Source organism: Agrococcus casei LMG 22410, assembly GCF_900163565.1.
GTDB lineage: Bacteria > Actinomycetota > Actinomycetes > Actinomycetales > Microbacteriaceae > Agrococcus > Agrococcus casei.
The window spans coordinates 1-80796 of the sequence record NZ_FUHU01000009.1; the positions used below are offsets into that span (position 1 = coordinate 1).

Below are 80796 nucleotides of genomic sequence, written 5' to 3' on the forward strand. Positions count from 1 at the left end.
GTCGGTTCCCAGGCTGCGCAAGGATCGCGAAACATGCCGATGTCGATCACACCAAAGACTGACAGCACGGGGGCAAGACCACGCCAGACAACCTCGCTTGTCCCTGTCGACATCACCACACACTGAAACATCGATTAGGCCCCGACGAGGGATGGAAAGTCAGGCAGCTCGAACCCGGGGTACTCGAATGGACCGACCCACAGGGGCAGATCCGAACAACGGAACCACCACCGGTGCCGGCGGCGATTGCGATCAGGCGATGCTAGCCCAGCAGCGCCTGCAATGGCCCGCGCACGAAATAGACGACGAAGAGTGCCGACACGATCCAGAGCAGCGGCGAGATGCGCTTGAAGCCGCCTGCGATGGCGTGCAGCAGCACCCACGAGACAAAGCCGACACCGATGCCGTTGGCGATGTTGTAGGTCATCGGCATGATGACGATCGTGAGGAACGCCGGCAGCGCAATCTTGAAGTCGGTGAAGTCGATGTCAGTGATCTGCGCCATCATGAGCGCACCCACGACAACGAGAGACGCAGCGGCGACCTCCAGCGGCACAACCTGTGTGAGCGGCGTCAAGAACATGGCCAGCAGGAACATGATGCCTGCGACAACAGAAGAGAGTCCGGTGCGAGCGCCTTCAGCGATGCCGGCCGCCGAGTCAACGAACACCGTGTTGCTCGACGAGCTTCCGGCGCCACCTGCGACGGCCCCGACACCCTCGACGATCAGTGCGCGGCGCAGGCCCGGGAACTGCCCGTTGTCGTACGCGATGCCCGACTGGCGCGCGAGACCGGTCATTGTTCCCATGGCGTCGAAGAAGTTCATGATCACCAGCGTGAACACGAACATCATCGCGGCGAGGAAGCCCACGCGCTCGAACGCACCCAGGAACGACACCTGGCCGATGAGTGACAGGTCGGGCAGCGCCACGATGCCAGCGGGAAGCTCTGGTGCATTGAGATTCCATGCATTCGGGTCTTCGCCGAGCGAAGGGCCGACCTTGAAGATCGCCTCGAGGATGATGGCGATGATCGTCGTGCCGACGATGCCGATCAGAATGCCGCCCTTGACGCGCAGGGCCAGGAGTCCTCCGATGAGGATGACGCCGATGACGAACACGATCGTCGGGAGGCTCGTGATCGAACCGCCCTCCCCCAGCTCAAGCGGGGGTGAAGCGAGTGTCGTCGAGCGCACGAAGCCCGAGTTCACGAAGCCGATGAATGCGATGAAGAGGCCGATGCCGACGCTGATAGCACTCTTCAGAGGCCCTGGAATCGCGTCGAAGATCATGCGCCGGAGGCCGGTGGCTCCCAGCAGCACGATGATGAGGCCGTTGATGACAACGAGGCCCATGGCTTCGGGCCACGTCAGATCCTGAACCAGGGTGAAGGCCAGGAAGGAGTTGATGCCGAGTCCGGCGGCGAGGCCGAACGGCACATTGGCGATGACACCCATGAGGATCGTCATGAGGCCAGCAGTCAGCGCTGTGACAGCAGCCAGCTGGTGATTCGGCAGCCAGCCGCCTTCGACGTCGGTCGCCGCCTGATCAGCGGTGAATCCACCCATGATCAACGGGTTCAGAATGATGATGTAGGCCATCGCCACGAACATCACCAGGCCACCACGCACCTCCTGACCGAAGGTGGTGCCGCGCTCTGAGAACTTGAAATAGCGTCCCAGGGCATTCATGACTAGGGCAGGTGACGTTCTGTCGGGCCCACGTAGAGCTGCTGCGGGCGACCGATCTTGGTCTGCGGGTCGGCGATCATCTCACGCCAGTGAGCGATCCAGCCCGGCAGACGGCCGATGGCGAAGAGCACCGTGAACATGCGCTCGGGGAATCCCATCGCCTTGTAGATCACGCCGGTGTAGAAGTCGACGTTCGGGTACAGCTTGCGCTCAATGAAGTATTCGTCCTGGAGGGCGACCTGCTCAAGCTCTTTGGCGATGTCGAGCAGCTCGTCCTGCACTCCGAGGGCCTGCAGCACGTCGTCTGCGGCCTCCTTGACGATCTTCGCGCGAGGGTCGTAGTTCTTGTACACCCGGTGGCCGAAGCCCATGAGGCGCACGCCCTTCTCCTTGCGCTTCACGCGCTCGACGAAGCGCTGCACGCCTTCGCCCGAATCGCGGATGCCGCGCAGCATCTGCAGAACTGCCTCGTTCGCGCCGCCGTGCAGCGGCCCGGAGAGCGCGTGGATGCCGGCCGAGACCGACGCGAAGAGGTTCGCCTCGGTCGAGCCGACCAGGCGAACCGTCGATGTCGACGCATTCTGCTCGTGGTCGGCGTGCAGGATCAGCAGCTGCTCAAGCGCCCTGACCATGGTCGGGTTCATCTCATACGGCTCAGACTGCAGGCCGAAGTTGAGCTGCAGGTAGTTCTCGACGAACGACAGCGAGTTGTCGGGGTAGAGGAATGACTGCCCGATGCTCTTCTTGTGCGCGTATGCCGCGATGACCGGAAGCTTGGCCAGCAGACGCACTGTCTGCAGCTCGACGCTCTCGGGGTCATGCGGGTCGTGGTCGTCTTCGTAGTACGTCGACAGCGCCGAGACAGCACTCGACAGTGCGCTCATCGGGTGAGCGTCGCGCGGTAGCGAGTCGAAGAACCTGCGCAGGTCTTCGTGCAGCAGCGTGTGACGGCGAATGCGCTGGTCGAAGTCTGCGTGCTGTTCGGCCGTGGGCAGCTCGCCGTAGATCAGCAGGTAGGCCACTTCGAGGAAGGTCTTGCCGCTTGCCAGCTCGCCGATCGGGTAGCCGCGGTACCGCAGGATGCCCTCGTCGCCGTCGATGTAGGTGATCGAGCTCTTGGTCGCGGCAGTGTTCACGAAGCCGTAGTCGAGCGTCGTGAACCCGGTCTGCTTCATCAGCTTCGAGATGTCGAGGCTGGAGCGTCCGCTCGTGGACTCTACGACGGGAAGTTCGTGCTGCGCCCCGTCAACGGTGATGGTAGCCGCCTTGCCGGGAGCATTCTCTGGTGCATTGTGGGTCACCCGAACAGCCTACCTGACTGAGTTCTTTGTGCGCTTCAGAGTCCTGAGTCGATGTGCAGCCGCCGCGATCGTCTCGTCAGTCGCCGTCAGCGCGATGCGAACGTGACGATCGTCGCCGTAGAAGTCGCCGGGTGCGACGAGAATGCCGATCTCGGCCAGTCTGCTGACTTGCTGACGGGCGTCGGTGCCGTCGGTCGCCCAGAGATAGAGTCCAGCGTCAGACTCGGCCTGCCAGCCGGCTTCGCGCACGGCGTCCAGCAGCGTCGCACGGCGGCTGCGGTAGCGCTCTCGCTGTTCTTCAACGTGCGCTGCGTCGTCGAGTGCCGCGGTCATCGCTGCCTGCACTGGAGAAGGCGGCATGAGCCCGAGGTGCTTTCGCACACCGACGACCTGCTGCACGAGCGCTTCGTCTCCGGCGATGAACGCCGTGCGATAGCCGGCATCACTCGACTGCTTGCTGAGCGAGTGCACAGCCAGCAGCCCCGTGTTGTCTCCCCCGGTGACGCGCTCGTCGAGAACGCTGGGAACATCGGCGACATCCCACGGCAGCAGTGCGTAGCACTCGTCACTGGCGAGCACGGCCCCGAGCGAGCGTGCCTTCTCGACTGCTGCGCGCATCCGCTCCGCACTCAGCACTCGCCCGGTGGGGTTCGACGGCGAGTTGATCCAGATGAGCCGAGTCGTGGCGGGCCACTGCTCGGGATCATCGCCGACGTGAATGTCTGCTCCGACCAGGCGTGCTGAGATGTCGTAGGTCGGGTATGCGATCTCGGGGATCACGATGGTGTCTCCGCGCCCGATGCCCAGCCAGAGCGCGAGCGATGCGATGAGCTCCTTTGAGCCGATCGACGGCATGACAGCGCGCTCGGTCAGCCCTTCGACGCCGCGCTCGCGCGCGAACCAGTCGATGATCGCCTGTCGCAGCTGCGGCGTGCCCCAGACCTGCGGGTACCCGTGCGCATCGGCTGCCGCTGTGAGTGCATCGCGGACCACCTGCGGAGTCGCGTCGACAGGTGAGCCGACCGACAGGTCGATCAGCCCGTCAGGGTGACCGCTTGCAGTCTGCTTGGCCGCGGCAAGCGAGTCCCACGGAAACTCGGGCAGGTCGAGAGCCACGGATGCGCTAGCTGTGGTCTTGCAGCGGAAGCGCCGCGACAATCGGGTGGTCACCGGGAATGACGCCCACCTTCGCGGCACCGCCGGGCGAACCGACCTCTTCGAAGAACTCGACGTTCGCGTTGTAGTACTCGGCCCACTCTTCGGGAACATCGTCTTCGTAGAAGATCGCCTCGACGGGGCAGACAGGCTCGCACGCACCGCAGTCGACGCACTCGTCGGGGTGGATGTAGAGCATCCTGTCGCCCTCATAGATGCAGTCGACAGGGCATTCGTCGACGCAGGCCCGGTCTTTCAAGTCGACACAGGGCAATGCGATCACATACGTCATTCTGCGGCTCCTTCCCGAACTCTCATCCTACTCCGACGCATGGCGCCGAAGTCCGGAAGCGCAAGCGTGGCGAAGGATCCGATCGCGACTACTCCGATCCAGATCCAGCCGAGGGGCGTTGCAGGCACGAGCACACTCCCCTGACTCGCGGACGATCCGAACGGGTCGGCAGACAGCAGCATCACGGTGAACAGCAGCACCACCGCCGCGACCGCGCTCGGCGTGCGATAGGGCACGGATGCGCGAGACCCGACGAGCAGGCCCGCTACAGCGAGTCCCGACACCAGGATGCCGACGGGCGGCATCGAGAGGTACGAGAATGTTCCTGCGATTCCGACGACGAGCGCAAGGACGCCTGCTGCAAATGTGCTCACCCAGAACGTGCCGGTCCTGATGTGCCCGCGCGCTTCAGGGGGCCGCTCGATGCCGATCTCGCTGAACCGAGTGCCGGCTAGCGTGATGTCGCGCTTCTTCGGCTCCCCTGTCGCGGGTGCCCACAGCGGGATGTCGCACACGGATGCGGCTTCGACCGCTGCTGCACGGAGGGCAGAGCCCTCTGGCTCGAGCACGACGATGGACTCCGCATCGATGCGCCCTGCCAGCGCAATCGCGACCTCGTCGACCGGCAGCTGCGCATCCGCCACGGTCGTCTGACCGCCTTGGGCAGCCAGCAGGCTGACCAGTTCGTCGTCTGGTCCGTCAGCAGACACCACCAGAACCGAAGGCCAGCTCTTGGCGTCGGCAACCGCTCGCACCAGCGCGGCCAGACCCTCCGGATCAGAGGGCCGGGCCGTGACGATGAGAACGCGCTCCCGTGCCATGCAGCCTTGTCGCTACTGGCGCTTCATGCGGCTCGCCTCGCGGCCGCGCAGCGTTGCATCGAGCGTCACCTTGCGGATGCGGATCGCCTGAGGCGTGACCTCGACACATTCGTTATCACGAGCGAACTCGAGGGACTCTTCGAGCGACATGTCCTTGGCGGGCGTGAGCCGTTCGAGCTCGTCACCGGTCGCCGAGCGCATGTTCGTGAGCTTCTTCTCCTTGGTGATGTTGACATCCATGTCTTCACCTCGGTTGTTCTCGCCGATGACCATGCCTTCGTAAACCTCTTCGGTCGGACGCACGAAGAACGTGCCGCGGTCAGCCAGCGTGATCAATGCGAACGGAGTTGCAACACCGGTGCGGTCAGACACCAGCGAGCCGTTGTGGCGCGTCACGATGCTGCCGGCCCAGGGCTCGTAGCCCGCGGACATGCCGTTGGCGATACCGGTTCCGCGCGTGACCGTCATGAACTCGGTGCGGAAGCCGATCAGACCTCGCGCAGGAACCTTGAACTCAATGCGAATCCAGCCGGTGCCGTGGTTCGTCATGCCCTCCATGCGGCCCTTGCGGCCGGCGAGCAGCTGTGTCACAGCACCCATGTGCTCTTCGGGGATGTCGATGGTGAGCGACTCGAAGGGCTCATGGACCTTGCCGTCGACCAGGCGCGTGACGACCTGAGGCTTGCCGACCGTGAGCTCGAATCCTTCACGTCGCATCTGTTCGACGAGGATCGCGAGAGCAAGCTCGCCGCGTCCCTGGACTTCCCAGGCGTCGGGGCGGCCGATGTCGACGACCTTCAGCGAGACGTTTCCGACGAGCTCGCGGTCGAGGCGGTCCTTGACCATGCGAGCGGTGAGCTTGGCGCCCTTGACCTTGCCGGCGAGCGGTGACGTGTTCGTGCCGATCGTCATCGAGATCGCAGGGTCGTCGATGTGGATGGCCGGCAGCGGACGAACGTCGTCGGGGTCTGCGAGGGTCTCACCGATGGTGATCTCGGGAATTCCTGCGACTGCGACGATGTCGCCAGCGTGCGCCTCGGTCGTCGGAACTCGGTCGAGAGCTCGTGTTTCAAGCAGTTCGGAGATGCGAGCGCTGTGCACTTCGCCGTCGTGGCGCACCCAGGCGACAGTCTGACCCTTGCGAATCGTTCCGGCGTGGACGCGCAGCAGCGCGAGACGGCCGAGGAACGGCGACGCGTCGAGGTTGGTCACGTGCGCCTGCAGCGGTGCCTCGTCATCGATCGTCGGCCCCGGGATGTGCTTGAGGATCGTCTCGAACAGCGGCTCGAGGTTCTCGCTCTCTGGCAGGGTTCCGTTCTCGGGCTTGACTGTCGACGCGCGACCGGCCTTGCCCGATGCGAACACGACGGGCACGTCGAGGACTGCGTCGAGGTCGAGGTCTGGAACCTCGTCCGAGAGGTCGGAGGCGAGGCCGAGAAGCAGGTCTTGCGCCTCGCTCACGACCTCGTCGATGCGAGCATCCGGGCGGTCGGTCTTGTTGACTGCGAGGATCACCGGCAGCTTGGCTTCGAGCGCCTTGCGGAGCACGAAGCGGGTCTGCGGCAGGGGTCCCTCGGAGGCGTCAACCAGCAGAACCACTCCGTCAACCATCGACAGGCCTCGCTCGACCTCGCCTCCGAAGTCGGCGTGACCAGGGGTGTCGATGACGTTGATCGTCACCGGCGAGTCACTGTGCTCGCCTGTGTAGCGAACAGCAGTGTTCTTCGCGAGGATCGTGATCCCCTTCTCGCGCTCGAGCTCGTTCGAGTCCATGGCGCGCTCATCGTGCGTGTCGTGTGAGCCGAACGAATTCGTCTGAACGAGCATCGCATCGACGAGCGTGGTCTTGCCATGGTCGACGTGCGCGACGATCGCGACGTTTCGAAGGTCCTGGCGGGAGGTAATAGCCATGAGGCTGCTTTCTGAATCGACGTATTGGGGCGGTGGCCCAGTCGACCATCTTACTGCCGCCGGGCGAATTCCTAGGACGCTTCGAGGATCTGCTTGCGCAGCTCGCGGCGCGAACGCTGCTTGTCGGGGTCAGGCACGGGAATGGCTGCGATGAGTCGCTGCGTGTAGGGATCCTTCGGAGCCCGCAGGATCGAGTCGCGGCTTCCGGTCTCGACAAGCTTGCCCTTGCTCATCACGGCGATGCGGTCAGCCATGTAGTCGACGACCGCCAGGTCGTGCGTGATGAAGAGGCATGCGAAGCCGAGCTCGTCCTGCAGTTCCTTCAGCAGCTCGAGCACCGTGGCCTGCACCGAGACATCGAGCGCGCTCGTCGGCTCGTCGGCGACCAGGAGCTTCGGGTTCATCGACAGCGCACGCGCGATGCCGATGCGCTGCTTCTGACCCCCCGAGAGCTCGTGCGGGTATCGGTTGCGGTAGTCCTTCGGCAGACGGACGCTGTCAAGGAGAGCCTCGACTCGCTTGTCGAGCTCGTTGCCCTTGGCCTCGCCGGAGAGGAGCAGCGGCTCGCCGATCGACTCACCGATAGGAAGACGGGGGTTGAGCGACGACGACGGGTCCTGGAAGACGATGCCGACATCGGTCATCAGGCCGCGCTTGGCAGTGTCGTCGTAGGTGGAGAGGTCGCGGCCGGCCACCTTGAGCTTGCCCTCGGCAATCGGGTGGAGTCCGATCGAGACTCGGCCGATCGTCGACTTGCCGGAACCCGACTCGCCCACGAGTCCCAGGACCTCGCCCGGGTAGATGCTGAGCGAGACGCCGTCGACTGCGCGGAAGGCTCCCAGCTTGCCCTTCTTGCCGTACTCGATCGCAACATCTTCCATGTAGAGCACCGGCTCGCCGATCTCTGTGACGCGTGTTTCGTCACCTGGTTCAGATTCGCGCATCCGTTCCGCCGACTCAAGGTTGCGCTTAGCGCGCTCCTGCAGCTCTTGGTCGAGCTCTGCTTCAGAGCTGAGAGCAAGAGTCGCCGTCAGGTCGATGGCCTCTTCGCCGTCGCCTTCACCAAGGCGGAGGACGGAATCCAGCAGCTCGACCGTGTACGGGTGCTTCGGGCTGCCGAGGATCTCGCGGACCCCTCCCTGCTCGACGATCTCGCCCTTCTGCATGACGACGACCCAATCGGCGAGGTCGGCGACGACGCCCATGTCGTGGGTGATCAGCAGCACAGCCGAGCCCAGGCGATCCTTCAGATCACGCATCAGGTCGAGGATCTCTGCCTGCACCGTCACGTCGAGAGCCGTCGTCGGCTCGTCGGCGATCAGGAGCTCAGGGTCGAGGGCAAGCGCCATGGCGATCATCGCGCGCTGACGCTGGCCTCCCGAGAGCTGGTGGGGGTACGACTTGAATCCCTTGACGGGGTCGGGCATCTCGACGAGCTCGAGCATCTCGAGCGCGCGCTCCTTGGCCTCGGCCGGAAGCATCTGTCGGTGGATGCGCAGTGCCTCCATGATCTGGTAGCCGACGGTGAACACAGGGTTCATTGCTGTCATCGGCTCTTGGAAGATGGCCGAGACGCGGTTTCCGCGAACCTTGCGCATCTGCGCGTTCTGCAGGCCGATCAGCTCGTCTCCGTCAAGCCGGATGGAACCCGAGACGCGGGCCGTGTTCGGCAGGAGGTCGAGGATCGCCATCGAGCTCACACTCTTTCCGGAGCCGGACTCGCCGACAACGGCGACGACTTCGCCCTTGCCGATCTCGAATGACACCTTCTTCGCAGCCGGCGTCCAGTAGCCGTCGACGGCGAAGTCGACACTGAGGTCGGTGATCTGCAGTGCAGGGTGTTCCAGGTGACGTGTGTCGTTCATCGCGTCTTCTCCAACTCGCGTTCCATCGGTGCGTGGGCAGCTCTGACAGGCCGTGCGAGAATAATCGCATGGCGCATGGCTACACATCGAACCGCTTTGTCTCCAAAACCAACCGCATCCTTGCGGGGGCATGTGCATTCTTGATAATTGCCTTGAGCATCGCCATTGCGACATTCGCTCGTGACTGGACCGGCATCGCCATCGCGACGCTCGGATGCATCTGGCTGCTCTTCGTGGTCTATGCAGGCCTCTGGCGACCCAGGATCGACATCGACGAGCACTCGGTCACGATCGTGAACCCCCTGCGCACAGTGGGCATCCCGCTCTCGAGCCTCATCCACGTCGACACCAAGTTCTCGCTGACGCTCATCACCGAGTTCGGCCGTTTTCCGGTTGCCTGCGCCCCGCAGCCCGGAGCCTTCGCCGCCCGCAAGGCTGCCAAGCGCAGCACTGAGGAAGCGAGCTCGCGAGCTGCCCTCGACAGCGGGCGCCGAGTGGGCGACATCCCCGGAACCGAATCCGGAGATGCCGCCGCGCTCGTGCGCGATCGCTGGGAGCGCTACCGCGACACGCACGGTGACAGCGCTCCCGACACGGATGCCTTCCCGCCGTCGCGACAGCGACACGTCGGCACGCTCGTCGTGATGGGCGTGCTGCCGGCGATCATCGTGGCGCTCAGCCTGATTCCCGGCTAGTGCCATCATGCGCTTTCGGGCAGCTCTTTGGTGCGTCGACGGCTGAAGCGCTTCTGCCTCGGGTCGAACGCCTCACGCAGGCCGTCACCGACGAAGTTGATCGCCAGAGCGGGCACCACGATAAACAGAGCGGGCCACCAGTAGAGCCACGGACGGTTGCTGAATGCCGACTGGTTGTCGGAGATCAGACGACCGAGTGACACCTCGGGCGGCAGGATGCCGTAGCCCAGGTAGCTGAGCGAGGTCTCGAGCAGGATGGCGCTCGCTGCGAGCAGCGTCGAAGCCACGATGACCACGCCGACTGCGTTGGGCAGGATGTGCTTGAAGATGATGCGACGGTCGGTTGCACCGGCGATGCGAGCAGCATCGACGAACTCACGCTCGCGAAGTGTCAGGAACTCTCCGCGCACGAGACGGGCGATGCCCATCCAGGTGACCAGACCGAGGCAGATCGCCAGCAGGTAGATGCCGAGACCGCCCGAGATGCGTCCGATGACGGCACCCACGACGAGAGCCGGGATGACGATGAACACGTCGGTCATGCGCATCAGGAACGAGTCGACCCAGCCGCGGTAGTAGCCCGCGAGGGCACCGATGACGGTTCCGACGATGGTGCCGAGTCCGCCGATCACGATCATCACGAAGTAGCTGTTCTGCACACCTCGCATGGTCATCGCGAAGTAGTCCTGACCGATTGTGGTCTGACCGAACGGGTGCTCAGCGACCGGTGCGCCGTTCGGCGCTACCTGCGTGTAGGGGGTGGAGTAGTTGAGATCCCAGATGCCGGGGATCGGGCCGAGCCCGACCATCACCACGCTGAACAGCCAGATGCCTACGAACACTACGAGGGATCCCATTGCCAGCGGGTTCGAGAAGAACCGCTTGGCAATCAGGGTCCACTGGTTTTCACTCTTGACTTCGGCCTTGACCGATTTGTCGCTCTTTGTCTTGTCAGTCATCACTTCACCCTCACTCTCGGGTCAAGCACCGCGTACAGCATGTCCGCGATGAAGTTGAACGCGATGGCAAGGATCGCAATGACCAGGAAGTAGCCCATGATCGGATTCAGGTCGAGCACGCGGAGTCCGTTGTTGAACATCGCGCCCATGCCTGCGATCGCGAACACTCGCTCTGTGATCAGTGCTCCTCCGAGCAGCGAGCCGATGTCGGCCGCGATGATCGTCGTCAGCGGGATCAGCATGTTCCTGAACGCGTGACGCATGACGATCGTCTGCTCTGAGAGACCCTTGGCACGTGCAGTGCGGATGTAGTCCTGGTTGAACACCTCGAGGAGACCGGCGCGAGCAAAACGGGTGTAGAACGCGAACGACACGAGCAGCATCGAGATGGTCGGCAGGGCGAAGTGCATGAGCTGGTCGATGCCCGTGCCCCACACGTCACCGCTGTATCCGGTCGTCGCGTCCTGTGCGGTCGCCACGGGCCGGCCGTTGATGCGGGGGTTGGCCATGTACGAGGGCCATGCCTGCATGAAGCGGTCGATCAGCACAAAGAACGAGACGAAGAATCCCGTGATTCCTGCAGCGCGGATCACCTGGCCCTTGTCGGGACCGAAGTAGCTCACCGCGAACCCAACGAGCACGCTCACGACAATCGCAACGACTCCGAGAATGAGGAGCGTCCAGATCGTCGAGACGTCGAACAGGCCCTGCAGGGTGAAGTAGCAGATGTACCCGATGACACCGACGATGCCGGCCGCGATGAGTGCCCGCCTGTTGCGGAGCCCCGCGGTCAGGGCGGTGACCCCGACGATCGTGAGAGCGATCAGCAGGAACAGCAGCACCGGGCCGAGCGAAGGCTCGAGGAAGAAGTTTGTGAGGTTCATGTAGACCAGGGCTGCGGCAGTCGCAGCGCCGGCCACACCGAACGTGATCAGACGCCGATACGGAGTGCCTCCGACGATAAGCGACCACACGAGACCAGAGACGACCGTCAGGCCGATGATCCAGATGAGGCTGATCTGGGGTGGATCACCCCGTTGAATGAAGTTGTTCATTCCGATCGCACCGAACTCCTTGAGCAGCACTGCTACAAGGAACGACGGAAGCGAGTAGAGGAAGAACGACACGAAGGTCGTGCCGATGTCGAAGGCTGAGTTCTGGCGCAGTGCGGTGACCATGCCGACGACAACGCCGAGAATGATGGCGAGGATGCTGGCGGCAGTCACGAGGCGGATGGTCGAAGCCATCGCAGGAGGCAGCAGAAGTGCAACTTCGAAGCCTTCGATCGAGTTGCCAAGCGTGCACTCGAACGCGAATGGAGCGAGGCACGAGGCCACGCCGCCAACCCACATCAGCCATCGAAGCGGTGGGGCGACGTCGAGCTGCAGCAACTCGATTCGTCGTGCAATCAGTTCGTCTTTGTTGGGGGCGCTTGATGTTCGCAGCTCTTCTAGCGGGTCAGCCGATAGAGCCGTGAGCATATACATGAGGAAGGACGCTATGAGTAGCGTCAGAATAGAGACGAGGATTCGTCTCACTACGTATGAGAACACGTCGTTGTACTCCGAGTCGTCAGTGTCAAACTACCCCATAGTACACAGGGGAAAGCGTGGTCAGCGCACGAGCGGCCGTGAGCGCAGTTTGTGCACTCACGGCCGCTCGCACGGTCAGCTGAGCTTGTCAGCCATTGGGATTACTCGACCACTGACCACTCGAGGATGTTGTGAACAACACCTGTCTGTGTCGGGTTGTAGACGAGGCCGTCGACCGAGCCGTCTGAAGCGACCAGTCCGGGCGACTGGAACAGCGGGAGACCATAGAAGTCCTCAGCAGTTGCAGTGTCGATCATGATCTGCAGCTCGAGCATGCGCTCTTCGTCGTCGATCAGCGTCTGGGTCTCATCGATCCAGCCGTCAATTTCAGTGTTGCTGTAGTTGTTGTAGTTACCGCCGCCGCCAGTCTTGAAGATCTGCGGCAGGCCAGCGTAGCCGGCACCCGGTGAGATCCAACCGAAGATGGTTGCATCGTAGTCGCCCGAGCCGAGGCGTGCTGACCACTCAGGGTCTGCCTCGTCGACGATCACGAAGCCGGCCTCTTCAGCGCTCTGCTGAATGAGACGGAACGCGTTGACACGGTTGGGGTTGTCGGAGCTGTACAGGATGCGGACCTCAGGGGTCGCACCTGCGAGGAGCTCCTTGGCGCCCTCGATGTCGGGCTCGGTGAAGCTGTCGTAGCCGTTGGCTGCCTCAGCCTCGGCGTACTGCTCCTGGCTCGAGACGAACAGCTGCGAGTTCAGGACCGAAGCCTCGGGGTTGACCGGCTTGACGATCGAGTCGACGATCGCCTGACGCGGGATCGTCTTCAGGAAGGCCTCGCGCACGTTGGCGTCAGCGAAGACACCGTCGAACGTGAGGTCGATGTGGTCATACGACAGCTGGTCGCCCTGGATGACATCCGAACCCTGCGACTCGAGTGACTGGAGCGTGTTCGCGTCAGCCTGGGGCTCGATCACGTTGACCTCACCGTTGGCGAGCTGCTGGATCTGCGTCGAAGCGTCACCGATGAACTTGAGGATGATGGTCTCTACCTGGACCGGGTCGCCCTGCCAGTTCTCGTTCGGGGAGAGCTGCACGAATCCACCGTCGTTAGCCTGGAAGTCGCTCACGACGTAGGGGCCAGCACTAACGAGGAGACTCTCGTCAGTCGGCATCTGCGTGATCGCGTAGCCAGTGTTGTGGAACTCGCCCAGGGTCGAAAGGGTCTCGTTGCCCTGTTCGCCCTTCTCGGTGTCGGTGAAGAACTGTGTCAGCTCTTCTGCCGACATGTCGACCTGCTCAGCAAAGACGTGAGCGGGCTTGGTGATGAGGTTCACCAGGTTCCAGTCAACGTAAGCCTCGCTGTAGTTGAGCGTCAGCGTGCGGGCATCACGATCGATCTCGGGGAAGTCGGTGGTGTTCAGACCTGCCGTCGAGCCAGCGAGTGAGAAGTAGTTCTCATCGCCGTCGCCGAACCAGCCTGAGCCGATGACCCAGGAGAGCAGAAGGTCGTCGACGGTCATCTCTGTGCCGTCAGACCACACTGCGTTCTCATTGAGGGTGTACTTGACCTGCAGCGGGTCCTCGGAGACGAGCTCCATGGTTCCGTTGGTGGTGTCAGGAACAACCTCGAGTTCGTTCGAGATGGTGAGGAACGAGCCAAGGCCGCCGTTACCGGTCAAGTAGTCGACCATGCCGTTGGTGTTCAGGTTGTGCTCTGCCGTGCCCGAGTGGAGCGAGGTCAGTGCGTTGGTGGTTGCGATCGAAACGGTCGAGCCGGTCGCGCCGTCGCCGCCGGTGCTCTCGTCTGTGTCGTCGCCACCTGTTGTGGTGCAGCCGCTTACGACCATCGCTGCAGCAGCCGAGAAGGCAATTGCAGTGGTGAGTGCGCGGCCCCGCTTGAAGCTGTTGCTCAAGGGATCCTCCTTGCGATTCGCACCGAGCACACAATTGTGCCCGGTTGTTTGCACTAAGCGTAGGAGCCTCGGGAGCCATTAGGGCGACGCCGTATCGAAATGTTACGAAGCGGTGACCTAACTGTTATGGCTTGACGTCCCATCCATAAGCGTCCTGCCCGATGTAGGGTGCATCCGCGGTCATGCTGGCGCCCTCGACGCCGTCGGCCGACACTCCTAGAGCGGTCAGTTGGTAGAGCGGATAGCCCACTGCATCACCCACGAGACGCTTATCGATCTCGACCATCGCATTGAGCGCGTCGTACTGGTCAGCGGCGGTCTTGGCGGTCGCCACGAGCTCATCGAGCTCCGGAGAGCTGTAGCCGGAGTAGTTGAGCGTGCCGTCGGTCAGGAAGCGTTCTGCCAGCAGGTCGAAGCTCTGCCCGCTCGTGTCGTCGACGGTGATCGCGACATCCCAAGCGGTGGGATCCTTCAGTGCTGCGCGCCAGTCGTCAACGCTGCAGTCCTCGAGCGTCCAGCCGAGCTCGGACGACGAGGTCTTCATGAGCTCGAACTGCTGCTTCTGCACGTCGCTTCTGGCATCGAACAGCACGCAGACATCGCGACTCTTCACACCGGCCTCGCTGAAGATCTTGTTGGCCTGATCCTCGTCGATTCCCGTGAGGTTCGCGAAGCCTGTCGCCTCAGCGGTGGGCTGCGACTCCGGGTGCGAGGAAGGGAACACCCAGCTGCTGCGCGCCTCTGCCACTCCCATCGCGTTCGTCTGCACGGCCAGCACATCCGAGATCTTCACCGCCGAGAGGAAAGCCTTGCGCACACCGGAATTCGCAAACAGATACTCGTGCTTTCCGGCTCCGATGTTGAAGTCAAGCCGCAGGAAGGACTCCTGGGGCCCCGAGATCGCGGAGAACCCGCGGCGGTCCATGCCCTGAATCGCGTCATAGTTGGCGACCGTCGGCTCGGGCATGGCAACGTTGATCTGCTTGTTGCGCAGCGCCTCGAGCATGGCGTCAGAGCTTTCGAACGGCACGATGCGCACGGTCTCTGCGAACGCGCTGTTCTGCGTGCGGAACTCCTTGTTGGGCTTCAGCGTCACGACCCCGGCCGGATCGATCGAATCGAGCAGGTACTGCCCGTTCGAGACCATCGCACCTGCAGCCGGTGATCCCTCGAGGAGGAACGCCTCGCGGTAGGCGTCTGCCAGCTTGCGGATGGTAGCAGTGTCTTCAGTGAGGATCGCCTCGGCCACCGCGTGCTTGGCGACCATCGGATCAGAGATGCCGAGGGCCGTCTCGGCCACGACATGGGCAGGCAGCACCTGCTTGAGGCTCTCGCGCCACTCGAGTGCCGGCTCGGTGTACTCGATCAGAATGCCCCTGTTGCTGCCGTCAGACTGTGCGAGTTCGGTCTTGCCCTTCATGGGCGACCACCCGGTGTTGAAGAACACCGCGTCGTCAGGCAGCTCTCGAAGCGAGCCGTCGTCGGCCGTGTACTCGGCCGGGTCGAATCCCTCGGGAGCGAAGTGCTCGGATGCGGCGGCCCATGCCAGCAGAAGATCTGCTTCGTCAGTGGGCACGGCGTCGCTCCACGCCTGCCCCTCGGCGATCTGGTAGTTCACGATCAGCGGAGCGGTGCTGACAGCCTCGACCGAAGCGAACTGCGTGTTCACCGTCGCGGTCGGCACCGTCTGCGTGTTGAAGGGCAGATAGAGCAGGTTGCCGATCATCTGCTCGGCGCTCGACGTGACCGCGAGCGGATTGCCGAGGGTCGCATCTTCTGCGTTGACGGTCATCGCTGTGTCGAGCACACCGATCGAAAGCGTCGAGCCCTCGACCACGTTGTTCATGCCCACACCCTGTGAGCAGCCGACCAGCAGCAGAGACGCAGCGGCCGCCATGGCAATGCCGGCTCGACGTTTTCTTCGCACGCGAACATCCTTCCGAAGAGACAGAGATGATCGTAGCAAGCGCGCATTGCCCGTTGCTGAACCGATCGCCCCCGGGCGACAGCCGTAGACTGTGAACATGGCACCAGGGCTCCTGATCTATGACGGCGACTGCGCCTTCTGCACTTCAGCCGTGCAGTGGCTCGAAGCAAGACTTGAGCGCTTCCCCCGGTCGATTCCGCAGCAGCACATCGACTTCGCACAGTACGGGCTCTCGCTCGACGACGTGACGAACTCGGCCTGGATCGTCGACACCCGCTCTCCCCTGCGGATGTGGAGCCACGGAGAGCTCGCGGCCGCGCTGCTCGCCGGTCAGCCGTCGTTCGCGCTTCGCTGGACCGGACGCATGCTCGCCCTCCCGGGCATCCGTCACGCCTGCGACCTCGGCTACCGAGCCATCGCGGTCAACCGACACCGTCTGCCAGGAGGAACACCAGCGTGCGCAATGCCGCCTCGGGCCTGACCGAGCTTCCGCTCACCACGGGCCCGGCGCGAACGCGCCTCAAGCTCGAGATGGTCGCGGTGGCCTTCGTGTCGCTCGGCGCGAGCGCCGTGTGGTCGATCGTGCAGATTCTCGATGCGCTCACGCGTGAGAGCAAGCTGAACGAGCAGCAGATCGCGCTCAACCCCTCGCGAAGCGACCGCGAGTGGCTCGACTTTCTGAATCAGACAGTGGGCCACGTGTTGGCGTTCGCTCCCGTGCTGCTGGTGTGCGTGCTGCTGTGGCAGGCATCGAAGCCGCACCTCGGGCAGATCGGCATCGATGGCAGGCGCCCAGGCAAGGATGCGCTGCTGGCACTCGGCATGGCGGCGCTCATCGGTGTTCCGGGCATCGCGTTCTACTTCGTCGCGGTGGGCCTCGGCATCAACCGGGTCATCGACCCGGGATCTGGCTCGCCGTACTGGTGGTCGACGATCGTGTTGCTGCTGGCGGCAGCCCGCGCCGCGTTCGTCGAGGAGTTCATCGTGCTCGGCTACTGGTTCGAGCGGATGCGGCGCCTTGGGGTTTCGCCCATGGTGACGATTGTCTCGGCAAGCGTGCTGCGCGGCTCGTACCACCTGTACCAGGGCTTCGGCGGATTCATCGGAAACATCGTCATGGGGCTCGTGTGGGGCTGGGTGTACCAGCGCACGGGCAGGCTGTGGCCGTTCGTGGTGGCGCACTTCCTGATGGACGCGCTCGTCTTCATCGGGTATCCGCTCGTCGCACACCTGTTGTCAGTCTGAGCTCCCCTTGGAGTTCGGCCGAGGGCAGCAAAACGCAAAGGGGCAGCTGAGCTCCAAATGGAGTTCAGCTGCCCCTGCGGATGCGCGAGCGTCAGACTTCGAACGCCTCGGGAGGCGGGCACGCGCAGACCAGGTTGCGGTCGCCATACGCGTTGTCGACGCGACCCACCGGCGGCCAGTACTTGGCCTGGGACTGCCTGTTGGCGCCGACTCCGCCCGCGGGGAACACCGCAACGGTGCGGTCGTACGGGTGAGTCCACTCCCCTACGATCTCCTCGCTTGTGTGCGGAGCATTGACGAGCGGATTGTCGTCCGCCGGCCACGTGCCAGCTGCGACTGCGTCGGCTTCCTCCTTGATCGCGATCATCGCGTCGATGAAGCGGTCGATCTCGGTGAGGTCCTCTGACTCGGTCGGCTCGACCATGAGCGTGCCCGCAACCGGGAACGACATGGTCGGGGCGTGGAAACCGTAGTCGACCAGACGCTTTGCGACATCGTCATTCGTCACGCCGGTCGCCTCGGTGAGCGGGCGCAGGTCGAGGATGCACTCGTGAGCGACAAGGCCGTTCTCGCCTGCGTAGAGCAGCGGGAAGTGGTCCTTGAGTCTCGATGCCACATAGTTGGCTGCAAGAACAGCGGCCGCTGTGGCCTCGACAAGACCGCTCTCGCCCATCATGCGCACGTATGCCCACGAGATCGGGAGGATCGATGCCGAGCCGAACGGCGCCGCCGAGACCGGCTGCGCACCGATCGTCAGGCCGTCGACCTCGAGAGGAGCCTCGCGCGGGTCGCGGGGCAAGAACTCGGCGAGATGCTGCTTCGCAGCAACCGGACCGACTCCTGGGCCACCGCCGCCGTGCGGGATGCAGAAGGTCTTGTGCAGGTTCAGGTGCGAGACGTCGCCCCCCATGTCGCCGAACGTCGCGTGACCGAGCAGCGCGTTGAGGTTCGCACCGTCGATGTACACCTGGCCGCCGGCCTCGTGCACTGCGTCGCAGACCTCGCGGATCGTCTCCTCGTAGACGCCGTGCGTCGACGGATAGGTGACCATCAGCGCCGCGAGCGAGTCGCGGTTCGACTCGATCTTCGCGTGCAGGTCGTCCATGTCGACGTTGCCGAGCGCATCCGTCGCCACTACCAGCACGCGCAGTCCGGCGAGGACTGCCGACGCCGCATTCGTGCCGTGTGCCGAGGCTGGGATGAGGCAGAGATCGCGGTGCTCGTCACCCCGTGACTGGTGATAGCCGCGAATTGCGAGGAGGCCGGCCAGCTCGCCCTGGCTTCCGGCGTTGGGCTGCAGCGACACGATGTCGTAGCCGGTGAGCTTGGCGAGCCAGTCGGAGAGCTGGTCGATGAGCTCGAGCGAGCCGTTGGCGTCTGACAGCGGCGCGAACGGGTGGAGGCCCGCGAACTCGGGCCACGTGATGGCCTCCATCTCAGCAGCCGCGTTGAGCTTCATCGTGCACGAGCCCAGCGGGATCATGCCGCGATCGAGCGCGTAGTCCTTGTCGGAGAGGCGACGCATGTAGCGCATGAGGGCCGTCTCGCTGTGGAAGCTCGAGAACACCTCGTGCGTCATGAACTCACTCGTGCGCGCCAGTTCGGTGCCGAAGCCTGCCGTTGCCTCGGCGGCTTCGATGCCGAGTGCGGCCAGAAGATCGGCGACACCTGTCTCTGCCCACTCCTCGTCGACCGCGACCTGCACGGTGTCGGCATCAGGAGTGTGCACAAGCACGCCGCGTTCGCGCGCCGTGTCTGCGATCTCCTGTGCCCTGCCCGGAGCCGAGAAGCGAACCGTGTCGAAGAACGACTCGGTCGCCAACTCGTAGCCTGCGGACTTGAGCGCACCCGCAACCTCACGAGCGCTCTCGTGCACCGCACGCGCGATCTCGCGGATTCCTTCGGGGCCGTGGTAGACGGCGTACATCGACGCCATCACAGCAAGCAGGACCTGCGCGGTGCAGATGTTGCTCGTGGCGCGTTCACGACGGATGTGCTGCTCGCGAGTCTGCAGCGTCAGTCGGTACGCGGGCATTCCGTGGGAGTCTTTCGACACGCCCACGAGTCGACCCGGTAGCTGACGCTCGATGCCCTTGCGCGTGGCCATGAAGCCGGCGTGCGGACCGCCGAAGCCCATCGGAACGCCGAAGCGCTGCGACGAGCCGACCGCGATGTCAGCGCCGAACTCGCCAGGGCTCTTCACAAGTGAGAGCGCGAGCAGGTCTGCCGCAACGACAGCGAGGCCGCCGACAGCGTGGATCGCGTCGATCACGGGCGACGGGTCGCGCACGAGACCGCACGAAGCGGGGTACTGCACGAGCGCGCCGAAGGCTCCTTCAGCATCGATCGTGTCGAACGTGAACTCTCGCAGCTCGATGCCGACGGCGGCAGCGCGGTGCTCAAGCAGCGCCTTGGTCTGCGGCAGCGCGTCCTTGTCGACCAGGAACACGTTGCCCTTGGCCTTCGAGGCACGACGTGCCAGCAGCATGCCCTCGACGACTGCGGTCGACTCATCGAGCATCGACGCGTTCGCGATGTCGAGGCCGGCCAGTTCGGCGATCATGGTCTGGAAGTTGATCAGGGCCTCGAGGCGCCCCTGCGAGATCTCGGGCTGGTACGGCGTGTATGCCGTGTACCAGGACGGGTTCTCGAGGATGTTGCGCTTGATCGGTGCCGGCGTGACGGTGCCGTGGTAGCCCAGGCCGATGGCGGAGCGCCGAACCGTGTTCGTGTCGGCCATGCCGCGCAGCTCTGCCAGGGCAGCGGCCTCGGAGACCGGCTCGCCGAACGGCGTCTCGGCGCGGATACCCTTGGGAAGCACGGCGTCCATGAGCTCTGCCAGCGAGCCGTAGCCGAGCTGGCTGAGCATGGCTGACTGCGCCGCCCCATCTGTTCCGATGTGACGGCTTGCGAAGCTGCGCATTACTTCGTCAGCTCTGCGTACTCGTCAGCTGAGAGCACCTCGGGCTGCTCGCTGAAACGGACCTTGACGAGCCAGCCTGCGCCGGTCGGATCGGAGTTGACGAGTGTGGGGTCGTCTGCGACCGCGTCATTGACCTCGACGACCGTGCCCGCTGCAGGTGCGAAGAGCTCGCCGACCGACTTGGTCGACTCGATCTCGCCCAGGCTCTCGCCTGCGGTGAACTCCTGGTCGACCTCGGGAAGGTCGACGTAGACGACGTCGCCCAGCGAGTTCTGCGCGAAGTCGGTGATGCCGACCGTGGCGATGTCGCCCTCAGCGCGGATCCACTCGTGGTCCTTGGTGTACTGCATTTCAGTCATGGTTCAAGCCTCTCGCTTGTAGAACGGAAGAGAAGTGATGGTTGCGGGGATGCGCTTGCCGCGCACGTCGATCGAGAGCTCGCTGGAGTCGCGAGCAGCGGGGTGCACGTAGGCCATGGCAATCGGCACGCCGAGGGTGGGCGACAGCGCACCCGAAGTGACGACGCCGACCTCCTGATCGCCGTCGAATACGGGGTATCCGGAGCGACCCGCTCGTCGGCCCTCAGCCGTCAACGCGACCAGCACCGGCGCATCCGCCGACGCTCCCTGCTCGACAGCCTTGCGACCGATGAAGTCCTCGTCCTTGGTGAGGGCGACGACCTTGCCGAGCCCTGCCTGCTCGGGCAGCCAGTCGAGGCCCAGCTCGTTGCCGTAGAGCGGCATGCCGGCCTCGAGGCGAAGCGTGTCGCGTGCCGCGAGGCCGCACAGCTGCAGGCCCTTGCTCTCGCCGACGCGAGCTAGAGTCTCCCAGAGCGACACAGCGGCGTGGTTCGGCACATACAGCTCGAAACCGTCTTCGCCGGTGTAGCCCGTGCGGGCGATGAGCATGTCCTCGCCCTCGAAGATGCCCTCCATGGCGCGGTAGTACTTGAGCCCGTCGAGCGGCTCGGACTCGATGCCGGCTGCGGACACGATCTCAGCGGATGCGGGGCCCTGCACCGCGATCAGTGCGGTCTCAGAGGACTCGTCGGCCACTGTGGCGTCGAATCCGGCGACGCGCTGCTGCAGCTGCTCAAGCACGGTCGCGCAGTTCGAGGCGTTGGCCACCACGAGATAGTTCGTGTCGCCGAGTCGATACACGATCACGTCGTCGAGGATGCCGCCGTTCTCGGCCAGCAGCAGCGTGTACTTGGCCTGCCCGAGCTTCATCGTCGACAGGCGGCCTGCGAAGGCCATGTCGAGGAAGGCGCCGGCCTCGGCACCCTGCACGCGGATCTCGCCCATGTGCGAGAGGTCGAACATGCCCGCGGCCGTTCGAACAGCCTGGTGCTCTGCCAGTTCGGATGTGTACTTCACCGGCATCTGCCAGCCTGCGAAGTCGGTGAAGAGCGCCCCAGCGCTCTCATGCACTTGCGCCAAAGGCGTCATTGCTGTCACAAGGTCTCCTAGTTTCGGATTCCCCCTCAGTCGCGCACCGTGCGCTCCAAAGCGGCCTGCCGACTGCGGTCCTGTGACCTGAGAGGTTAGCGGGGAGCTTGCTCCTTCGGTGCCATATGGCTCTTCCGCGTCGGCTGCAACGGCCTGTTGTGAAGTTGCTCGTACAACTATAACCCGCGCTGGTCGCTTTCTTCGGTCTCGGCGAGTCCGTCATCGACCAGCTGCAGGTCTTCGCGGTACTGCTTCGTGCGATACGCGCTGCGGGCCATCATCTGCGATGCGGTCGTCGCCGTCACCAGCTGCATGCCGGCCACCAGCGTCAGCATCATCCATGCTCCGTTGTCGCGCAGGATGAGGCCCAGCCCGATGCACACGACGACGATTCCGAATGACTGCGGCTTCGCGGCCGCGTGAAGCCGGTTGAGCGCATCCGGCAGCCTGATCAGGCCGATCGCAGCGACCAGGCCGAAGGCCGCGCCGAGGGCGATGAGGACTCCCCCGGCGATGTTCATCCAGGTCTCTGGTGTCATGGTCGTTCGGCCTCCCCTTCGGTGCCCTTCGCTCGTCTGCGCTTGCCTCTGACGACCGGAATCGGGCCCGTCTGCTCGACTGCCCCCGGGTACAGGTCGCGGCGTTCGCGACCGACCTGGTCGTTGCGGATCGAGACGAACCTGCTGACGGCGACCGTTCCTGAGAACGAGAGCATCGACGTGATGATCATCACCGGAATCGTGTAGCCGTGACGATTGATCGCCGCCTCGATGGCGAGTGCCACGACCAGCAGCGACAGCATGACATCGGTGGCGATGATGCGGTCGACGGCGCCGGGCCCCTTCACGAGGCGGATGAGCCCCAGCACGAGTGCTGCGACGAGCAGCACGCCGGCCACTGTGAGCGCGATGATCATGCTGTCTCCTCCTTGCCGGTGCGTCGTTGTCGGGACTCCTGGCGGATCGCTGCGACTTCCTCGGGTGTGCCGAAGGCGCGCAGCACCAATGCCTCCTGCTTGTGGACGCCTTCGATCCAGTGCTCGAGCGAGGCTTCGTCCTGGGTGTCGAACACGTGCACGAGCAGCCGGCCGCCATACACCTCGAGCACAACTGATCCGGGCACGAGCGTGACCAGCACCGCGGTCAGGGTGGACGAGAATACGTCCTTGCTGCGCAGGTCGACGTTCACCACCGAGTTTCGGGTGCGGCGCCTGAACGCGAGCACCTGTGCTGCGACGACAAACGATGCTGTCGCGAGTCCCCACAGGGTCACCAGGATCATCCAGATCAGACGGAGGATGCGCATCCGCCCCATCTGCGGGATGACCGGCATCGGAAACAGCAGCTGCACGGCAACGGCCACGATGAGGCCGAACACCGCTGCGCCGACCGTGATCTCGCCGACGAGCATGATCCAGACGACGACGAGGCCCAGTGTCATCAGCACTGAGAATCGAACGGACCTGCGCCGGCGAAGCTTCTGCTCTTTCATGGTGTCCCCAGCTTTCTGATCGACTCCTCGACGGCAGCGGCATATGCGCCAGCATCGATGTCGACCGCAGCGCGCTCGGTGAACTCGAAGATGGGCTCTGCGAACACCGTCATTGCGACCGTGACTGCAACGAGCACACCCGCTGTCAGAACCCATCCGAGCGGAAGCGTCTTGTTCGTGCGTTCGGTGCCCTCAGGAAGAGGACGCCAGAAGGCGGTGTGCCAGATTCTGAGTATCGCCAGCAGTGTAAGCAGGCTTGTCACGATCGCACCGGCGATCACAGCCCATGAGACCCAGGTGCCGAGTTCGACACCCGCTTCGACGAGTGCGACTTTGCCGAGGAACCCGCTGAACGGCGGCACTCCTGCAAGGTTCATCGCAGGAATGAAGAACAGTGCGGCAAGCGTGGTGTTGGCCGCGAGTCCGCCGAGCTTGTCGAGCCTCGTGGAGCCTCCGGCTCGCTCGATGAGCGCAGCCACCAGGAAGAGCGTGGTCTGGATGAAGATGTGGTGCGCCGCATAGAAGATCGCGCCGGAGAGCCCGGCCAGGTTGCCGACTGCGATGCCGAAGAGCATGTAGCCGATGTGGCTGATGAGCGTGAACGACAGCAGTCGTTTGATCTCGCTCTGAGTGATTGCTCCGAGAATGCCGATCACCATGGTCGCCAGCGACACCCAGAGCAGCGGGGTCGTGAGCGTCGAATCCGGAAAGAGCATGGTCTGCGTGCGAATGATCGCGTAGACGCCCACCTTGGTGAGCAGCCCCGCGAACACGGCGGTGACGGATGCGGGGGCCGTCGGGTAGGAGTCCGGAAGCCATGCAGAGAGGGGGAATATCGCAGCCTTGATTCCGAACACGACCAGGAGCATGAGCTGGATCACGAGCTGCATCCCCGGATCAAGACCCTGGAGCCGCTCAGCCAGTTGCGCGAAGTTGACGGTGCCCGTCGCGGCGTAGGTGATCGCCAGTGTGATCAGGAACAGCATGCTCGACAGCAGGCTGACCACGACATATGTCGATCCCGCGCGTACTCGCTCACGCGGGGCACCGAGCGTCAGCAGCACGTATGAGGCGAACAGCAGCATCTCGAAGCCGACGAAGAGGTTGAACAGGTCGCCAGCGAGGAACGCGTTCGAGATTCCCGCCGCCAGAACCAAGTACGTGGGGTGGAAGATCGAGACCGGCGCCTTCTCGCTCGCCTCGTCCATGTCGCTTCGGGCAGAGAATACAAGGACTGTGATCGTGACGACGGACGAGACCAGCAGCATCAGGGCCGAAAGACGATCTGCCACCAGCATGATGCCGAGACCCTCTGGCCAGGCTCCGACCCAGAGCACCTGTGGTCCTTCGGTGTCCGCTGTCACGAGCAGGATGATCGCGACAATAAGCACGAGGCTGAGGCTCACCGACGAGACGACGCGCTGCATGCGCGGGAATCGGCCGAGTGCCAGCGCGAAACCGGCACCGATGAGAGGAATCAGCACCGGCAGCGGAAGCAGCTGCGGGATGTCGACGTTCACTCGCCACTCCCCTTCTGCTCTTTGGCCGCCGCTTTGGCTGCGGCCGCCTCGACTGCCGCCTCGTCGAGGTCTGTGTCGTGGTCGATGCCCGCTTCGGTCTCGTCGAACGTTGCCGATGTGAGGTCGGCCTCGGCACGGCGTCGCACGATGGCGTCCTCGACGTCGTCTGCGACCTCGTCGTGGCCGTCAAGCTGGAACGACCGGTACGACAGCGCGAGCAGGAAGATGTTGGTTGCGAGCGAGATGACGATTGCTGTCAGCACCATCGCCTGCGGCAGCGGATCAGTGATCGTGCTCGAATCGCTGCCGTCTGCGACGAAGGAGGCGCCTCCCGGGGTTCCGGCGGAGACCAGGAAGAGCATGCTGACGCCGTTGCTGAGCGAGAGCAGGCCAGCGAGGATGCGCATCAGCGATCGCTCCATGAACAGGTAGACGCCTGCGGCGATGAGCACTGCGCCCGTTGCTGCGAGGGCAAGGCTTGCGGTCATGACTGAGCCCCCCTGCTGCGAACCGGCACGGTTCGGTCGGAATGCGCGCTCGGGCGCGGCGTCTGGTCGTTGCGCCACTGCGTGTCGATGCCTGCGCCGAGCGAGCGGATGAAGTCGAGCACGGTGCCCAGCACCACCAGGAAGACGCCCACGTCGAAGAAGACGCTCGTGACGAAGTGGATCTCGCCCATGGCCAGGATCTCGATCGTGTAGTCGTAGGACTGACCGACGCTTCCGCCGAAGAACACGGGTCCGATCAGCGAGAGCGCGGCGAGGATGATGCCGCCTCCCAGCAGCTTTCCGGCGTCGATGGGCGCTGCCTCGGCCAGCTCGAGGGCTCCGGCCGCCAGGTACCTGACGCAGAGCGCGAGACCTGCCACGATGCCTGCGATGAATCCGCCGCCCGGATCGTTGTGGCCGGCGAACAGCAGGTAGATCGCGACGACCAGCATCACGGGGAACAGCAGCCGCGTCATCATCTCGAGCATCGGAGCACGGCCCTGCATGTCTGCCGTGGCCCCCGCGCGCAGCCATCCGGGGCCGACCTTGCTCGTGTCGGGCCTGCCTCGTCGGCCGCGCAGCGTTCCGACGGGGTCGACCACGCGGGTGCGAATGAAGATGAGGCTTGCAACGCCCGTCGCTGCGGCCAGCAGCACCGAGATCTCACCGACGGTGTCCCAGGCGCGGATGTCGACCAAGGTGACGTTCACGATATTCCGCCCGAAGCCGAATGAGTACGCGAGCTCGTAGAAGCGGTCGCTGATCGACGCCTCGTTGCGGGAGTTCGCGGCGAACAGGGCACCCAGCCCAGCGACTGCTCCGACGCATGCTGCGAGGAGCGCACGCAGCCAGCGGACCCCGCGAAGCGGACGGTTCGTGAAGTACTTCGGCAGGTACCTGAGCACCAGCACGAGCAGCACCAGCAGCACCGTTTCGGCGAGAATCTGCGTCAAGGCGAGGTCGGGTGCTCCGTGCAGCAGGAACATCATGGCTGTTCCGTAGCCGACGATGCCCATCAGGAGGAACGTCTTCAGGCGACCTCGGGTGTTGGCTGCGACGAGCGCACAGACGCTCACCGCGATTCCGACGACGAGCTGACCGACGCTGTCGGCGACGACGAGCTTCGGAGCTCCGAGCGATGCGAAGGCCAGGCCCGCTCCTGCGAGCACAGTGACCGTGACCGCGATGGTTGAGACGTGCACCGGCAGCGAACCCGACTGGGTGCGACCGGTCACCTCGACGGCGAGGCGGTCGAGCCCGCGCATCATGCCCGCGTAGGCGGCGGCAGCCGAGAATCGCGGCTCGACGGGAGCAGCCATGGAGCGACCGAACAGGCGCCACACGATGAAGCCCCCGACGACGGCGATCGCGCTGCCGGCAAGAGCCGGCGTGAATCCGTGCCACAGCGCGAGGTAGCTTGCCTCTCCTGCGGGGGCAGATGCAGTGGCGCCTTCGAGGGCCGCAGTGATCGGCTTCCCGAAGAAGCCCGAGACGATGCCGAGCATCGCGAGCACCATGGGGAAGAGTGCGACCAGCTGCGGCCACATGCCGTGTCGAACGATGAACGGCTCGTCGCCGTCGAGGGCCTCGCGGAGACGGGAGTCGACGAAGAACGTGCCGATCAGGAAGCGCAGCGTGTAGGCGACGGTTCCCATCGATCCGACGACGATCCCCGCAAACGCGAGGACGCCGAGCCAGGTCGGCACGCCCGGAAGCGAAATGGCCTCCCATGCGGCTTCGAGCCCGGCCTCCTTGGCCGCGAATGCCATGGCCGGCGGCAGGCCGGCCATGGCGATGGCGGCGAGTGTGGCCGCGACCGCAAGCAACGGCCTGTCTTTGCGAAGGGTGCCGAGCTTCGTCAGCTGTCGTGTGCCGTACTGCCGGTCGATTGTTCCGACGACCATGAACAGCGAGGCCTTGAACATCGCGTGCGCCGCGAGCATCGCGAGGCCGCCCATCAGCGCCGTCTTGGTGCCGATGCCGACGATGGTCATGAGCAGGCCGAGCTGGCTGACGGTTCCGTGGGCCAGCAGCACCTTGATGTCTGTCTGCAGCAGCGCTCGGTATGCCCCGACGAGCATGGTCGCGACGCCGAGGACGATGAGCGTCGGCCGGAAGAGCGGGATGTCTGCGAATGCAGGCACGAGTGCGGCCGAGAGGTAGATGCCCGCCTTGACCATGGCCGCTGCGTGGAGGAACGCGCTGACGGGCGTCGGTGCCGCCATGGCACCGGGCAGCCAGAAGTGGAACGGGAAGATCGCCGACTTCGACAGGGCGCCCGCGAGCAGCAGCATGACCGCGACAGTGGTGATGGTGCTCTCGGGAGGCTGCGCCAGGATCTCGTGCAGCATGTATGTGCCGGCTTCTGAGCCGAGCATGACCGCACCGACCAGCATCGCGAGGCCGCCGGCGGTCGTGACGATGAATGCCGTCTGGGCTGCAGACCTGTTCTTTCTGGAGTGGTGGTTCAAGCCGACGAGCAGGTAGCTGAACACGCTCGTGAGCTCCCAGCCGATGACCAGCAGGATCACGTCGTCGGCCAGCACCAGCAGCAGCATCGACGCCGCGAACCCTGTCAGCAGACCGACCGTGCGCGACTTCAGCGTCTTCGACTCGAAGTACCAGACCGAGTAGGCCAGGATCATCGCGCCGACACCCGTCACGACGAGGGCGAGGAGCAGCTGCAGGGCGCCCATCCGGAATGCCAGCGTGATGCCGAGGGAGGGTATCCACTCGATCGACTCCTCCACGGCTTCGCCGGAGAGGATCGCGGGGGCCAGCGTCAGGAAGTAGACGAAGGCGACACCGCTGGCGATCGCAGGGATCAGGAACACCCACCGGCCCATGCGCGGTGACAGCGCGCTCGTCATCAGTGCAAGGAGAGCACTGGCTGCGAGCGTTGCGATCACAAGGGCCTTTCTGAGCTGCGGACACGGCAGATTCGCCCAGATGCAAGCGAGGCATCCTGGAAATCGTTCAGGGGCAGACCCCAGTTTATCAGCCGCTCTGCCTCATGTCTGACGTGCCAGATACGTTTGGAGGCATGCGACTGATCCACACCTCCGACTGGCACGTCGGCCGAACATTTCACCGGCATCGCACGATCGAGCATCTCGAGTCGGTGCTGACGGGCCTGGCCGACCTCGTGCGCGAGCACGACGTCGATGCGGTGCTGGTCGCCGGCGATCTGTTCGACCTCTCGATGCCGGCAGCCGAGCACTTCGACGTGCTCGACCGGGCCTTCTCGCGCATCCGCGACGCCGGTGCAGTGATCGTCGCGACCCCCGGCAATCACGACTCCGCTTCGAGGCTCGGGTTCCAGAGCACCTGGGCAGCCAAGGCCGGCGTTCACGTCATCGCGAAGTGGCCCAGCGAGCCGGTCGTGCTGCACGACGACCACGGGCCAGTGCATCTGTTCGGAGTCCCCTATCTCGAGCCGTCCGCCCTCCGGGTGCAGCATCCGCGGCTGGCCGAACAGGGGGTCGACGTCTCGACCGCCGACGGCGCCGTCTCGTGGGCGATGGGGCAGATCCGCGAGGCGCTCCACGACTCCCCGGCGCGCAGCGTCGTGCTGGCGCACTGCTTCGTCGGGCGCACGTCCACGGGTGACGAAGTCGTCGACGACGCCCCCAAAGACATCACCGTCGGAGGGCAGAGCCTCGTCTCTGCTTCACACTTCGACGGCATCGACTACACGGCTCTGGGCCACATCCACTCGCGCCAGCGCATCACCGAGAGCGTTCGCTATTCAGGGGCTCCCCTGTACTACTCGTTCAAGGAGTCCTCGCCGCACAGGGGCGTGTGGCTCGTCGACCTCGACGACGCCGGTCTCGCCGACGTCACCTGGCTCGACCTGCCGATTCCGAGGCGCACCCGAACGATTCGCGGCGAACTCGAGTCGCTGCTCGCAGACGCATCCCTCGACGGAACAGAAGACGAGTGGATCCGGGCGATCCTGACCGATGCGCAACGGCCCGCAGACCCGATGAGCCGCCTCCAGAAGCGGTGGCCGAACTGCTCGACGCTGCAGTTCGAGCCTCCAGAGCACGAGCGCGAGTCGCGCACGTATCGCGAGCGGGTCGCCGGACGCCGCGACATCGACGTCGTGGCAGAGTTCGCGGGCGATGTGCGCGAGAACGAGCCGCTGACCGAACTCGAGCGCAGCATCGTCGAAGCCGCCTTGATCAGCGTCGCGGCCGAGGAGGCGGCACGATGAGACTCGTCACGCTCACGCTGCAGGCGTTCGGCCCGTACCCCGGCGAGCACACCATCCGCTTCTCCGACTTCGACAGCGCTGGCGTCTACCTCATCAGCGGCCCGACCGGGGCCGGCAAGTCGTCGATTCTCGATGCCGTCGTGTTCGCTCTGTACGGCCACATCCCCCGGTTCGACCTCTCGGGCGGTACCAAGACCTCGGTGCGCAGCGACCTCGCGAGCGATGATGCCGAGACTCTCGTGTCGCTCGAGTTCGAAGTGGCCGGCACGCAGCACCGCATCGAGCGCTCCCCTGCGTACGATCGCAAGAAGCGCAGGGGCTCCGGAACAACCCCGCAGTCTGCCAAGTGCACGCTGCTGGTGCACCGCGAAGGCGAATGGAAGACCGTTGCCTCGAGCGTCAGCGAAGCCGGTGCCCAGATCGAGCAGATTGTCGGGCTCAAGCGCGATCAGTTCCAGCAGATCATCGTGCTCGCACAGGGCCGATTCGCCGAGTTCCTGCACTCCGACAGCTCGAAGCGAGAGGTCATTCTGCGGCGGCTGTTCGACAGCGGACGCTTCCAGCGAGCCACCGAGATGGTCGCGAAAGAGGCCGAGGCGACCAAGACCACCCTCTCTGACATCGGGCGGCAGATCGAAGAGTCGCAGGAGCGCGCCACGGCCCGAGCAGCACAGCTGGGCGTCGAGCCAGACGACGCAACCGACGTCGGCGAGCTGGTCAGGCTGCTCGACGCGATCGTCGCTGAGCGAGCTGCAGCCCGCTCCGACGCTGAGGCAGCCAGCGACCTTGCATCAGAACGCCTTCGTTCGGCAGAGGCGCTCGCCAGAGACATCACAGTGCGCGAGAAGAGCCTGACCCAGTTGTCAGCACTCGACAAGCTGAGCCCGCAGACAGAGCGGATGCGCGAGCAGCTCGATCGCTCAGATCGGGTTCACGAGGTCTGGCCGAGTGTCGTCGCCCTCGATGCTGCCCGCGTCCGCCTGTCTGCGGCAGACGAGCGGCTTGCCGACTTCGACACCGAGAAGACGTCACAGGGCGTCGAGCAGCTCGAACAGCAGAACCGTCGACTGCAGGACGAGGTTGCGGTGCTTCGCACGCTCGCAGAGACCGAGCGCAGGATTCCCGCACTCGAGACTGCCCGCGACGACGCCGTCACGGCTCTCGAGAAGGCGACCGCAGCCGCTGCCGAGGCAGCCGAGCAGACAGTTGCGTTTCCGGCCAAGAGAAAAGACCTGGCGACTGCCATCGACCGGCTGAAGGCCGATCGAGACGCACTGGGTTCAGTCGACAGCGAGCTTCCGAGGCTCGAGTCCCTGCTGGCCGAGGCCAAGCAGCGCGACACCGCCCGCAAGGCACACGCCGACGCCGTTGCCGCCGAGCAGAAGGCGGCGTCCCGTCACCAGGAGGCCGCCGATGCGACTCGGCTGGTGCTGCAGCAGTACTACGAGTCGACATCAGCGCGCCTGGCCGCCAGTCTGCAGGACGGCGAGCCCTGCCTCGTCTGCGGTGCGACAGCCCATCCGTCTCCGGCGTCGGCGCATGACGCCGAGATCGTGAGCAACGAGCAGGTTGACGCCGCCCAAGCGGCCGAGGCAAAGTGCCTCGCCGAGCTGCAGGCGGCACAGAGCCAGCGCGCCGAGGCATCGAACGAGGTCTCGGGCCTCGACCGTGTGCTCGAGGGCGTCGACGCCGACAGCGTGCCGCAGCAGATCGAGAAGGCGCGAGAGCAGTCAGCCGAGCACGCGAAGGCCGCGGATGCAGTCATCGAAGCCGAGAAGGCACTCGACCTGCTCGAGGCCGAGAACGAGCGACTGACAACGGCGCTCGAGGCTGTCAGAGCTGATGTGACGAGGCTCCGCAGCGATGCAGACGTCGCTGCAGAGCGACTCGAGGCGGCCAGGCAGACGGTGCGCAGTGACGACGATGCGAGCGACGAATCTGTGGCCGACCGGCTTGCGCGGCGCACGGCAGAGTCCGCTGAGCAGGCTTCCGTGCTCAAGGCTGTGCAGGATCACGCCACGCGAGAGAGCGAGCTGAAGGCCGCGCAGGCGAGCTTCGACGAGCTCATCGCCGATCACCCCGCCGAGGACGAGGCGACGGTTCGAGCGTGGCGCATGACCCGAGACGAGTCGCTCGCAGCACGCGAGCAGGTTAAGCAGCACGACAGCGACCGGGAGCGCATCACAGGCGTTCTGGCGCAGCCCCACATCGTTGCGCTCGACCAGCGCATCGCCGACGCCTCCGATGACGCTGCCAGCCTCACAGCAGCCGCCTCAGCGGCGAAGGCAGCCCTCGCAGAGGCGGCTGACCATCTGGCAGAGGCCCGATCCGCTGCCGCTGATGCCAAGCGCGAGCTGCAGACGACGGGCGACCTCCAGAAGCGGATCGACGACCTGGGCGAACGCGCCGTCGCCGTGGCACGACTTGCGGCGACGCTCAAGGGCGACAGCCCGAACAGCCGCCGGATGCGCCTCGAGACCTATGTGCTCGCGGCTCAGCTCGAAGCGATCCTCGAGGCGGCGAACCTGCGGCTGGCAGCACTCACCGACGGCCGATTCTCGCTCGAGCACTTCGACGGTGTGGCTGCACGAGGAGCAAGCAGCGGGCTCGGAGTCGTGGTGAACGACGCCTTCACCGGCATGACCCGGTCGGTGTCGACGCTCTCGGGCGGCGAGACGTTCCTCGCATCGCTGGCGCTGGCACTCGGCCTTGCGGATGTGGTGCAGCAGAACGCGGGCGGCATCTCGCTCGAGACCCTGTTCATTGACGAGGGCTTCGGGTCGCTCGACGCCCAGACGCTCGAGCTCGCAATGCAGACGCTGAGCGAGCTGCACGCAGGAGGACGGACCATCGGCGTCATCTCGCACGTCACGAGCATGCAGGAGCGCCTCCCCCAGCTGATCACCGTGACACCGCTTCCGGGTGGGCAGGGCAGCACGATCAGCGTCACCGACCCCAACTAGGCTGGCACCCATGCATGAAGCACACCACGGACGGATTCTGGCCGTTGACTCTCTCGATCAGTTCGATGAGCTTGTCGCCGCAGGAGCACTGCACATGAGCGGCTGGCGGCTGCAGGATCTCGACCTGCTCGAACGCAGCGATGCCCTGCGGCGTCTCGACCCGGCCGGCGCCCTCTTTCTCGGCTGCGATCTGACCCGAGAAGACACGCGATCGATTCGCGACCGCGGCGGCATTGTCTTCGGCGAGGTGCCGGGCATGCCGTTCAGCGCGTACCGCGCGAAGCTGTATTCAGGCGACGAGCTGATCGAGGGCATCGAAGCCGGCTACGAGCACTGCTTCGACGCACGCGTCTACGCGTGGTCGAGATCCGGCGAGCAGGACGTCGCTCGCGCCCTCGCCTCAGCACTGCACGACCACTCGATCGACACCGAGCTGCGCGAGTGGGTCGTCGGTCGCCAGGTCGTGGGCGTCATGGGAGGCCACGCGATCGAGCGCGGCAGCCGTGAGTACCGACAGGCGGCCGACCTCGGCCGTCGGCTCGCGCTGGCCGGCAGAACGGTTGCGACAGGCGGCGGTCCCGGCATCATGGAGGCCGCGAACCTGGGTGCCCGGGCATCCGCTGTCGATGCGCAGACCCTCGACGCGCACATCGACACCCTTGCCGCGCATCCGTCATTCAAGAACCGCTTTCTCGAATGGGTCGAGTCGGCTCAGGAGGTCAATCGGCAGCTGCCTCCGGGCACCGAGAACCTCGGAGTGCCGACCTGGTTCTACGGTCACGAGCCGCCCAACCTGTTCGCATCGTCGATCGCAAAGTACTTTCAGAACTCTGTGCGCGAAGACACGCTGCTGAAGGTCGCGAACAACGGCGTCATCGTGACGCCGGGCGGGGGCGGAACGACGCAGGAGATCTTCCAGGACGCCTGCGAGAACTCGTACGCAGACGAAGGCGGATGGGCTCCCCTGGTGCTGCTCGGGCACGACTACTGGACGCAGACGCTGCCCGCGTGGCCGCTGCTGCAGGCGGTCATGCGCGACCGTCCGGGGGCAGCAGGCATCGCGATCGTCGACACGGTCGACGAGGCGCTCGAGCGCATCCTTGCGTTCACGCCGTCGACGACCTGAAGCGCCCTGAGACACGCACCATTCGGCATGCAGAACATGGCAGACTCATGACAGCTGTGCGATCCGCAGCCACATCTCAACGAGGAGCCTCGCCCATGAACGCGAACACCGCACCTGATTTCACCCACGAGCGTGTCATCACCGCAACCGGAGCCCGCTCAGGACTCACCATCATCGTCGCCCTGCACTCCAGCGTGCTCGGCTCCGCACTCGGCGGCTGCCGCGTGTGGCAGTACGACAGCTACGTCGACGCCCAGGCCGATGCACTGCGCCTCTCGTCGGCAATGACCCGCAAGAACTCGGTCGCCGGCCTCGCAGCAGGCGGCGGCAAGTCGGTCATCATGGTTCCCCGCGGCGAGAAGCTCGAAGGCGAGCGCCGCCGCAATGCGCTGCTCGACCTCGGCGACATCATCGAGATGCTCGGCGGCAAGTATCGCACAGCCGAAGACGTCGGCACGACCGAGCACGACATGCTGGTCGTGCGCGAGCAGACGGCGCACGTCGTCGGCCTGCCCGCTGAAGACGGCGGCGCCGGCGAGCCCGCTGACGCAACGGCGCTCGGCGTGTTCTCGTCCATCGCGCCGACGCTCGAGGCCGCCTTCGGCTCCGGCGAGATCGCAGGCCGCTCATTCGTCATCTCGGGTCTCGGTCAGGTCGGCTCGAGGCTCGCTCGTCGCCTGGCAGAAGCCGGCGCGACACTCTCGGTCACCGACATCGCAGACTCGAAGCGCGCACTCGCCGACGAGCTCGGAGCCACATGGATCCAGCCCGCGGATGCGCTGACGACTCCCGCTGACGTCTTTGTCCCCGCAGGGCTCGGCGGCGTCCTCACCGCTGAGACCATCCCCGCACTGCCGTTCAAGGCAGTCGTCGGGCCTGCGAACAACCCGCTCGGCCGCGCTGAGGACGCACAGCTGCTCGCAGACCGCGGCATCCTGTACGCACCCGACTTCGTGGTCAACGCCGGCGGTGTGATCTACCTCGAGGGTGCCGTCAACGGCCTGTCTGCCGATGAGGTCGACGAGCGCCTCGTCGGCGTGGGCGACGTGCTGCGTCGGGTGTTCGCAACCGCAGTCGAGCGCGAGATCACTCCCCTGGCTGCCGCTGAGGCAATCGCCTGGGAGCGCATCGACGCCGCTCGCGCCTAGGAGTCGCGAACAGCCTGCACGGCCGCGGCGGCGACATCTGCAACAGCGGTGTCGCCGCCCGAGGCCGAGACGGTGACGTGGTGGAGGCGCCCCTGCACCATGGGCTCGATGAGCTGGGCGATGAGTGCAGCGACGTCTTCGCGAGCGACCGGTGTGCCGTCCGCAGGAAGATCCACCGCCGCGTCATCACCGTGGCCGTCAGGCACCGTGATGTCGGCGCTGATCGTGCCGCGCCCGGTCTCGAGGGTCAGAGCCGCCGGTGCGACGATCACCCAGTCGAGCGATGACGACCGCAGTGCCGCATCCGCCTGCGACTTCGCCTCTGCGTACTGCCACATCGGGTGCTCCGGATCGAGCCCGTGGCTCGGCCCTGCACCTCGGTAGCTCACCATCAGGAAGTCTCTGACGCTGTTCTTGATGGCAGCGTCGATCATGCGTTTGGCGGCCTCGAGGTCGACTGCCCGAGTGCGTGCGGGATCTCCGCCGCCTGCACCGGCCGACCAGATGACGACGTCGGCTCCCTCGAGCAGTGCGTCGAAGTCGGTCTCTGCCGATTCGATGTCAGCGAGCACCGGCTCGCCGCCGTACTCGCGCACGGTGTCGAACTGCTGTGCCGAGCGCACGATCGACCGAACCTGCATGCCCTGCTCTGTGAGCAGGCGTGTGGCGATGAGCGCAATCTTGCCGTGGCCGCCGATCATGGCGATGCGAGTAGACATGAGCACCAGGCTACATGCGCGACTCAGTCGGTGAGCGGCGGAAGCCTGTCGCAGAGTGCCTGCTGCAGCAGCGCCGCCATGGCCTCGATCTGGATCTCGTTCGACGACTGCGTCATCTCGGGAGCGCCGTCGAGGGCACGCCCGGCCAGGTTGGCCTTCGCGTCGATCAGCTGTGCAATGCGCGTGTCGACAGTCTGAGCCGCAACGATGCGCCACACCGTGACGGGCATGTCCTGCCCGATGCGGTGGATGCGGTCGATCGCCTGCGTCTGCTCTGCGTTCGTCCACGAGAGCTCGGCGAGCACCATGTTCGACGCGACCTGCAGGTTGATGCCGACTCCGGCCGCCTGCAGCGAGCAGACAACGACCTCGACCTTGGGGTCTTGCACGAAGGCGTCGATCGCCTCCTGACGCTGTGTCGGCGTCTGGTCTCCGCGGATCGAAGTGAAGCGGATGCCGTGGTTGGCGAAGTGCTCTTCTGCTGCGTCCATGACGTCGATGTGCTTGGCGAAGAACACCACCTTGCCGACGCTGCGAGCCAGTTGGCCGGCGTAGTCGGCTGCGAGGGGTGCCTTCGCCTTGCCGATCCGGCGGACCATGCTGAAGACGTTCTGCGCCTCTTTCGCCGATTCGCCGCCGTCGGTGTCGATCTCGCTGCGAGCGATGCGCATGATGAGATCGTCGTCGAGGGTGTCGGCCGGCAGGCTCTGGCGCTCGAGGACGCGGTCGTAGCGCGCGAGCATGCGCTGCGTGAGCTTTTCCTCCATCTCGCGAATCGAGCGGATCGATGCCTCGTCGAGCTCGACCGGCAGATCTGCGATCGTGCGGGCCGGGATGTCGGCAGCAACGTCTTCTTTGCGGCGCCGAACGATGCCCATGTCGATGACCGCACGACGGGCTTCGCGATAGAACGCGCTGTTCATCGGAGTTAGGCCTGTCGACTCAAGGCGATCGGCAAGCTTGGCCTTGGGGCCCTTCTCATCGGTCCAGCCGAGGAACTGCCAGATGGTGCGGAAGTCATCGATGTCATTGATCAGAGGTGTTCCGGTGAGCGCGAGCATCAGTGCTTCGGAATTGCGCTCGAGAATCGACTTCGAGATCTGCAGCACATGCTTTGAGCGCTTCGAGTCGGCGTTCTTGATGAAGTGCGCCTCGTCGACTGCCATTCCCTCGAAACCGTGCTTGCGCATCCATCCGACGTGCCTGTCGAGCACCTCGTAGTTGATGATCACGATGTCGGCAAAGCCGTCGATGTCATTCGCGTCGCCCTGCACGACTGCGACGGAGCGGCCCGGGGTCCAGCGGGCGGCCTCTCGGGCCCAGTTGACCTTGACGACGTTGGGTGCGACCACCAGCAGCGGATATGCCTGTGCGGCCTGGGCCGCGAGCAGCGCCTGTGCGGTCTTGCCGAGGCCGGGCTCGTCAGCGAGCAGGAACGACCTGTGGCCTTGTTTCGCAGCTGCGACGAAGCGCGCCTGGTGATGCATGAGCTCGAGGCCCTTGGGGGCATGAGAGACCTCAGGATCTGGGAGGTCCATGCAGGCGGGGCTGCCGTCTGCACCGTACTGGAACGACTGGAAGAGCGGATCGAGCAGATCGAATCCGGCAAGCCTGTCGAGCCGCGGCTTGTGCCGATTCGGCGACATGTCAGGCTGCAGGAACGGGCGCGCAAGCTGGCTGGCTGCGACCGAAGCGGGAACGACCCGCTTGGCGACGTCTTCGGCCGACTCGTCCGCGGCTTCGGGCTCTGGCTCTGGCTCTGGCTCGGCTTCGACGCCGGCAGCTGCAAGCACTTCGCGCTTGTACTCGCGTACGGCGTCTGTGATGGGTGCGCCCTCGCCCAGCAGCGGGAGCAGCGTCGGGTCTTTCGAAGCTGAACGCGCCAGGATGAGCGCGATGCCGTCGAGCCGCTTCAGCTCTTCTGTGCGCTTCGACGAGCTGAGCGTCGCATCGGCCTTGATGCGTGCACGCTCCTTGCGCACGAGAATGGCGACCGTCTGCAGCTTCGTTCGCCCGGTTCGGCTGGCTGCGCGGCGCTGCACACTCGACTCGACCTCTCGTGCTGCACGAGCAAGCCGTGGGATCACGCCGGTCTCGTCGCGGTGTGCGCGTGTGGTCGAAGCCTGTTGCACAGTAGTCATACTCGAAAGAGTCTCCTCGAAAAGCCTGCGACGCGGGTCGCGGTCAGTGAGCCTGCAACCGCCGGGCGAATCGCGAGGCGGGCGATGCGAAGGGCACTGATACGTGCAGATCAATCGCAACACGGCCAGTGTAGCCGACTTCGCCGGACGTTCCTCCCAGGTTGCAGAACCGTCATCTTCAGCGCCTACCCTGTCAGCACAGACGAAAGGCACATCAATGAAGATCGAACTGCCGACAGACTGCGGCAATGCTCCGAGAATCACGATCGTCAGCGACTTCGTCACGGCCTGGGCAGGTCGGGATCTCGCGCGGATGTTCGAACGACTCGCCGACGACGTCGTGTGGAGGATCGCGGGCGGTCAGGAGCATGCGGGAACCGACGCCCCTGCCAGCGCGGCGCCGCCAGCTGCTGCCGACCGGCTTGTGCTCGCATCCGTCATCACGCACGGCCGCCTCGCAGCCTGCGACGGGCACTACGAGTCGGGCTCGAGCACTGTCGAGTTCAGTCACGTCTTCAGGTTCGCCAGCACCGTCAAGACGGCGCGGATCGCGGAGGTGCGAAGCTATCTCATCGAGCGCAGCGTGAACTCCTGACTCGAGAACTCCGCACCAGCCTGCGGCGCATGCGGTGAGGGCTGCACATCGGCCCCCAGAATGTCGCTCGCATCGTCGAGCGGCGTGTAGCCGACGGCGTGCCCGGGCTCGAGCGACCAGAATCGATGCCGATTCGCCGAGACGCCGTAGAACACGCTGAACGGCTGCTCTGCCGTCATGGCGGCTTCGAAGGCGCGCGTCATGTCGCCGGGGCTCAGCCAGGTCGCTGCGTCGCGAGGCACTACAGGCGCTGCCTTGAAGCTGCCGATGCGCAGGTTGCAGACGCGCAGGCCGAACTTGTCTGCGTAGAGGCGTGTGAGGGCCTCGACAGCTGCCTTGCTGGCTCCGTAGAGGCCGTCGGGGCGGATGGTCGACTGGTCGTCGAGCATCGCGTCGACAGGGTGGAATCCGGTGGCCCGGTTGCTCGAGGCATAGACGAGGTGCCGCACTCCCTGGGTTCGCATCGCCTCGAGCAGATTGTGTGTTCCGAGGGCGTTGACCCTGAGCAGCGCTTCGTACGGCGCCTCATCGGGCACCGCAGCGAGGTGGATGACGCCGTCGACACCCGCGACGACGGGCGTGATCGACGCGGGGTCGGTCACGTCGAATGCGAGGCTGACTTCGTTGTCTGCAGGGTCAGCCGGCGCCTGCAGGTCTGCAACTACGAGGCGCTGCACCCGATCGCGCAGGTGGCGCCGAAGCACCCTGCCGATGCTGCCGTCAGCGCCCGTGAGCGCCCAGGTCGATTCACTCAGCTTCATGCCCCCAAGGTACGCGGGAATGCAGGCCCAATGGGCTTGGTTCCACCTGCATGCGCGCATTCGGATTCTTGAGTTTCGGCCACTACGGCTCTGGCCCCGCCGACAACGGCTTTGACGCCAGGGCATCGCTGCACAGTGCGCTCGACCTCGCGGTCGGAGCAGATGAGCTGGGCGTCAACGGCGCGTACTTCAGGGTGCATCACTTCGCCAAGCAGAATGCGTCGCCCATGCCGTTGCTGAGCGCCATCGCCGCCCGCACCAAGGGCATCGAAGTCGGCACCGGCGTCATCGACATGCGGTACGAGAACCCGCTGTATCTCGCAGAAGAGGCTGCTGCTCTCGACCTACTCTCAGACGGACGAGTGGCTCTCGGCATCAGCCGCGGCTCACCCGAGCCCGCACGCCGTGGCTGGGAGGCATTCGGCTACGAAGGCGATGCGCCAGCGGGGGCCGACATGGCGCGCGAGAAGTTCGCGAAGTTCATGCGGGCAGTTCGCGGCGAGACGATGACGGATGCCGACCCGGCGCAGTTCGGACCGGGCCAGCGCCTGCGGGTCGAGCCGCACTCCCCCGAGCTGCACAAGCACATCTGGTGGGGCGCCGGCTCACGCGACACAGCGCGCTGGGCTGGCGAGCAGGGCGTCAACATGATGAGCTCGACCCTGCTCACAGAAGCAGACGGAACCGCCTTCGGCGACCTGCAGGCCGAGCAGATCGACGTGTTTCGACAGTCGTTCGCGGATGCGGGGCACGGCTGGACGCCGCGGGTCTCAGTCAGTCGCAGCGTGTTTCCGATCATGGACAACCGCGACCGGCTGTATTTCGGGCTCGGCGGTCGGGAGTCGAACGACCAGATCGGCGTCATCGACGGCCTGCGGTCGACCTTCGGCAAGACCTATGCCGACACCCCCGACAGACTCATCGAACAGCTGCGGGACGACGCTGCGGTCATGAGTGCAGACACCCTCATGCTGACCGTGCCCAACCAGCTCGGCACCGAGTTCAACCTGCACATCCTCGAGTCGTTCGCGAAGCACGTCGCGCCGGAACTCGGTTGGAAGCCGAACACAGAGGGGCCGGTCGAGGGCGACGCAGCCTGAGTGCAGCGATCGACTCTACGACGCAGCTTCCGCCGCCCGGTTCGCGGCGGCGGCGGCCGCAATCAGACACCCAACCATCCACACGCTGGAGCCGAGGATGAACGTGGCCGCAGAAACCATTGCAATGTGCTCTGCAACCCCCACCAGCGGAAGCAGTCCGCTCAGGACGGCGACGGAAGAACCGACAATCGACCCGACTGCTCCCACGGCTGTCTTCCTTGCTCCGGCGCGGTGTCCTGCGGCCCAAGCGGCGTCGGACGCCAGCGTCTGGCGCGTGCGAATGCCGACGAGTCGGTTTCGCTTCAGCGCGCCCTGCGAACCGAGCCTGCCCACCCACAGAACGACGAAGCTTGCGATCAGGAGGAGCACGGCCGCACCGAGGACCGCAACAACGTTCATCGTCCGATCCTAACCAGGCGCACCATCCGCTGGTGTGGCGGGTGGACGAGCGCTTCGAGAGTGAATCAGCCTTCAGGCTGCATCAGAGACGGGCCGCCGCAAGCGCCTGGGGCCGTCAAACTGCAGGCATCGAGCGCGACTGCAGCATCACTGGTTGAGGCCTTCGCCTCGATCTCGAGCCGCGTCGCGAATGCCGGCCGCGACGGCTTTTCGGATCACCCAGTACAGGGCATAGAAGCCGACTGCTGCGAATACGACCGAAAGTGCAAGACCTGTCAGGGGATCGCTCATGAGGGAATGCTATCGCTGAGGCCACCGCCCGCTGCCGAGTTCTGCCGTCGTCCAAGCGATAAGCCGAGCGCCGCAGCCAGCATCTGCGAGTCTCTGGGTAGGATTCGACCGTGGAGTTCGACCCAATGCAGCTCGGACGCATGCCGCCCTACGGAACAGAGCATGTCGCGATGCTCGTCGTGCTCGTGGCGGCCGCAGCAGCCGCGGTGATCTGGGCTCGCCGCAGCGGCCTCACACCCCGCACTGAGCGCATCCTCTCCGTCGCCGGATGGGCGTATCTCGTGCTGTCGCTCGCCTGGTCGACCTGGGACCTGCTGCCGCAGAACTTCACTGTCGAGCAGTCGATCCCCATGCACCTGTCGGATGTGCTGCGCATCATCACGGCGATCGCCCTCATCACGAGAGCGCCGCTGGCGATTGCGATCAGCTTCTATTGGGGCCTCACCCTGAACCTGCAGTCGATCGTGACTCCTGACCTGAACTACATCACCCATCCGTCGATCGACTTCGCCTCGTACTGGATCTTCCACGGGCTCGCACTCATCGTGCCGCTTGTCATGGTGTTCGGGCTGGGCTACCGCGTCACCTGGCGCGCGTACGCCTGGGCGTTCGGCAGCCTCCTCGTCTGGGCCGGGGTCGCCGCACTCGTGAACACCGCGACCGGCAGCAACTACGGCTATCTGTCACATGCTCCGGCCGGCCCCTCGATACTCGACATCATGGGCGGCTGGCCCACGTATCTGCTGGTGGAGGCAGTCGCGATCCTCGCCGTCTGGGCGCTGATGACGCTGCCGTGGGCGATCCTGCAGCGTCGCTCCCCTGCCCCGGCGGTGGGGCGGATGCGCGTCATGCGTCTCGCAGACAGCCGCCGCCCCGAAGTAGTCTGACGGTGTGCAGACACCGATACCGGAGTACCTGACAGAACTGCTCGACGACTGCGCGGGCGACACCAGCGGTGCGACAGCCGACTACATCCCTGAGCTCGGCGAAGCCGACCCCAATCGCCTCGCTCTGGCACTCTGCACCCCCGATGGCACGGTCTACAGCGTCGGCGACGACAGCATCGAGTTCACGATCCAGTCGATCTCGAAGCCGTTCGCATACGCGCTGGCGCTGCGCGACCGCGGCATGGAAGAGGTCGACGAGCACGTGGGCGTCGAGCCGAGCGGCGATCCGTTCAATGAGATCTCGGTCGATCCTGAATCGGGCAGACCGCGCAATCCGATGATCAACATCGGCGCCATCACGACACACTGTCTCGTCGGCAACCCGTCGCTCACCACAAAGGCTCGCGCCGCGGTCGTGCTCGACGGGCTCTCGCGATTCGCCGGACGCACGCTCGAAGTCGACGAGAGCGTGCACGCCTCCGAGTACTCGACTCGCTACCGAAACGTGGCGCTGGCCTCCATGGCTCGCAGCAACGGCTTCATCGACATCGAGCCCGATGACGCTGTCTGGGGCTACACGATGCAGTGCTCGGCACTCGTGACGGTGCGCGACCTGTCAGTCATGGCGATGACGCTGGCCCTCGGCGGACGCAACCCCGTCACCGGCGAGCAGGTCGTGCCGCAGTGGGTGTGCCGCCAGGTGCTCTCGGTCATGACGACGTGCGGAATGTACGACGCTGCCGGAGACTGGCTCTCGCACGTGGGCATTCCGGCCAAGAGCGGAGTCTCGGGCGGGCTGCTCGGGTCGCTGCCCGGTCAGGTGGGCATCGGCGCGTTCTCGCCCCGTCTCGACGACTTCGGCAACAGCGTGCGCGGCGTGCAGCTGTGCGAGCGGCTCTCGGCCGACATGAGCCTGCACATCATGGAGCTTCCGCCGCCCTCGATCGACGCGATCGGATGGCGCAGCCAGACCGATGACGGTGACCCGCTGATCGTCGTGCAGGGGCCCATGACCTTTCCCACTGCCGAGCTCGTGCTTCGCAGGTTCGAGCAGCTGCCCGACAACGGCTGCGGCATTGTCATCGATCTGAACCCTGTGACGCGCATCAACAGGGTCGGTGCGCGCATGCTGCACGAGGGCATCCGCAGACTGGAGCAGGACGGCCACACCGTGACCGTCCTGCAGCCTGAAGGGCTTCTCGCTAGTCTCTCGTGACCGAGCTGTCGTCGACCCAGACCTCGAGGTCGTCGTCATCGTCGGCATCCGTGTCGATGTCGTAGTGCAGGCGCCCGTCGTCCCACGACAAGGTCCAGCCTTCGAGCACGGTGTCAGCGCCGACCTCGGCCGCAGCCAGTTCGAGTGCCTCGGCAGGAGTCATGTCGTCGAACGTCACTTCGCGCTCGCTGTCGTCCTCGTCGTCGCGCTCGTGCTCGAGCACCTCGCCCGACGCTGCGCTCAGCGTGATGTCGTGGTCGGTCGTGCCGTCGAGCACGCTCACCTCGTAGACCCACTCGCCAGCGTCATCCGAGTGGTCGAGCTCGATCTCGTAGACGATGCCGCCGCCGGCAGCTTCGACAGCGGCCGAGACAGCCTGCTCGTGATCGGTCTCGGGGCTCTGGCCCCGCACGTCACGCTCGTCGTACTCACCCTCGGCCGTGTCGTCACCCTGTGACTCGTCGGTCGAGGTCGCCTCTTCGGTGCCCGTCGACTCAGTGGTTCCGCTGGCCCCCTCGGTCACTTCAGTCGCGTCGTCACCGGCGCTCGCGCATCCGCTCAGGGCCAGTGCCGCAGCCACCATGCCTGCGAGTGCCATGGTCGTGGTTCGATTTCTCATGTGATCCTCCTTGCCTTCGCAGCTTAGGAACACCGCATTGCACGGGCTATGAAGCCTGCGTGAGGGTGCTCTCATCATCGGTGTAGAACGCGCGGATCGCTCCAGTGATCGCAGCGAGGTCGGCCGCCGAGGCCATCTCGCGCGCCGAGTGCATGCTGAGCAGCGGCACCCCGACGTCGACGGTGCGGATGCCGAGGCGCGTCGCAGTGAGCGGGCCGATGGTCGAGCCGCACGGCACGTCGTTGTTCGAGACGAACGGCTGGGCTGTCGTGCCTGCTGTCTCGCACGAACGGCTCCACAGCGCAGCGCCCTCGGCGTCGCTGGCGTAGCGCTGGTTCGCGTTGACCTTCAGCAACGGTCCGCCGCCGAGCACCGGGTGGTGGCTCGGGTCGTGGAAGCCGGCGTAGTTCGGGTGCACCGCGTGCCCAGCGTCAGACGACACGCACCACGACCTGCGCAGCATGCGGCGCCTGGCATCCTCGTCATTGCCGATCGCACGCGAGGTGCGCAGCAGCACGTCTTCCAGAATCGGGCCAGAAGCGCCGGAGACCGTGCCGCTGCCGACCTCCTCATGGTCGAAGGCGGCGAACACGAGCACGTCGGTGCCGGTCGAGCCCTCGCCTGTTGCGTCGAGCATTGCCACGAGCGATGCGTGCACGCTCGAGAGGTTGTCCATGCGGCCGGCAGCAACGAACTCGCCGGCTGAGCCGAACAGTGCGCCGCGAGCAGTGTCGAACGCATAGAGGTCGTGGCCGGCGATCTCGTCAGCGGGAATGCCGGCGGATGCGGCGATCACCTCGAGCAGCGACGGCCCGCCTGCAGAGAGGGTCGCCGTGACCGGTGCTGTGTGCTCCTGCTTGCCGAGCTTCAGGCCCTCTTCATTGACGCTTCGGTTGAGGTGGATTGCCAGCTGCGGGATGCGCATGATCGCATCGGTTGCGACGAGGTGGGTCACACCGGCCTTGTCGACGACCTGGCCTGCGAGGCCGAGCTCGCGGTCGGTCCACGAGCCGATCAGGGGCCCGCCGTAGACCTCGACGGCAGCCTGCTCATAGCCGACCGCCGCGGTGCGAACGCCGGGCTTGAGCTTGAACGACGGCGAATCGGTGTGCGAGCCGACGATGCGGAACGCGGTCGTGTCGTTGGTCTGCTCGGGAATCCACCAGGCGACCACGGCTCCTCCGCGAACGATGAAGTGACCGCCGGGCGTGCCGCTCCAGGGCTCTCGCTCGTCCTGCTGGCGCCATCCGGCATCGGTCAGCCTGCGGGCCGTCTCGGCGGCTGCGTGGTAGCTCGACGGCGAGGCCGCCACGAAATCGAACAGGTCATTTGCGTGCGTTGCAGACATGCCGACAGCCTAACCGGGGTGGCGCTGTGACTCACGGCTCATAGACTGGACGGATGACTGACGAACAGCAGGATCAGCCCGAAATCGACTACGCGCCCCTGACGGATGTTGTCAACGCGCTCGGCCGAGGCGAAGAGCCGCCCGCTGAGTTCAACGCGACGCTGCTGGACTCAACGCTCGTCATGCCGCTTCGCATGAATGAAGAAGACCCGAGTGCGTCGCCTGAGCCGCTCACGATCGAGGCGCAGGGCAACAAGCTTGTGCTGTGCTTCACTGAGCCGTCGCCCAAGCTCGCGGCCAAGGTCGCCGAGGCGACCCAGACGTTCGCCCCCGTCAAGGCAGCCCTCATCATCAAGGGGCTCGGCGAAGGTTTCGGCCTGCTCGTCGAAGCCGAAGAGGGCGCCGTCGGCATCCGCGAAGCAGACCTCGCAGAGCTCAAGGCCTCGCTGCAGTAGCGGCCGAGGCGGTCACTCGGCGTCGAGGAACGCGCGAAGAATTGCAGTGAACTGCTCGGGCTGCGCCGAGTGCACCCAGTGTCCCGATTCGCGGATCGTGACTTTGCGCGCCCTCGGAAAGAGCTCGCGCATCCGATCATTCGACGCGTCGGTGACGTAGTCGGACTTGCCGCCAGCGATCCACACGACCGGGCGGTCGTACTCCAGGCCCTCGCTGGCCGGGAACCCACCGATCTTCGCGAGGCTGTCGAACAGCAGGTCGAGGTTCGGCTGCCACTCGAATCCGTCGTCTCCCCTGCGCAGATTCTGCATCAGGAATCCGCGAATCGTGCGGCTCGGGATCGGGTCTGACAGCAGCTCGTCAGCGTCGGCGCGCTTCGACACGGCATCGAGGTCGAGCGCCTTCAGCGAGCCCAGCAGGTGCACGAACTCGTCGCCCGCATTCGTGCGGTCGGTGGGTGCGATGTCGACGACCGCCAGCCGGGCGATCAGGTCGGGGTGCCGCAGCGCCATCACCATGGCGACCTTGCCACCGAGAGAATGGCCGACGAGCGTGAAGTCGCCGAGGTCCATCGAGGCGAGGTGCTCAGCCACGCTGTCGGCCAGCGCCTCGTAGTCGAACGTCTCGGTCCAGACCGAGTCACCGTGGTTCGGCAGATCGACGAGCACCGAGCGGTACTCGGGCTCGAGGCCCTTCGCGATCGTCAGGAAGTTCTTGCCGCGCCCCATGAGGCCGTGCAGGAACACGACTGCCGGGGCCGTCTCAGGGCCGATCACCTGGGTCTTGATGCTGGATGCTGTGGCGGAATCGTTCACGCTCCCCAGCGTACTGACCGTGACACGCAATGCACCCTGTTCAATCAAGTGACGCTGTGCAAAGCTGAAAGCGAGACGCGTGCCAATCGACGCGACAAGGGAGTCACGATGGACATCATCCTCATCCCCGGCCTCTGGCTCGACGCTGGTGTCTGGAGCGACGTGCTCGAGCCGATTCGCGCATCCGGCCACACTCCGCACGCCGTCTCGCTGCCAGGCCAAGGCGGCGAGCCGCTGAACGCAACGCTCGACGACCAGATCAATGCGGTTGCCGCCACTGTCGACGCCGCAGACGGCCCAGCGCTCGTGGTCGGGCACTCGGCGGCCTCGACGCTTGCGTGGCTGGCAGCCGACAGACGACCGGATGCGGTGGCCCGGGTCGTGATGATCGGCGGAATGCCCGCACAGAACGGCAGTCAGTACGCAGGCTTCTTCGAGCCCGAGGGCAATCTGATTCCGTTTCCGGGGTGGCAGGAGTTCGAAGGACCCGACTCCGACGACCTCAGCGAGGAGCAGAAGACAGCCTTCGAGCACGCAGCCATTCCTGTGCCGAGCACTGTGTCGCACGCTACGGTCACGTACCAAGATGAGCGTCGTCGCACCGTGCCGATCACGATGATCTGCCCCGAGTACTCGCCTGCTGACGTGGAAGAGTGGCGCGCGGCTGGTCAGATTCCGGAGCTCGACGGGCTCGAGATCGAGCTGATCGACATCGACTCTGGTCACTGGCCGATGTTCACGAAGCCTGCGGCGCTCGCAGGAGCGCTCGCGGCAATCGCCGACCGCAGCTGACAGCAGCCATGAGCACCGTCGCACAGCTCGAGCCCCATGCGATGCAGCGTGTGCAGGCCCTTGCGGGCGGGCCAGATCTCGCCGAGATCGACGTGATGGATCTCGCAGATGAAGCCGGGTACAGCGCCTATCACTTCAGCCGGATGTTTCGGGCGACCTTGGGGCTCTCTCCGGGCCGATACCTGTCGGCGATGCGTGTGGCCGAAGCCAAGCGCCTGCTGCTGACCTGCACAGAACCGGTCATCGATGTCGCCGCCGCTGTAGGGTTCTCGTCGCTGTCGAGCTTCACGAGAAGGTTCGCGGCATCGGTCGGGCTGCCCCCAGGCGACCTGCGACACCTCGCCGACGAGGTTGCCGAGCAGCCGTTTCGCGAGTTCTCGCTGTGCTCTGCGCTCGAGGGGCCAGGCGATCCGCGCACCGTCGACATCACGCTTGACCTCGACGAAGCAGAAGAGCCCGGCACCGGCATCTGGGTGGGCTGGTACTCGGCACCCGCGCCGATCGGGCTTCCGAGCGCAGGCATGCTGGCGATCGACCAGCGGCACGTGCAGCTGCCCGTCTGCCCCGGCAGCCCCTGGCTTCTCGGGTTCGCTGTGCCGCTTGGCGGCCATCCGCACGACCATCTCGCGCCACCCGCACCGCTCACCGCCGTGCACATGGCTCCCGTCACGACCGGCTGTGCGATCACGCTCGCATTCTCGCGCCAGACGCGACCTGCCCTACCGCTCCTGTCGGCTCTGCCCGTGCTGCGCCGCCGCCTGCTCGACTGAGCACGTTCGGACAAAGACCGCGCATCCGCCGTCCGTACGCTGAGAACACAATCAGACCGAAACATGAATCAAGGAGGAATCATGACACGGCCACTCGGAACCCCGACATGGATCGATCTCGGCAGCAATGACTTCGCAAGCACAAAGGCCTTCTACGAGGGGCTCTTCGGCTGGCGCTTCGACGACGCTGGCGAAGAGTACGGCCACTACTGCATGGTCTACAACGGCGACGCCCTCGTCGGAGGCGCCATGGATACCTCGGGCATGACCGGCCCTGACGGCGCTCCCCTGCCGAGCAGGTGGGATGTCTACCTCGCGGCATCAGACATCGACCAGCGCGTCGAACTCGCCAAGCAGCACGGCGCGCAGGTGCTCATGGAGCCGCACGATGCCGGAGCCGCCGGACGGTTCTCGATGCTGCTCGATCCGTCAGGGGCCGTCGTCGGCCTGTGGGCGGCCGGCGACACTGAGGGGTACGCGTTCGAAGGCAAGCCAGGAGGCCCCGTCTGGTTCGAGCTGATGACGCCCAAGTTCGACGCCGCCGAAGAGTTCTACACCGCCGTGTTCGACTTCGACTTCGTCAGCGAGACCATGAGCATGGAGGGCAGCGACTTCCGCTACGCGACGAACGGGCCCGAGCAGGAGGCAAGCTCAGGCATCTTCGACACGAGCGTCTTCCCCGACGGCGGCGACGCATACTGGCGCGCATACATCGCCATCGAGAGCACGGATGCGGCACTCGCCAAGGTCAAGGAGCTCGGCGGCACGGTGCTCGACGGACCCGACGACTCGCCGTTCGGTCGCATCACGACCATCGCTGATCCGCAGGGTGCTCAGCTGCAGCTGTGCGCGATGTCGGAGTCGACCCCCGACGAGTGATCGTCACCCGACGGCTCGGCTTCTTCAGTTCGACGGAGCCGGGCCGTTGTTGTTCCACTCGTCGCCGTCGGCGTACGGCGGCAGCTCGCCCTCCCGGTCGATGGAGAATGTGACGTCGCTCCACGTGTACGTCGACATCGACTCCGTGCGCTTCTCGCCGTTGCGGTCAATGGCTTCGGGGTAGGTCCAGGTGACAGTGACCGTGGCGTCGTCGATGCGCTCGACACTCGTCGGAAACGCGAAGTACTCGTCATACGCGGTGGAGTCATACACGCCGAAATGGAAGAACGCCACTTGCTCAGGTGCGCTGTCGCTGCCCGACTCGGTCTTCAGCACGACCCAAGACAGCGACGAGCACGCGTTGAACTCGGTGATGTCTGATGATTCGACGCTCCAGCCCTCTTCGGGAGCTGCTGCCTTGTCGATCGCCGTCTGCAGGGCTTCCACAGGCCTTGCGTCGCCGCAGGCGTTCTCGGTCGGCGATGGAGTCGGCGATGTGCTCTGCTCGGGCCCGGTCGCGGGGCCGCAGCCTGCCGTCACCAGCACAGCCGCGAGCGCCGTTGCCGCGAGTGCCAGCCGTCGTCGTGCCGTTGTGTCGTTCATGGCTCAACAGTAGGTCAGATTCTGCAAAGCCTCCCGTGAACCGGCGCGATAGTGTGCCCCCATGCAGCGACGACCATCGCCCCTCGGCGGGCGCAAGCCGACGAAGGCCGATCTTCTGGAGTTCGCGAACGACGATCCCGATGCCATTGATGATGTGCTGCCCGCACCCGGTGTGCAGCTGCGGCTGCTGATCGTCGGCATCAATCCGGGTCTCTGGACTGCCGCTGTCAACGCCCCGTTTGCGAGGCCCGGCAATCGCTTCTGGCCGTCGCTGCATCTGGCCGGTCTGACCGATCATGTGGTCGATGCCTCGCTCGGCCTCGACGACGCCGACTTCGATCATCTGCTCGCGCGAGGCATCGGCATCACGAACCTCGTCGGCCGTGCCACTGCTCGGGCTGATGAGCTGAGCAGGCAGGAGCTGCTCGACTCCGGTGTTCGCATCGTCGAACGCGTTCGCGAGCTGCGCCCTGAGCGCGTCGCCATCGCGGGCATCACGGCGTTCAGATCCGCGTTCGCGCTGCCGAAGGCGAAGCTCGGTCGGCAGGACCCAGCGTCAGTCGCTGGATGGCCGACGGATGTGCAGCTGTGGGTGGTTCCGCAGCCGAGCGGCCTCAATGCGCATGAGTCGATTCACACCCTCGCCGAGAGATGGAGAGCAGTGTGGGATGCGCGCTAGGGGCGCCGTGTCAGCGTTCGGTCGCGTAGGGCGGAAGGTCGCCGTCTCGCTCGACCTCGCCTGACTCGTCGTTCCAGCTGAATGCAGACGTGGCCTCGCCACTGGGGTTCGCGTTGCTGTCGCCGTCTTCCGGATACCTCCACGTGACCGAGACAGTGTCTTCGTCGGTCTGCTCGACTGCCGGCCAGAATCCCATCGCCGGCTCAGTCGCCGTGCCTGCGTAGTCGTCGCCGTGGAAGAACACCACTTGCACCGGCGAAGACCCGGTGCCCTGCTCGATGGGAACGATGAGGTACGACAGTGCCGCGCATTCGGTGTAGCCGTCGAGGTCGGCATGGTCTGCAGACCAGACGACGTCGCTCATGCTCTCGTCTTCGAACGGCGGCGGCATCTCCTCCAACGCGATCTCGAGAGCTTCGTCAGCGCTGATGCCGGTGCAGGCTTCCTCCGATGGCGGTGCCGAGGGCTGGGTTGGCGTTGGGGTCCATGGCTGCGAGCACATCGCGAACGCGTTGCCGCAAGGTTCTGTGTCGTCGGCCATGATTTCATCGATCACGGAGCAACCGGAGAGTCCTAAAGCCGCTGCTCCGACGACGACGGTCAGCGATGCGAGACGACGGGCGATGTTCATGAAGGAGGCTCCTATTGCTTGGGTGAAGCCAGTCAACTCGACTGAGCTTGCAACAGCCTGAACGCTCGGGGGCGCACCTCGATCTCGACTGAGCATCCGCTGTCGGTCGCAGCGGCGAGCTCGTCTCCGTCGGCGAACACGGGCACCCCTGCCGGCACGTCGATGCTGATGCTCTCAGCCTCGCGAGTCGAGAGCGGCTTCAGCCACTTGTGCCTCCTCAGCATCAGCAGCGGAAACAGAGCGACGAGACCAGGCTTGGCTATCGCTTCGACGAACGACACCGACATGCGTCCGTCATCGATGCGCGCATGCGGTGCGAGCGCGATGCCTCCACCGATGAACGGCCCGTTCTGCACGCAGATCAGTGCGAGCCGCTGCTCCTGCCTCGCTGACCCGTCAACAGAGTGTCCGAACGCGATGCCTTCGAACTGCGGCACCTCCTGCGCCAGCGCAACCAGGTATCGCAATGACCTCGGCGTCGTTCGTAATCCGTTGGCGCGCTGATTCACCTTTGCGTCGAAACCGATGTTGACCGAGTTCGCGACCCAATGCTGCCTGTCTTCGTGGCCGGGCCGGCGCACTGTGGCGACCAGCGCATCCGCTTCGACGACTTCGGGGCTGTCGTCTTCGAGTGCAGTCAGCAGGCCGTCGAGCACTGCACGTGGCCTGCTGCGATCGATGCCAGCGGCCCGTGCGAAGTCGTTGCCGGTTCCGGCCGGCACGATGCCCAGCGGAACAGGCCGGCCGGCAACCAGGTTGATCGCGCCGCTCAGTGCGCCGTCGCCACCGTGCACGAGCACGGCGTCGACGCCCTCATCGACTGCGGCTCGGGCCTCGTCGAGCTGTCGTGCCTGGTCAGAGGCATCGGGCACGACGAGCTCGACGCGCATGCTGCGATGCGCAGCCACGTCGCGAACAGCCGCGACTGCACTGCGCCGGTTGCCCGCGGCTGGATTCAGCAGAACAAGGATGCGGCGCATGCAAGAGCTTTCGACGTCGAACGGGAGCACCCCATTCAACCCCAGCGTCAAGCCCCTGTCACCTCGGCCCCCTGCATGCGAGAATGTCGCCCATGACGAAGCCGGGCGACGCGTTGCTGCTCATCGACCTCCAAGAGGCGTTCTTCGAGTCAGCTCCGCTCGCCAAACGGCGACCTGACCTCCTCAGCCGGATCAACCGGCTCGTCGAAGAGGCGCGGCCGCTGGGGATTCCCGTGCTGCTGGTCACGACCGAGCACAGCCGCGACCGATCGACGTGGACCCTGAACATGCTCGATGACGATCAGGGATTCCTCCTCAATGGGGATCCGAAAACAGCTGTAGTCCACGAACTTGACACCAGCGGGACCACACGCATCGAGAAGACGCGAGACAGCGCGTGGTTCGGCACCGACCTGCACTTGCGCCTGCGCAACCTGGGAGTGTCCCGCGTCATACTCGGCGGCATTTCAACGCACGGCTGCATCGCGCAGACGGCCAGGGACGCGTACGCGCACAATGTTCGCACTGTGCTCGTCGCAGACGCCATTGCCGACGAACGCCGCGAGCTGCACGAGCCCATGCTTGCGCAGCTCGAAGACGATCGTCAGGCAGAGGTGCGTTCGTGCGATCAGATGATCGCTGACTGGCGCAGGCGACAGTGAGCACGGCTGCCGCCGTGTGTGCTTAGCGAATCGCTTCGGCGATAGGCGTCGGTCCGTCGTAGAACCGCACCGTGTCGCGGACTGCGGCATCCTGATCGATGACGTGCACGATCACTTCTGCGACGTTCTCGCGTGAGGTGTTGCGCTCGTCGCCGTCGGGGTCGCGGCCGTCGATGCGACCCTGGTCATCGACGAGGCGAAGCGACTTCGAAGCTGCATCGAGCGTCAGCATGCCCGGGCCGAGGATCGTGTAGTCGAGCGACGACTCGCGCAGACGAGCATCAGCGTCGTGCTTTGCCTTGGCGTAGGCATAGAAGCTGTCGTCGGGGTCGAGCGAGTCGATGTCGACGTCTGCACGCGAGTACGAGACCATCACGTATCGGCGCACGCCGCTCTTCTCGGCCGCTTCGATCGATCGTGCAGCAGCCTCGTAGTCGACTGCGTGCGTGCGCTTCGGGTCGCCACCACCTGCGCCAGCGGAGAACACGACTGCGTCTGCGCCTGCGAACAGGTCGGCGAAGTCTTCGACGCTGGCCTCTTCGATGCTCAGCTCAACGGGGTTCGCGCCTGCGCTCTCGACGTCGGCACGGTGGTCTGGATTGCGGATGGCCGAGTCGACTGTGTAGCCGGCTGCGGCGAACTTCGGTGCGGCGAGCAGGGCGATCTTTCCGTGTCCTCCGAGGATCACGACGCGCTTGCTCTTCTGGCCTGTGGTCTCTGTGGTGTCAGTCATGGAATGTGACTCCTTCCGTCACAGAGGGCAACGCTGTGATGCTGTTCGCATTCCGGAATGCAGGCTGCAGAGGCACATCGTTCGCTTGTGTGGCTACTGTCCTCCAGGCGCCTGCGCGCCGCGGCTGCACCTTGCGGCTAGCCTGGCGTCATGAGCGACCACCGGCATGACGCACACGCAGACGGGCTCGAGCAGCGACGGCTCGAGGTTGAGCAGCTGCTCGCCTCGACCGATCAGCAGCTCGCTGACCTGCGCCAGATGCGCGAAGGCCTCAACGATGACGACGAGCACGATCCAGATGGCGTCTCACTCTCATCCGAGTGGTCGAGGCTCGAGGGACTCCGGCAGAATCGCATCGACCAGCTGGCCGCGATCGATGCGGCAGCCGAGCGGCTGGCTGAGGGGTCGGATGCCGTGTGCACCGTGTGCGGCGGCCCCATTGCACCTGAGCGGCTCGAGGTGAGGCCAGAGGCCACCACCTGCATCGACTGTGCTCAGCAGCAGTCAAGCCTCGGCTGAGGCTGTTCCTTCCCAGCGAATCTCACCGTCGACAATCGTGTCTGTCGAGTGCATGCCCAATGATGCGGCGATGCGCTTCGATGCCTCGTGCCGTGGGTGGATGTGAGCGCGGATGCCCTGCACGCCACGCGAGGCAAGCTCCCGAACCAGCAGAGCGGCAGCCGCTTTCGCCAGGCCTCTCCCCTGCCACGGGAGCCCGATCACCCAGGCGATCTCGGCGTCATCGCTGCCGTCGGACAGCGTCGCCTGCACATAGCCGATCGGCTCGCCCTGCTGGCGCACGATCCAGTTCAGCCACTGTTCTGACCCGTCAGCGGGACCGCCTTCGGCTTGTGCCGCGTACTGCCGACGCAAGGCGTCGAGGGCTGGCGGCTCACCTCCCGTGTACTCGTACAGAGCAGGCGAAAACAGCACGTCGACCATGTCGACTGCGTCTTCGACACGAAGTGGTGTGAGCTCAAGCCTGCCGTCGTTCACCATTGCCGCATCATGGCAGAGTCAGCCGAAGACCTCGAAGCTGCCCGACTTCTCGGGTTCGGTGAGCTCGAAGCGCACCGCCATGTCAGTTGCTCGCAGCAGCTCGACCTGGTGCTCGAACTGCTTGCTCACGACGAATACGACGTTGCTCATCTGCCACTCGTCTCTGAACCAGGCCCGCAGCGCCTCCAGCAGTCGCGCATCCATGCCCGACTCCATTCCGCTCGATCGCACCCAGAAGTAGACGACCGCATCCGTTGCAGTCCAGTCGTCGTCGCCGACAGCGACGACGGTCGACTTGGCGAGGAAGGTCGCGTCGTGCGGAAACACATAGACGCAGCCGAGGCACTCGCTGTCGTCGAGACTGAGCACCGTGTAGCTGAATGCGCGTCCGGCGTTGTGCCGGGATTCCATCTCGGCGAGGTCCTGGCGGTTGTCGCCGACCGTGAAGTGGTCTTCGGGCCAGGTCGACTGCTCCCACAGCCGCAGCGACACGCGAGTGTCCATGACCGCTTCATAGTCAAGCGCGGCATCGTCGACGGTGATCGGGCGCAGCTTGAATTCGTCGGTCCTCAGCTCTGAGGGGACTGGCTTGTTCGAATCAGTGAACGACACGTGGGCCTCCTGCAACCAGTATGACTCATCACCTGTTCAGTTCAGGCTCGAGACAATGACCCGGGCACCCTGGTCGCCGGCCCAGGTCGGCAGCAGCGCGAAGACATGCAGCTGCCCCCTGCCTTCGTGCCATGACACCGGCACCCCCTGCGCTCGTGCTTTTCGGCGCAGCACATGTGCATCCGGATTCAGCACGTCACGAGCGCCCGTGACGATCGTCAGAGGTCCAAGGCCGCGCATGTCGCCGAACAGCGTACTCACCGCCGGGTCTTCAAGCGCATCGCCCGCACGCCATTCATCGGCCAGCACGCGCCCGCCCGGCCGTGCAAGCCAGGGGTCACTCGGCTGCACCGCCTCGATCTCGGGGTTCTGCCAGGTCAGATCGAGGCCGGGCGACAGCAGCACCGTCGCGGGCAGCACCGTGCCGGCATCGCGCAGCGCCAGGGCGGCCGACAGCGCGATCTGGCCGCCCGACGAGTCGCCGGCCAGCTTCACCTGCACGCCGCTGTCGAGCTCTGCGCGAATCAGTGCGATCACTCCGTCGCGCACGGCACGAGCAGATCCGAACGGAATGAGCGGGTACACCGGCACCACGACCCGCTGCCCTGTCTCGCGAGCGATGCGCGCGATGAGCTGCCAGTGCGGTTCGACGATCTCGTTGACCCAGCCACCGCCATGCACGTACACGACTGCCGACTCGGGCCGCGCATCCGCTTCTGTGGGCTCGACGTCGTAGACGGGCCATCCCTCCGGCTGCGGCACCCTGCGGCTCACGATCACGCCGTCGAGACGCTCTGGAGGAGCAAACGAGGCCGGGCGCAGCAGCCGCTCGTGCATCCGCTGACGCGCTCCGGCCTCGGAGACGAACGGCACGTTCGACTTTCGGGCTGTGAGTATGAGCGGAACGATGCATTGCGGCAGCAGAACAGGCACGGACTCCTCCAGTCAGAGTGATGCAGAGTCAGGGGTCTTGGCAAGCACTTCGGCAGTGGTCTGCACGGTCGCGAACTCGCCATGCAGGTTCGCTGCCGTCACCGCCGAGAGCTGCTGCGCGGTGAACACAGTGCCATCGGGAGCCGCTCGGCCGAACGTGTGGGTCGCGTCGATCACAAAGGTGACGTCATAGCCCAGGTTGCCCGCCATGCGGGCTGTGGTCTCACAGCAGTGGTTGGTGGTGATGCCGCAGATGGCGATCTGCGTGATCCCACGATGCTGCAGCCATGCATGCAGATCGGGGGTGCCGTAGAAGCTGGAGTTGACCGACTTGCTGACCAGCAGATCGGGAGCCCCCGTGAGCGCATCCTTGAATGCATGCCCCGCACTGCCCGGAAACAGCGGCGATTCGGGGTTCCGCGAGTCGTGCTGCACGAACACGACGGACGACGAGCGCTCACGCCATCTCGCGAGCAGCTGCTCGATGTTCACCTCGCAGACCGGGTTGTCGCGCTCACCCCCAGAATGCCGCGTCGTCAAAGCCCTTCTGCACGTCGATGACGACAAGAGCGGGGCTGTCAGAAGTCATGCAGTCATCCTGTCACTGCGAAGGGGTCGGATGCGCGCTCGTGTCAATCAGGCTCAGGCGGGTTCCGAAGCCGGCAGAGAGCACGTGACTGTATGCCAGCGGGGTCCACCAGCAGGTCCATCGCTTCGGCGGGCCTCCGCTTGAAGGAAACTCCTCGCCTGCACTCCACCGCTCTGATACGTCAGCACCGCGCGCCTCAGGGTCGAGCAGCTCGAGCTGAAAGAAGTGCCGCTCGTGAATCTCGGGCTTGGTCGGCCAGACGTCGTACCGCTCGACACCGAGCGAGCGAACGATGCGAGCCTGCACGCCCGACTCCTCGAGCACTTCGCGCACGACTGCTGCCTCGGGTGATTCACCGGGCTCGATGGTTCCGGCAGGCACCTGCACGCCGGCCACCTCGAGCGGCACGTCGTCGTGCGTGAACACGAGCAGGCGATCATCATGCACGACGTACGCCACGACCTTGCCGATCACCCGTCGGTTCGACTGCACGGTCGCCTGCCCATCCGTGATTCGCATGCACCTGAATATAGTCACCGACGGTCAGGGTGCAGAAGCCTCAGTGCTGCCCCTGGCCGAGCATCGCGTCGAAGAGCCGCTCAGTCTCAGCGCGCTGCTGTTCGACTGTGGCCACCGTCGACGGGTCCACTGGCTCGAAGGTGTCGAGCAGATCCTGTGGGCCTGCCTCTGTCAGCAGATACACGCGGTGACCTCCGCCCTGATCGCGAGCCATGCCACTGGGCCAGACGTCGGCCCGTGCACCGGTGACTCCGACGCGCCAGCCAAGCGGCTCCAACACAGCGCGCACGCTGCACAGCGCTTCGAACGCGTCGTTCTCAGTCGCCTCGACCGCTTCGAACTCAGCGGACTCGAGCCGCACCGTCCAGAATGCTCTGCCGTCGAACCAATAGCTGACGACTGCGTCACAGGTGACCCCGTCGCGACACACCTGTACGACCTGTGTTTGCTTGTCCATGTGCCAGTCCCTTCATCCAACTCGGGCGGGGCGACGAAGCGTGTCGCGGAATCCCCCGAAGCACCAGAGGTTGAACTCATCGCACACTTCATCATGCTGCACGGCCGCGAACCCGAGATCGGGCATATTCTGTAGCCCCCTTCACCAATGCCATGTGCGTATGATCGGACAATTAGACTAGACGGAAATGACAATTGAACCTGCCACACTTGCCCCTGCGCCCGAATCGACTGCGATGAGGGGCAACGCAACAACTCGGCACTCGAATGTCGCACTTCTCGGCATCACTGAGGCCGTCGCTCCAGTTGAGGTGAGCTCAAAGTCGTTCGACGACCGACTCGCCGACACGCTCAAGACGCTTCGCCTTCCGAAAGGCCTGCTGCAGCGCGTCGCCGGCGTCACCACCAGACGCAACTGGGAGCATCCCTCTGACTACATCGAAGGCGCTGCTGACGCGGGCCGCCGCGCGCTCGAAGAAGCCGGCGTGCGCCCCGACCAGATCGGGCTCCTCATCAACGCGTCGGTCTCACGCGAGATGCTCGAGCCCTCGGTCGCCGTTGCCGTGCACGACAGCATCGGCCTCAGCCCCGCAGCGATGAACTTCGACATCACGAACGCGTGTCTCGGCTTCGTGAACGGCATGACCGTCGCAGCCAGCATGATCGACGCGGGCCAGATCGACTACGCACTGATCATCGCGGGCGAAGACATGTCGCGCGTACAGGAGTCCACCGTCGAGCGCCTGCGCCGCGACGGCATCACACGCGATGAGTACCTCAACGAATTCGCGACCCTGACACTGGGCTCGGGTGCCGCAGCCGCAGTGCTCGGACGAGCCGACCGCCACCCAGAAGGACACCTCATCAAGGGCGGCGTCACGCGTGCCGCCACCTGGAACCACGGGCTCTGCATCGGCGACTACGACGGCATGTTCACCGACACCCAGGGGCTGCTCGACAACGGCATGCAGCTCATCTCGGAGGCGTGGGCAGAAGCGCACGACAACGGGTGGGAGTGGACCACGATGGATCACTACATTCCCCACCAGATCTCGCACGTGCATGTGAACGCCCTCACCGAGGCCACGAAGATCGATGCCGATCGAGTCGCCAAGACCTACCCCGAGCTCGGCAATGTCGGCCCGGCGTCCCTGCCGATCACGCTGGCACGCAAATCCGGCGAGATGAAACAGGGCGACCGCATCCTGTGTCTGGGGGTCGGTTCGGGCCTCAACACCGCAATGCTGGAGATCACTTGGTGAAGTTCAACGCGCAACCGGCCGCTGTTCCCGGCCCGCTCCCCGAGTGGGACGAACGCTGGTCGAGACTCGTCACGGTCGACACCGTCGACGGAGAGCGCACCTTCCATGTGCTCGACACGCTGCCTGCTCTCAAGGAGCAGGGGCTCGAGCCCACTGGCACCATCATCGCCCTGCACGGCAACCCGACCTGGTCGTATCTCTGGCGGCGGCTCGCGGCAGCGTCAATCGACGCCGACGGCCGTGTCTGGCGCGTCATCGCCCCCGACCAGCTCGAGATGGGCTACTCCGAGCGCCTCGAGCACGACGCGCTGCCGACGACGCACGGCTCCGGCTACCGCAGAATCGCCGAGCGAGTCAGCGACCTCGACGCAGTCGTTCGGTCGCTGCTGGCAGACACGGCGGATGCGCAGGGCGAGCAGCACCCGGTCGTCACGATCGGGCACGACTGGGGCGGCATCGTCTCGCTCACCTGGGCCTCGCGCAGCCAAGACATCGTCGATGCGGTCATCACCCTCAACACCGGTGTGCACCTCGCCGAGGGCACTCCCCTGCCCGCCCCGCTTCGTGTCGCACTCGCAGGCCCCGCACTGCCGACGACGACTGTGCTCACCGACTGGTTTCTGCGCACGACCCTCTCGCTCGGGCAGGGTCCGATCTCAGACGAGGTCAAAGACGCCTTCCGCTCCCCGTACCGCACGGCCGAAGACCGCGGCGGCATCGGGGCATTCGTCGCTGACGTGCCGGCACAGCCGAGTCACCCCTCGTATGGCGAGCTGCAGCGCCTGGCCGACGACGTCGCGAGCATCGAGAAGCCCGCGCTGATCGTCTGGGGCCCCAAAGACCCCGTGTTCGTCGAGCACTTCCTCCGCGATCTCCGCCACAGGATTCCCCACGCAGACGTGCACCGGGTCGAGAAGGCGTCGCATCTCGTCAGTGAAGACGCGGATGTGCCCGGCATCGTGCTGCGCTGGCTCGCCAGGCAGTTTCCCGACGATGCCGTCTCGGTCGCCTCGGGCGAAGAGCCGACCGATGATCCGGCGCCCATGATCTTCGAGGCGCTCGATGCGCGCCGCAGCGACGCGACGGTTGCCAGCGTCGATATGACGCAGAACCCGCCGCAGCAGATCACCTGGAAGCAGCTCACTCGCGTCACCGACGGCATCGCCCGCGGCCTGCAAGAGCTCGGGCTGCAGCGCGGCGACCGTGTCTCGCTGCTCGTGACCCCCGGCAACGACCTCACGGCTGTGCTCTACGGAGTGCTCAAAGCCGGCGGAGTCGCCGTCGTCGCTGACACCGGCCTCGGAGTCGCGGGCATGACCCGTGCGATCAGGGCCTCTGACCCGCAGTGGGTCATCGGACTGAAGCCCGGCCTCACCCTCGCGCGCGCAGCCGGCTGGCCCGGTCGTCGCATCTCGATGCACGGGCTTGGCCCGATCGAGCGAGCAGCACTCGGCGTCGAGACGAGCGTGACTGCACTCGCGCGCACCAAATCGACTGAGCCCATCCGTCATCCTGGTCGTGAAGACGATGCGGTCATCCTGTTCACTTCGGGATCGACCGGCCCTGCCAAGGGAGTGCGCTACACCCACGCCCGCCTCGGCGCCCTCGCCCGCACGCTGCGCAAGCAGTTCGAGGTTCGCGCAGACACCGGCTGGGCGGCAGGGTTTGCCCCGTTCGCACTGCTCGGCCCCGGACTCGGCATCAGCAGCGTCACGCCTGACATGTCGGTCACGAAGCCGCGCACGCTCACTGCTGCTGCCCTGGCAGATGCGATCGAGGCAGGCAAGAGCACGATGGTGTTCGCCTCCCCCGCCGCATACAACAACGTGCAGGCGACCGCCAGCGACCTGTCACCTGAGCAGCGTGCTGCATTCACGAAGATCGAACTGGTGCTGTCGGCCGGTGCTCCCGTGCCGCTGGCGCTGCTCGACGGGCTCGCAGAGCTGTTTCCGAATGCGCAGATCCGCTCGCCCTACGGCATGACCGAGGGGCTCATGCTCACCGACATCGATCGCGACGGCGTGGCAGCTGCCGAGGCACAGTCGCGAGACCACGGCGTGTGCGTCGGCCGTCCGGTGCCCCGTGTGCGATTCGCGCTCGCACCGCTCGACGCCGACGGCCGCGCATCCGATGAACTGCTCACCGGCTCAGGCGCTGCCGACGTGCTCGGCGAGTTCGTCGTCTCGGCGCCGCACATCAAGTCGGGCTACGACCGTCTCGCAGACACCGACGCTTCATCGAAGCGCGACACCCTCGACGACCAGATCTGGCACCGCACCGGTGACATCGGGCACATCGACCCCGAGGGCCGCGTGTGGATCGAAGGCCGCGTGCAGCACGTGCTCTCGACTCCCTTGGGCCCGCTCGGCCCGGGCGGCCTCGAAGCCGTCGCCAACACTGTGGAGGGCGTGTACCGCTCTGCTGCCGTAGGCGTCGGACCAGCAGGTGTGCAGACTGTCGTCGTCGTCATCGAACCGGATGCGGGGGCAGGTCGGCAGGCGGGCCTTGCGCCCCAGCAGCTCACCGATGCCGTTCGCGCATCCGTGGCCGAGCACTACCCGCATGACGTGGCCGCTGTGCTCGTGTCGAATGACTTTCCGACCGACATCCGTCACAACTCGAAGATCGACCGCACGCGCCTGGCCGCATGGGCCGATCGCGTGCTGCGCGGAGAGCGCGTCGGTCGGCCGTAGCGCAGAGGGAGATTCGACGTGAAGATTCTGGTCACTGGAGCCTCTGGGCTGCTGGGCTCCTCTGTCGCCAGATCCCTGATCGTGCTGGGTCACGAAGTGACGACGCTGCAGCGCCGCGCATCCGGAATTCCTGGAGCCCGGGATGTGCAGGGCAGCACCACAGACCCCGCTGCGGTTGCCGAGGCAATGACGGGTGTTGCAGCGGTCATCCACCTGGCAGCGAAGGTGTCGATGGCCGGCGACCCTCGTGAGTTCGAGCGCGTCAACATCGGTGGCACCCGGAACGTGCTCGATGCGGCGCAAGAGGCGGGCGTGACGCGCTTCGTGCACATCTCGTCGCCTTCGGTTGCCAATGCAGGCAGCTCTCTGATCGGAGCTCCGGCTGAGCCCGCGACGCCTGCATCGGCACGCGGCGAGTACGCCCGGACGAAGGGCGAGGGCGAGCTGCTCGCGCTGGCTGCGGATTCCGACGAGTTTCCGGTGCTCGTGCTCCGCCCGCACCTCATGTGGGGGCCGGGTGACACCCAGCTCACCGAGCGCATCATCGAGCGGTCTCGGCAGGGGCGCATGCCGATTCTCGGTTCTGGAGCCGCGCTCGTCGACACCCTCTACGTCACCAATGCCGTCGACGCGATCGTCGCAGCGCTCGATGCTGTGACGCGAGTGCACGGCGAAGCGCTTGTGGTCACCAACGGGCAGCCGCGCCCCATCGGCGAGTTCATCGAGAGCCTGGCACGTGCCGGAGGTGCCGCCAAGCCGAAGCTGCGCATCCCTGTCGCCCCGGCCATCGCGGCGGGTACCGCGGTTGATGCGATCTGGAACCTGAGCGAGCACGACGACGAGCCGCCGCTGACCAGGTTCCTCGCCGAGCAGATGTCGACTGCGCACTGGTTCGGCCAGCGCCGCACGCGCGAGGTGCTGCAGTGGCAGCCTGCGGTCAGCTTTGCCGAGGGCATGGCTGCCCTTGCCCAGCACTACGACCGGTGATCGGTGGCAGTCATGACTTCGATGCGATTGCCGAATCCGTCGCGAGCGTGAAATCGCACGTATCCCTCGAAGGTGTCGCGCTCGGCCCATGAGAGCTCGAAGCCGGCGTCTTCGATGCGCCCGGCGATCTGCTGCAGCTCTTCGACGGATGCGCACACGAGTCCCGGGTGCGCTTTCTTTGCGGGCACGAAGGGGTCATCGACACCGAGATGAATCTCGGCGACAACTGTGTCGCCCTCGAAGGCCCTGAACCAGCATCCGCCGCGGCCTGCCAGCGAAGGCGGCTTCTCGGTCTCCTGCATGCCGAGTGCGTCTCCGTAGAACCTGCGTGCCTCAGCCTCTGCTCCGCGCGGCATCGAGATCTGCACGTGGTGAAGCCTCACAGCGGCACCTCCTGAAGTGTCTTGACGTCAAGGTGAATCTAGCAGGGGTGCCGCGAGTGCGTCAGTGGCTGGACGCTCTGATCTTGGCGGCCGTCGCGGCGTAGAGGTCTTCGGGTATGGCTCCGAGCGATCGCATCTGCTCGAGTGCTGCGAGCTGCTGCTCCGGCGGCAGTGACGAGTCGATGTTGATATCGGGGCTCGCGGGCTGCACGAACTGGTCGCGCGCCGCCACTGTCGCCTGTGCGAACTCCTGCACATCCTGCGGGTCGAATCCCAGGCATCCGATGCTGTAGTCGTTGGTTCCGTCGCTGCCGCTGACGAGAATGCCGTCGTCGCCCTCGTGGCTGAATATTTCAACCTTCTGCATGCCCCCGAACGGCAGGTCGGCCCCGTGCACCTCGAGCTCCGTGCCTCGGATCCCGCCGTAGCCGCCCCAGCGCATCGTCAGCCCGCTGTCGAAGAGCACGCCGACGTAGGAGGTGCCCGTGTAGACCTTGGTGCCGTGCAGCACTCTGCGAGGCTCAGCACCAGCGGGAACCGCCTCGAGATACAGGGCAACGCGATCCCTGCTCGGCATGTCCGCCGACTGTGCGAGCGGTTCGAGCAGCTCAGGCGTCATGCCCGGAACATCTGCGTACTTGTTGCGGACCTTCGCCGCACGGCGTTCACGGGCTTTGGCGCTGCGGCCATAGAACATGTCTGCAATTCCCATGGGCACGAGGGTAGCTGACGACAGCGAACTAGAATCACCCCATGAACATCGACAGTGCCTGGGACATCATCGATCGAGTGCTGGCTGACCAGCTGCCGCAAGTTGCCGAAACGCTGCGCGGCCCAGTCGACGACGCTGACCTTGCACGTCTCGCGCAATCGGTCGGACGCGAGCTGCCTGAGGACTTCGTGACGAGCCTTCGACGTCACGACGGTCAGCACAACCCGACAGCACTGCTCGATCTCTTCGACCACCACACGCTCCTGAGTGCAACAGCGATGATCGATCACTCCAAGATGCGCATCGAGGCACTCGGCGACGACATCGACGACACCATCGACTGGATGACGCCAGACAAGGTGCGCCCCATCATGAACTGCCGCGGATGGCTGCAGTTCACCACGGCCGAGACCGACGGGTACGCGCTGGATCTCGCTGCCCGCTGGTGAAGCCGGCCAGATCCTCTACCTGCCGATCGACGGCCCAACGCCTGCCCCGGAGTTCCCGTCGTACCGAGCGTGGCTGTCGAACTACGCCGAGAAGCTTGATGCCGGAGCGTTCACCATCGACGACACCCTCGGCCTCTGGCTGACCTGATTGGGATTGGCAGCATCAGGGTGATCAGTCGCCTGCGCTGCTCAGTTCGAGTCTGATGCGCTGCCACTCGCTCCAGCAGTTCTCGGGGTCGATGTCTGCGTAGCCTCGCTGTGCGGCCATCGCGTCGGCCGCGGGCTCCTGCAGCGCCATGCACGTGGCGCTGTCTCGCAGCTCGATGACTTCGTCTTCGCTGAGCGGTGTTCCCTTCGCGCGCTCCGACGCGGCCAGCAGATCGACCAGTGGCGGCATGAACACGAGAACGAGGGGCTGTTCTTCTGACATGATCCAAGCGTACGACCGTCTGCATGGAGGCCCACTGTGAGAAGAAGTGACCTGCACAAGATCGTGCGCGAGGCCGCTGAGGCCCTGCCCGGATCAGGCATGAGTCATCCGTTCGGACCCGAATACGAGGTCTGGAAGGTGCGCGGCAAGGTGTTTGCGCTGCTGACCGATCTCGCCGACGGCCCCATCGTCGTGATCAAGTCAGACCCTGAGGATTCCAGGGCGCTTCGCGAGACCTACGCCGACATCACTCCCGGCTACCACATGAACAAGAAGCACTGGATCACGCTCAGGCCAGGCCCGAGCATCGACAACAGCCTGGCTCAAGAGCTGGTGACGGAATCGTATCGGCTGGTCGTCATGGGCCTTCCGCGAGCGCAGCGGCCGATTGATCCCGACAATTTCGCAGCAACTGCCCAATGAGCGATATCGATGCGGCAGCGAGCGGTTGTCACGTCATCATCCGTAGGAAACCTCAAACCGCTTGACCTGGGCTGAACGGCAACTGATACTCAGCTCACTGCGCCTCCGACCGAAACCAGCTCACCAGCGGTGTCTTCGAGAGTGCCAGAACGCGAATCTCTCGAATACAAGCACGTATACCCATGACCGATTCTGCCCTCATCACCATCGGCCTGCCGATCGCCCTGGCGATCATCATGTTCGGTCTCGGACTGTCGCTGACACCAAGTGACTTCCGACGCGTTGCGCGATCGCCGAAGGCTGTCGCAATCGCACTCATCCTGCAGATCCTGGTGTTGCCCCTCATCGCATTCGGCTTGGTCGTCGCGTTCAACATCGACCCGCTGCTCGCAGTCGGCGTCATGCTGCTCGCCGCCTCCCCCGGCGGGCCCACGGCGAACCTCTTCAGCCACCTCTTCCGTGGCGATGTGGCGCTCAACATCACGCTGACGGCCGTCAACTCCGTGCTCGCGGCATTCACGATCCCGCTGATCACCAACCTCGCCATCAACTACTTCGCTGCAGACGGCGAACTGGGTCTGCAGCTGGGCAAGCTGCTGCAGGTGATGGTGATCGTGCTCATCCCCGTTGCCGTGGGCATGGTCGTGCGCCACTACTCCAAGAAATTTGCCGACCGCGCCGACCGACCGGTGCGAATCTTCTCGATCATCGTGCTCGTCGTGGTTGCCGTCGGCGCACTGCTCGGCGAGCGGGAGCACCTGCTTGACTACTTCCAGCAGATCGGGCTCACCACCGGACTCTTCTGTCTCGCGAGCCGGACCATCGGGTATCTCGGTGCGCGTCTGATCAAGCTGGATTCGTCGCAGTCCATTGCCGTCTCCATGGAGATCGGCATCCACAACACCACGATCGCGCTGACGATTGCGCTGAGCGTGCTCAACAGCACCGAGGTCGCGATCCCCGCGGCCATCTACTCGATTCTGATGTATGTGCTCGCGACTGCCTTCGGCTTCCTGATCACCAGGGGCACGCGCAAGGCGGCTCGCAGCGAGACTGCTGCGGCTGCGAGTGCAGTGCGCGACTGAGCACTACGATGACCGGATGACAGAAGACCACGCCGCAAGCCTTTATGACGCTGTCAACACCTGGGGTGCCGACGACGAGTACTTTCTGAAGTTCGGTGCGGGCGACGGCCAGTCGCGCATCCTGGATCTCGGATGCGGGACTGGCCGCATCACATTTGCGATCGCTCAGACAGGCGCCCGCGTCACCGGTGTCGACCCTGATCAGCCCTCGGTCGCGGCTGCCCAGCTGAAGCCGGGTGCCGACCGGGTCGAGTGGATCGTCGGCGATTCACGTGCCATTCCAGAAGAGCGGATGTTCGATGCGGCGATCATGTCGTCGAACGTCGTGCAGGCGATCCTGGATGACGCTGAGCTCACCCGCACCTTCAGTGACATCGCAAGCCACCTGGTGCCAGGCGGCCGGCTGACGTTCGACTCGCGTGATCCGAATGCTCGAGGCTGGGAGCGATGGACGAAGGAGAACAGCCACCGCGTCGTCGAACTGCCCGACGGCGAGAGTCAGCACTGGTACCAGACGACCAGTGTCGATGAGCCTGCAGGGTTGGTTGACTTCGGTGCCCACGAGGTGGACGCCGGCGGACACGAACACGTCACTGCCGATCGCATCCGCTTTCGCAGTGAAGAGCATCTGCGGTCATTGCTGGGCGAAGCCGGGCTCGTCGTCGATGAGGTGTTCGGAGGGTTTGACCGACAGCCGGTCGGACGCGGCGTCGGGACCCTCGTCTTTGCCGCTCACCGCATCCGCGTGCTTGACGAGGCAGAGATTCCGCCGACCCGCACCAAGTCGCCGACAGTGGCGGAGCTGCAGTATGCGCTCATCTCGGCGCGACCGTATGAGATGACCCGCGACGATGTGCTGTTCGAGGTCTTTGCGACTCGGAATGAGATTGCTGCCGACAAGCGCACTGAGGCGCGTGAGGCGTTCTTTGCGAAGGATCAGGCGTGCTTGCGGTCTTCGCCGCTCGGCAAGCGGTACGGCTGGGGAATCCACCACGACGCAGACGGCCGCGTTGCTCTCGTGGCAGTTGGTTCAGATGACTATCGTGCACTCGCGCTGACCCCGAGGTGAAGCAGCTCAAGGCAATGCGCTCGAGGCGCGCCTGACCAGAAGCGGCGCGCGTCCCTGTCGTCGCGCGGCGCTCTACGACCTCGCCCGATGAGCCGATACAGAATCCGGCTGGCTCCATCTTCGCTTGCTGCACCAGCCAGCATGCATTTTCGTGTGTGGGAGTACAGTCCAAGCAGGAACCCCATTTGGTTCCCCGATGATGGGAGACCGGATGTCCGGCAATGCTCAACCGTCCACTGGTGTGTCCCTCTCTTCTTCGGACGAAGCTACGCCACACACTCCCCTGCTCACGTTGGGGCTGCTCGCCGAGTCCACGATGGAGAACGAGCGGAGGCTGGCGCTGCACCCGCACCACCTGGATCGAATCGACCCCGACCTGCGTGCGCGAATGATCGTCGAACACGGATACGCGTCTGATTTCCAGCTCGCGCCCGGGTATGTCGAGTCTCGTGTGGGCCGTGTCGCAGATCGGGCCGAGGTCATCAGCTCTGCGGACGTTCTGCTTCTGCCGAAGCCGCAGTCGGTTGACGTGTCGGCGATGCCCGAAGGCGGCATTCTCTGGGGATGGCCCCACTGTGTGCAGGATGCCAGCATGACGCAGACTGCAATCGACCGTCGTCTCACGCTCATCGCGTTCGAAGCGATGAATCACTGGACGCGTCAGGGAGACTTCAGCCTCCATGTCTTCCACAAGAACAACGAGCTTGCTGGATACTGCTCGGTGCTGCATGCGTTGAGCCTCATCGGGTCAACCGGCAGCTACGGGCCGCGACGCAGTGCAGTCGTAATCGGGTTCGGCGCAACGGCACGAGGAGCGGTCACTGCGCTCAAAGCACACGAGATCTATGACATCCAGGTCCTGACGCAGCGTGATGCCTCTGCAGTCGGCTCGCCCATCCACAGCGCTCACATCACCCAGCTGAATACCGACGACGGCCCCATTCATCTCAGCACGGTGCCCACGAAAGACGGTGACGTCTTGCTTCCCGATTTTCTTGCGTCGCACGACATTGTCATCAACTGCACGCTGCAAGACGTCGACGCACCCATGACGTATCTGCGCACTCAGGATCTGGAGGGCTTCCGGCCGGGCAGCCTGATCATCGATGTCTCGTGCGACGAGGGAATGGGCTTCGAATGGGCCAAGCCAACTGCATTCGAGGACCCGATGTTCGCTGTCGGTCAGGGCGTGAATTACTACGCTGTCGACCACAGCCCGTCATACCTGTGGAACTCGGCGACATGGGAGATCAGCGAGGCCATTCTGCCGTTCCTTCGCACAGTGATGGAAGGACCGGCCGCTTGGGAAGAGGATCTGACCATCTCCCGTGCCATCGAGATCCACGACGGAGTCATCAAGAATCCGAGTGTTCTGACATTCCAGAACCGCGAGTCTGAATACCCTTACCCGCGAATTTCCGAAGCGGTCTGAGTCGCATCACGATTAGCCTAGGAGCATGACTGTGTCTCGTGCCGCCATGAGCTATGCCTCTGCGCTCAATCGAAACGAGCTGTTCGAGAGCCCTGGACTGCGCCGCGACATACCTGCCTTGCTGCATCCTGATGAGGAAGTCCTGCTCGTCCTCCCTGGTGTAGCGGGTGACTTTCCTGATCTCATGATCGCCACCTCGAGTCGATTTCTGCTGGCCGCCGTCGCGGGCCCCATCAAGAAGGCGAAGATCAAGCGAGAGGTCCGGGCTATCGATGTTGCCGGGGTACGGTACCGGCCTGGCCTCTTCACTCGAATGCGCGTCGAGACGACCGCCGGTAAAGGCATCAAGATGATTCCGAATCGCAAGGTCGATGCCCAGCGCTTTGCCCTCGAATTCGATCACCTTCTGCGAACGGGGTCGCTCCCCTCCTAGACACCGAGTACACGGTACTCGGCAGTCCAGACCGGATGTCCCAGGATGGTCATTCGATTCGGCTCGCGTAGTCGTCGCTCGCGTGAACGGTGAGCTCGTGGGTCTGGCAAGAATCATCGGCGATGGTGCGACCATCTGCTATCTGCAGGATGTGCTGGTGAGCCCGAGTGCGCAGAGGACCGGGCTCGGAAGGGCGCTGGTTCGGGAGGCGTTCGCGCCGTATTCCTCGGTTCGCCAGCACGTGCTCATCACCGACGAAGAGGCTGGGCAGAAGTCCTTCTACGAATCGGTGGGCTTCGCCCAGCTTGGTGAGAGCGTCCCCGGACGTGCCTTCGTGAGATTCGCGAACTGACGCGGAGTCCCATCACAAGGTGTCGAGCAGGCGTATTCGCTCTCAGCGCAGGACGATCCAGAACACCCAAGCGATGGCGAATACGGCAATGACGAGTGCCGCCCAGAGCATGGGCCCGCCAAGCAGCTCTCCAACACTGACGGACCTTGGATAGCGTCGCGACGCCTGAATCGGAGTCAGCGGCTCACTGACGACTGTCGACTGCAGGCCGTGCGATGCCAGCATCTCCACCACACCGCGTTCTTGAGGAGTGAAGGCGAGCACAGTTCGATCACCGTGACGGAGCAGCACGCGTGGAACCGCTGACACCCCTCCCCTTCCGGGCAGAACCAGACGCTGCAGCAGCACAACCTCATCGATCTCTGACAGCAGCACAGACCGACGTGCACCCACCACATGCCGGACCGTGATGCGGTCGGGGCTGACAGACACTTCGACGAATTGGGAGAACGTCAGAGCTCCGACGACTAAGAGAACGAGCGCGACGAACCCGATCAGCGAGGGGGCGACGAAATCGCCCGGCACTGCATCCGCTATGAACCAGACGATCCCGATCCACGTCAGGGAAGCCACGAGCAGCACACCGGCGAATGCGAGGAACACTCGACCCGCGCGTATCGACATCCGATGGCTCCTTCCCGTTCGGCAAACCTCGGTCATTGCGCTCACAGTGGAGCGGGAACTCGACTATACGGCGAAGCTGAACTCCACCACGTCGCCGCGGTTAGCGAACCTTTGGCGCGACCACCGGTTCACTTCTTACCCGCAGAGGTTGTATTGTGCCGCCATTCGCAGCAGTGCCCACAGGTGCCAACCTTTGACAGGAGTGATCTCGTCACTGACTGGTCGAAGGCACGTGATATTGCCATTTTCATGGTTCGTCCACGAAGGCTGCTCCACGCGCTTTCAATCATTGATTTCAATGAGAAGCCAATCAGCTAAAACGCGTTACTCCGCGGGTACGATCACGGAAGCCCCGTCATCTTCGATCATTTCCCACTGGGCCTCCGGCTTGAACGTCTCTTCAGCAGAGAAGGAACGTGAGCAGAAATCAAAGTCGATGCGGGACAGTTCGAGAGTGCTGACGTCCTCGTTGCTGCGGAATATTAGCCACTGCAAGTCGTCAGAGCTGTCGGCATCTACTTCAGAAGCTGCAGCGGCAAGCACTGGATGAACATCGCCCTTCGGCTCGGCGTAAGGACAGACGATGAGCAACTCATCCCAAGCCATGTCGCCACCGACACTCGAAGGCAAATTAAACGTTCTACTTTTCGAAGAGATATCCTCAAGCTCGGCCTCGAACGAACTTGCCGTCGAGCACCCTGGCAGCAACAGCACTCCCGCCAACGCTAGAGAAAGCGTTGATACAGCTTGCACCGATCGCACTTTCACGTCAGACATCGAACCACCTTATCAAGCAATCTCGACGCGATCCGAAACCCCTAACATTGTCAGGTGAGCCAATACCGGGCGCTGCTGGATCAACCAAAGCCAGCGATGCACACCACACGTCTGCCATTCGGCAACGATTGCACTCCTAGCTCACCGTAGCAAAGCGCCGAACCCCGACAGGGATCCGGCGCTTGCATAAGACGTTAAAGCGAAACGCGACTAGACGTTAAACCGCCACTCGCACACGTCGCCGCACATACCAGCCTCACGGGAGGGGTCTACGGCCCAGCGCATGCGGCGGCACGACAAGCTCGGAATCGTCAACTTGCGTAAAGCGAGCTGTACATGTCAAGCTAGCTTCACATGTCAAACGAGCTTCACAACGGAGAGGCTATGAGCACCGAACCACGAACCGACACCCGAACGCGCTGGGGCCGCATCAAGTTCGCCGGAGGGCGCATCCCCGCGATGGCTGTTGCGATCCCGGCCGGGCTGATCCTGGCCGCGGGAGTTGGTGCGCTCACACTTTTGACTGGAGTCTCCCAGGGCGAGCAGGCCTTGATCATTGCCGGCGTGTTCACCCTCATCATGTCCTGGGGGCTCATCGGCCTCATCTGGGCCCTAGTCGTGGATCACTCAAGCCTGCGGGGGGCACTCGACAGGCCAGATGAATCGATCGAGTCAAAGTGGCTGGAAGCCGCTATGGCTGGTGCGCTCTGCGACACGATCATGCTGACAGGATTCGCGCTTGCTACTCTCGTCATCACCGGCTTCGAACTCGATGTCACCTGGGCGCTCATCGGCGTCGTCTGGGTTGCCTTCTTCAGTACAATTGTGCGGTACCTCATGGCGAAGAAGCGGGGCTGACCGTGAAGAACTCGCTTCACGAACGCCGACAGGACCGCGGATGGTCGCAACAACGCCTCGCCGATGAACTCGGAGTCTCCCGCCAAACAGTCATCTCCATCGAACGCGGACGGTTTGACCCATCCTTGCCGCTAGCTTTCCGTCTGGCCGAGGTTTTCGAATGCAGGATCGAGGAACTCTTCGATCCCAAAGGAGAAGACGCCCGGCCGAGCTGAGGCCCGATATGTATCGAGGATACAAAAATGCCCCGGTTTCTAAGAAGAAACCGGGGCATCAAAAGCGCTAAAGACTAGACGTTAAACCTAAATTCCACCACATTCCGTAGCCGAATAACCTCTACGTCGCGGGTGACTCGTGGGTAGTCGTAGCCCGGTCACGTGCGTTCGTCGGATCGCACCATCAGTCCCTCGAGTCGCGTCGTTGGCAAACGGCCGGTCACCTATCGCTTCAGCGTGACTGCCACTTGTACGCCGAGTTGGGTGAAACCCAATCGCTGTGCGAGTCGGCGGGATGCCTCGTTTCCCTGACGACTGCGCCACTGTGCGACCAGACCGATCCCCAACGCCTCCTGCGTCGCTACAGCTGCGGTGGCATAGGCGAAGCCCGCCCCTCGGTGCGCCGGACTTGCGAGGACCGCCATCTGGGCGAGCTCCGAACGCCAGCGTTTGAAGGCTCATCGCATTCCAGAGTGTAGGTGGGGCCTGAATCCTCCGGACTCGAGCAGCGATCTGGCGATGTAGTTCGTGAGGTTGCGGAAGCCGAGGGCGGATCCGCGGAGGTGTTCGAGGCGGCCGTTGATGGCCTCGGTCGGTCCGTTGCTGGTCCCGGGGCGGTCGAAGAACGCGAGGATGTCGGCGGCCCGCTTCTTCAGTGTCCGGCCGAGCTTGCGGAGTTCGACCAAGCGGGCCGGGACGCCGGTGGCGACGGCGTCGATGACCGCCTGCATGGCCTGCTTCCCGAGCTTCTTGTCGGGTTCCCGGTAAGCGGCGATCATGCGCTGGTAGATGCCCCAGGTCGCTTCGACCTCGACATGCTGCTCGTCGGCGAACAGCACCTGGATTCGCGTGACCTGCTTCTCGGTGAGGAGGGCATCACCGGTGTGCAGGGTGCGGCGGGCTTTGTAGAGCGGGTCGTTCTTCATCCCGCGCCTGCCGTGGAGGTCCTGCTGGACGCGCCGCCGGCAGACGTCGAGCGCGTCGCCGGCGAGGCGGACGACATGGAACGGGTCCATCACCGCGACCGCTTTCGGGAGCTCTTCGGCGGCGGCGGTCTTGAATCCGGTGAACCCGTCCATCGCGACGACCTCGATCCCGTCCCGCCACGACTTCGGGCGTCCCGCGAGCCAGTCCTTGAACACGGCCTTCGATCGCCCCTCAACCATGTCCAACAAGCGTGCGGGGCCGATCTTGTCGCGGTTCGGGGTGAGGTCGATGATCACGGTGACGTATTTGTCGCCGAACCTTGTGTGCCGCCAGACATGCTCGTCGACACCGATCACCCGGACCCCGTCGAACCGGTGGGAGTTGTTGATCAGGCGTCGGCGGCCCTCGGCGAGGACCGCGCTGTTCGCGGTGTGCCAAGACACCCCCAGCCCTGCCGCGACGCGGGTCACGGTGAGATGGTCGACGACGATCCCGGCGAGAGCCCATCCCAGTCCACCGCGGGAGATCTTCGCCCGAGACGGCGCAGCCCTCGTGGTGTCTTCCCGCCAAGTCCGCCGGCAGTGATCACACCGGAACCGGCGCACCCGGAGCAGGAGCGTCGTGGGCCGGTGGCCGAACGGCGCGTGCGCGAGCCGCCGGACGACCGTGTCCCGGACCACCCCTTCGGCACCGCATTTCCGGCACCACGGGTCTGGCTCGGCGACGCGGCACTCGATCACCGCGCGCTCAGGCTCGAGTCGTTGGCCGACGGCTTGAAGGCCGAGTTCGTCGAGGCGGCAGAAAGTGGTCAGGCACGGTGCGGCGAAGGTAGCGTTGAACAACGTCGAGGTCTTTCAGATGGACAGCTTAGGAACTTCCATCCTGGAAGACCTCGACACCTATCCGGCGATCGCCGCGCGGCCCCGACCTACACTCTCAACTGCGAAGAGCCTTTCTGGCTCTTCGCAGATGAGGGTGTAGCTGCGGAGTGTGGGGTGGGCGCGTCGGTGCCGGGATAGACGTCGAGGTCTCCCGATGATGGAAGTTCTCACGCTCGCCATCAGGAAGACCTCGACGTGCCCAACGCTACCTTCGACAGCCCCGATTTGACGACCTTCGCGCGCCTGGACGAACTCGGTCTGGTCGCCGTCGGTCAACGCCTCTCGGCCGAGCGGGCGGTGCTCGAGTGTCGACTCGCGGAGGAAGATCCGTGGTGCCGCGCCTGCGGGGCGAGGTCGACCTCGCGCGGCACGATCACTCGTCGCCTCGCTCACCAGCCGTTCGGCCACCGCCCCACGACCCTGCTGGTGCGGATCCGGCGCTACCGGTGTGATCACTGCGGCAACCGCTGGCGAGAGGACACCACCGCCGCCGCGCCCGAGCGGGCGAAACTCTCCCGCGGCGGGATGCGGTGGGCACTGGAAGCCCTGGTCATCGATCACCTCACGATCGCAAGGATCGCCGCCGGGCTCGGGGTTGCCTGGCACACCGCCAACGACGCCGTCCTGGCCGAGGGCCAGCAGCTGCTGATCGATGACCCAGCCCGCTTCGACGCCGTCCGCGTGATCGGTGTTGACGAGCACCTCTGGCGCCACACCCGGCGCGGCGACAAGTACGTCACCGTGATCATCGACCTCACCCCAGCCAGGGACAAGACCGGCCCGGCGAGGCTGCTGGACATGATCCCCGGCCGCTCCAAAGCAGCGTTCAAGGCCTGGCTCAAGGCCCACCCCAAGGCATGGAAGGACCGCATCGAGGTAGTGGCGATGGACGGGTTCACCGGATACAAGACCGCCGCCGGCGAGGCCCTCCCAGGCGCGGTCGCGGTCATGGATCCCTTCCACGTCGTCCGCCTCGCCGGAGACGCACTGGAACGACTGCCGACGACGCGTCCAGCAGCAGCTCCACAAGCGCAGGGGCCGCAAGGACGACCCCCTCTACAAGACTCGCCGCACCCTCCACACCGGCACCAAGCTGCTGACCGACCGCCAATGCCAGCGCCTCAGCAGCCTGTTCGAGCGAGAGAAGCACGTTGCGGTCGAGGTGACCTGGGAGATCTACCAGGCGATGGTCGCCGCCTACCGAGAACCCGACCGGGCGAAAGCCAAAGCGAAGATGGAGAAGCTCATCACCGCGCTGAGCAAGCGCGTCCCGGACGCCTTGCCCGAGCTGGCCAAGCTCGGCCGAACACTGACGAAACGGGCTCTTCACAGATGAGGGTGTAGCGCGTAGTCAAGGATCGAACGGCGTGGCGCTGCCCGGGTAGGCATCGAGGCCTTCCGATGATGGAAGTTCTCACACTGCCCATCTGGAAGACCTCGACGTGCCTGACGCTACCTTCACCGACCCTGACCTGACCATGTTCTGCCGCTTGAATGAGCTCGGCCTTGAGGCCACCGGTCAGCGCCTCGAGCCCGCCGGTGCGGTCCTGGCCTGTCGAGTCGTCGAACCCGACCGCTGGTGCCGACGCTGTGGCTGTGAAGGAACCGCGCGCGGCACGGTTGTCCGCCGGCTGGCCCACGAGCCGTTGGGGTGGCGTCCGACGACGTTGGAGGTCACGGTCCGCCGCTACCGGTGCACCGGCTGCGGCCACGTGTGGCGCCAAGACACGTCTTTGGCGGCCGAGCCACGCGCGAAGCTCTCCCGGCGAGGGCTGGCGTGGGCGCTGGAGGGCATCGTCATCGCCCACCTGACGGTCGCGCGGGTCGCTGAGGGGCTCGGGGTTGCGTGGAACACCGCCAACGATGCCGTCCTGGCCCAGGGCACACGCGTCCTGATCGAGGACCCGAACCGCTTCGACGGCGTCCGCGTGCTCGGCGTCGACGAGCACGTCTGGCGGCTCCAAGCGAGTCTTCAAGGAGTGGCTCGCCGCTCGCCCTCAGGCATGGCGTGAGGCCATCGAAGTCGTCGCGATGGATGGCTTCACCGGGTTCAAGAGCGCCACCGCCGAGGAACTGCCCGACGCGGCTGCGGTGATGGATCCCTTCCACGTCGTGCGCCTTGCCGGTGATGCCCTCGACCAGTGCCGACGCCGAGTCCAGCAGGAACTGCACGGGCACCGCGGCCGCAAAGACGACCCGCTCTACCGTGCGCGTAGAACGTTGCACACCGGCGCGGGCCTGCTCACCGACAAGCAGCAGACCCGCCTGCAGGAGCTGTTCGTGCTCGAGGAGCACGTGCCCGTCGAGGCGACCTGGGGGATCTACCAGCGGATGATCGCGGCCTACCGCGAGAAGGACCGATCCCTCGGCCGCGCGGCGATGGAGGCGCTCATCGACGCCGTCAGCCAAGACGTCCCCGCCGGGCTGGACGAGTTGCGCAAGCTCGGTCGGACCCTGAAGGCTCGCGCCACCGACGTGCTGGCCTACTTCGAGCGGCCTGGCACCAGCAATGGCCCCACAGAGGCGATCAACGGACGCCTGGAGCACCTGCGCGGCTCGGCCCTGGGCTTCCGCAACCTGACCAACTACATCGCCAGATCCCTGCTCGAGTCCGGCGGATTCAGACCTCAACTACACCCTCATCTGTGAAGAGCCGCTTTAGACATCCCTCATCGTCACGGACCACTATGAACGATGTCCCGACTCACCTATGAACGATGTCCTGAACCTACACACCTTCAGCTCCACCAATATGTTCAGGCAATGTGTTTCAGCAATAGCCTCCGGGCTCGTCGATGTGGCCGGTGGCGAGGATTTCGCCGGTGTGCCGGCCGTCGCGGGTCAGCTGACGGCGTGAGGCGATGACCCGTTCTCGGACCGGGCGCGGCCCTCGCCGCCACGCGATTCTATGGCCTGCCCAGCCTCTGACCGATGTCTCGACTCATCCGTCCCGGTGGACCTAGGGAGTCGAGCCCTAGGTCCACCCGAGATGGATAAGACATCGCTCAGGCTCTCACGGCGTCGCGCTACCTTGGGGACTTAGGCCCAGTCCTTGTGCGGCGACGTGCCGCCGATACCGGCGTTGAACGTATTCGTCGGATCGAGCTCCTTGAAGTGCTCTTCCATGGACTCCGGCAGCTTGTAGATGCGACCGTAGTTGTGCTCGGCGGGCAGCTTCGCGCCGCGCTCCTCCAGCAGGTGCTGGATGCGGTCGTGCAGCGCCTCGGGATCCACGCCCTGCTTGGCGACATAGTCCTGGTGCATCACATGGCAGAAGAAGTGCCCGTAATACGCCTTGACCTCAAGCTGGTCGTCGATCTCCTCCGGCAGCACCTCGAGCCAGTTCCAATCGTCGCGACGCAGGGCCACATCGATGGGGATGAGCCCTGCGATGTGCCGGCGCTTCAACGCGGCGTAGCGAGTGGCGGCACTGGCCGCGCCGAACCGGTTGAGCGACGCGCTCTTTTCTTCATCAGACGTGCAGATGAAGAACTCACCAGTGTGCTCGGGCTCTGCGAAGAACTCCTTGAGCATCTTCTCGCTCGCGGCCTTCTGCGACTCGCTGACGGTGAGCAGCAGGTGATGCTCGAAACGGTTGCGGTACTCCATCATGCGCTTGGGCAGCTGGTTGGGCAGCACGCTGAACATGGCTTGCGATACCGTGTCGGCGAAGGTCGGACCAATGCCGGGAATCTTCGAGAACAAGCCGTTGGCCCACGTCTTGAACGAGAACATGCGCGTCTGCAGCGCTGGACTCATGAACTTCAGGAAGACGAAGGTGTCTTTGCCGTACTTCTCGGCCAAGTCGAAGGCACTGCGGCCCATGTACTCACCAGAGATAGGCAGCGGCATGTCGGCTTCGAGGAACAACCGACGGATCTCTTCGAGCTCGTGCGTGTTGTTCGTGCCGATGTAAAACACGGTCGGGTGCACTTCGCGAGGGAAGGTGCGGGTGCGCACCGCGAACACCATCAGCTTGCCGGCCGAGCCGGAAGCCTCGAACAGGTACTCGGGGTTCGCATTGTAGCGAGCAGGCGAAGGCACGATCTTGCGCAAGTGCTCGGCGTACTCGGTCTCGTTCGAGTCTTCGGGAGCTGGGGTGACATCCTCGGGAGACCACTCGCCGCGCTGTAGACGGTCGAGTGCGACCTCAGGGTCGTCTCCGAGCGAGATGCCCAGGTGATTGACCAGCTCGACCTTGCCGTCGTCGTTGACGCGGGCGAAGATCGCTTCGCGCGTGAATGCCGGACCCTTGCGAATCTGGCTGCCGCCCGAGTTGTTCGCGATGCCGCCGATGACCGAGGCGCCGATTGATGTCGACCCGATCACCGAGTGCGGCTCGCGCTGGTGCTTGGCGAGCGCGTCGGTCAGGTGTGTCAGCGGGGTGCCCGCGAGCGAGATCGCCTCGCGCGCGTCGTTGATGAGGTGCACCTCATCGATGCGGTGAGTCGAGATGATCACAATGGGGCGATCGTAGTCTTGGAAGCCGGGGCCGGATCCACCAGTCAGGCCCGTGTTCGATGCCTGCGGGATGACGATGAGGTTGTTGTCGACGGATACCTGCAGCGCCCGCCACATCTCGACCAGCGTGCCGGGGCGCACCACGGCGAAGACTGGTCCTCCGCCGAATCGATAGCCTTTGCTGAATGGCATCGTGGCACGCTCAGAGGTCAGTACATGTTCGTCGCCGACGATTCTCTTGAACGCATCGATCGCTTCGTGCGAAGTCGTGGTGGTCTGTCCTGGTTGCGTCATCTCTAAGCTTCCTATATTCAGTTGCATCACAAGCGCGTCATGATGCTGAGGGGATGTCGCCTTGATCCGAGCTAGTCCGCGGTCGTTCATTTTTTGATGGGCGGGGAAACGAGCCAGGGGGACGACGCCTGCGACCGTCTGCCCGGAAGCTCGCTACGGCGTCCAAGGAGTGTGCGTGTGCGTATGCATGTGCATACGCGCATCCTCATTGTAGAAGATGCGCATCAGATAGTTTCGGACCGCGGTACTTTCGGACTCCGGTAGGTTCGGACCGCGATAGTTCGGACCGCGATAGTTCGGACCGCGATGTCGGCCACTGCCCTCACCCCATAGATCGACGCAGCAATCAGACTCGCCTAGCGCCGCTTGAACCGTCCCAGGTTTGGTGGCTCTTCACAGATGAGGGTGTAGCGCGTAGTCAAGGATCGAACGGCGTGGCGCTGCCCGGGTAGGCCCCTCCTTCATGTTCCGCCTAATAGGGCTCATCGCATTCCAGGGTGTAGGCGGGGTCTGAAGCCACCCGCCCCGAGCAGGGATCGGGCGATGCAGTGCGTGAGATCTCGGAAGCCGAGGGCGGATCCGTGGGGGTGTTTGAGCCTGCCGTTGGTGGCCTCGGTGGGGCCGTTGCTGGCGCCGGGTAGGTCGAAGAATGCCAGCACGTCGCTGGCTCGCCGACGCAGAGCTCGACCGAGGCGGGCCTGTTCGTCGAGGCCTTCGGGGATAGCCGTGCGGAGGACGTCCATGACGGCCTGCATCTCTGGTTTCCCGAGTGTGCGGTCCGGGAGGCGGCGATCATGCGCTGGTAGATGCCCCAGGTCGCTTCCACTTCGACGTGTTGCTCGTCGGCATACAGGTCCTGGATCCGTTCGACCTGGCGGTCGGTGATTAGCGCTGCTCCAGTGTGAAGGGTGCATCGGCAGGAATAGAGCGGGTCGCCGGCGCGGCGCGGTGTCCGTGCAGGAGTAACTGGATGCGCCGTCGGCAGACGTCGACCGCTTCCCCGGCGAGCCGCCCGACGCGGAAGGGGTCCATTACCGCGACCGCGTCCGGGAATTTCTCGGCTGCGGCGGTCTTGAACCCGGTGAAGCCGATTGTCGCAACAACTTCCACTGCCTCGCGCCAAGTCTAGGGGCGGGCGGCGAGCCAGGTCTTGAACACTGCCTTGGAGCGGCCTTCGACCATGTCCAGCAGCCTGGAAGGGCCGCTGTCCTGGCGAACCGTGGTCAAGTCGATGATCACCGTACAGTGCGGCCCGATATGCGACGGCGGGCTTGCAGGGCGGAGACCACCCGCGCGCAGGATCCTTGGCCTCGTCTACCCCACACCGAACAGATCCTGGCGGAGCGTGCTACCTTGTGGTGCATGGAACCTGACGCTGTTCACCTCGTAGGGCAGTTGCGCCGCGGCGCTCTCGAACCATGTGTCCTCGCCGTCATCGCCCAGCAACCGACCTATGGTCTCGACCTGGCTCGAACGCTGAGCGAACGAGGACTCCTCGAGAGCGAAGGGACGCTGTACCCGCTCCTGTCGAGACTCCGAAAACGCAACCTCGTGACCACTGCCTGGCAAGAGTCCCCGAGTGGACCCCCGCGCCGCTACTACCACATCACCCCGGCAGGCAAGACCGGACTTGCTACATTCACCCAGGAATGGGGCCGCTTCCGGCAAGCCGTCGACCTCGTCATTGGAGACCACGCATGACCACTCTGCCCTCGTCCGCCGCCGCCCAGGCCTACCTCAAGCGCCTCACTGCCCTGACCGAATCGCTCCCCTCCAGCGAGCAGCTGGATCTTCTCACCGGAATCGAGGAACACCTCAGGGACGCCGAACAGCGAGGCGTGATCCAGGCGGCACTCGACAGTCTCGGCCCACCTGAGCAGATCGCCCTGGAAGCCGGGGCAGAGACGGCCGGCACACCGCGGTGGATGCGGCTGCTCGCCGTAGCAAGCGCCGTGGCCACAGTGGGAGGCTTCATGGCCCTGGGGGCACTGCTGTGCTTCACGGCGTACTTCGACGATGACTCCGAATACGCTCTACACCCGATGCTCATCCTGCTCGCCTTCGGTGCCGGCAGCATGACAGGAGTCTTCTCGACCGTGCTGTCCTTCCTCGTCAGAGAGCTGACCGGACAGCAGCGGGTTCTGCTGACCGCTTCGTGGATCGCCTCCTCGCTGCTGGCCATCGTGTTCGGCATCGCGGGCGGGAGCGTCCCGGTCGGAGTCAACCTCCCTCTCAGCGCCCTCCCGCTCCTGATGGGTGCCATCGGGGTCGTCCTCGTCCTGCGCTACACCGCACCGAACCCCGCTCGCAAACTGGTCCGAAGCTGAGCCACCCTGGGCCCCATCGCACGTCGCGCTGGGCCGGGTTTCGGGGCTCTTCACAGATGAGGGTATAGCTGTGGTGCGACCTGGGGCGGCGCGTCGGTGTCGGGGTGAGGGTCGAGGTCTTCCGATGATGGGAGTTCTCACACAACCCGTCCGGAAGACCTCGACGTGCCTGACGCTACCTTCACGCGCCCTGACCTGACTACCTTCACCCGCCTCGACGGCCTCGGTCTGGAGGTCACCGGCCAGCTGCTCGAGCCTGACCGGTCCGTGCTGGCGTGCCGGGTCGTGGAGCCGGACGACTGGTGCAGGCGGTGCGGCTGCCAGGGCGTGCCCCGTGACACGGTGAGCAGGGAGTTGGCGCACGAGCCGTTCGGGTGGCGCCCTACCACGCTGGTGCTCACCGTGCGCCGCTACCGCTGCAAGGAGTGCTCGCACGTGTGGCGTCAGGACACCACCGCTGCGGCGCCGCCGCGGGCCAAGATCTCCCGCGCCGGCCTGCGGTGGGGTCTGGTCGGGATCGTCGTCGGCCACCTGTCGATGGCCCGAGTTGCCGAAGGACTGGGCGTGGCGTGGAACACCGCCAACGACGCGGTCCTGGCTGAGGGCCGGCGTCTGCTCATCGAGGACCCGACCCGCCTGGACGGTGTCAAGGTCGTCGGGGTCGATGAGCACGTGTGGCGGCACACCCGGCGCGGTGACAAGTACGTCACCGTGATCATCGACCTCACCCCGGTCCGGGACGGCACCGGGCCCTCAGGGTCTGCTGAAGGTTCGGTTGAGTCTATGACCGCATGATTTCTGACTGGGGTCGTGCTGGAAGGATGGCAATCGTGCCGAAGATCTATTCTGATGAGTTCAAGCGGGATGCTGTTGCGATGGTCGCTGCTGGCTCTTCGCAGAGGA

The 80796-nt window shown here is 64.9% G+C and carries 78 protein-coding genes, 4 pseudogenes and 1 riboswitch; of the genes and pseudogenes, 35 read left to right on the forward strand and 47 right to left on the reverse strand.

The window, feature by feature from the left end; genetic code table 11:
* Positions 1-262: 262 nt before the first annotated feature.
* The 7 genes from CZ674_RS01510 to CZ674_RS01540 form a co-directional block, all read right to left on the reverse strand.
* The gene (locus tag CZ674_RS01510; protein ID WP_086990580.1) at positions 263-1690 is read right to left on the reverse strand and encodes an NCS2 family permease; all 1428 of its coding nucleotides are present in this window, start codon (positions 1688-1690) and stop codon (positions 263-265) included.
* 2 nt (positions 1691-1692) lie between these two features.
* A complete protein-coding gene (locus tag CZ674_RS01515) occupies positions 1693-2946 on the reverse strand; it encodes a citrate synthase (RefSeq protein ID WP_234988377.1) in 1254 nt (417 codons plus the stop codon).
* 54 nt (positions 2947-3000) lie between these two features.
* Entirely contained in the window at positions 3001-4107 is a 1107-nt protein-coding gene (gene dapC, locus CZ674_RS01520; protein WP_086990585.1) for a succinyldiaminopimelate transaminase, read from the reverse strand.
* Between the two features lie 7 nt (positions 4108-4114).
* Positions 4115-4438 carry a ferredoxin gene (fdxA, locus tag CZ674_RS01525; RefSeq protein WP_086990587.1) on the reverse strand — a complete coding sequence of 108 codons (324 nt, stop codon included), beginning with the start codon at positions 4436-4438 and terminating at the stop codon, positions 4115-4117.
* Positions 4435-5259: a hypothetical protein gene (locus CZ674_RS01530; protein ID WP_086990589.1), complete on the reverse strand. Its 825-nt coding sequence runs from the start codon at positions 5257-5259 to the stop codon at positions 4435-4437. The genes fdxA and CZ674_RS01530 overlap by 4 nt, the downstream gene beginning before the upstream one ends.
* 12 nt (positions 5260-5271) lie before the next feature.
* Positions 5272-7170 carry a translational GTPase TypA gene (gene typA, locus CZ674_RS01535; protein WP_086990591.1) on the reverse strand — a complete coding sequence of 633 codons (1899 nt, stop codon included), beginning with the start codon at positions 7168-7170 and terminating at the stop codon, positions 5272-5274.
* 71 nt (positions 7171-7241) lie between these two features.
* Positions 7242-9035 carry an ABC transporter ATP-binding protein gene (locus CZ674_RS01540; protein WP_086990593.1) on the reverse strand — a complete coding sequence of 598 codons (1794 nt, stop codon included), beginning with the start codon at positions 9033-9035 and terminating at the stop codon, positions 7242-7244.
* Between the two features lie 152 nt (positions 9036-9187).
* On the opposite strand from CZ674_RS01540, the gene CZ674_RS01545 reads away from it, so the two are divergent.
* Positions 9188-9730, forward strand: coding sequence for a PH domain-containing protein (locus tag CZ674_RS01545; protein WP_086990595.1), 543 nt, complete (start codon positions 9188-9190; stop codon positions 9728-9730).
* Between the two features lie 5 nt (positions 9731-9735).
* Here the strand turns inward: CZ674_RS01545 and CZ674_RS01550 are convergent, their stop codons facing one another.
* The 4 genes from CZ674_RS01550 to CZ674_RS01565 form a co-directional block, all read right to left on the reverse strand.
* Positions 9736-10689 (reverse strand): ABC transporter permease, encoded by a 954-nt coding sequence (locus CZ674_RS01550; protein WP_086990597.1) that lies wholly within the window; start codon positions 10687-10689, stop codon positions 9736-9738.
* Positions 10689-12176: an ABC transporter permease gene (locus CZ674_RS01555; protein ID WP_234988371.1), complete on the reverse strand. Its 1488-nt coding sequence runs from the start codon at positions 12174-12176 to the stop codon at positions 10689-10691. The genes CZ674_RS01550 and CZ674_RS01555 overlap by 1 nt, the downstream gene beginning before the upstream one ends.
* A gap of 206 nt (positions 12177-12382) precedes the next feature.
* Entirely contained in the window at positions 12383-14140 is a 1758-nt protein-coding gene (locus CZ674_RS01560) for an ABC transporter family substrate-binding protein (protein WP_086990601.1), read from the reverse strand.
* A gap of 124 nt (positions 14141-14264) precedes the next feature.
* On the reverse strand, positions 14265-16067 hold the full coding sequence (locus CZ674_RS01565) for an ABC transporter substrate-binding protein (protein ID WP_159456859.1): 1803 nt from the start codon (positions 16065-16067) through the stop codon (positions 14265-14267).
* A 97-nt stretch (positions 16068-16164) separates the two neighbouring features.
* On the opposite strand from CZ674_RS01565, the gene CZ674_RS01570 reads away from it, so the two are divergent.
* Together CZ674_RS01570 and CZ674_RS01575 are read left to right on the forward strand one after the other, a co-directional pair.
* Positions 16165-16548 carry a thiol-disulfide oxidoreductase DCC family protein gene (locus CZ674_RS01570; RefSeq protein ID WP_086990605.1) on the forward strand — a complete coding sequence of 128 codons (384 nt, stop codon included), beginning with the start codon at positions 16165-16167 and terminating at the stop codon, positions 16546-16548.
* The gene (locus tag CZ674_RS01575; RefSeq protein ID WP_234988372.1) at positions 16524-17312 is read left to right on the forward strand and encodes a CPBP family intramembrane glutamic endopeptidase; all 789 of its coding nucleotides are present in this window, start codon (positions 16524-16526) and stop codon (positions 17310-17312) included. The genes CZ674_RS01570 and CZ674_RS01575 overlap by 25 nt, the downstream gene beginning before the upstream one ends.
* Before the next feature lie 91 nt (positions 17313-17403).
* Here CZ674_RS01575 and gcvP read toward each other — a convergent pair whose 3' ends face one another.
* The 9 genes from gcvP to CZ674_RS01620 all read right to left on the reverse strand — a co-directional run bounded on the left by gcvP (position 17404) and on the right by CZ674_RS01620 (position 28091).
* Entirely contained in the window at positions 17404-20235 is a 2832-nt protein-coding gene (gene gcvP, locus CZ674_RS01580; protein WP_086990607.1) for an aminomethyl-transferring glycine dehydrogenase, read from the reverse strand.
* A complete protein-coding gene (gene gcvH / locus CZ674_RS01585) occupies positions 20235-20594 on the reverse strand; it encodes a glycine cleavage system protein GcvH (protein ID WP_086990609.1) in 360 nt (119 codons plus the stop codon). Before gcvH ends, gcvP begins: the two co-directional genes overlap by 1 nt.
* Positions 20595-20597: 3 nt before the next feature.
* Entirely contained in the window at positions 20598-21683 is a 1086-nt protein-coding gene (gene gcvT / locus CZ674_RS01590; RefSeq protein ID WP_086990611.1) for a glycine cleavage system aminomethyltransferase GcvT, read from the reverse strand.
* A gap of 65 nt (positions 21684-21748) precedes the next feature.
* Positions 21749-21829, reverse strand: a riboswitch (glycine riboswitch).
* A gap of 30 nt (positions 21830-21859) precedes the next feature.
* On the reverse strand, positions 21860-22222 hold the full coding sequence (mnhG, locus tag CZ674_RS01595) for a monovalent cation/H(+) antiporter subunit G (RefSeq protein ID WP_086990613.1): 363 nt from the start codon (positions 22220-22222) through the stop codon (positions 21860-21862).
* Positions 22219-22599, reverse strand: a complete 381-nt coding sequence (locus CZ674_RS01600; protein ID WP_086990615.1) for a monovalent cation/H+ antiporter complex subunit F — start codon at positions 22597-22599, stop codon at positions 22219-22221. Before CZ674_RS01600 ends, mnhG begins: the two co-directional genes overlap by 4 nt.
* Positions 22596-23174, reverse strand: coding sequence for a Na+/H+ antiporter subunit E (locus CZ674_RS01605; protein ID WP_159456860.1), 579 nt, complete (start codon positions 23172-23174; stop codon positions 22596-22598). Before CZ674_RS01605 ends, CZ674_RS01600 begins: the two co-directional genes overlap by 4 nt.
* Entirely contained in the window at positions 23171-24694 is a 1524-nt protein-coding gene (locus tag CZ674_RS01610; RefSeq protein ID WP_200810024.1) for a Na+/H+ antiporter subunit D, read from the reverse strand. The genes CZ674_RS01605 and CZ674_RS01610 overlap by 4 nt, the downstream gene beginning before the upstream one ends.
* Complete coding sequence (locus CZ674_RS01615; RefSeq protein WP_086990619.1) at positions 24691-25182, reverse strand: Na(+)/H(+) antiporter subunit C; 492 nt, start codon at positions 25180-25182, stop codon at positions 24691-24693. Before CZ674_RS01615 ends, CZ674_RS01610 begins: the two co-directional genes overlap by 4 nt.
* The gene (locus CZ674_RS01620) at positions 25179-28091 is read right to left on the reverse strand and encodes a Na+/H+ antiporter subunit A (RefSeq protein ID WP_086990621.1); all 2913 of its coding nucleotides are present in this window, start codon (positions 28089-28091) and stop codon (positions 25179-25181) included. Before CZ674_RS01620 ends, CZ674_RS01615 begins: the two co-directional genes overlap by 4 nt.
* Before the next feature lie 134 nt (positions 28092-28225).
* Between CZ674_RS01620 and CZ674_RS01625 the strand changes: the two genes are divergently transcribed.
* From CZ674_RS01625 to CZ674_RS01640, 4 genes are all read left to right on the forward strand, one after another.
* Positions 28226-29398: an exonuclease SbcCD subunit D gene (locus tag CZ674_RS01625; RefSeq protein ID WP_159456861.1), complete on the forward strand. Its 1173-nt coding sequence runs from the start codon at positions 28226-28228 to the stop codon at positions 29396-29398.
* Positions 29395-32361, forward strand: a complete 2967-nt coding sequence (locus CZ674_RS01630) for an AAA family ATPase (protein ID WP_086990626.1) — start codon at positions 29395-29397, stop codon at positions 32359-32361. The genes CZ674_RS01625 and CZ674_RS01630 overlap by 4 nt, the downstream gene beginning before the upstream one ends.
* Positions 32362-32371: 10 nt before the next feature.
* Positions 32372-33487, forward strand: coding sequence for an LOG family protein (locus CZ674_RS01635; protein WP_086990628.1), 1116 nt, complete (start codon positions 32372-32374; stop codon positions 33485-33487).
* Between the two features lie 95 nt (positions 33488-33582).
* Positions 33583-34635 (forward strand): Glu/Leu/Phe/Val family dehydrogenase, encoded by a 1053-nt coding sequence (locus tag CZ674_RS01640; protein WP_086990629.1) that lies wholly within the window; start codon positions 33583-33585, stop codon positions 34633-34635.
* On the opposite strand, the gene CZ674_RS01645 is transcribed toward CZ674_RS01640, so the two are convergent.
* Together CZ674_RS01645 and CZ674_RS01650 are read right to left on the reverse strand one after the other, a co-directional pair.
* Positions 34632-35354 carry an SDR family oxidoreductase gene (locus CZ674_RS01645; protein ID WP_143244591.1) on the reverse strand — a complete coding sequence of 241 codons (723 nt, stop codon included), beginning with the start codon at positions 35352-35354 and terminating at the stop codon, positions 34632-34634. The genes CZ674_RS01640 and CZ674_RS01645 overlap by 4 nt on opposite strands.
* 23 nt (positions 35355-35377) lie before the next feature.
* A complete protein-coding gene (locus CZ674_RS01650; RefSeq protein WP_086990631.1) occupies positions 35378-37495 on the reverse strand; it encodes a DEAD/DEAH box helicase in 2118 nt (705 codons plus the stop codon).
* A gap of 217 nt (positions 37496-37712) precedes the next feature.
* Here CZ674_RS01650 and CZ674_RS01655 point away from each other — a divergent pair, with 217 nt between their 5' ends.
* Positions 37713-38090 (forward strand): nuclear transport factor 2-like protein, encoded by a 378-nt coding sequence (locus tag CZ674_RS01655; RefSeq protein ID WP_086990633.1) that lies wholly within the window; start codon positions 37713-37715, stop codon positions 38088-38090.
* Here CZ674_RS01655 and CZ674_RS01660 read toward each other — a convergent pair.
* On the reverse strand, positions 38060-38851 hold the full coding sequence (locus CZ674_RS01660) for an NAD-dependent epimerase/dehydratase family protein (RefSeq protein WP_200810025.1): 792 nt from the start codon (positions 38849-38851) through the stop codon (positions 38060-38062). The two genes, CZ674_RS01655 and CZ674_RS01660, sit on opposite strands and share 31 nt — an antisense overlap.
* Positions 38852-38901: 50 nt before the next feature.
* Between CZ674_RS01660 and CZ674_RS01665 the strand changes: the two genes are divergently transcribed.
* Entirely contained in the window at positions 38902-39951 is a 1050-nt protein-coding gene (locus tag CZ674_RS01665) for an LLM class flavin-dependent oxidoreductase (RefSeq protein WP_086990635.1), read from the forward strand.
* Positions 39952-39966: 15 nt separating this feature from the next.
* Here the strand turns inward: CZ674_RS01665 and CZ674_RS01670 are convergent, their stop codons facing one another.
* Positions 39967-40350, reverse strand: a complete 384-nt coding sequence (locus CZ674_RS01670) for an SdpI family protein (protein WP_086990637.1) — start codon at positions 40348-40350, stop codon at positions 39967-39969.
* A gap of 147 nt (positions 40351-40497) precedes the next feature.
* Positions 40498-40641 (reverse strand): hypothetical protein, encoded by a 144-nt coding sequence (locus tag CZ674_RS14090; protein WP_159456862.1) that lies wholly within the window; start codon positions 40639-40641, stop codon positions 40498-40500.
* 110 nt (positions 40642-40751) lie between these two features.
* Here CZ674_RS14090 and CZ674_RS01680 point away from each other — a divergent pair, with 110 nt between their 5' ends.
* A complete protein-coding gene (locus tag CZ674_RS01680; RefSeq protein ID WP_234988373.1) occupies positions 40752-41528 on the forward strand; it encodes a YwaF family protein in 777 nt (258 codons plus the stop codon).
* A 4-nt stretch (positions 41529-41532) separates the two neighbouring features.
* Positions 41533-42744: a glutaminase A gene (glsA, locus tag CZ674_RS01685; RefSeq protein WP_200810026.1), complete on the forward strand. Its 1212-nt coding sequence runs from the start codon at positions 41533-41535 to the stop codon at positions 42742-42744.
* On the opposite strand, the gene CZ674_RS01690 is transcribed toward glsA, so the two are convergent.
* Together CZ674_RS01690 and CZ674_RS01695 are read right to left on the reverse strand one after the other, a co-directional pair.
* Positions 42731-43363, reverse strand: coding sequence for a PepSY domain-containing protein (locus tag CZ674_RS01690; protein WP_159456863.1), 633 nt, complete (start codon positions 43361-43363; stop codon positions 42731-42733). The two genes, glsA and CZ674_RS01690, sit on opposite strands and share 14 nt — an antisense overlap.
* Before the next feature lie 46 nt (positions 43364-43409).
* Positions 43410-44711 carry a M18 family aminopeptidase gene (locus tag CZ674_RS01695; RefSeq protein ID WP_086990641.1) on the reverse strand — a complete coding sequence of 434 codons (1302 nt, stop codon included), beginning with the start codon at positions 44709-44711 and terminating at the stop codon, positions 43410-43412.
* Between the two features lie 53 nt (positions 44712-44764).
* Between CZ674_RS01695 and CZ674_RS01700 the strand changes: the two genes are divergently transcribed.
* The gene (locus CZ674_RS01700; protein ID WP_086990644.1) at positions 44765-45166 is read left to right on the forward strand and encodes an SseB family protein; all 402 of its coding nucleotides are present in this window, start codon (positions 44765-44767) and stop codon (positions 45164-45166) included.
* Positions 45167-45178: 12 nt separating this feature from the next.
* Here the strand turns inward: CZ674_RS01700 and CZ674_RS01705 are convergent, their stop codons facing one another.
* Complete coding sequence (locus tag CZ674_RS01705) at positions 45179-45982, reverse strand: alpha/beta fold hydrolase (protein ID WP_234988374.1); 804 nt, start codon at positions 45980-45982, stop codon at positions 45179-45181.
* A gap of 108 nt (positions 45983-46090) precedes the next feature.
* On the opposite strand from CZ674_RS01705, the gene CZ674_RS01710 reads away from it, so the two are divergent.
* The 3 genes from CZ674_RS01710 (at position 46091) to CZ674_RS01720 (ending at position 48423) form a co-directional block, all read left to right on the forward strand.
* On the forward strand, positions 46091-46774 hold the full coding sequence (locus CZ674_RS01710; protein WP_086990648.1) for an alpha/beta fold hydrolase: 684 nt from the start codon (positions 46091-46093) through the stop codon (positions 46772-46774).
* 8 nt (positions 46775-46782) lie between these two features.
* On the forward strand, positions 46783-47544 hold the full coding sequence (locus tag CZ674_RS01715; protein WP_086990650.1) for a helix-turn-helix transcriptional regulator: 762 nt from the start codon (positions 46783-46785) through the stop codon (positions 47542-47544).
* Positions 47545-47625: 81 nt separating this feature from the next.
* A complete protein-coding gene (locus CZ674_RS01720) occupies positions 47626-48423 on the forward strand; it encodes a VOC family protein (protein ID WP_086990652.1) in 798 nt (265 codons plus the stop codon).
* 24 nt (positions 48424-48447) lie between these two features.
* Here the strand turns inward: CZ674_RS01720 and CZ674_RS01725 are convergent, their stop codons facing one another.
* Positions 48448-49026: an LppP/LprE family lipoprotein gene (locus CZ674_RS01725; protein ID WP_086990654.1), complete on the reverse strand. Its 579-nt coding sequence runs from the start codon at positions 49024-49026 to the stop codon at positions 48448-48450.
* A gap of 61 nt (positions 49027-49087) precedes the next feature.
* On the opposite strand from CZ674_RS01725, the gene CZ674_RS01730 reads away from it, so the two are divergent.
* Positions 49088-49705, forward strand: coding sequence for a mismatch-specific DNA-glycosylase (locus CZ674_RS01730; protein ID WP_086990656.1), 618 nt, complete (start codon positions 49088-49090; stop codon positions 49703-49705).
* Between the two features lie 10 nt (positions 49706-49715).
* Here CZ674_RS01730 and CZ674_RS01735 read toward each other — a convergent pair whose 3' ends face one another.
* The gene (locus CZ674_RS01735; RefSeq protein ID WP_159456864.1) at positions 49716-50336 is read right to left on the reverse strand and encodes an LppP/LprE family lipoprotein; all 621 of its coding nucleotides are present in this window, start codon (positions 50334-50336) and stop codon (positions 49716-49718) included.
* Positions 50337-50368: 32 nt separating this feature from the next.
* On the reverse strand, positions 50369-51316 hold the full coding sequence (locus tag CZ674_RS01740) for a diacylglycerol/lipid kinase family protein (RefSeq protein WP_086990660.1): 948 nt from the start codon (positions 51314-51316) through the stop codon (positions 50369-50371).
* 92 nt (positions 51317-51408) lie between these two features.
* On the opposite strand from CZ674_RS01740, the gene CZ674_RS01745 reads away from it, so the two are divergent.
* Positions 51409-51978 carry a cysteine hydrolase family protein gene (locus tag CZ674_RS01745; RefSeq protein ID WP_086990662.1) on the forward strand — a complete coding sequence of 190 codons (570 nt, stop codon included), beginning with the start codon at positions 51409-51411 and terminating at the stop codon, positions 51976-51978.
* A gap of 22 nt (positions 51979-52000) precedes the next feature.
* Here CZ674_RS01745 and CZ674_RS01750 read toward each other — a convergent pair whose 3' ends face one another.
* Positions 52001-52711, reverse strand: a complete 711-nt coding sequence (locus CZ674_RS01750) for an SDR family oxidoreductase (RefSeq protein ID WP_086990664.1) — start codon at positions 52709-52711, stop codon at positions 52001-52003.
* A gap of 150 nt (positions 52712-52861) precedes the next feature.
* Here CZ674_RS01750 and CZ674_RS01755 point away from each other — a divergent pair, with 150 nt between their 5' ends.
* A complete protein-coding gene (locus CZ674_RS01755; protein WP_086990665.1) occupies positions 52862-53230 on the forward strand; it encodes a TraR/DksA family transcriptional regulator in 369 nt (122 codons plus the stop codon).
* Here CZ674_RS01755 and CZ674_RS01760 read toward each other — a convergent pair.
* The 6 genes from CZ674_RS01760 to CZ674_RS01785 form a co-directional block, all read right to left on the reverse strand.
* Positions 53216-53710, reverse strand: a complete 495-nt coding sequence (locus tag CZ674_RS01760) for a GNAT family N-acetyltransferase (protein WP_086990669.1) — start codon at positions 53708-53710, stop codon at positions 53216-53218. The two genes, CZ674_RS01755 and CZ674_RS01760, sit on opposite strands and share 15 nt — an antisense overlap.
* An 18-nt stretch (positions 53711-53728) precedes the next feature.
* A complete protein-coding gene (locus tag CZ674_RS01765) occupies positions 53729-54322 on the reverse strand; it encodes a GNAT family N-acetyltransferase (RefSeq protein ID WP_086990671.1) in 594 nt (197 codons plus the stop codon).
* A 36-nt stretch (positions 54323-54358) separates the two neighbouring features.
* The gene (locus CZ674_RS01770) at positions 54359-55255 is read right to left on the reverse strand and encodes an alpha/beta hydrolase fold domain-containing protein (protein WP_086990672.1); all 897 of its coding nucleotides are present in this window, start codon (positions 55253-55255) and stop codon (positions 54359-54361) included.
* A gap of 12 nt (positions 55256-55267) precedes the next feature.
* Entirely contained in the window at positions 55268-55795 is a 528-nt protein-coding gene (locus tag CZ674_RS01775) for an isochorismatase family protein (RefSeq protein ID WP_234988375.1), read from the reverse strand.
* A gap of 61 nt (positions 55796-55856) precedes the next feature.
* Positions 55857-56363: an NUDIX hydrolase gene (locus CZ674_RS01780; RefSeq protein ID WP_086990674.1), complete on the reverse strand. Its 507-nt coding sequence runs from the start codon at positions 56361-56363 to the stop codon at positions 55857-55859.
* Between the two features lie 40 nt (positions 56364-56403).
* A complete protein-coding gene (locus CZ674_RS01785) occupies positions 56404-56820 on the reverse strand; it encodes a hypothetical protein (protein ID WP_086990676.1) in 417 nt (138 codons plus the stop codon).
* A gap of 235 nt (positions 56821-57055) precedes the next feature.
* Between CZ674_RS01785 and CZ674_RS01790 the strand changes: the two genes are divergently transcribed.
* From CZ674_RS01790 to CZ674_RS01800, 3 genes are read left to right on the forward strand one after another with little or no spacing between them, the layout of a single operon-like run.
* Positions 57056-58081 (forward strand): 3-oxoacyl-ACP synthase III, encoded by a 1026-nt coding sequence (locus tag CZ674_RS01790; protein WP_086990725.1) that lies wholly within the window; start codon positions 57056-57058, stop codon positions 58079-58081.
* Entirely contained in the window at positions 58078-60774 is a 2697-nt protein-coding gene (locus CZ674_RS01795; protein WP_200810028.1) for an alpha/beta fold hydrolase, read from the forward strand. The genes CZ674_RS01790 and CZ674_RS01795 overlap by 4 nt, the downstream gene beginning before the upstream one ends.
* Before the next feature lie 18 nt (positions 60775-60792).
* A complete protein-coding gene (locus CZ674_RS01800; protein ID WP_086990680.1) occupies positions 60793-61761 on the forward strand; it encodes an NAD-dependent epimerase/dehydratase family protein in 969 nt (322 codons plus the stop codon).
* On the opposite strand, the gene CZ674_RS01805 is transcribed toward CZ674_RS01800, so the two are convergent.
* Together CZ674_RS01805 and CZ674_RS01810 are read right to left on the reverse strand one after the other, a co-directional pair.
* On the reverse strand, positions 61749-62144 hold the full coding sequence (locus tag CZ674_RS01805; protein ID WP_086990682.1) for a VOC family protein: 396 nt from the start codon (positions 62142-62144) through the stop codon (positions 61749-61751). The two genes, CZ674_RS01800 and CZ674_RS01805, sit on opposite strands and share 13 nt — an antisense overlap.
* A gap of 61 nt (positions 62145-62205) precedes the next feature.
* On the reverse strand, positions 62206-62856 hold the full coding sequence (locus CZ674_RS01810) for a hypothetical protein (RefSeq protein ID WP_143244592.1): 651 nt from the start codon (positions 62854-62856) through the stop codon (positions 62206-62208).
* Between the two features lie 41 nt (positions 62857-62897).
* On the opposite strand from CZ674_RS01810, the gene CZ674_RS01815 reads away from it, so the two are divergent.
* Positions 62898-63305 (forward strand): SMI1/KNR4 family protein, encoded by a 408-nt coding sequence (locus tag CZ674_RS01815; RefSeq protein WP_200810027.1) that lies wholly within the window; start codon positions 62898-62900, stop codon positions 63303-63305.
* A 172-nt stretch (positions 63306-63477) separates the two neighbouring features.
* On the opposite strand, the gene CZ674_RS01820 is transcribed toward CZ674_RS01815, so the two are convergent.
* The gene (locus tag CZ674_RS01820; protein ID WP_086990686.1) at positions 63478-63735 is read right to left on the reverse strand and encodes a hypothetical protein; all 258 of its coding nucleotides are present in this window, start codon (positions 63733-63735) and stop codon (positions 63478-63480) included.
* A gap of 36 nt (positions 63736-63771) precedes the next feature.
* On the opposite strand from CZ674_RS01820, the gene CZ674_RS01825 reads away from it, so the two are divergent.
* The 6 genes from CZ674_RS01825 (at position 63772) to CZ674_RS14495 (ending at position 68529) form a co-directional block, all read left to right on the forward strand.
* Positions 63772-64158 (forward strand): MmcQ/YjbR family DNA-binding protein, encoded by a 387-nt coding sequence (locus CZ674_RS01825; protein WP_086990688.1) that lies wholly within the window; start codon positions 63772-63774, stop codon positions 64156-64158.
* Positions 64159-64340: 182 nt separating this feature from the next.
* Positions 64341-65243, forward strand: a complete 903-nt coding sequence (locus CZ674_RS01830; protein WP_086990690.1) for a bile acid:sodium symporter family protein — start codon at positions 64341-64343, stop codon at positions 65241-65243.
* A gap of 16 nt (positions 65244-65259) precedes the next feature.
* Positions 65260-66312, forward strand: a complete 1053-nt coding sequence (locus CZ674_RS01835) for a DUF6157 family protein (RefSeq protein WP_086990692.1) — start codon at positions 65260-65262, stop codon at positions 66310-66312.
* Positions 66313-66523: 211 nt separating this feature from the next.
* On the forward strand, positions 66524-67744 hold the full coding sequence (locus CZ674_RS01840) for a N(5)-(carboxyethyl)ornithine synthase (RefSeq protein WP_086990694.1): 1221 nt from the start codon (positions 66524-66526) through the stop codon (positions 67742-67744).
* A gap of 25 nt (positions 67745-67769) precedes the next feature.
* On the forward strand, positions 67770-68177 hold the full coding sequence (locus CZ674_RS01845) for a hypothetical protein (RefSeq protein WP_086990696.1): 408 nt from the start codon (positions 67770-67772) through the stop codon (positions 68175-68177).
* A complete protein-coding gene (locus tag CZ674_RS14495) occupies positions 68116-68529 on the forward strand; it encodes a GNAT family N-acetyltransferase (RefSeq protein WP_086990698.1) in 414 nt (137 codons plus the stop codon). The genes CZ674_RS01845 and CZ674_RS14495 overlap by 62 nt, the downstream gene beginning before the upstream one ends.
* A 42-nt stretch (positions 68530-68571) precedes the next feature.
* Here the strand turns inward: CZ674_RS14495 and CZ674_RS01855 are convergent, their stop codons facing one another.
* Together CZ674_RS01855 and CZ674_RS13895 are read right to left on the reverse strand one after the other, a co-directional pair.
* Positions 68572-69153, reverse strand: coding sequence for a hypothetical protein (locus tag CZ674_RS01855; RefSeq protein ID WP_086990701.1), 582 nt, complete (start codon positions 69151-69153; stop codon positions 68572-68574).
* A 324-nt stretch (positions 69154-69477) separates the two neighbouring features.
* Positions 69478-69930 carry a hypothetical protein gene (locus tag CZ674_RS13895; RefSeq protein ID WP_096146704.1) on the reverse strand — a complete coding sequence of 151 codons (453 nt, stop codon included), beginning with the start codon at positions 69928-69930 and terminating at the stop codon, positions 69478-69480.
* A 384-nt stretch (positions 69931-70314) separates the two neighbouring features.
* Between CZ674_RS13895 and CZ674_RS01865 the strand changes: the two genes are divergently transcribed.
* Both CZ674_RS01865 and CZ674_RS01870 read left to right on the forward strand, forming a co-directional pair.
* Positions 70315-70788 (forward strand): hypothetical protein, encoded by a 474-nt coding sequence (locus tag CZ674_RS01865; protein WP_086990705.1) that lies wholly within the window; start codon positions 70315-70317, stop codon positions 70786-70788.
* 2 nt (positions 70789-70790) lie between these two features.
* Positions 70791-71003, forward strand: a complete 213-nt coding sequence (locus tag CZ674_RS01870) for a helix-turn-helix transcriptional regulator (RefSeq protein WP_086990707.1) — start codon at positions 70791-70793, stop codon at positions 71001-71003.
* A 224-nt stretch (positions 71004-71227) separates the two neighbouring features.
* On the opposite strand, the gene CZ674_RS14580 is transcribed toward CZ674_RS01870, so the two are convergent.
* Positions 71228-71428, reverse strand: a complete 201-nt coding sequence (locus CZ674_RS14580) for a GNAT family N-acetyltransferase (protein ID WP_086990709.1) — start codon at positions 71426-71428, stop codon at positions 71228-71230.
* A gap of 33 nt (positions 71429-71461) precedes the next feature.
* Positions 71462-72772, reverse strand: coding sequence for an ISL3 family transposase (locus CZ674_RS01880; protein WP_086990711.1), 1311 nt, complete (start codon positions 72770-72772; stop codon positions 71462-71464).
* Positions 72773-73006: 234 nt separating this feature from the next.
* Here CZ674_RS01880 and CZ674_RS01885 point away from each other — a divergent pair.
* Both CZ674_RS01885 and CZ674_RS01890 read left to right on the forward strand, forming a co-directional pair.
* Positions 73007-74135: pseudogene (locus CZ674_RS01885) on the forward strand (ISL3 family transposase); the annotation flags it as partial.
* A gap of 118 nt (positions 74136-74253) precedes the next feature.
* Positions 74254-75460: pseudogene (locus CZ674_RS01890) on the forward strand (ISL3 family transposase).
* Positions 75461-75850: 390 nt separating this feature from the next.
* Here CZ674_RS01890 and dld read toward each other — a convergent pair.
* Positions 75851-77566: a D-lactate dehydrogenase gene (gene dld / locus CZ674_RS01895; RefSeq protein ID WP_013161533.1), complete on the reverse strand. Its 1716-nt coding sequence runs from the start codon at positions 77564-77566 to the stop codon at positions 75851-75853.
* Between the two features lie 482 nt (positions 77567-78048).
* Positions 78049-78814 (reverse strand): annotated as a pseudogene (locus tag CZ674_RS01900) (transposase); the annotation flags it as partial.
* Between the two features lie 114 nt (positions 78815-78928).
* On the opposite strand from CZ674_RS01900, the gene CZ674_RS01905 reads away from it, so the two are divergent.
* From CZ674_RS01905 to CZ674_RS01915, 3 genes and pseudogenes are all read left to right on the forward strand, one after another.
* On the forward strand, positions 78929-79267 hold the full coding sequence (locus CZ674_RS01905; RefSeq protein ID WP_013350246.1) for a PadR family transcriptional regulator: 339 nt from the start codon (positions 78929-78931) through the stop codon (positions 79265-79267).
* Positions 79264-79893 (forward strand): HAAS signaling domain-containing protein, encoded by a 630-nt coding sequence (locus CZ674_RS01910; protein WP_048769063.1) that lies wholly within the window; start codon positions 79264-79266, stop codon positions 79891-79893. Before CZ674_RS01905 ends, CZ674_RS01910 begins: the two co-directional genes overlap by 4 nt.
* 165 nt (positions 79894-80058) lie before the next feature.
* A pseudogene (locus tag CZ674_RS01915) lies at positions 80059-80649 on the forward strand (ISL3 family transposase); the annotation flags it as partial.
* Positions 80650-80796: the final 147 nt, after the last annotated feature.

Coding starts and splice junctions, on each gene's coding strand:
- CZ674_RS01720 (WP_086990652.1), top strand. CDS start 47,626: ATGACACGGCCACTCGGAACCCCGACATGGATCGATCTCGGCAGCAAT.
- CZ674_RS01665 (WP_086990635.1), top strand. CDS start 38,902: ATGCGCGCATTCGGATTCTTGAGTTTCGGCCACTACGGCTCTGGCCCC.
- CZ674_RS14580 (WP_086990709.1), bottom strand. CDS start 71,428: ATGGCGGTCCTCGCAAGTCCGGCGCACCGAGGGGCGGGCTTCGCCTAT.
- CZ674_RS01630 (WP_086990626.1), top strand. CDS start 29,395: ATGAGACTCGTCACGCTCACGCTGCAGGCGTTCGGCCCGTACCCCGGC.
- fdxA (WP_086990587.1), bottom strand. CDS start 4,438: ATGACGTATGTGATCGCATTGCCCTGTGTCGACTTGAAAGACCGGGCC.
- gcvH (WP_086990609.1), bottom strand. CDS start 20,594: ATGACTGAAATGCAGTACACCAAGGACCACGAGTGGATCCGCGCTGAG.
- CZ674_RS01625 (WP_159456861.1), top strand. CDS start 28,226: ATGCGACTGATCCACACCTCCGACTGGCACGTCGGCCGAACATTTCAC.
- CZ674_RS01735 (WP_159456864.1), bottom strand. CDS start 50,336: ATGAACATCGCCCGTCGTCTCGCATCGCTGACCGTCGTCGTCGGAGCA.
- CZ674_RS01555 (WP_234988371.1), bottom strand. CDS start 12,176: ATGTATATGCTCACGGCTCTATCGGCTGACCCGCTAGAAGAGCTGCGA.
- CZ674_RS13895 (WP_096146704.1), bottom strand. CDS start 69,930: ATGTCTGACGTGAAAGTGCGATCGGTGCAAGCTGTATCAACGCTTTCT.
- CZ674_RS01835 (WP_086990692.1), top strand. CDS start 65,260: ATGACAGAAGACCACGCCGCAAGCCTTTATGACGCTGTCAACACCTGG.
- CZ674_RS01715 (WP_086990650.1), top strand. CDS start 46,783: ATGAGCACCGTCGCACAGCTCGAGCCCCATGCGATGCAGCGTGTGCAG.
- CZ674_RS01730 (WP_086990656.1), top strand. CDS start 49,088: ATGCAGCGACGACCATCGCCCCTCGGCGGGCGCAAGCCGACGAAGGCC.
- CZ674_RS01910 (WP_048769063.1), top strand. CDS start 79,264: ATGACCACTCTGCCCTCGTCCGCCGCCGCCCAGGCCTACCTCAAGCGC.
- CZ674_RS01745 (WP_086990662.1), top strand. CDS start 51,409: ATGACGAAGCCGGGCGACGCGTTGCTGCTCATCGACCTCCAAGAGGCG.
- CZ674_RS01645 (WP_143244591.1), bottom strand. CDS start 35,354: ATGTCTACTCGCATCGCCATGATCGGCGGCCACGGCAAGATTGCGCTC.
- CZ674_RS14495 (WP_086990698.1), top strand. CDS start 68,116: ATGCCCAGCGCTTTGCCCTCGAATTCGATCACCTTCTGCGAACGGGGT.
- CZ674_RS01830 (WP_086990690.1), top strand. CDS start 64,341: ATGACCGATTCTGCCCTCATCACCATCGGCCTGCCGATCGCCCTGGCG.
- CZ674_RS01640 (WP_086990629.1), top strand. CDS start 33,583: ATGAACGCGAACACCGCACCTGATTTCACCCACGAGCGTGTCATCACC.
- CZ674_RS01510 (WP_086990580.1), bottom strand. CDS start 1,690: ATGAATGCCCTGGGACGCTATTTCAAGTTCTCAGAGCGCGGCACCACC.
- CZ674_RS01820 (WP_086990686.1), bottom strand. CDS start 63,735: ATGTCAGAAGAACAGCCCCTCGTTCTCGTGTTCATGCCGCCACTGGTC.
- CZ674_RS01530 (WP_086990589.1), bottom strand. CDS start 5,259: ATGGCACGGGAGCGCGTTCTCATCGTCACGGCCCGGCCCTCTGATCCG.
- CZ674_RS01600 (WP_086990615.1), bottom strand. CDS start 22,599: ATGATCATCGCGCTCACAGTGGCCGGCGTGCTGCTCGTCGCAGCACTC.
- CZ674_RS01710 (WP_086990648.1), top strand. CDS start 46,091: ATGGACATCATCCTCATCCCCGGCCTCTGGCTCGACGCTGGTGTCTGG.
- CZ674_RS01550 (WP_086990597.1), bottom strand. CDS start 10,689: ATGACTGACAAGACAAAGAGCGACAAATCGGTCAAGGCCGAAGTCAAG.
- CZ674_RS01725 (WP_086990654.1), bottom strand. CDS start 49,026: ATGAACGACACAACGGCACGACGACGGCTGGCACTCGCGGCAACGGCG.
- CZ674_RS01695 (WP_086990641.1), bottom strand. CDS start 44,711: ATGTCTGCAACGCACGCAAATGACCTGTTCGATTTCGTGGCGGCCTCG.
- CZ674_RS01655 (WP_086990633.1), top strand. CDS start 37,713: ATGAAGATCGAACTGCCGACAGACTGCGGCAATGCTCCGAGAATCACG.
- gcvP (WP_086990607.1), bottom strand. CDS start 20,235: ATGCGCAGCTTCGCAAGCCGTCACATCGGAACAGATGGGGCGGCGCAG.
- CZ674_RS01570 (WP_086990605.1), top strand. CDS start 16,165: ATGGCACCAGGGCTCCTGATCTATGACGGCGACTGCGCCTTCTGCACT.
- CZ674_RS01740 (WP_086990660.1), bottom strand. CDS start 51,316: ATGCGCCGCATCCTTGTTCTGCTGAATCCAGCCGCGGGCAACCGGCGC.
- CZ674_RS01635 (WP_086990628.1), top strand. CDS start 32,372: ATGCATGAAGCACACCACGGACGGATTCTGGCCGTTGACTCTCTCGAT.
- CZ674_RS01605 (WP_159456860.1), bottom strand. CDS start 23,174: ATGAAAGAGCAGAAGCTTCGCCGGCGCAGGTCCGTTCGATTCTCAGTG.
- CZ674_RS14090 (WP_159456862.1), bottom strand. CDS start 40,641: ATGAGCGATCCCCTGACAGGTCTTGCACTTTCGGTCGTATTCGCAGCA.
- CZ674_RS01755 (WP_086990665.1), top strand. CDS start 52,862: ATGAGCGACCACCGGCATGACGCACACGCAGACGGGCTCGAGCAGCGA.
- mnhG (WP_086990613.1), bottom strand. CDS start 22,222: ATGACACCAGAGACCTGGATGAACATCGCCGGGGGAGTCCTCATCGCC.
- CZ674_RS01650 (WP_086990631.1), bottom strand. CDS start 37,495: ATGACTACTGTGCAACAGGCTTCGACCACACGCGCACACCGCGACGAG.
- CZ674_RS01790 (WP_086990725.1), top strand. CDS start 57,056: ATGAGGGGCAACGCAACAACTCGGCACTCGAATGTCGCACTTCTCGGC.
- CZ674_RS01865 (WP_086990705.1), top strand. CDS start 70,315: ATGAGCACCGAACCACGAACCGACACCCGAACGCGCTGGGGCCGCATC.
- CZ674_RS01785 (WP_086990676.1), bottom strand. CDS start 56,820: ATGGACAAGCAAACACAGGTCGTACAGGTGTGTCGCGACGGGGTCACC.
- CZ674_RS01615 (WP_086990619.1), bottom strand. CDS start 25,182: ATGACCGCAAGCCTTGCCCTCGCAGCAACGGGCGCAGTGCTCATCGCC.
- CZ674_RS01760 (WP_086990669.1), bottom strand. CDS start 53,710: ATGGTGAACGACGGCAGGCTTGAGCTCACACCACTTCGTGTCGAAGAC.
- CZ674_RS01810 (WP_143244592.1), bottom strand. CDS start 62,856: ATGGGAATTGCAGACATGTTCTATGGCCGCAGCGCCAAAGCCCGTGAA.
- CZ674_RS01750 (WP_086990664.1), bottom strand. CDS start 52,711: ATGACTGACACCACAGAGACCACAGGCCAGAAGAGCAAGCGCGTCGTG.
- dld (WP_013161533.1), bottom strand. CDS start 77,566: ATGACGCAACCAGGACAGACCACCACGACTTCGCACGAAGCGATCGAT.
- gcvT (WP_086990611.1), bottom strand. CDS start 21,683: ATGACGCCTTTGGCGCAAGTGCATGAGAGCGCTGGGGCGCTCTTCACC.
- CZ674_RS01690 (WP_159456863.1), bottom strand. CDS start 43,363: ATGAGAAATCGAACCACGACCATGGCACTCGCAGGCATGGTGGCTGCG.
- CZ674_RS01780 (WP_086990674.1), bottom strand. CDS start 56,363: ATGCGAATCACGGATGGGCAGGCGACCGTGCAGTCGAACCGACGGGTG.
- CZ674_RS01660 (WP_200810025.1), bottom strand. CDS start 38,851: ATGAAGCTGAGTGAATCGACCTGGGCGCTCACGGGCGCTGACGGCAGC.
- CZ674_RS01540 (WP_086990593.1), bottom strand. CDS start 9,035: ATGAACGACACACGTCACCTGGAACACCCTGCACTGCAGATCACCGAC.
- CZ674_RS01905 (WP_013350246.1), top strand. CDS start 78,929: ATGGAACCTGACGCTGTTCACCTCGTAGGGCAGTTGCGCCGCGGCGCT.
- CZ674_RS01700 (WP_086990644.1), top strand. CDS start 44,765: ATGACTGACGAACAGCAGGATCAGCCCGAAATCGACTACGCGCCCCTG.
- typA (WP_086990591.1), bottom strand. CDS start 7,170: ATGGCTATTACCTCCCGCCAGGACCTTCGAAACGTCGCGATCGTCGCG.
- CZ674_RS01840 (WP_086990694.1), top strand. CDS start 66,524: ATGTCCGGCAATGCTCAACCGTCCACTGGTGTGTCCCTCTCTTCTTCG.
- CZ674_RS01855 (WP_086990701.1), bottom strand. CDS start 69,153: ATGTCGATACGCGCGGGTCGAGTGTTCCTCGCATTCGCCGGTGTGCTG.
- CZ674_RS01815 (WP_200810027.1), top strand. CDS start 62,898: ATGAACATCGACAGTGCCTGGGACATCATCGATCGAGTGCTGGCTGAC.
- CZ674_RS01845 (WP_086990696.1), top strand. CDS start 67,770: ATGACTGTGTCTCGTGCCGCCATGAGCTATGCCTCTGCGCTCAATCGA.
- CZ674_RS01670 (WP_086990637.1), bottom strand. CDS start 40,350: ATGAACGTTGTTGCGGTCCTCGGTGCGGCCGTGCTCCTCCTGATCGCA.